We start from the raw sequence: 115,343 nt of genomic DNA on the forward strand, positions 1-115,343 counted from the left end.
AAAGCACCATAATCCATGCTCAAACTTCGTCTCTGTCGTGCAGTCGTTCGCTCTTCCGAACCCCGGCGCCCCCCGCCCCCGGCGGGCGGGGGGCCGGCCCCCGGCCCCCCGCGGGGCCCCGGGCCCCGGTCGTGTGCCCTGGGGAACGCGCCGCCGGAAGATCCCTGAGCGAAGGGACCGCCCCATCCACGACGGCCGGTGTCAGCCCCTTGCGGGGGTACGGGCCAGCAGGGCCACCGGCCGGTCCCGGAAGAGGTCGCGGAGGGGGACCGGGGTGCCGCCCGGCCAGGTGTGGGGGGTGGGGGAGAGGCGGTCGGACCAGGGGCCCGGGGGGAGGGGGAGGGTGGTGTCCGACCAGCCGCCCGCGCGGTGCAGGCCGAGGGAGAGACGGGTGACCGCCGTGACCACCTCGCCCGTACGGCAGAAGGCCACACAGTGCCCGGCCGCGGGGCCCGCCGGGCGCAGCGGGACATAGGTGCCCGACGCGCCGAAGGCCTCCGGGCGCTCCCGGCGCAGCAGCAGTGCCGCCCGGGTGAGCGCGGTCTTCCCGTCCGGCTCCGGCGGGCTCAGCGGTGCCCGGTTGTCCGGGTCCACCAGGGCCCGCCAGTCGCTCTCGGTGCCCTGGTAGATGTCCGGCACACCCGCCATCGTGAGCTGGAGCAGGGTGGCGCCCAGGGCGTTGGTCCGGCCCGCCGCCTCCAGGTCGCGGGCGAACCGCCGCAGGGTGTGCTGGGGCGGGCCGGCGGGCCCGGCGTCGACGAAGCGGGCGAGGGCGCCCTCGTACCCGGGGTCGGGCTCCGCCCAGCCGGTGTGCAGGGCGGCCTCCCGCGCCCCCTTGAGCAGCGCCCCCCGCAGCCGGTCCGCCCAGGGCATGCCGAGTCCCAGCGCCGTCTGCCAGGCGGTCCAGGCGAGATGGGGGTCGGGCGCCCTGCCGCCCTCCGCCAGGGCGGACTCCTCGGTGATCCGCGCGAGGAAGTCGCCCCAGCGTTCGGGGCACTCGGAGAGCACCGCGATCCGCGCCCGGACATCGGCGCTGCGCTTGGTGTCATGGGTGGTCAGCACGGTGCCGGTGGTGGGCCAGTCACGGGCGATCCGCTCCCCGTACGCATGGAACTCCTCCGGGGTCACGGCGGGCGCCCCCGGATCCCCGCCCACCTCGTTGGCCGAGAGCAGCGGGGTGTACCGGTAGTAGGCGGTGTCCTCCACCGACTTGGCCCGCAGCGCCGCCGCGGTCTGGGCGAACCGCGCCCGGAAGGCGTCCCGGGAGGGGCTGCTCCCCAGCCGCCCCAGCGCGAGATCGCGCACCACGTCCACGGCGCCCGCCTCCTCCGGTACGGAGAAGGCCCCCTTGGCGCCCGCCGCGGCCGGCACGGTGAGCACCCCCTCGCCGCCGATCCGGTAGGGGCGGTACACCGGCACCCGGACCAGCAGCTCGCGGATGGCGGTGGTGAGCGCCCAGGGCGCGTGGTCGCGCAGGGCCAGATCCCCGGCGCAGACCCGTTCGGCGAGCCGGGTCAGCGTGTTCACCTCGGCGGCGAGGTCATGGGTGAGGAAGCGGTACGCGGCCCGGCGCACGGTCGCCTCCCAGTAGCCGCCCCGGTCCCCGGCGGCCCCGGTGAACTCCCGGTAGCGGCGGACCAGCTCCGGGAGCCCGGCCGGGTCGGTGAAGAGGCCGTCGATCCGGTGCAGGGCGTCGTACCCGGTGGTCCCGGCCACCGGCCAGCCCGGCGGCAGCCGTTCGTCCCCGGTGAGGATCTTCTCGACCACGGTCCAGCAGGCGCCGCCCACCGCCTCGTCCAGCCGCCGCAGATAGCCCTCCGGGTCGGCGAGGCCGTCGGGGTGGTCGACCCGCAGCCCCTCCACCACCCCGTCCCGGACCAGCTCGATCACCTTGGCGTGGGTGGCGTCGAAGACCTCCGGGTCCTCCACCCGTACCCCGATCAGCTGGGAGACGGTGAAGAACCTCCGATAGGTCAGCTCGGTGCGGCCCAGCCGCCACCAGGCGAGCCGGTACCACTGGGCGTCCAGCAGCTCCGGCAGGGGCAGCGCGGCGGTCGACGGCCGCAGCGGCAGCCGCAGCCCGCCGTGGTGGAGCACCTCCCCCTCGACCCGTGCGGCGGAGAGGTCCTCCGCGCCGATGGGCCGTGCCAGCAGGGGCAGCAGCACCCGGCCGCCGCCGGCCTCCCAGTCGATGTCGAACCAGCGGGCGTACGGCGAGGCGGGCCCGTCCCGCAGCACCTCCCAGAGGGCGGGGGTGTCCTGGGGGAGGGCGTACAGATGGTTGGGCACGATGTCGAGGACCAGACCGAGGCCATGGCCGCGCGCGGTCCGGGCGAGCGCCCGGAGCCCCCGTTCGCCGCCCAGCTCCTCCCGGACCCGGGTGGGGTCGGTGACGTCATAGCCGTGGGCCGATCCGGGCCGCGCCTCCAGGACCGGGGAGAGATGCAGATGGGAGACGCCGAGGGAGGCGAGCCGGGGTACGGCCGCCTCGGCGGCGGCGAACGGGAACGCGGGCTGGAGCTGGAGCCGGTAGGTGGCGGTGGGCGTGGGGGTCATGCAGGCGTACGTACCCCCTGGGGCGCGTTCCGTGTCATCCGGGGCGGGCCCGGTGTGCTCCGATCGGCCCGCTGCCGACTCTCCCGCACGACTCTCACGGTTCCCATGGCTCCCACGGCTCTCACCGGCCCCCTGGGGCGCGGGGCTCAGGGGCGGCTGAGCACCACCATGCTCCGCCCCGCCAGCGGCACCTTCTCCCCGGCCCGTACCTCCGGCCCCCCACCCGGGGGCACCCCCACCCGGCGGGCCGTGTCCACCACCGTCCGCCACCGGCTCCCCACCCCCTCCGGCACCACGAAGTCGAGATCGTCCGCGCCCGCGTTGAACATCAGCAGGAAGGAGTCGTCCCGGATCCGCTCGCCGCGCGGCCCTGGCTCCGAGATGGCGTTCCCGTTGAGGAAGACCGAGAGCGCCCCGGGGCGCGCCGCCTGCCAGTCCCGCTGGGTCATCGCGCCGCCCCGGGGGGTGAACCAGGCGATGTCCGTCAGCTCGGCCGGGCCGCCCTCCGCCGGTGCCCCCCGGAAGAAGCGCCGCCGCCGGAAGACGGGGTGGTCGCGGCGGAGCCACACCATCGCCCGGACGAACTCCAGGAGCGACTCCTCGCCGCGCTCCCCGGGTTCGGGCCAGCGCACCCAGGAGATCCGGTTGTCCTGGCAGTAGGCGTTGTTGTTGCCGTGCTGGGTCCGCCCGAACTCATCGCCGTGGCCGAGCATCGGCACCCCCTGCGAGAGCAGCAGGGTGGCGAGGAGATTGCGGGACTGCCGGTCCCGCAGCTCCCGTACCTCCGGGTCGTCGGTCTCCCCCTCGACTCCGCAGTTCCAGGAGCGGTTGTGGTTCTCGCCGTCCCGTCCGCCCTCGCCGTTGGCCTCGTTGTGCTTGCGGTCGTACGAGACCACATCGCGCAGGGTGAAGCCGTCGTGGCAGGTCACGAAGTTGATGGAGGCCAGCGGGCGGCGCCCGTCGTCCTGGTAGAGGTCGGAGGAGCCGGTGAGCCGGGAGCCGAACTCGGCGAGCGTACGGGGTGTACCGCGCCACATGTCCCGTACGGTGTCCCGGTACTTGCCGTTCCATTCGGTCCACAGCGGGGGGAAGTTGCCGACCTGATAGCCGCCCTCGCCCAGGTCCCAGGGCTCCGCGATCAGCTTCACCTGGCTGACCACCGGATCCTGCTGGACCAGGTCGAAGAAGGAGGAGAGCCGGTCCACCTCATGGAACTGCCGGGCCAGGGTCGCGGCCAGATCGAAGCGGAAGCCGTCCACCCGCATCTCGGTCACCCAGTACCGCAGCGAGTCCATCACCAGCTGGAGCACCTGGGGGCTGCTCATCCGCAGGGAGTTGCCGGTCCCGGTGGTGTCGGTGTAGTGGCGCCGGTTCTCGGCGAGCCGGTAGTACGAGGCATTGTCCAGACCCCGGAAGGAGAGGGTGGGACCGAGATGGCTCCCCTCGGCGGTGTGGTTGTAGACCACGTCCAGGATCACCTCGATCCCGGCCTGGTGCAGCGCCCGTACCGCGTGCTTGAACTCCAGGACCTGTTCGCCGCGCTCGCCCCAGGAGGCATAGGCGTTGTGCGGGGCGAAGAAGCCGATGGTGTTGTACCCCCAGTAGTTGGCGAGCCCCGCGTCCACCAGCCGGTGGTCGTCGACGAACTGATGGACCGGCATCAGCTCCAGGGTGGTGACGCCCAGCTCGGTCAGATGGGAGATCACGGCGGGGTGGGCCAGACCGGCGTAGGTGCCGCGCAGCTCCGGGGGCAGCTCCGGATGGAGCATCGTCAGCCCCTTCACATGGGCCTCGTAGATCACCGTACGGTGGTACTCCGTCCGGGGGGAGCGGTCGTCGCCCCAGTCGAAGTACGGGTTGACCACGACCGACGCCATCGTGTGCGGGGCGGAGTCGAGGTCGTTGCGGGAGTCGGGGCGGCCGAAGTGATAGCCGTAGAGGGACTCACCCCAGTGGATCCGCCCGCTCATCGCACGTGCGTACGGATCGAGGAGCAGTTTGGCGGAGTTGCAGCGCTGCCCCCGTTCGGGGGTGTACGGGCCGTGCACCCGGAAGCCGTACCGCTGACCCGGCATCACCCCGGGCAGATAGGCGTGCCGGACAAAGGCGTCCGTCTCCCGCAGCTCCACCCGGGACTCGGAGCCGTCGTCGTGCAGCAGACACAGATCGATCCGCCGCGCCGCCTCGGAGTACACGGCGAAGTTGGTCCCCACGCCGTCATAGGTGGCCCCGAGGGGGTACGCCTGTCCCGGCCAGAGCTGCATCGAGGGGTTCATCCCTTCTCGTACGGAACATATGGATCGTACGGTTCGTACGGGCATACCAGGCATACCGTTACTCAAGTAAACGATCGTGGCAAAGCTATCGCGATCCGGCATGTCGAGCCGTGGACGACGCGGTCAACCCGGGGTGCGTCCCGTCCCACCCAGGAGGGCGGTGCCCCCCGTCGCTATGAATCAGCTCACTCCCCACGACCCCGCCTGGCGGAACGTGCAACGGGCGCCCGCGAGTTGGGAACGGACCCGGCCGATCCTGCTGCGTCGGCCGCCGCTCGCGGAGTAGTCTTCCTTGATCGTTGGGTGGGGGACGGGAAGGCGGTGCGCGGGTGAGCGGAGGGCTGGAGCTGCCCCCCGGTGACACGGGTCACGACGGGGACTCCGGTGACGTTCCGCCCGGTGCGGTCTCCCTCGCCAGGCCGATGGAGATCGGGGCGGAGCTGGACTGGGACGAGGACGCCTGGAGCGAGGTGCGCACCCGCGCCCAGCGCGCCGGACGCGCCTACATCTGGCTCAACCTCGTCGAACAGCGGCTGCGCGCGGTGGTCGCCGCGGTCCTGCGGCCGATCTACGAGCCGGTCCACGGCGACGACTGGGTGGTGGCCGCGGCGGGCCCGGCGGGCCAGGAGTGGGTCCAGCGCGCGGTCGCGGTACGGGAGGTCTCCCGGCGCAAGGGCTATCTGCTGGACCCCGCCGACGACAATGTCCTCTCCTTCCTCACCCTGCCCCAGCTGCGCGAGCTGATGGTGCAGCACTGGCCCTGCTTCGAGCCGTACTTCGACGACCGGCGCGATGTGGAGCTGGCCCTGGACGAGCTGGAGGTCGCGCGCAATGTGGTCTCCCGCAACCGGGCGCTGAACGAGGCGGTCCTCGCCCAGGCGGAACGGGCCTCGGCCCGGCTGCTCGCCATCCTCGGCAGCGGCGGGGCCTCGGTGCCCTCCGCCGACCGGCTGCCGGTGGACGCGGTCGAGGACCTGGTGGGGGACCGGTACGCGGATGTCGTCTCGGTCCACCCCGACCGGGTGCGGCTCCAGCGCCAGCTCCCCGCCGAGGACCTCTTCGGCGGCGCCCGCCGGCTCGACGCCATCGGCATAGGCCTGAATCTGCTGGTCCAGAACTTCTCCGGACGGCGTCTTGTCCATCTCGCCGAGTCGGGCTGCCGGGTCCGGCTGCTCTTCCTCAACCCGGCGAGCAGCGCGGTCAAGCGGCGCGAGCGGGAGCTGGGCATCCGCAAGGGCGAGCTGAGCCGCACGGTGGAGATGAACATCCTCCATATGCGGCGGGTCCGCGCCCGGCTGCGCGACCCCGGCGCCTTCGAGATCCATGTCTTCGACGAGACCCCTCGCTTCACCGCCTATCTGGTGGACGGCGACGGGCCGGACGGGCTCGCCGTGGTGCAGACCTATCTCCGCAAGGCGCGCGGGATGGAGGCGCCGGTGCTGGTGCTGCGGGGCGGGGGGCGCTCCGTGGTCCGCGCGGGCGGGGACGCCGACCACGGGCTCTTCCAGACCTACCGGGAGGAGTTCGAGTCGGAGTGGGCCGACTCGCGGCCGGTCTCCTGAACACCCCGGGCCGACTCGCGCCCGGTCTCCGGAGCACCCGTCCCGGCGGCGGCCCGGTTGAGGTGCGGGCCGTCGGGGCAGCCGGGTGACAGGGGGTACTCCGGTGGGCTGTCAGTGGCCCATGGCAGGGTGAGTACCCGATGGGGGAACGCACCATGGAGGAGGGCCACGATGGCTTGGCACGGGGAACCGCTGATCGGCTTCGATCTGGAGACGACGGGTACCGATCCGCGCGAGGCACGGATCGTCACGGCGGCCGTGATCGAGGTCCGGGCGGGGGAGCCGGACCGCGCGCGGACCTGGCTGGCCGATCCCGGGGTCCCGATCCCGGAGGAGGCGTCGGCGATCCACGGCATCACCACCCGGCGGGCCGGGGCGGAGGGCCGCCCCGCGCCGGAGGTGGCCGATGAGATAGCCGCCGAGCTGTGCGGGCACTGGGCCCGGGGCGTCCCCGTGGTCGCGTACAACGCCGCCTTCGACCTCTCGCTGCTCTCCGCCGAGCTGCGCCGGTACGGACTGCCGTCGCTGAGCGACCGGCTGGGGGGCCGGCCCACCGGGCCGGTGATCGACCCGTACACCATCGACCGCGCGGTCGACCGCTATCGCCGGGGGAAGCGCACCCTGGAGGCGGTCTGCGCCGAGTACGGTGTGCGGCTGGACGCCGCGCACGAGGCCACCGCGGACGCCCTCGCGGCGGTCCGGGTGGCGCGGGCGGTCGCCGAGCGGCACCCCGCCGTCGCCGCGCTGGACCCGGACCGGCTGCACGACCGTCAGATCCAGTGGTACGCGGAGTGGGCGGCGGACTTCCAGGCGTTCCTCCGCCGCAAGGGCGAGACGGAGGCGGTGGTGGACCCCCACTGGCCGCTGCGCGAGCCCGCTCCCGTCGGAGCCTGACCGGGAGCGTCAAGCCCGGCGCGGGCCGGGAGCGGTCGGCCCCGCACCGGCCGGGCCTGTCCGAAGAGGCGGGGTCAGAAGGGATACCAGCGGACCTCGGGCCGGTCCTCCCGCAGGGAGGCCACCCGGCGGGCGAACTCCTCCCGGGCGCGCGGATTCGCCGGGGCGTGCTGCGCGACCCACGCACAGCTCGCCGTCTCCCGGGCCCCGCGCAGCACCCCGCACCCCTCCCACTCCCGTACATCCCAGCCGTACACCCGGGTGAAGCCGTCATAGGCCTCGGGCGCCAGCCCGTAGCGGTCCCGGGCCAGGGCCATCACCACCAGATCGTGCTCCCGCAGATCCGCCGAGAAGGTCTCCAGATCCACCAGGACCGGCCCGTCCGGCCCGATATGGACATTACGGGTGAGCGCGTCCCCATGGATGGGCCCCGGCGTCAGCCGGGGGGTGAGGGCCCCGGCCGCCTCGGCGAAGCCGTCCCGCCGGTCCCGCAGATAGGCCGCGTCCGCCGGGTCCACCGCGTCGCCCGCCAGCCGCAGCCAGCGCTCCACCCCGCCCAGCAGCTCCCGCCGGGGCAGCTCCACCGGCGCCGCCGGCAGGGCGTGCACCAGCCGCAGCAGCTCCGCCAGATCCTCCGGCGCGGCCGGGCGCACGGCCTCGGGCAGCCGCTCCCAGCGGGTCACGGGATGCCCCTCGACCAAATGGGCCACCGGCTCGGCGGGCCGCACCGCCGGGACCCCCGCCCCGGCCAGCCACGCCCCCACCGCGACCTCGCGCTCGGCCCGTGCCAGCAGCTCCGCCGAGCGGCCGACCTTGACCACCGTGTCACCCGAGGCGAAGACCGCGTTCTCGCCCAGCGCCAGCAGCGGCGCGTCCGCCGGTTCCCCCGCCGCCACCAGCACCTTCCGTGCCCGTGCCTCGTCCATGCTCCCTCTTTCCCGCGACATCCCGCGACTTCCCCGCCGACCGTTGCGAACAGGCCAAAGTCTGCCATCCGGACGAATCCTCCTTGACGCCCCGACCCCCCGTCCGCACGATGACCGTGGCCATGGCTGCCGGACCGGAGGGACACCGCCCCAAGGAGTCGACACCATGACAGCGACCGCCCCGGCACCTCCCCCCGACGCCGTACGGGACACCGCGCCGCCCCCCTCCCGTACCCGCCGGCGCGCCCGCCCGCTCGACCACGGCGCCTGGTTCCTGGTCCTTCCCGCCCTGCTGCCGATCCTGCTCCTCAGCGTCGGCCCGCTGCTCTACGGCATCTCCCTCGCCTTCACCGACGCCCAGGCCGGACGGACCGATCCCACCCAGTGGATCGGCCTCCTCAACTTCCGCGACCTCACCCAGGACACCCTCTTCCTGGAGTCCTTCGGCATCGGCCTGGTCTGGGCCGTCGGGGTCACCGTCCCCCAGTTCCTGCTCGCCCTCGGCCTCGCCCTCCTGCTCAACGAGGAGTTACGGCTGCGCTGGCTGGCCCGCGCCCTCGCGATCATCCCCTGGGCCATGCCCGAGGTGGCCGTCGCGGTCATGTGGCGGCTGGTCTACCACCCCGACGCGGGCATCCTCAACGAGACCCTGCGCGACCTCGGCCTCGGCGACGGCCACACCTGGCTGACCGGCCTCGGCACCGCACTGCCCGCCGTGATCGTCGTCGGGATCTGGGCCGGGCTGCCCACGACCACCGTCGCCCTGCTGGCCGGGCTCCAGAACACCTCCCGCGAACTCCATGAGGCCGCCGCCCTCGACGGTGCCGGCGCCTGGCGCCGCTTCACCACCGTCACCTGGCCCGCCCTGCGTCCCATCGCCCTCGCGATCACCGCACTCAACCTCATCTGGAACCTCAACGCCTTCGCCCTGGTGTACGTCCTCACCGGCGGCGGCCCCGGCGGCCGCACCCGCCTCCCCGCCCTCTTCGCCTACGAGGAGGCCTTCCGCTACGGACAGTTCGGCTATGCCGCCGCGATGGGCTGTGTGCTGGTCGCGGTGGTCTCCGTGGCCCTCGCGGTCCTTCTCGTGGGACGGCTCAGGGGAGGCGACGAGCGATGATCCGCACCCGACGGGCCGTACGGGCCGGACAGTACCTCGCCCTCACCGGCTATCTCCTCTTCCTCGCCCTGCCCTTCCTCTGGCTGGTCTCCCTCGCCTTCAAACCCGCCCGGGAGCTGGCCACCCTCCGCCCCACCTGGTTCCCCGCCGACCCCACCCTCGACAACTTCCGTACCGCCTTCGAGGAACAGCCCCTGCTGCGGGCGGCGGGCAACAGCCTGCTGGCCGCCGGGGGCGCCGCACTGATCTGTGTCCTCATCGCCACCCCGATGGCCTATGTGCTCGCCCGCCGCCGCTCCCGGCTCACCACGGCGGCCACCGGCTGGGTGGTGGTGAGCCAGGCGTTCCCCTTCGCCCTGGTGATCATCCCGCTCTTCCTGGTGCTGCGGAATCTGCGGCTGGTCGACTCCCTCGGCGGACTGGTCCTGGTCTATGTGGTGTGGGCGCTCCCCTTCGCGCTCTGGATGCTGATGGGGCATGTCCGCACCGTCCCCCGCGAACTGGAGGAGGCCGCCGCCGTCGACGGCGCGGGCCGGATCCGGACCCTGTTCAGCGTGGTCGCCCCGCTGCTCGCCCCCGGGATCGCCGCCACCGCCCTCTTCGCCTTCGTCATCGCCTGGAACGAGTTCTTCTTCGCCCTTGTCCTGCTCAAGTCCCCGGAACGGCAGACCCTGCCCGTGGTGCTCACCCACTTCATCGGCGCGGAGGGCGTGGCCGACCTCGGGCCGCTCGCCGCCGCCGCCTTCCTGGCCACCCTTCCCTCCCTGGTGGTCTTCGCCCTCATCCAGCGCCGGATCACCGGCGGGGTCGCCGCCGGGGCGGTGCGCGGCTGATGCGCCCGGCCCCCCGCCCCCACCTCCGCCCTCGTACCCGTACCCGTATCCGGATCGGCGACCGCACCCGTACCCGGAGCCGTCGTACCGCCACGGTCCTCGCCGCCGTCCTCGCCCTGCTGCTCACCGGCTGCGCCCGGGACGACGACCGCCGCCGCGCCGACGGCACCATCGAACTCCGCTTCCACTCCCTCGCCTGGCAGAAGGAGTCCGTCGACGCCACCAGGGCCCTGGTACGGGAGTGGAACGCCCGCAACCCCCGGGTCCAGGTCCGCTATGTCCAGGGCAGCTGGGACAGCGTTCACGACCAGCTGCTCACCTCCTTCGAGGGCGGCGAGGCGCCCGACATCGTGCACGACGCCGCCGACGACCTCGCCGACTTCGCCCACGGCGGCCACCTCGCCGATCTGCGGGGACTGCTCCCCGCCCGGCTCACCGCCGACATCCCCGCCGCGAGCTGGGAGACCACCACCTTCGGCGAGGGCGTCTACGGCGTCCCCTTCCTCCAGGAACCCCGGGTGATCATCGCCAACCGGACGGTACTGAAGGCGTCGGGGGTCCGGATCCCCACCCCGGACCGCCCCTGGAGCTGGCCCGAGTTCCGCCGGGTCGCCCGCGCGCTGACCGCCTTCCTGGGCGAGGGGCGGTACGCGGTCGCCTGGCCGCTGCGGGAACCCGTCTCCGTCACCCTCAATCTGGGCCTCTCGGCGGGCGGCCGGCTCTTCCACCGGGAGCCCGGCGGGAAGACCCGGATCCGCTTCACCGACGCGGACGCGATCGTCCCCGACACCATCAACGCCCAGGTGGTCCATGACCGCACCGCCGCCCGCGCCACCCTCGGCGGCGGTGGCTTCGACGCCCTGCCCGGCTTCTTCGGCGGCCGGTACGCGATGGTCCCGCTCGGCTTCTCCTACCGCCAGCAGATCGCGCAACAGGCCCCCGAGGGCTTCGACTGGATGGTCCTCCCCCCGCCCGCCGGGCCCGCCGGATCCCTCCAGGGGGTGAGCCCGCAGACCCTCTCGATCGCCGCCGCCACCCCGTTCAAGAAGGAGGCGGCCCGCTTCATCGACTTCCTGCTCCGCCCCCCGAACATGGTCCGCCTGGCCCGGGGCGACTGGATGCTGCCGACCGGCACCCGCGCCCTGGCCCACCCCTCGCTGCGCACCGCCGAGCACGGCTGGGCCACCGGCGCGGCGCTCGCCCGGCATCTGCGGACGGCCCCGGCCCCCTCGGTCCGGGGCTACCCGGAGTGGAAGGACAAGGTCGCCACCCCCTCGTACCAGGAGTTCTACAGCGGCGCGATCGACCGGGAGGAGCTGGAGAGACGGCTGGTGAAGGACGGGAATCTGGTGCTCGCCCGCTATCAGCGCTGAGCACCGGGGGAAATAAGTTGCACGAGACGTCTCGTCTCGTTAACCTCGGGTACATGACCGAACGACAGCGCGCCCATATCGCCATGTTCTCCATCGCCGCCCCCGGCCATGTGAACCCCAGCCTGGAGGTCATGCGGGAGCTGGTCGCGCGTGGCCACCGGGTCAGCTACGCCATCCCCGCCTCCTTCGCCGACCGGGTCGCCGCCACCGGGGCCGAGCCGGTGATCTATGAATCCACGCTCCCCACCGAGGACGACCCGGACGCCTGGGGCACCGAGCTGATCGACAACATCGAGCCCTTCCTGCGGGACGCGATCCAGGTCCTGCCACAGCTGGTCGAGGCGTTCGAGGGCGATGAGCCCGATCTGGTGCTCCATGACATCACCGCGTACCCGGCGCCGGTCCTGGCGCACCGCTGGGGCGTCCCCGCCGTCTCGCTCTGGCCCAACCTCGTGCCCTGGGAGGGGTATGAGGAGGAGGTGGCCGAGCCGATGTTCGCCGAGCTGAAGGCGAGCGAGCGCGGCCGGGCGTACTACGCCCGCTTCCGTGAGTGGCTCGCCGCGAACGACCTGGCGGGGATCGAGCCGGACCGGCTGGCCAGCCGCCCCCGGCGGGGCGTGGTCCTGATCCCCCGGGCGCTCCAGCCCCACGCCGACCGGGTCGACGGGTCGGTCTTCACCTTTGTCGGCGGATGCCAGGGTGCCCGTGCGGAGCAGCCGGAGTGGCAGCGGCCGCCCGGCGCCGACAAGGTGGCGCTGGTCTCGCTCGGTTCGTCCTTCACCAAGGTGCCCCGCTTCTACCGGGAGTGTCTGAAGGCCTTCGCCGGTCTGCCCGACTGGCATCTGGTGCTCCAGGTGGGCAAGCATGTCTCGCCGGAGGAGCTGGGGGAGATCCCGCCCAATGCCGAGGTGCACCGCTGGGTCTCCCAGCTGTCGATCCTGCGGCAGGCGGATGTCTTTGTGACCCATGCGGGAGCGGGCGGCAGCCAGGAGGGGCTGGCCACCGCGACCCCGATGATCGCCGTCCCGCAGGCCGTCGACCAGTTCGGCAATGCGGACATGCTGGTCGCGCTGGGGGTGGCCCGGCGGCTGGACTCCGACACCGCGACGGCGGGGGAGCTGCGCGACGCGGTCCTGGAGCTGACCGGGGATCCGGCCGTCGCGGCGGAGCTGGCCCGGATCCAGGAGGGGATGGCCCGGGAGGGCGGCACCCTGCACGCCGCCGATCTGATCGAGGCGGAACTGCCGTCGCCCACCGCCGGCTGAGCCGGCGGGGTGTGCCCTCGGGCCCGGTTTCCCCTCGGGGAGCCGGGCCCGAGGGCTGTCGGAAACCCGGCCTTCACCGGCCGGACATCCGCCCGACATGCCCTGGCCGCACGGTAGTTAGGGGTTCCGGGAGGGGAGCGGAGTCCGTTCTGCTCGACCAGGGATGATTTTTCATTACATAACCTTGTTGCAAAAATCACACCTGATCGGATTGCTTGATCTGACCACGTCAGATGGGTGAGGGTCGGGGCAGCCCCTCGGGACCCCCCGCCCGCGGGGACCGGTGGCTCCACGCCCTTCCCCCACGGGGCGTGGAGCCGCCCCATCGTGCCTGCTTACCCTGATCCCCATGACGACCAAGCGGTACGCGGCCCTGTTGCGCGGGGTCAATGTCGGTGGCCGACGCAAACTTCCCATGGCCGAGCTGCGGGACCTGCTCACCGGGCTGGGGTACACCGGGGTCGCCACCCATCTCCAGAGCGGCAACGCCTTCTTCACCACCGGGGCCACCGATGAGGCCGTCCTCGCCCAGGCTTTGGAGGACGCGGTCGAGCGGCGGTTCGGCTTCCGTGCCGGGTGTGTGGTGCGGGATGCCGCCTATCTGCGGGCCGTCGTGGACGGCTGCCCCTTCCCGGCGGCGGAGCTGGAGCCCCGGCAGCTCCATGTCACCTATTTCTCCGCCCCGGTGACCGAGGGGCGCTTCGCCGCCGTCGACCCCGCGCGCTTCGCACCCGAGGAGTTCCGCCTCGGCGACCGGGCGCTCTATCTCCTCGCCCCGGACGGACTCGGCCGCAGCGCCCTGGCGGACACCCTGGCCCGGCCCGCCCTGCTCAAGGGCCTGGTCGCCACCACCCGTAACTGGAACACCGTCCGCGCGCTGGCCGACCGTACCGAGGACTGACGGAGCCGACCGCACCGAGGGCCGACCGGGCCCGGGCCGGGTCTCAGCGGCGGCGCGAGCGACGGCGCCAGACGAAGCCGCCGGGCAGCCGTACCGCCACCCCGTTCCGGCCATGGCTGTCCCGGGTCAGATGGGCCCGCCGCCCGCCCAGCCGCAGCGACCAGCCGTGCGGGCCGACATGCAGATGAAGGATCTTCGGGATCAGGGTGATCCGCTTGTGGTAATGGAACGGCATGGGGGCCTCCTTTCCTCCAGGGTGCCCCGTACACCCCCGGTATGTGTCACCGTACGGCCACACCTCCGTCACCGCGGCCGGCACCCCGGGCGCGCCGGAGGAGCCGAGGGGTGTACGGGGGAGGGGGAAAGAGAGGAAGGGGAGGGGAAGGGTCAGGCGGGGACCGCGAGCGTCCCCGGGAGCCGGGTGGCCTGGCCGGGCGCCACCGTGCGGCGGTCCCGTACCGCCGTGTCGTAGCGCAGCAGCAGCAGCCGGGCCAGCTCCGGGGCCGGGCCGAGCACACCGGCCAGCACATCGGCCTCCCGCGCCCCCTCGGCGATCCGGTCCGGGAGCCGGCCGGGGGCGATGACCAGCGGGGCCACCGCCACCCGGGCACAGCCGTCCCCGCGCAGCGAACGCACCACGTCCTCGGTGCGCGGGGGGCAGGCGGAGGCGAACGCGGGTCGCACGGTGCACCAACCGGTGCGCCTCAGCTCCCGCGCCATGTCTGCGATCACCACGATCGCCTCCGGGTCGGAAGAGCCCGCCGAGGCCAGGACCAGCCCCGTCGAGCGTCGGTCGGCGGGGCTCAGTCCCGCCTCCCACAGCCGCCGCTCCACCGCCGAGAGCAGCAGGGGCGACGGCCCGAGCACTCCCGCCTGCCGGATCCGCAGCCGGGGCAGCCGTGCCCCGGCCTCCCGCAGCACCTGCGGGATGTCCGACTTGGCGTGGAAGGCCCGGGTCAGCAGCAGCGGTACGGCGATGACCTCCTCGGCGCCGTCGGCGGCGAGCCGCTCCAGCACCCGGGGCACCGACGGCGCGTTGAAGTCCAGGAACGCCGTCTCCATCCGCTGCCCCGGGCGCAGCGCGCGGGCCCGGCGCAGCAGGGCGTGGACGGTGGCCGCGTGCCGGGGGTCGCGGCTGCCGTGGGCGACGGCCAGAAGGACGGGACGGGACATGACGCCGCTCAGCTCTGCTCGTGGGTGAGTGGGTAGGTGGTGCGGGTAGTGCAGGTGGTGCGGGTGCTTCGGGCGGGTGGCCCGGGGATCAGGACTTGACCAGCAGTCCGCGTCCCCGCAGCACCGCGCGCTCCAGCGGGCTGAAGAGCAGCAGATCGATGGCGATACCGACGATCAGGATCAGCAGGATCGCCAGGAACACCCCGGGCATGTCGGAGTTGTTGCGGCCGTTCTCCAGCAACTGTCCGAGGCCCAGCCCCAGATCGGGCGAGGAGGCGATGATCTCGGCCGCCATCAGGGACCGCCAGGAGAAGGCCCAGCCCTGCTTGAGACCGGCCACATAGCCGGGCAGCGCGGCGGGCATCACGATGTACCAGGTGCCCTTGAGCCCGGTGGCGCCCAGCGTGCGGCCCGCCCGCAGGAAGAGCGGCGGTACCTGGTCCACACCCGAGACCAGACCGTTGGCGATGGAGGGCACCGCGCCCAGGAGGATCACCGCGTACATCATCTGGTTGTTCAGCCCCAGCCAGATCACCGCGGGCGGGACCCAGGCCACCGACGGCAGCGACTGGAGCCCGGAGAGGATCGGGCCGAGCGCCGCCCGGATGAACTTCACCCGGGCGACCAGCAGCCCCAGCGGGGTGCCGATGGCGAGCGCCAGAAGGAAGCCGAGCAGACCGCGGGAGACACTGGTCCAGACGACCTCCAGCAGGGTGCCCTGGACCCAGAGCCGGGAGACGCTGTCCCAGACCGCCGAGGGCGCGGGCAGACTGGCCTGGTCGGTGACCTCCGCCCAGACCAGCAGCTGCCAGACGGCGAGGACCAGGGCCACCGCGGAGAGCGGCGGCAGCACCTTCTGGACCAGCACCTGGCTCACCGGGGTGCGCTGGTGCTGCACCGTCTCCAGCGCGTCGAGCCCGGCCTCCAGACCGGCGAGATCGTCCGACTCGCCTTTTCGTACCTTGGCGGTGTCAGTGCTGGCCATGTCGGCGGATCTCCCCACGCAGTTCTTCAGTGATCTCGATGGACAGTTCGGCCACCGCGGCGTCCTCGATCCGGCGCGGCTGCTCGATGCCGACCTCCCACTCGCGGGCGATCCGGCCCGGCCGGGAGGACAGCAGCACCACCCGCTCGGCCAGCCGGACCGCCTCCCGGACGTTGTGGGTGACGAAGAGCACCGACAGCCGGGTCTCCCGCCAGATCCGGGTCAGCTCGTCATGGAGCACATCCCGGGTGATGGCGTCGAGCGCCGCGAAGGGCTCGTCCATCAGCAGCAGCTGGCTGTCCTGGGCGAGCGCCCGGGCGAGCGCCACCCGCTGGCGCATACCGCCGGACAGCTCGTGCACCCGCTTGCGGTAGGCGTCGCCGAGCCGGACCAGCTCCAGCAGCCGCTCCGCCTCCGGACGGCGTTCGTTCTTGGGCACCCCGCGCAGCCGCAGCGCCAGTTCGATGTTCTTGCCCGCCGTCAGCCACGGGAAGAGCGCGTGCTCCTGGAACATCAGCGCCGGGCGGCCGGCGGTGGTGATGGTGCCCGCGGTGGGGGCGTCGAGCCCGGCCACCAGATTGAGCAGGGTGGACTTTCCGCAGCCCGACGCCCCCAGGAGGGTGACGAACTCCCCCGGGGCGACATCGAGACTGATGTCGTCCAGGACGAGCTGCCCCCCCGCGGGACCCGTGAAGGACTTCGAGACATGCTCGATACGGGCCGCGGGCTCGGCCGTCGTACGGTCCTCGGCCTGGTCCTTGGTGAGGGTGGCCATGGTCGTCACCTCCTGGGAACGGGAATGTGCTGCGGGATTTACTGGACGCCGAGATCGGCGTCGGAGACCTCGGACTTACCCTCGGACTTCAGGATCTTGTTGAGGGTCCGCAGGTCGTAGATGCCCTTGAGGTCGGGCTTCTCCAGCAGACCGGCCTTGACGGCGTAGTCGGCCTGCGTCCGGAGGGTGGTGGCCAGCGGGTCGTCGGTGAACTGGATGGACGGCCACGCGGGGTCGATGATCTCGGCGGGCAGCGCCTTGCCGGTGAGCTTCTCCAGCCGGGTGTTGGCCGAGGCCTTGGCCTTCTCCGGGTTGGCGTTGATCCAGGCGTTGGTCTTCACCGAGCCGCGCACCACGGCCTCGACCACATCGGGGTGCTTCGCCAGGAACTTCTGCGACACGATGATGTGGGTGATCACGAACTTCTTGTCCGGCCAGAGCGTCGACTCGTCGAGCAGCACCTTGGCCCCCTGGCTGACCAGGCGGGACGCGGTCGGCTCCGGCACCCAGGCGCCGTCGATGGAGCCGGCGGCATAGGCATCGGGGGTGATCTTGTTGTCGCTGCGGACGACGAGGACATCGCCCTTGCCGCTCTGGGCGTCGGTCTTCCAGCCCCGCTCGGCGATCCAGTTGAGGAAGGAGACGTCCTGGGTGTTGCCGAGCTGCGGCGTGGCTATGCGCTTGCCCCGCAGATCGTCCAGCTTCTTGATCTTCTTCGGGTTGACGACCAGCTTCACCCCGCCGGAGGCGGAACCGGCCACGACCCGCAGATTCTTCCCCTGCGACTTGGTGAAGCCGTTGATGGCGGGGGAGGGGCCGATGAAGCCGATGTCGATGGAGCCCGCGTTCAGCGCCTCGATCTCGGACGGCCCGGCGTTGAAGGTGGTGGAGGTGAGTCTGGTGCCGCCCAGCTCTCTCTGGAGGATGCCCTCCTGCTCACCGACCAGGGCGGTGGCATGGGTCAGATTGGGGAAGTACCCCAGCCGCACGGTGTCCGCCGAGAGCTTCTTGCCGGTGGCCTTCGCGGCGGGCTCGTCGTCCTTCTTCTCGGAGCCGTAGCCGCAGGAGGCGAGCGCCCCGATCAGCAGGGGCAGGGCCGCGGCGGCGACGGCGCCACGGCGCAGGGTGGTACGGATGGCAGGCACGGAGGGCGTTCCTCTCGTAAACCACGGCGCGGACGTCCCAGGGACGCGGCCGGGTATGCGGTACGGGTGGGTTTTCGGTGCTGACGGGTGTGGTCAGAGGCGGTTATCGCGCACATCGCGCCACACCTCCCGAACCCGCGCCGAGGGTGCCGCTGCCCACCCGGCCGCCCTCTTTGGCGAAGGTGGCGAAGGCATCGGTCGTCATCAGAAGTTCCACCCGGATTCCTCATCGGTCGTGGTGGTGGTGGTGCGGGCGGTGCTCGCGAACGAGTCGCCCGCCATCCCGGCGGCCAGCGTGGTGCCGTCCGCGGGGTCGATCAGCAGAAACGAGCCGGTGCGCCGGGAGTCGGCGTACGCGTCCAGCGCCAGCGGCTCGGCGGTGCGCACCTGGACCCGGCCGATGTCATTGGCCACGAGCCGGTCCGGGGCGGGGGACTGGGAGAGATCGTCCAGGGCGAGCCGGGAGGGGATCTCCTTCACGATCGCCTTCACCGTACGGGTGGTGTGCTTCAGCAGCACCCGCTGGCCCACCGTCAGCGGCCGGTCGGCCAGATGGCAGACGGTCGCCTCGATGTCCTGGCTGGTCGCCGGGGCGTCGTCGGCGGGGACCAGGAGATCCCCGCGCGAGATGTCCAGATCGTCTTCGAGCAGCAGCGACACCGACTGCGGTGTCCAGGCGATGTCCACGGACCGGCCCAGCAGATCGATCCCGGCGATGGTCGACGTACGCCCCGAGGGCAGCACCCGTACCCGCTCGCCGACCCGGAAGGTCCCGGCGGCGATCTGGCCCGCGTACCCCCGGTAGTCGGGGTGCTCGGCGGTCTGCGGGCGGATCACGTACTGCACCGGGAAGCGGGCGTGGCAGCCGGTCAGATCATGGCTGACCGGCACCGTCTCCAGGTGCTCCAGGACGGTGGGGCCGCCGTACCAGTCCATATGGGCCGACGGGTCCACCACATTGTCCCCGGCGAGCGCGGAGATGGGGATCGCGGTGATCTCCGGGACGCCCAGCTCCGAGGCGTACGCGGTGAACTCCTCGGCGATGGAGGCGAAGGCGGACTCCGCGTACCCCACCAGGTCCATCTTGTTGACGGCGAGCACCACATGCGGGACCCGCAGCAGCGCCGCGACGGCGGCGTGCCGGCGGGTCTGCTCGACCACCCCGTTGCGCGCGTCCACCAGGACCACGGCCAGCTCCGCCGTGGAGGCGCCGGTCACCATGTTCCGGGTGTACTGCACATGACCGGGGGTGTCGGCCAGGATGAACCGCCGCCGTGCGGTGGCGAAGTAGCGGTAGGCCACATCGATGGTGATGCCCTGCTCCCGCTCGGCCCGCAGGCCGTCGGTGAGCAGCGCCAGGTCGGGCCCCTGCCGGCCACGGGCGCGGGAGGCGTGCTCCACCGCCTCCAGCTGGTCGCTCAGGACCGACTTGGAGTCATGCAGCAGCCGTCCCACCAGGGTGGACTTTCCGTCGTCCACGGAACCGGCGGTGGCGAACCGCAGCAGGGTGGTCGCGGAGAGCTGTTCGGTCGCAGAGGTCATGGCTAGAAGTACCCTTCGCGTTTGCGGTCTTCCATCGCCGCCTCGGAGAGCTTGTCGTCGGCGCGGGTCGCCCCGCGCTCGGTGAGCCGGGAGGCGGCGATCTCCGCGATCACCGCGTCCAGGGTGGTGGCGTCGGAGTCCACCGCACCGGTGCAGGACATGTCACCGACGGTGCGGTAGCGGATCAGCCGCCGCTCCACCGGCTCGGACTCCTTGGGGCCGCCCCACTCGCCGCCGGTCAGCCACATCCCGTTGCGGGAGAAGACCTCCCGCTCATGGGCGAAGTAGATCGACGGCAGCTCGATCCCCTCACGGTCGATGTACTGCCACACATCCAGCTCGGTCCAGTTGGAGAGCGGGAAGACCCGGACATGCTCCCCGGGCGCGTGCCGCCCGTTGTAGAGCTGCCACAGCTCGGGGCGCTGGCGGCGGGGGTCCCACTGGGAGAACTCGTCCCGCAGCGAGAACACCCGCTCCTTGGCCCGGGCCTTCTCCTCGTCCCGGCGGCCACCGCCGAACACCGCGTCGAAGCGGTGCTCCTGGATCGCCTCGGTGAGCGGCACCGTCTGGAGCGGATTGCGGGTGCCGTCCGGGCGCTCCCGCAGGGTGCCCGCGTCGATGTACTCCTGGACGGAGGCGACCAGCAGCCGCAGCCCATGACGGGCGACGGTGCTGTCCCGGTACTCCAGGACCTCGGGGAAGTTGTGCCCGGTGTCCACATGCAGCAGCGAGAACGGCACCGTGGCCGGCGCGAACGCCTTCAGCGCCAGATGCAGCATGACGATGGAGTCCTTGCCGCCGGAGAAGAGGATCACCGGCCGCTCGAACTCGCCCGCCACCTCGCGGAAGATATGTACCGCCTCGGATTCCAGGGCGTCCAGATGGGACAGCGCGTACGGGCTGTCCTCGCCCGGCTCCGCCGCCCCGGTGACCGCGGTGGTGTGCCGGCTCTCGCTCACAGAACGCCCCTCTCGGCGAGCAGCGCGTAGAGCGCGCCCGCGGACTCCTCGACGGTCTGGTGCTGGGACTCGATCCGCAGATCCGGTGCGACGGGCGCCTCATAGGGGTCGTCGACGCCGGTCAGCCCGCTGATCTCACCGGCCGCCTGCTTGGCGTACAGACCCTTCACATCCCGCTCGGAGCAGACCTCCACCGGGGTGGCCACATGGATCTCCGCGTAGACGGTGCCCTCGGCGGCGTGACGTTTCCGTACCGCCTCCCGGCTGTCGGCGTAGGGCGCGATCACCGGGACGAGGACGACGACACCGTTCGAGGCCAGCAGCTCGGCGACAAAGCCGATCCGCCGCACATTGAGGTCCCGGTCCGCGCGGCTGAAGCCCAGCCCGGCGGAGAGGAACTCCCGGATCTCGTCGCCGTCCAGCACCTCGGTGCGCCGGCCCTCGGCCCGCAGCCGCTCGGCGAGCGTCCGGGCGATGGTGGTCTTGCCCGCGCTCGGCAGCCCGGTGAGCCAGATGGTGGCCCCAGTCACGTCCCGCTCCTGTTCTGGCCGGCGGATCTCCCGCTCGGCGGTCATCCGTGCAGCCCGCATTCGGTCTTGCCCCGGCCGGCCCAGCGGCCGGCCCGGGCGTCCTCGCCCTCCCGCACCCGGCGGGTGCAGGGGGCGCAGCCCACGGAGGCATAGCCGTCCATGAGCAGCGGGTTGGTCAGCACTCCGTGCTCGATCACATAGCTGTCCACGTCGTCCTGGGTCCAGCGGGCGATGGGGGAGACCTTCACCTTGCCCCGGCGCTGGTCCCAGCCGACGACGGGGGTGTTCGCCCGGGTGGGGGACTCGTCCCGGCGCAGCCCGGTCGCCCAGGCGTCGTACCCGGTCAGCCCCTCCTCCAGCGGCCGTACCTTGCGCAGGGCGCAGCAGAGGTCCGGGTCCCGGTCATGGAGCCGGGGCCCGTGCTCGGCGTCCTGCTCGGCGACCGACTGCCGGGGGTGGAGCGTGATCAGCCGTACGTCCATCACCGCCTCGACCGCGTCCCGGGTGCCGATGGTCTCCGGGAAGTGGTAGCCGGTGTCCAGGAAGACGACATCGACGCCGGGCAGCGCCCGGGAGGCGAGATGGGCGACGACGGCGTCCTCCATGGAGGAGGTGACGCAGAAGCGGGGGCCGAAGGTCTCGGCGGCCCAGCCGAGGATCTCCAGGGCGGAGGCGTCCTCCAGCTCGCGTCCGGCCCGCTCGGCGAGGATCCGGTGGCCGGTCTCCTCGGTGACCGTCATATCGCGTTCCCGTCGAGCGGCGCGGACGAGGTACGGGTGACGCCCCGGGCCAGCAGCCCGAGGTACTTCAGCTGGAAGGCCCGGTTGCAGGCGGCGCACTCCCAGGCGCCGTGGCCCTGCTCGCTGGGGCGCAGATCCTCGTCGCCGCAGTAGGGGCAGTAGAACGGCGCGGCCCGCTCACTCATGGCTGTGCCTCTCTGTTCCTGGGGCGGTGCGGTCGGTTTCCGGCGGGTCGGGGGTACGGCCTTCGCGCTCATGACAGGGACTCGTCGGAGGCGCGGGCGGCCCAGGTGGCGAACCGCTCGCCGTCCTCGCGCTGTTCCTGGAAGCGCAGGAGCACCCGCTCGACATAGTCGGGGAGTTCGGCGGAGGTCACCTTCAGTCCGCGGACCTTGCGGCCGAAGCCGGCCTCCAGCCCGAGGGCGCCGCCGAGGTGCACCTGGAAGCCCTCGACCTGGTTGCCGTCGTCGTCCAGGACGAGCTGTCCCTTGAGACCGATGTCCGCCACCTGGATACGGGCGCACGCGTTGGGGCAGCCGTTGATGTTGATGGTGATCGGCTCGGCGAAGTCGGGGATCCGGCGCTCCAGTTCATCGATGAGCGAGGCGCCCCGGGCCTTGGTCTCCACGATCGCCAGCTTGCAGAACTCGATCCCGGTGCAGGCCATGGTGCCGCGCCGGAACGGGGAGGGGTTCACCCGCAGGCCCAGCGCCTCCAACCCGGCGGTCAGGGACTCGACCCGGGACTCCTCGATGTCCAGGACGATCATCTTCTGCTCGGCGGTGGTGCGCACCCGGCCCGAGCCGTGGTTCTCCGCCAGTTCCGCGATCTTGGTGAGGATGGTGCCGTCCACCCGGCCCACGCGCGGGGCGAAGCCGACGTAGTAGCGGCCGTCCTTCTGCCGGTGGACGCCGACATGGTCGCGCCAGCGGGCGACGGGCTGCTCGGGGGCGGGGCCGTCGGCGAGCTTGCGCAGCAGATACTGGTCCTCCAGGATCTGCCGGAACTTCTCCGCGCCCCAGTCGGCGATCAGGAACTTGATCCGGGCGCGGTTGCGCAGCCGGCGGTAGCCGTAGTCGCGGAAGATGGAGATGACGCCCTCGTAGACATCGGGCACCTCCTCCAGCGAGACCCAGGTGCCGAGGCGTACGCCGATCTTGGGGTTGGTGGAGAGTCCGCCGCCGACCCAGACATCGAAGCCGGGGCCCAGCTCGGGGTGGTTCACCCCGACGAAGGCCATGTCGTTGATCTCATGGGCCACATCGAGCTGGGGCGAGCCGGAGATCGCGGACTTGAACTTACGGGGGAGGTTGGAGAAGTCCTTGTTGCCGACGATCCGGCGGTAGATCTCGTCGATGGCGGGGGTGCCGTCGATGATCTCGTCCTCGGCGATGCCCGCGACGGGCGAACCGAGGATCACCCGGGGGGTGTCACCGCACGCCTCGGTGGTGGAGAGACCCACGGCTTCGAGGCGGCGCCAGATCTCCGGCATGTCCTCGATCCGGATCCAGTGGTACTGGATGTTCTGCCGGTCGGTGATGTCGGCGGTGCCCCGGGCGAACTCCTGGGAGATCTCGCCGATGACCCGGAGTTGAGCGGTCGTCAGCCGGCCGCCGTCGATACGGACCCGGAGCATGAAGTACTTGTCGTCCAGCTCCTCCGGCTCCAGGATCGCGGTCTTGCCGCCGTCGATGCCGGGCTTGCGCTGGGTGTACAGACCCCACCAGCGCATCCGTCCGCGAAGGTCGGCGCCGTCGATGGAGTCGAAGCCGCGCTTGGAGTAGATCGTCTCAATACGTGTCCGCACATTGAGACCGTCGTCGTCTCTCTTGGCCTGCTCGTTGGCGTTGAGGGGCGTCATATGCCCCACGGCCCACTGACCCTCGCCGCGGTGTCGTCCAGTTCTGCGGCGGGAAGCGGCCGGGGCGGGCTTCTCAGGGGTGGCGGCCATGGTGATGTGTCCTTCGGGGCGGGCAGGAGGGCGGCTCTGAGCTGCACACCCGCGGCTGGGCGCGGCGGTGCGCAGGGCAGGTGATCAGACGGAACGCGAGAACGGCTCGGACAGGGAACGCAGTCGGGCGACGCTGCGGGATCTGCGGGGGAGCGGAGGCCTGAAGGGCTGAGTGCGCGGCGGTGCTGGGCTGTCAGCAGGCGGGACAGATGGCGCTGGACACGCGGACGAGATCGACGTGGCGCCGACTCACCAGGGCAATTCCAGCTTCAGACATGGCGGAAGCCTGTCATGGCAATCGGACGCCAGTCCACCTTCGTCCGTATCTCGGACAGCATTATCCCGAATGGTGAGATTCGCTGGCGGGCCCGGAACCCCGGCCGCGCGGTCGCCGCCCCCTCTGACCGGTGCCGCGACCCCTGAGGGGCGGGGGATACGGAGCCCGGGGTACGACAACGGCGGGGCAGGGCGCCGTGCGCCCCGGCCCCGCCGTGATGGCGGCGATTTTCAGCCGGTCGTACCGCTGTTCACACCCTCAGGAGCCCCGGAGGCCCCGTCCGCCCCGGGCGCGCCGGATCCTTCGGACACGCCGGATCCCTCGGCCGGCAGGGCGCCGGGCCAGGGGCCGGGCGTCGCCACGAGCGGCTCGTCGGCGACCGAGGTGTCGAAGAGGGTGAAGCCCCGGCGCTCGTAGTTGGCCATGGCGTGCGGGCCGTCCAGGGAGCAGGTGTGCACCCACACCCGCTTGGTCGGCGTCAGTCCGGGCCACCGCTCGGCCAGGTCCCAGGCGCGGGCCGTCGCGTACGAGAGCAGATGCCCGCCGATCCGGCGCCCCCGGAACGCGGGTATCAGCCCGAAGTAGACGATCTCCACCGTGCCGTCGTCCTGCGCCTGGAGCTCCGTGTACCCGGCCGGGGTGCCCCGGTCGTACGCCACCCAGGTCTCGGTGCCGGGCCGGTCCAGGTGCTCCGTCCACTGCGCGTGGCTCAGCCCCAGCCGGTCGGTCCAGCGGACATCGCCGCCCACCGCCGTATAGAGGAACCGGCTGAACTCGGGCGACGGCACGGCCGCGCGCACGATCGTGATGTCCCCCTCGGGCACGGCGGCCGGACGCAGGTCGGCGGCGGACGTCTGCTCCAGGGACCAGGTGGTGACGGCGATGTTCATACAGGTCAGGGAAGCACGCCGGAGCGTTCCGGCCAAAGCCGGGGGGCCGGTACGGGCAGCGGTTCCGACGGCGGGCAGATCCCGGAGGGGTGGCAGGGGAGGGGCGCGACGGCGGGGGCGCCGGTCCCCCGGCTCCAGCCGGGCTCCCGGGGCTCACCGGGCCGGGGCGGCGCGGTGCCGCCCGGCGGCGGGACCGTCTCCACCTCGACCCCGTCGGCGAACCGGTAGGGACGGCTCGCCAGTACGGGCGCCAGATAGCGGCGCAGCCGGGAGAACTCCGCCCGGACCGTCACCGTGCGCGTCGGGTCGGCGAAGAGGTCGGCCGCCAGCTCGGCCGCGCTCCGCCCGCCCGGGTGGAGCGCCAGCGCGGCCAGCAGCTCGGCATGGCGCGGGCTCAGCTCATGGGTCCAGCTCCCGGCCTCGCCCCGGACCGTGACCGAGGGCCGGGGGGAGCCGAGGTCCAGGACCACCCGGGCGGCGTACCCCGACCGGGTGGCGGGCTCCGCCACCCGCAGCAGCCACCCGCCGGGCAGCGGCTCCATCGAGCACATCCCCAGCGACGGCAGCCACACCCGGCCGTCCGGCGGCGCGTGCGGCAGCGTCAGCCGGCCCGGCGGCGGCATCCCGATCACCGCCGCCGTCCAGCCGTGGGCGTCCACCGCGAGCGCCCGGCCGTCGAGCCGCCCCAGCAGCGGCGCCGCGCTGGAGCGCAGCCGTTCCAGACCGGCGAAGTGGTGCCGGCGCAGCTCCGCCTCGGCGAGCCGGGCCACCGAGGTCACCAGCGCCAGCAGGGTCGGATGCCCGGTGGAGACGGGGCCGCTGACATTGACCACGCCGAGCGGCCGGCCGTCCCGGGGATCGGTGACCGGGGCGCCCGCACAGGTCCAGCTGCGGTGGACGGCGAGGAAGTGCTCGGCCGCGTGCACCTGGATCGGCTGACCGGTGACCAGGGCGGTGCCCACGCCATTGGTCCCGATGCTCTCCTCGGTGAGATCGGCGCCGGGCACAAAGCCATGGGCGTCGGCCTTGCGCCGGACGCCCGCGTCCCCCTCGCGCCAGAGCATCCGGCCGTCGGCGTCGGCGACGATCATGACCAGGCGGGCGGCCTCGGCGACGGAGACCAGACCGGACCGCAGCACATCGAGGACCTCGCCCAGCGGGGACTCCTGGCGGCGCCGCTCCACCTCGTCGTGGGGCAGCATCCCCGCCCGCCGGGCCCGGCCCGGGTCCAGGCCATGGCGGTGCAGCCGCCGCCAGGACTCCTCGATCTCGGCGCGGTGCCCGGCACCGGCCGTGCACGGTCCCCGGGGCGGGCGGCGGGCCGCCGGGTCCCCGGGCACGAGATCGGGCGGGTCGAGCGGTGTGGTCGGCACGCGGGGGTCCCTCCAGCGCGGTCATGCGGCGCGGGGCCGCTCGGGGGAGCGGTCGCCGGGACCGTTCCCGGTGGCTGCAACCCTCTGCAACCCTCGCGCGGGGGTCTGCTTCGGTACAAAAGTGGACGTCGCGAGGGGTGGTGCCGTGTCGGCGCAGCACCACCCCCCGCTTGTTGACATGATCGTCCACTACGGGGTCGTCCGGGTCGCCTCCGGGGCGGGTCCGCCGGTGGCCCGGCGGCCCGGGTCACCCGCCCGCCCGCGCCCGTTCCACCACGGCGCCGAGCGTCTGCGCGGGGTGCAGGGTGCCGAAGGCCAGACCCCCGTCACCGCCCAGCCGGGAGCCGCAGAAGGCGTCCGCCACCTCCGGCGGGGCCCACCGCACCAGCAGCGAGCCCTGGAGCACCAGGGCGATGCGCTCCACCAGCCGCCGGGCCCGTCCCTCGACACCCTCCAGGTCGGCCAGGTCGGTCAGCAGCCCCTTGATCGCGCCGTCCAGCCGATGGTCGGCCCCCCGGGCCGCGCCGACCTCCCGGAGGAAGGCATGGAGCGCCCGGGGCTCCCGCTGGAGCGCCCGCAGCACATCCAGCGCCTGGACATTGCCCGAGCCCTCCCAGATCGAGTTGAGCGGGGACTCGCGCAGCAGCCGGGGCATCCCCGACTCCTCCACATAGCCGTTGCCGCCCAGGCACTCCAGGGCCTCCGCCACCATCGGGACGCACCGCTTGGTGACCCAGTACTTGGCGGCGGGCACCGCGATCCGCAGCAGGGCCCGCTCGTCCTCGGTGTCCGCGTCGTACGCGGCGGCCAGCCGCAGCCCCAGCACGGTCGCCGCCTCCGACTCCAGCGCCAGATCGGCCAGGACATTGCGCATCAGCGGCTTGTCGGCGAGCGGCCCGCCGAAGGCGTTCCGGTGGGAGGTGTGGTGGATCGCCTGGACGACCGCCTGCCGCATCAGGGCGGCCGAGCCGATCACACAGTCCAGCCGGGTCGCCGCCACCATCCCGATGATGACGCTCACCCCCCGGCCCTCCTCGCCGACCCGGCGGGCCCAGGTGCCGTCGAACTCCACCTCCGCGGAGGCGTTGGAGCGATTGCCCAGCTTGTCCTTGAGCCGCTGGAGGAGGAAGGGGTTCCGGGTGCCGTCCGGGAGCACCCGGGGGACCAGGAAGCAGGTCAGACCCCCGGGGGTCTGGGCGAGCACCAGAAAGCCGTCGGACATCGGGGCGGAGCAGAACCACTTGTGCCCGGTGAGGAGGTACTCCCCGGCGGCGTCCAGCGGGACGGCCGCCGTGGTGTTGGCCCGGACATCGCTGCCGCCCTGCTTCTCCGTCATACCCATGCCGAGGAGATTGCCGGGCTTGGACGAGGGAACGGCGAGCCGTCCGTCGTACCCCCGCGCGGTCAGCCGGGGCTCCCACTCCGCCGCCAGCCCCGGATCGGTCCGCAGCGCGGGGACGGCGGCATGGGTCATCGACAGCGGGCAGCCGTGGCCCGCCTCCGTCTGGGTCCACACCAGGAACCCCGCGGCCCGCCGGACATGCCCCGAGGGCCGCCCCCAGGCGTCCGTCAGCCCCGCCGCGACCGCGTGGCCGAGCAGCCGGTGCCAGTCGGGATGGAACTCCACCTCGTCGATCCGGTGGCCGTAGCGGTCATGGGTGCGGAGCCGGGGAGGGTACTCATTGGCCCGCGCCCCCCACTCCTGGGCCTCGGCGGAACCGGCCGCCCGGCCCAGCGCGGACAGCTCCCCGGCCACCTCCCCGGCCAGCTCCGCCGGGACATGCCGGGCCACCGCCTCGCCCAGCGCCCGGTCGGAGGCGAAGACGTCGTATCCCACCAGGGGTGGAGGCTGGTTGATCACTGTGTGGGTGCTCGCTGCCATGCCGATACGGTAAGGAGGTGCAGGCTGCAAATGAAACACCTGAGCGGCCATCGGGCCGACTCCACCGGGCCCGGGTCCTCTACCGGAACGTCTCCAAACGGAGGATGACGTGGCTGCTGCTGAAGGACACGGTGAACTCGTGCATCGAGTACCGGATCCTGGGGCTCGCCGCTGAGGCGGCGTTCTTCACTCTGCTGTCCCTGCCGCCGCTGATGCTCGGTCTGCTCGGTCTGCTCGGCTACATAGACGACTGGACCAACACCACCACGGTCGCCTCGATCGAGCAGAACATCCTCAACGCGGCGGGGACGGTCCTCTCGGAGCGGGGCGTCAACGACGTCGCCAAACCGCTCCTGGAGGACGTCACCCATGGGGGGCGGCCGGACCTGATCTCCATCGGCTTCGCCATCGCCCTCTGGTCCGGCTCCCGCGCGGTGAATGTCTTCATCGACACGATCACCGTCATGTACGGGCTCGACGGACAGCGCGGGATCGTGGCCACCCGGCTGCTGGCCTTTCTGCTGTATCTGATCGCCCTGGTGATCGGCGCGGTGGTGCTGCCGCTGGCGGTGGTCGGCCCCGACCGGCTGGTGGAGCTGGTGCCCTGGGGCACCACCCTGGTGACCGTTCTGTACTGGCCGGTGGTGAGCCTGCTCTCGATCGCCTTCCTCACCACCCTCTACCACGTGTCCGTGCCGGTGCGCTCCCCGTGGATCGAGGACGTTCCCGGGGCGCTGGTGGCGCTCGGGATGTGGGTGCTCGGCAGCTTCCTGCTGCGGATCTATCTCACCAGTACGGTGGAGGGGCCGACGATCTACGGTTCGCTCTCCGCGCCGATCGCGGTCCTGCTCTGGATCGGCATCTCGGCCTTCGCGGTCCTGGTCGGCGCCGCCGTGAACGCGGCGATCGACCGGGTCTGGCCCTCGGTGGCCACCTCCGCCGCCCGTGCGGAGGCCGAGCGCCGCCGGGCCGCCGAGGCCGCGGAGGTGGTCGCCCGCGCCCGCGCGGCGCGCCTCTTCGAGGAGGCGGAGGAGTCCGAGGACGAGGACGACTGGGACGGGGACGACTTCTTCGTCGGCGGGGACGGCGAGATGCCCGCGGAGTACCCCGAGCGCTGGTCCCGCTTCCTGCCGCCGGAGGACGTCCGGGCCCGGCTCCACTCCCACCGGGGCGCGGGTCACCGCACCCCCCCGGCGGGTCACCGGGGCCCGCCGGGACCCCCGGGCGACTGAGCCCCGTACCGCCGCCGTACCCCCGCCCCCGAGCGCACCCCGCGCCGGGGGCGGCCCGCTGTCCGGACACCCCACGGGGCGGGTACGGGAGCGTGGGCCGCGCCGCGGCCGGAACGGGTGCCATGGGCCCTCGTCCGCCGGGGCCGCGGGGACTTCCGGGCGGAGGTCCGGAAGCCCGTGCCCGGCGTACGCCGCTGACCGGCAGCGCGGTGCGGCCCCGGTGGGGAGGAGGACCGCGCCGGGCGCTGTGGACGGCCGGTGAGTGTGTCCGGGCACCGGATTATGCTGCTGGGCATGTACAGGGAACGGATCTCGGCGCTCGCGGGGGCCGTGGTCTGGGAGGCCCGTACCGGCGCCGGGCACCGGGTCGTCCCCGACGGCTGCATGGACCTGGTGTGGACCCCCGGACGGCTGCTGGTGGCCGGGCCCGACACCCGCGCGCAGGAGCCCGGCGGACACCCGCCCGGCACCCGGTTCGCCGGGGTCCGCCTCGCCCCCGGGACCGCCCCCGCGCTGCTGGGGGTCGCCGCACACGAACTGCGCGACCGCCGGGTCGGCTGGGCCGACCTCCGGGGCGACGCGGCGGCCCGTACCCTCACCGGCCGGCTGGACACCGCCGCCGACCCCGCCGCCGAACTCGAACGGCTCGCCCTGGAGCTGGGGGCCGCCGCGCCCCGGACCCCCGACCCCCTGCTGGGCGCGGTGGTACGGGCCCTCGCCGCCGGGTCCACGGTCCGCGCCGCCGCCGACGCCACCGGGCTCGGCCCCCGGCTGCTGCACCGCCGCTCGCTGCACGCCTTCGGCTACGGCCCCAAGACCCTCGCCCGGGTGCTGCGGTTCCAGCGCGCGCTGGGCCTGATCCGCGCGGGCACCCCGCTCGCCACCGCCGCCCTCGCCGCGGGCTGCGCCGACCAGGCGCATCTCGCCCGCGAGATCAGGGCCCTGGGCGGGACGACGCCGAGCGCCTACGCCGCGTCGGCGAAGAGGGAGACCCCGAGGCCGTCCGGGTCGAGCACCACCGCGTAGCGCTGCCCCCAGGCGGCGTCCCACGGCGGCAGATGCCCCCGGTAGCCGGCGCCGGTCAGCTCCGCGTAGACCGCGTCGACCTCCTTCGGGCCGTCGCAGCGGAAGGCCAGCCCGATCCGCTCCCCGCCCACCGGCGGGGCCCAGGCGGCGTCGAAGGAGCGGATGACCTCCTCGGTGTCCCACAGGACCCGCAGCCCGCCCGGGGTCACCGTCTCCACATGCGGGGCCTGCTCGGCCCCCTCGGGGATGTCGAGCCCCAGCCGGCGGTAGAAGGCGAGGGAGGCGGCCATGTCGGCGGTGACCAGGGAGACGCAGTCGAGTCGTGGTGTCATGCCGCCACCGTAGGCCGGGCCGGGTCCCGGGGTCTTGAAGAAAACGGACGCCCGGCCCCGGGCGCGGTGCGCGCCCGGGGCCGGGCGTCCGGGTGGACCGGCGGAAGAGCGGGGCGGATCAGCGGGAGGCCGGGGCGGCCGCCCTCCCGGTCCGGGCGGCATCCGCCGCGCCGGGGGTGAGCAGCCGTTCGGCCAACTGGCCGAAGACCACCCCGTACACCGCCCACAGCGTGCTCTGGATGGCCAGCGTCGCCAGCCGGAACTCCCAGACCACCGCCGCCGGGAAGCCCTTCGGCACCTCCGAGAACGACGGCAGGAAGGCATAGGCCAGCCCCACCGCCACCACAAAGGCGGTGCCCGCGGCCACCGCCGCGTTCCCGGTGCCCAGGCGTGGCGCGAGCCGCTGCCCGAGCAGGATCGCCGCCACCCCCAGCAGCACACTGAGCACGATCATCAGGAAGTAGAGCGCGGTGCGTTCGCCGATGGTGTCCGGGTCGCCGACGGCGGGCGGGTTGGGCGGGTACTTCAGATAGGGCACCAGATAGACCGTCACCAGCGCGCCGAGCGCCACCAGCGCGGCGGTGGCCCGCGGCCCGAAGCGGCCGATCCGGCCGAGCGCCACACAGTAGGCGAGGGCGGCGATGCCGCCGATCGCCACACCGAAGACCAGCACCCCGGTGGCGAGTCCGGCGGTGGACTGCATGGCCCGGCTGACGAGTTCCTCGCCGCCGTGCTCATGGGAGTGGGCCTCCTCGAACGCGATGGCCGCGTCCACCGGGCCCTCGCCGAGGAAGTACGCCACCAGCATGGCGACGGCGCCGGCGATCAGCCCGGCGAGCATGCCGCGCACCAGCAGGGCGCTGACAGAAGGGGAGTTCATGAGGGATGGCTCTCCCGGCTCAGTGGCAGGGGAAGCCGAGCAGATGCCGGCCGTCGTGGACCCACTCATGGACCCCCTCGCCGGAGAGCAGCGCGGTCGCGCCCTGCTCCGCGCCGACGAAGTAGAGCAGGACCAGCATCAGCAGGCCGAAGAAGGCGGCCCAGGGCGCGATGGCCCGGAGCGAGAGGGGGACGACGGCCGGTGCGGCGGTCGCCGGCGCGGTCGACTGGGCCATGGTGGAACCTCCTGGGGAACACGCGTCCCGATCGTGGTACCTGGTGTGGAGCGGTGACAAGGGCGGGTCTGACTCCCCGCGCGAACGCGGGTCCACAGTGGCGCGACCGTGCCGGATTTCCACCGGACTTCCGTCAACTCGTCATGTACACACGGGACCGTACCGTGGGCGGGGCGGAATTCGCCATGGTGGGCGATGGCCGAAAAAAGCTGGGGAGGGTTGATCACCGCGATGACCGGGACGACGGGGACAACGGGGATGACAGGGACCACGGGGGCGACAGGGACGACAGGGACCACGGGGGCGACGGGGACCGCGCAGGCAACGGCGGCGACCGCGAGGACGGCCACGGCGGCGGCCCGGACGCTGCGCCTGGGGCTGATCACCCCCGCGACGACCGCGGGGCTCCGGGAGGCCCGGTCCGACCCGGAGGAGCCCCTGGACGCGGCGGGGCTGCGGGCCGCCCGCGCCGCCGCGGGCACCCTGCCCCCGGCCGGGCGCACGGTCTGCGGACCCTCCCGGCGCTGCCGGGAGAGCGCCGACGCGCTCGGGCTGCGCGGCCCCGCCACCGAGGAGCCCGGCGCCCCGCTCGCCGACTGGGACCTGGGCCGCTGGCGGGGCCGGAGCCTCGCCGAGGTGGGCGCCGCCGAACCGGAGGCGGTGGCCCGCTGGCTCGCCGACCCGGACGCCGCCCCGCACGGCGGCGAGTCCCTGACCGCCCTGGTCGCCCGCGCGGGCGCCTGGCTGGACGCCCTGCCGCCCGGCGGCGGCCGGCTGCTCGCGGTCCTGGACCCCGCCGTCGTCCGCGCCCTGCTGACCCATGCCCTCGCCCTGCCCCCGGCGCTCTTCTGGCGGCTGGACGCCGCCCCGCTGACGCTGACCGGGCTGACCTCCCGGGCGGGCCGCTGGAACCTCCGCTGCGGCACCCCGCTGCACCCCTCCCCGCCGCCCGGAGCGATCTCCACGAACCAGGCACCGGACGGCTGTTGAGGGCAAACCACCCGGTGCGGGAGATATCCCAGGTCCCTGTTTGCGACGGGCCGCCGTGGTGAAGGATGGGGCCCCATGAGGACCTTTCCGTACCGCGCCGCCCCCCTCGCGCTCGCCGCCCTGCTGGCGTCGGGCGCGGTCGTCACGGGTGCCGCCCCCGCCGCCGCCCATGCCGGGGTGAGCGCCTCCGACGCCCGCGCCCTGGCGGAGAACGTCACCCTGACGTTCACCTCCGAGGCGGAGTCGAAGGACGCGGGCATCGCCCGGCTCCAGGTCGTGCTGCCGCCGGGGCTCTCCCTGGGCGCGGTGAAGTTCGGCAAGGCGCCCAAGGGCTGGCGCTTCTCGTACGCCCAGGGCAGCTATGTCCTCACCGGCAAACCCCTCCCGGTGGGCACCGACGCGGTCCACACCATCCGGCTCCGGCAGCTGCCCGACGCCCGGCGGGTGGTCTTCAAGACGGTGGAGACCTACTCCGACGGCGAGGTCGCCCGCTGGATCGAGGAGCCCGGCACCGACGGTGACCACCCCGCACCGGTGCTCCGGCTGGGACCCGCCGCCAAGGGCGCCTCGCTCCAGCCGCTCCAGCCGCTGCCGACACCCAGCGCCGGAGCCTCCGCCGGGGCCTCCGCCTCGCCGGGCCCCTCCGCCACCGCGTCCTCCTCCGTACCCCCCGGCGCCCTGGTGCCGGAGGGCACCCCCGGCGGCACCAGCCCCAGCGGAGCGCCTCCGGGGGCGGCGCGGGCCGACGGCCCCGAGGGCACCGACGACGGCTCCGGCTCCTCCGACTCCGACAACACCGGCACGGTGGTCGCCGCGGTCGTGGCCGCCGTCGCCGTCGTCGGCGGGGTCATCGGCTGGCTGCTGTGGCGCCGCCGCTCGGCCGGCTGACCCGGCGCGCCCTCCGGTGGTCCGGGGCCAGCACCGGCTCCGGGCCATAGGCGCGCACCGCCAGCGCCACCGAGGCCGCGCACCCCTCGGCGCCGCACTCACAGGCGAACTCCACCACCGTCGCGGTGGCGTCCCCGGGCGCCCAGGGCCGGGCGGCGAAGTCCCGGTACTGCCCGGCGAGCGCGGTGTTGGCGTACCGCAGCAGCTCGGCGCGGTCCCCGTCGGTGGCCGCGCCGCCCGCCAGGGCGTCCCCGAAGTACGCCTCGACCTCGGCGGCGGTCTCCACGACCCCGCGCCGCCCGTCGACCCGCAGCACCGCGCCCCCGTACCGCTCCACCTCCGTCTCGATCACCTCGGCGAGGGAGGTGTACAGCGCCAGCGGCCCCGGTTCCAGGCGCCGCTCGGCCAGCCGCTCCCGCTGGAGGGCCGCGGTCGGCAGCAGCCAGAGCGCGCGCGGGCCGGTGCCCACGGCCGAGGGGGTGACGGGGGTGCCCTCCACCAGGGTGGGCGGGAAGGCCGGCAGCGCCCGTACCTCCTCGGCGACCATCGGGCCGCGCTCCCGGTGCAGTGAGCGGGCCAGCAGCTCATCGGCGGGCGCCGACCAGCGCTCCGCCCGGGGCAGCGCCTCCCAGCGCAGCGCCGCCGGATGGCCCGCCGCCAGCGCCCGGTCGCGATGGGCCCAGGTGCGGGTGTCCGTGCTGTAGCGGCGCAGCCCGTGCCGGCGGGCCAGCAGCGCCGCCACCGTCGTCTTGCCCGCGCCCGGCGGCCCGCCGAGCCAGAGCGCCGCCATTGATCCGCCGCCCGTACCGCCCGTACCGCCCGTAGCGTCTGTACCGCTCATGTCTCCCCCGTACCGCCCGTACCGTCCGTACCCTCCGTACCGTCCTGAGTGTCGTCCGGCAGCGGCTGTTCCGTCCAGATCACCTTGCCGTCCGGGGTGTAGCGGGTCCCCCAGCGGTCCGCGAACTGCGCCACCAGGAAGAGCCCCCGGCCCCCCTCGTCGGTGCTCGCCGCCTGCCGCAGATGGGGCGAGGTGCTGCTGTGGTCCGCCACCTCGCAGATCAGCGCCCGGTCGCGGACCAGCCGTACCCGGATCGGCCCGTCGGCGTACCGGATGGCATTGGTGACCAGCTCACTCAGGATCAGTTCGGTGGTGAACGCCTCGTCCCCCAGCCCCCAGGCGGTGAGGGTACGGGAGACCGCGCCGCGCACCTCGGCCACCGCCGACGGGTCGGACGGCACATCCCACTCGGCCACCCGTGCCGTCTCCAGCCTGCGGGTACGGCCCACCAGCAGGGCGATGTCGTCCCGGGGCCGCTCGGGCAGCAGCGCGGCGAGGACCGCCTCGCAGATCTCCTCCGGGGTCCGCTCGGGACGGCCCTCGACGGTCCGCCGCAGCAGATCGAGCCCCTCGTCCATGTCCCGGTCGCGGTCCTCCACCAGACCGTCGGTGTAGAGCAGCAGCGAACTGCCCTCCTCCAGTTCCAGCTCCAGCGTCTCGAACGGCATCCCGCCCAGACCCAGCGGTGGCCCGCCCGGCACCTCGGCGAGGAAGGCGGTGCCGTCCGGGCGCAGCACCAGCGGCTGGAGATGTCCGGCGCGGGCCATCGTGCACCGGCCCGACGCCGGGTCGTAGATGGCGTAGAGGCAGGTCGCGCCGGTGATCCCGGAGTCGGTGCCGTCGCCGGGGCCGTCCGTGTCCAGCCGGGTCACCAGCTCGTCCAGATGCCACAGCAGTTCATCGGGCGGCAGATCCAGGGTGGAGAAGTTGTGCACCGCCGTCCGCAGCCGTCCCATGGTGGCGGCGGCGTGCAGACCGTGGCCCACCACATCGCCCACGACCAGCGCCACCCGGGCCCCCGGCAGCGGGATGATGTCGAACCAGTCGCCGCCGACGCCGCCGAGCCCGCCCGCGCCCGCCTGGGCGGGGCGGTAGCGGTGGGCGAGGTCCAGGGCGCTCTGTTCCGGCAGCCCCTGCGGCAGCAGACTGCGCTGGAGGGTCACCGCCATGGTGTGCTCACGGCTGTAGCGGCGGGCGTTGTCCACGCTGACCGCCGCCCGGGCCACCAGCTCCTCGGCGAGGGAGCGGTCCTCCTCCTCGAAGGGCTCCGGGGTGGTGTCCGAGCGCCAGAACATCGCCACGCCCAGGATCGCCCCGCGGGCCCGCAGCGGCACCGCGATCATGGAGTGGAATCCGGCCTCCACCAGCTTCACGGCCCGCTCGGGGGACTGCTGCTGCCAGCCGTCGTACGCGGTCAGGTCCCGCTCCAGGATCCCCTCGCCCTTGCCGAGTCCGGCACCCATCCGGGTGGACGGGAGGAAGTGGATGCTGGTGCCGATGGCGAAGTGGGCGGTCTCGTCGCCGATGCCGCCCGCCGCGATCCGCCGCATGTCCTCGCCCGCCCCGGTGGACCTCGGCTCCTCGCCCCGCAGCACCGCCTCCACCAGGTCGACGGTGGCGAAGTCGGCGAACCGGCCCACCGCGAAGGAGGCCAGCTCCTCGCAGGTGCGCAGCACATCCAGGGTGGTGCCGATCTCGACCCCGGCGTCATAGAGGAGCTTCAGCCGGGCCCGGGCGACATCCGCCCGGCCGGTGAGCGCCCGCAGCTCGGTGGTGTCGCGGATGGTGGCCACACTGCCGGGGGGTCCGCCGTCGCGGTCGGTGGGGCGCTGGTTGACGGCGAGCAGCCGGTCGCCGACCTGGTGCACCTCGTCGGTGACATCCCGGCCGGAGGTGAGCAGGCGCGCGGTCGCCGGGTCGAGGCCCACCTCGCTGAGGTGCCGGCCCTCCACCGTCGCGGGCAGTCCGAGCAGCCGCCGGGCCTCGTCGTTGGCGAGGAGCACCCGTCCGCCGTCGCCCACGATGAGCACCCCCTCCCGGACGGCGTGCAGCACCGCGTCATGGTGCTCGTACATCCGGGTCATCTCCTCGGGACCCAGGCCATGGGTCTGCCGCCGCAGCCGCCGGGTGACCAGCGCGGTCCCCCCGGTGGTGAGCAGCAGGACCGCCGCGCCGACCCCGAAGAGCAGCGGGAACTGGTCCTCCACCACGCCGCTGACCTTGGCCAGGGTCACCCCGGCGGAGACCAGTCCGACGACCTTCCGGTCGGCGTCGTAGATGGGGACCACCGCCTGGACCAGCGGGCCGATGGTGCCGTTCAGCCGCTCGGTGACGACCTCGCCGCGGAGGGCGGGGGCGTACTCGCCGACGAACTTCTTCCCGATCCGGTCGGGTTTGGGGTGGGTGTAGCGGATCCCGTCGGTGTTCAGGACGACGATGAAGTCGACATGGGAGCGGCGCCGGGCCTCCTCGGCGCTGGGCTGGAGGACGGCGGAGGGGTCGCGGGTGCGGAGCGCCGCGGCGACCCCCGGAGAGCTGGCGAAGGTCTCGGCCACGGAGACGGACCGGTTGACGGCCTCACGCTCGCTGTCGGCGTGCGACTGGAGCACCAGGGCGACGATGCCCGCCGCCACCAGCAACAGCACGATCACCACTTGGAGGAGAAAGACCTGCCCGGCCACGGTCCGCATGCGCAGAACCGAGCCTGGGCGACCGTAACGTGCGGCCATGTCCTCTTTCTACACCTCCCGCAAACGGTGGGCCATCCGCGCACGGTAGAGCGCGGAGGTCACCCGCGTGACCCCTTTGGGCAAATCTCGTCACGCGTGTGACCTCCGAAACCTCTGACATCTCCCGGGACGCCCACCGGGACACCCACCGGGTCAGCGCAGCCGCAGCACCTCGGCGAGGGCCTCCTCGACCGCCTTCTCCGGGTCGAGCGCGCCGCCGGGGGAGCGCCAGGCGACAAAGCCGTCCGGGCGGACGAGGAGCGCGCCCTCGCCGGTGGTGCCATGGGTGCCGGTCCAGTCGCAGCCCTCCTCCGGGACCAGGTCGGCGAGGGGTCCGTCGCCGATGGCGTACACATCCAGCGGTACGGAGAGCCGAGCGGCGGCCTTGGTCGCCGCGTCCCGCCAGACCGCCTCGCCGCAGAGCAGCACCATGGACCGTTCGTACAGATCGAGCGTGGACAGCCGTTCGGTACCGGCGCCGGGGACGGTCCGCCGTACCCACAGATGGGGGGCGCGGGTGCCCGGCTCACCGCCGAGCGAGAGCCGGTCGGGGACGACCGGTCGGGCGGTGTCCACGCCGACCACCGCGCCCGCCCGGTAGGAGTACCCCATCGCCACCGTGAGCACCCCGCTGCGGGGGCCGCCGGGGAGCGTGGGGGCGGCATAGCCGGGGTGGCTGTGCTCGGCGGAGCGGGCCGACGCCCGCTCCCCGGTCGCCTTCGCCACCGGCTGCCGCTCCTCGCCATAGGTGTCCAGCAGCCCCTGGCCGGCCCACCCCTGGAGGACCGCCGCCAGCTTCCAGGCCAGGTTGTGGGCGTCCTGGATGCCGGTGTTGGAGCCGAAGGCGCCGGTCGGGGACATCTCATGGGCGGAGTCCCCGGCGAGCAGGACCCGGCCCATGCCATAGCGCCGGGCCACCCGTTCGGCGGCGTGCCAGGGCGCCTTGCCGGTGATCTCCACATCGAGCCCGGGAGCCCCGACCGCCCGCCGGATGTGCTCCCGGCAGCGCTCGTCGGTGAAGTCCTCCAGCGTCTCGCCGCGCTCGGGGTGCCAGGGGGCGTGGAAGACCCAGCGCTCGGCGTTGTCCACGGGGAGCAGCGCCCCGTCGCCGTCCGGGGTCGTCAGATAGCAGACGATGAAGCGCCGGTCCCCGACGATGTCGATCAGACCGCGCGAGGTGAAGGTCAGGCTCACATTGTGGAACAGCTCGCCGGGGCCGCTCAGCCCGATGCGCAGCCGCTCCCGTACCGGGCTGCGCGGTCCGTCGGCGGCGACCAGATAGTCCGCCCGTACGGTGGTGCGCTCGCCGGTCGTCCGGTCCTCCAGCAGGGCGCTGACCCCGGAGGAGTCCTGGGTGAAGGAGAGCAGCTCGGTGCCGAAGAGCAGCTCGGCCCCGGCCTCGGCGGAACGTTTCGCCAGTACCGGCTCGATGTCGTTCTGACTGCACAGACACCAGGTCGTCGGGCTGATCCGGGACAGTCCGCCCCCCGGGTCGATCTCCTTGAACAGCCATGTCTGGTCGTCGCCGGTGAGCGACCCGGCCTGGAGGATCCCGTGGTTCTCCGCCAGCACCGCCGCCGCCTCGCGGATGTCCTCCTCCACCCCCGCCCGGCGGAACAGCTCCATCGAGCGGACGTTGATGCCCCGCCCGCGCGGATGCGTCGAGGTACCGGCGTGCTTCTCCACCAGCAGATGCCCGACGCCATGGCGGCTCAGGAACATCGAGGTGGAGAGGCCCACCAGGGACCCGCCCACGATCAGGACCGGCACGCGCAGGTCGGTGGTCTCGGTTCTCTTGGCGTTCTCAGCTGTCCCTTGCATGCAATCTGTGTGCCCGTCACGGGGCCGCTTGCCCCGCCCATTCACCCGCATGGTGCCCATCTCTCGCGCCACACGTGGCAGCGCATCACGATCGGTTCACGGGAGCGCCCCGGGCACCCGGCGCGGCGCCCGCGCGCGGGCCGAGGCCGGCCGGCGGCGGCGACTCCCCCCGATGACGACGACGGGCCCCGTCCCCAGCGGCGGCGCGGTCACCAAGGAGTGAAGAGGAATGACGACGTTGTCCGAGCGCATATCGCAGTCCGCCTTCGACGGATCCCGGCTCCGGGTCGTACTGCTGCTGGACCTCTACGACGGCTGCCAGAAGCAGTTCCTCGAAGCGTACGAACACATGCGCAACCATGTGGCGTCGGTTCCGGGACACATCAGCGACCAGCTCTGCCAGTCCATCGAGAACCCCTCCCAGTGGCTGATCACCAGCGAGTGGGAGAGCGCGCCCCCCTTCCTCGCCTGGGTCAACAGCGAGGAGCATGTCGCCACCGTGATGCCGCTGCACAGCTGTGTCCGGGACACCCGCTCCCTCCGCTTCAGCGTGCTGCGGGAGACCGGGCAGGCCTTCGCCGGCACCCCCGACCAGGAGCGGGGCGGACTCCAGCCCTTCCCCCGGGTCGGCGACGGCGTGGTCCGCCACGCGCTCACCTTCACCGTCAAACCCGGCAGCGAGAAGACCGTGGCCAAGATCCTCGCCGGCTACAGCTCCCCCTCCGCCCGGGTCGACCACCAGACCAGACTCCGCCGCACCTCCCTGTTCATGCACGGCAACCGGGTGGTCCGGGCCATCGAGGTCCAGGGCGATCTGATGGCCGCCCTGCGCCATGTCGCCCGCCAGCCCGAGGTACGGGCGGTCGAGGAGGCCATCAACCCCTATCTGGAGCAGGACCGGGACCTGGACGACGGCAACTCCGCGCGGCTCTTCTTCACCCGCGCCGCCCTCCCCGCCGTCCACCATGTCTCCGCCGACGGCCGGGAACCCGAGGAGGTCAACCGGCACGCCCTGCTCTACCGGGCCAAGAAGGAGTGCGGCCTCGCGGTCGCCCGGCTGCTCGCCCGGCAGGACGAGCACGCCGCCGAGGACCCGGCGGGCCCCGTCGTCGGCAGCACCGTCTTCCAGCGCGACGACATCGTCGTCCGGCTGATCGACATCCAGGGACCGGTGGACGACCACCCGGCGCTCGCCCTCGGCGTCCACGGCCCGCGCAAGGCGGCCGTCCTGGCCCGGCTCCTGGAGGACGGCGACGCCCTGCTCGACGCCGACCACCGGGACCTCGCCCACCGTGTCCGCGACGCGGACATGCAACTGATCACCGACCGGCTCGCCGCGCCCGACGCCTGACCGCGCACGGCCACCACCGGCCGACCGTACCCGCGACCCCGGATGCCGCACCCCGGGACACCGGAAACCCGTCCCGGACCCGGACGGCCGCCCACTGGAGGAAGAACACCATGACCACCACCGGCCCACGCATCGTCGACCTGAGCGAGACCCAGCCCAACACCCGGCGCGGCGGCGATCTGCGCGCCCTGCTCACCCCCACCGCCGTGGGCTCGACCAGCGGATTCATGGGACTGGCGATCATCAAGCCCGGGGAGCGCATCGCCGAGCACTACCACCCGTACTCCGAGGAGTTCGTCTTCGTGGTCAGCGGACGCCTGGAGGTCGACCTCGACGGCGTCACCCATCCCATGCGCCCCGACCAGGGCCTGATGATCCCGCTGAACGTACGCCACCGCTTCCGCAACATCGGCGACGAGGAGGTCCGGATGGTCTTCCACCTCGGCCCCCTCGCCCCCCGGCCCGAGCTGGGACATGTCGACACCGAGGAGACCCCCGCCGAAGCCCCCACCCCAACGGCCACCGCCCCCGGCCACGCCGGACCCCCGGAACGCTCCGGAGCGGTGTCGTGAGGCGCCGGGTCGCGGTCACCGGGATCGGCGTCGTCGCCCCCGGCGGCGTCGGTGTCCCCGCCTTCTGGGACCTGCTCGCCGCCGGACGTACGGCGACCCGGGGCATCACCCTCTTCGACCCGACGGGATTCCGCTCCCGGATCGCCGCCGAGGTCGACTTCGACCCCGCCGCGCACGGACTCGACCCCGAGACCGTCGCCCGCACCGACCGCTACATCCAGTTCGCCCTGGTCGCCGCCCGGGAGGCGATACGCGACGCCGGGCTCGAACCCGGGACCGTCGCCCGCACCGACCCCTGGCGGACCGCCGTCTCCCTCGGCACCGCCGTGGGCGGCACCACCCGCCTGGAACACGACTACGTCCATGTCTCCCGGCGCGGCGAACGCTGGGACGTGGACCACCGCGCGGCCGACCCCCACCTCCACCGCGCCTTCTCCCCCTCCACCCTCGCCTCCGCCGTCGCCGAGGAGATCGGCGCCCGCGGACCGGTGCAGACCGTCTCCACCGGCTGCACCTCCGGCCTGGACGCCGTCGGCTACGCCTTCCAGGCCATCCAGGAGGGCCGCGCCGACATCTGTGTCACCGGCGCCACCGACTCCCCGATCTCCCCCATCACCGTGGCCTGCTTCGACGCCATCAAGGCCACCTCACCCAACAACGACGACCCCGAACACGCCTCCCGGCCCTTCGACGCCCACCGCGACGGCTTCGTCATGGGCGAGGGCGGCGCCGTCCTCGTCCTGGAGGAGCTGGAACACGCCCGCGCCCGCGACGCCACCGTCCACTGCGAGATCGGCGGCTACGCCACCTTCGGCAACGCCTACCACATGACGGGACTCACCAAGGAGGGCCTGGAGATGGCCCGTGCCATCGACCTCGCCCTGGACCACGCCCGGGTCGACCGCACCGACGTCGACTATGTCAACGCCCATGGCTCCGGCACCAAACAGAACGACCGCCATGAGACCGCCGCCGTCAAACGCTCCCTCGGCGAGCACGCCCGTACCACCCCGATGAGCTCCATCAAATCCATGGTGGGCCACTCCCTCGGCGCGATCGGCGCGATCGAACTCGTCGCCTGTGTCCTCGCCATGGACCACCAGGTCGTACCGCCGACCGCCAACTACGAGACCCCCGACCCCGAGTGCGACCTGGACTATGTGCCGCGCACCGCCCGACCCCGCAGGCTGCGCCATGTGCTCTCGGTGGGGAGCGGGTTCGGCGGCTTCCAGTCCGCGGTCGTGCTGACCCCGTCCAGTGGGAGGGCACCATGACCGACCCCCGGCCCGATCGCCCCACCGTCATCACCGGTATCGGCGTCGTCGCCCCCAACGGCATCGGCGCGGATGTCTTCTGGAAGTCGACGCTGGAGGGCATCTGCGTCCTCGACCGGATCTCCCGCGAGGGCTGCGACCGGCTGCCCCTGAGGGTCGGCGGCGAGGTACGCGATCTGGAGCCCCGCTCCCTGGTCGAGGACCGCTTCCTGGTGCAGACCGACCGCTTCACCCACTTCGCCATGGCCGCCGCCGACCTCGCCCTCGCCGACGCCCGGCTGGGCCGCGCCGACTACCAGGACACCCCCTACGACATCGGCGTCGTCACCGCCTCCGGCTCCGGCGGCGGCGAGTTCGGCCAGCGCGAACTCCAGAACCTCTGGGGCCAGGGCTCCCGCTTCGTCGGCCCGTACCAGTCCATCGCCTGGTTCTACGCCGCCAGCACCGGCCAGATCTCCATCCGGGGCGGCTTCAAGGGCCCCTGCGGAGTGGTCTGCAGCGACGAGGCGGGCGGCCTGGACGCCATCGCCCACGCCGCCGGGGCCATCGCCCGGGGCACCGGCGCCGTCATCGTCGGCTCCGCCGAGGCCCCCCTCGCCCCGTACTCGATGGTCTGCCAGCTCGGTTACGAGGATCTGAGCCTCGCCGAGGACCCCGCCCGCGCCTACCGCCCCTTCACCGCCGACGCCTGCGGCTTCGCCCCCGCCGAGGGCGGCGCCATGCTCGTCGTCGAGGAGGAGTCCACCGCCCTCGGGCGTGGCGTCCTGCCCCGCGCCCTGGTCGCCGGGCACGCCGCCACCTTCACCGGCGCCGCCCGCTGGACCGACTCCCGCGAGGGCCTCGCCCACGCCATCCAGGGCGCGCTGCGGCAGGCCCGCTGCGCCCCCGAGGAGATCGACGTGGTCTTCGCCGACGCGCTCGGCGTACCGGAGGCCGACCGCGCCGAGGCCCTGGCCCTCACCGACGCGCTCGGCTCCCATGGCCGCCGGGTCCCCGTCACCGCCCCCAAGACCGGCATCGGACGGGCCTACTGCGGCGGCCCGGTCCTCGACACCGCCACCGCGGTCCTCGCCATGGAGCACGGCGTCGTCCCCCCGACCCCGAATGTCTTCGACGTCTGCCATGACATCGACCTCGTCACCGGCAAGGGCCGCCGGGTGCCGCTGCGCACCGCGCTGGTGCTCAGCCGGGGGCTGATGGGGTCGAACGCCGCCCTGGTGCTGCGCGCCGCGGACCCGGGACGGACCCCTTCCACCACTCACAAGGAGCAGAAGCGATGACAGAGGCAGTCACCCCGGAGGAACTGGCCGGTCTGATGCGGCAGAACGCCGGCATACAGGTCGAGCCCGGCGATCTGGCGGACCGGCCCGACACCTCGTTCGAGGAGTACGGGCTGGACTCGCTGGGCCTGCTCGGCATCGTCGCCGCGCTGGAGAACCGGCATGGCATCACCATGCCCGCGGACGCCGAGAAGTGCCTGACCCCGCGGGCCTTCCTGGAGCTCGTGAACTCATCACTGACCAAGAGCGGAGCCTGAGCGTGTCCGGACACACCGAGAACGAGATCACCGTCAACGCCCCCCTGGACGTGGTCTGGGAGATCACCAACGATCTGGAGAACTGGCCGCAGCTCTTCAGCGAGTACGCCTCGGTCGAGGTGCTGGAGCGGCAGGGGGAGACCACCACCTTCCGGCTGACCATGCACCCCGACGAGAACGGCAAGATCTGGAGCTGGGTCTCCGAGCGCACCCCGGACCGGGCGGCCCGTACCGTACGGGCCCGCCGGGTGGAGACCGGCCCGTTCCAGCACATGGACATCCACTGGGAGTACAGCGAGGTCCCCGGCGGTACCCGGATGCACTGGCGGCAGGATTTCGCGATGAAGCCGGACGCCCCGGTGGACGACGCCTGGATGACCGACAACATCAATCGCAACTCGAAGATCCAGATGGCCCTGATCCGGGACCGTATCGAGGAGCGGGACCGGCAGCGCCGGGCCGCGTCCGCCAACTGACCCGGGAGCCGTGATGACCACCACCCCTGCACACCAGGCACTGCTGGTGGCCCGGATGGCACCGGGCTCGGCCGACGGAATCGCCAAGCTCTTCGCCGAATCCGACGACGGAGAGCTTCCCGGGCTCGTCGGGGTCCACCGGCGCAGCCTCTTCCAGTTCGGCGATGTCTACCTGCACCTCATCGAGGCGGACCGGCCCCCGGGCCCGGCCATCGCCGGGGTGCACGACCACCCGGATTTCCGTGCCCTCTGCGAACGGCTGACCACCTTCATCAGCCCGTACGACCCGGAGAGCTGGCGGGGTCCCAAGGACGCCATGGCCCAGCGCTTCTACACCTGGGAGCGCGGCCCGTCCTGACGGCGGGGAGCGGGAGAGCCGCCCCACGGCCGCGCGCTGCGGCCGGGGGCGGCTCTCCCACGTCCGGGACGCCTCACCCCGGGACGCCTCACTCCGGGCTCACTCCACGAGGGTCTCCGGCGCGTCGGCGGGCGCGGGCGGCACCACCGCCTCGAAGGCATGCAGATAGGCGTTGACCGGGCGGATCGTCCCCGGTACGAGCCCCGCGCCGGTCATCCGCTCCACCATGCTCCGCCGGGTGTGCTTGGCGCCGCCCACATTGAGCAGGAGCAGCAGATCCATCGCGGTGGTGAAGCGCATCGAGGGGGTGTCGTCCACCAGATTCTCGATCACCACCACCCGGGCGCCGGGCCGGGCCGCCGCGACCACGTTGTGCAGGGTGGCGCGGGTGCTGGCGTCGTCCCACTCCAGGATGTTCTTGATGATGTAGAGGTCGGCCGCGACCGGGATCTCCCGGCGGCAGTCGCCGGGGACCACGGTGACCCGGTCCGCGAGATCGCCGTCCGCCCGCAGCCGGGCGTCGGCCCGGTCCACGACACCGGGCAGATCGAGCAGGGTGCCGCGCAGCCCCGGATGCCGCTCCAGCAGGCTGACCAGGACATGGCCCTGGCCGCCGCCGATGTCGGCGACCGAGGTCACCCCGGTGAGGTCCAGCAGATCGGCCACGTCCTCGGCGGACTGTCTGCTGGAGGTGGTCATGGCCTGGTTGAAGACCTGCGCCGACTCGGGCGCGTCCTGGTGGAGATGGTCGAAGAAGCCCTTGCCGAAGACCTCCTGGAAGACGGCCCCGCCGGAGCGGACGGCGTCGTCCAGACGCGGCCAGAGGGCCCAGGTCCAGGGCTCGGTGCACCACAGCGCGATGGCCCGCAGACTGTGCGGGTCGTCCTCGCGGAGCATCCGGGACATCTCGGTGTGGCAGAAGGTGCCGTCGGGCCGCTCGTCGAAGACGCCCTGGCAGGCCAGGGCGCGCAGCAGCCGGCGCAGCGGCTCCGGCGCCACGTCCACCGCCTGGGCCAGCTTCTCGGCGGTGGCCGGGACATCGCCCAGCGCGTCGGCCAGCCGCAGCCGGGCGGCGGCACGGACGGCGGCGGCGCAGGCGGCCCCGAAGACCAGTTCGCGCAGCCGCATCCCCGGGGGCGGGGCGGAGTCAAGGGGGACGGTCTCGACGGGTCGGGTGCTCAGCGTGGTCATGCGCGTTCACTCTCTCCTGGCGGTCCGGCCGGGTACGCGGCGGAACGGCGGATACGGCGTACGGGGTGGCGGGCGGCGGATACGGCGTTACGGGTACGGGTACGGGGCGGTGGGCCCGGAGTGCGGGCCCGTCAGCACATCCCGGCGGGCTCGGAGGTGGCGCAGGTGTTGTCCGTGAACCGGTTGCCCGATCCGCCGCCGCCGTCGATGAGATCGGCCTTCGCATTGCCGCGTACGTCGTTGTGCTCGATGACGTTGTCGGTGTTGGCGGCGCCGACGAAGCTCTTGAAGAGGACGATCCCGCCGGACATCGGCCAGGCGCCGACGTTGTCCCGGATCCGGTTGTCGCGGATGACGGTGGCCTCGGAGCCGGTCAGGACGATGCCCGAGCCCTGGAGGGCGGGCAGCCGGTCGGTCGCCCGGCAGAAGGTGTTGTTCCGCTCGATGGTGTTGGAACGGACCGTCATGGCGCCTGCGGCGGGCCGGGACTCGTCCCCGACGATGAACATCCCGGCGCAGTTCCCGGTGATGACATTGGACCGGACGGAGAGGTTCCGGACCCTGCGTACGGTGATGCCGATACGGTTCCCGGTGGCCCGGTTGTCCGCGATCACCGTGCCCCCGGTGTCGGTGGCGCCGCCCTCGGCGTCCACGGCGTTGGCGACGAAGATGCCCGCGTCGCCGTTCTCCCGGACGGTGTTGTTCCGGAGCGCGGCCCGGGTGGAGCGCTGCTGGGCGATGCCCCAGACGCCGTTCTCCTCGGCGGTCACCTCCCGGACCAGCAGCCGGTCGGTCCGGGAGGCCCACAGGCCGTGGCCGCGGAAACCCCGCACGGTGAGGGAGCGGACCGAGACCCCGGCCGGCTCCGCCCCCTCGGTCCCGATGACACAGATGCCATGACCCGCCGTGGCGCAGCTGTGGCCGGTACGGGAGCGGGTCTGCGCGGGGGTGAGGACGGTACGGGGGCCCGCGCCGCGCAGGGTCAGCTCCTTGGTGATCAGCACGCTCTCCCGGAAGGTGCCGGGGGCGATCACCACCGTGTCCCCGGGGCGGGCCGCGTCCACCGCCGCCTGGATCGAGGCACCCGGCCGGACGGTGTGCTGCCGTGGCGCGGCGACGGCGCCCGGGGCGGTGGCGAGCCCGGCGACCAGAGCGGCGGCCACCGCTGTACACCATCCGATATGCGTGAGATGAGGTTTTTGTCCATGTGTCATGAGGCGACGTTAGGAGGGATGGAGGGGGGCCGCCACACGGGTCGGTCGGATGGAGGCGTCCCGTCCGCCGTCCGGGCCGTCCGGGCCGTCCGGGCCGTCGGGACCGTCCGGGCCGTCCGCGCTGGCTGGGTCTGCCGGGTCGGCCGGGTCGTCCTGGGTGAACAGGGCGACCATCGAGCGGAAGGCCGCCCGGTAGACGCCCGGGGTCGTGCCGTTGAGGCGCTGGAAGTGGTGGCGCAGATTGGCGGGTGTCCCGAGCCCGGTCCGGGCGGCGATGTGCTCCACCGGGAGGTCCCCGCGCTCCAGCAGATGCTGGGCCCGCTCGATCCGCAGGCGCAGCAGGTACTGGAGCGGGCTGAGCCCGGTCCCGGAGCGGAAGCGCCGGCTGAGGGTACGGACGCTGGTACCGGTGTACGCGGCGATCTCCGCGAGGGTCAGCGGGCGGTGCAGCTCCGCCGCCATCCAGCGCAGCGTCGGCCCGAGCCCGCCGTCCGTGTCCGTGCCCGTGTCCGTGTCCTCGTGCGGGTCCGTGTCCGTGTCCGCTTGAGTGTCCGCCGGCAGGTCGGTGGTGGTGCCGGTGCCGGTGGCGGTGGTCCCGGGGAGTCCGCCCCGCTCCGGCAGCCGGAGGAAGAGCCGCCGGTCCGCCTCCCGCCCCACCGGCCCGCCGTGCTCCTCCTCGATGAGCCGCAGCCACAGGTCCTTGCCGCCGAGCACCCCCGACGAGGTGAGGAACGGGCCGTCGGCGACGACCTCCCGCCCGGGGACGACCTCGATCCGGGGATGACGCAGCTCCAGCTCCCCGGTGTACCGCCAGTCGGTGGTGGCCCGCCGTCCGTCGAGCAGCCCGGCGGCCGCGAGCGCGAAGGTCCCCGTCCCCACCGCACCGATCCGGCAGCCCCGCCCGGCGGCGGCCCGCAGCGCACCGGTGACGGCGGCCGGGGGCTCGTCCCGGAAGCCCCGGTAGCCGGCCACGATCACGGCCGCCGCCCCGTCGAGACCGTCGAGCCCCCGGTGCCCGGTGAGCCCGAACGGGCCCGGCCCGGCCGTGGCCCGGAAGCCGGGGCCGGCACAGATCCTCAGCTCGTACGGGGCACTCCCGCGGCCGGTGCCCGTGACGGCGCCGAGCAGCAGCCCGGGGGTGGTGAGCTGGGATCCGGGGACCCCGTCGAGGACGAGAAGGGCGACCAGTGGCATGGCCAGAATTTAACCGAGGGTGGCATCGCGGGCGCTGTTTCCGACCGGTTCACGGCCCGGAGGATGGGGGCACACGCACCGGAGACCAAGGAACACCCGGACCGTGTACACCCCTCCCACCAGCCCTGAAAGGGAAATTCGCCATGGCCTACCCGACCCGCCGGCAGCAGACCCGACCCCTTGGCACCCTGGTGCGCCGGCCCTCCCGGAGCCTGGCCAGGACCGCCGCGATCGGTGCCGCCACCGCTGTCGCCGCCGCCGGTCTGGCCGTCGCCGGTCCCGCCGGGAGCGCCGGGGCCGTCGTGGGCGGCGAGGACTCCACCCAGCGGTACTCGTTCATGGTCTCGATACCCCAGGACATGAAGCTGCCCGAGGGCACCCTCCAGGGAGTCTGCGGCGGCACGCTGATCGACCCCCAGTGGGTGCTCACCGCGGCCCACTGCGCCGGTCATCCGGATCTGCCGACCGCGCCGTCCGGGACGGTCCGGATCGGCAGCGAGCACCAGAGCCGGGGCGGGACGGTCCGCACCATCACCGCGAAGGTGCTCCACCCGGACTATGTGATCCGGCCCGACGCCTACCGGGGCCACGACGACCTCGCGCTGCTCAAGCTGGACCGGCCGGTCACCCGTCAGCAGCCGGTACGGATCGCCGACCGCGCCCCGAAGGTGGGCGACCGGACCCGGATCCTCGGCTTCGGCAACACGGCCGAGGGCCCCGACTGGTCGTTCTCCGAGCGGCTCCAGCAGCTCGACACCCGCAGGATCGCCGACGCGGCGTGTTCCCCGTTCAAGGCGGGCAGCGAACTCTGCACGGGGTCGCGGGTGCCCGACGCCATGGGATGCCGGGGCGACTCGGGCGGCCCCCAGATCCAGCGGATCGCCGGACGCTGGCAGCTGGTCGGGGCGACCTCCGGCGACGGCAACCCCGCGGTCGGACCGGAGTGCTCCAACGGCCCCGGTGTCTGGACCTCGGTCCCCGCGTACAAGGACTGGATCGCCCAGACGATCCGGACCCACCGCTGACCCCTGCCGCCCCGGGCCCGGCCACCGCCCTGACGGCGCGGCCGGGCCCGGCCGCGCGCCGCGAAGACCCCCAGGGATACCGTCGCCCCATGCCCGTGGTCGCCCTTCTCGTCCTCGACGGAGTCCCCGGACACCAGCTCACCACCCCGGGGCTGGTCTTCGAGGCCGCCGCCGAAGCGCACCGGCCCGCCCGTACCGAACTGCGGGTCTGCTCCGTCCGGCCCGCCGTCACCACGGCCGGGCCACTGCCCCTGACCATCACCGCCCCCTGGGGGACGGACGGGCTGGAGGGCGCCGACACGGTGGTGCTCACCGGCCATGACGGCTTCCTCGCCGGGCCACCGGCCGGGGTGGCCGACGCGGTGCGCGCGGCGGCGGCCCGGGGCAGCCGGATCGCCGCCGTCGGCACCGGTACGTTCACCCTCGCGGCCACCGGGCTGCTCGACGGCCGGCGGGCGACCACCGAGTGGTCCCATACGGCCGAACTCGCCGCCCGCCATCCGCGGGTCGTGGTCGACCCCGCCGGGACGGTGGTGGCGGACGGTCCCTTCGTCACCTCGGCGGGCGTCCTGGGGGGAGTCGACCTCTGCCTCCATCTCATCGGCCGGGACCACGGCCCGCCGGTCGCCGGGCGGACCGCCCGGCGGCTGATCGCGCTCATGCGGGAGGACGCCGGGGCCACCCGCGAGGAGATCGACCGCGAGCTGGCCGAGAGCGCGGGTCTGGAGCCGACCCTGCGCTGGCTGGAGAACCGCCCGTACGACGCGCCGACCCTCGCCGAGATCGCCGCCCACGCCCGGACCAGTGTGCGCAGCCTCAACCGCCGCTTCCGGGAGCGGACCGGGCTCACCCCGCGCCAGTATCTGCTGCGGATCCGGCTGGAGCGGGCCCGGCGGCTCCTGGAGACGGGGGACGGGACGGTCGACGAGATCGCCGCCAGGACCGGGTTCGGCTCACCCGAGAGCTTCCGCCGCCACTTCCGTCGGCTGACGGGCACCACCCCGAGGGCCTACCGCACGGCCTACCGTTCCAGCGGCGGGTAAGGCTTCCGCCGCCGGGTGAACCAGGTGACCACCCACAGGACCACCCCGATCAGCAGCAGCACCCCGGCGATCCGGTACTGCTCCCCGGGACGCCCGGAGGACCACGGCAGGACCAGATAGAGACAGGCGACCATGCCCACCACGGGCAGCACCCGGCCCGCCCGGAAGTGCGGTGCCGCGACCGTGTCCCGGCGCAGCACCAGGACCGCCAGATGAACGCCCGCGAAGACGGTGAGCAGGAGCAGTGAGGTCGTACCCCCCAGCAGTGCGACGACCGAGCTGTCCGGGTTCAGCGAGACAAAGGTGATGAGGCCGACGGCGATGCCGGTGGTCAGCAGGATCGCCGCGCGCGGAGTGCGCCGTACGGGATGCACCGTGGCGAGGAAGGGCGGCAGCACCCCCTGCCGGCCCATGCCGTACAGCAGTCGGCTGGCCATCAGCATATTGATGAGCGCCGAGTTGGCCACGGCGAACAGGGAGATGAACGGCAGCAGGTCGGCGACCGGGAAGTCGGGAGCGGCCGTCTGCACGACCGTGGCCAGCGGGGTCTCACTGGCGGCGAGCCGCCCCACCGGCACGACGGCGACGGCGCAGATCGACACCAGGACATAGATCGCGCCGGTGATCCCCAGACCGGCGAACATCATCCGGGGGAAGGTCCGCGCCGGGTCCTTGGTCTCCTCCGCCATATTGACCGAGTCCTCGAAGCCGACCATGGCGAAGAAGGCCAGCGAGGTCGCGGTGCTCACCGCGAGGAACGCGTTCTTGTCGGACGCGGTCTCGAAGGCGACGACCCGGGAGAAGTCCGCGTCCCCGCCCGCGATGAAGAAGAGGCTGACCAGGATCACCAGGAGCAGACCCGTCAACTCCACGACCGTCAGCACGACATTGACCTTGACGCTCTCCGCGACACCCCGGAGATTCACCAGCAGCACCAGCCCCATGAAGCCCAGCGCCATCAGCAGGATCAGACCGTCCCCCGCGTCGAACCCGAAGCCCACGGCCAGATTGGCCGCGAAGGCCCGGGAGGCCGCCGACGCCGAGGTGATGCCGGAGCACATCACCGCGAAGCACACGAGAAAGGTCAGGAAGTGCAGGCCGAACGCCTTGTGCACATACAGGGCGGCACCCGCGGCCTGCGGGTACTTGGTGACCAGCTCCAGATAGGAGCAGGCGGTGATCAGCGCGACGGTGAAGGCGACCGCGAACGGCAGCCAGGCCGCGCCCCCGACCTCCCCCGCGACCTGCCCCGTCAACGCGTAGATCCCGGTCCCGAGGATGTCGCCGACGATGAACAGCAACAGCAGCCCCGGGCCCATCACACGCTTCAGCGCGGGCTGTTCGGGCGGGTTCGGCACAGGCGTGGCCGGCGTGGTCGGTACATCCGATCCGGGCATGGCGTGCTCCTCGGGGCGGTGGATGACCGGTACGCGATGGCGGGCCCCGTGGCGGATTCCGGTGCCGCGTCCGGTTCGTCGACGAGGGTCCTGCCCCCGGGGCACCCGGGGGAACCACGGCGCACCCGGGAGGACCGGAGTGCGGGAAGCGCGCGGCGCGCCCGGGAGGGGCGTGAGGGGTCCGGGAAGGGGCGTGAGGTGTCCGGGCGGGGCGCGGGCCGATTGAGCGGTGGGCCGCCGTCCGCCGTGCCCTCTCCACAGGACCCGGCACGCCCCGGGGCGCCCCGAAGGAAGGACAGCCATGACCGTGACGGTGCGGCACCCGGCGAACGACACCCCCGATGCCCCACCGCCCGCCGCCGCGCCCCGGCCCAGGGACCCCGGCGCGCCACTGCTGGGCGTCCCCCTCGCCCATCTGGTCGCCTGGGAGGTGACGGGCACTCTGGCCGCCGTCGCCGTGCTGGGCCCCGACCCGGCGCGGGCGCCCGCGCTCCTGGGGGCGGCGCTGCTGGGCGCCCTGACCACGGTACGGCTGCGGCGGCGCTGGCTCTACGCCTGGCTGGCGGCGCGGCTGCGGCTGTGGGCCCGCTCCCGCGCGGGCGGGACGGCCCCCGGCGGACCGCTCGCCCCGCTGCGGACCCTGCTGCCGGGGCTGACCGTCCGGCGGGCGGAGGGCCGCAGCCGTACCCCGCTCGGACTGGTGCACGACGGCCGGGCCTGGGTCTGCCTGGTCGCGGTCGACCCCGGCGACGCACGGCCGGACAGCGGTGAACCCGGCGGGCAGGCGCCGCCCCCGGCCCCCGAACCGCCCCTGCGGGAGCTGTCCGGGCTGCTCCGTCTCGACGACCTCGCCCTGGACTCCGTACAACTGCTCGTGCACACCGTCACCGCGCCCGCCGGTGCGGACGCCGCGTCCCCCCTCTGCGCCACCGCCCACCGGCAGCTCAACCCGGCGGCCGTACCGCTGCTGCGGCAGCTGTGGGTGGCGCTGCGGCTGGACGGGACGGCCTGTCCCGAAGCGGTACGGGTCCGGGGCGGCGGCGAGCCCGGGGTGCGGCGGGTGCTGCGCCGGGGCGCGCTGGCGGCCGTGGCGGTGCTGGAACGGGCGGGATTCCCCGCGCGTGTGCTGGACGAGGCGGAGGCCGCCCACGCCCTGGCGGAGGCGGCGGGGCTGCCCACCGGGGCCGACGGCGGCGCGGGGGAGGGCACGGCGGTCACCGAGACCTGGACGGGGCTGCGCACCGGCTCCGGCGGCCAGATCACCTTCCGGCTGCGGCACGGCGGCTCCGGGCCGCCGCGCCTGCGAGAGCTGCTCGACCCACTGGCGGAGATCCCCGTCCGGGCGAGCGTTCTGGCGGTGACCTTCACCCGCCCCGAGGACTGCACCGTCGCCCTCCGCGTCACCGACACCACCGGGGGGACGCCGGAGGCCGTCGCCCGGGCCCTCGGCGGCCGGCTGGAACGGCTCGACGGGAGCCATGCGGAAGGGCTGCTCGCCACCGTGCCGCTGGGCCTGCCGCCGGGCCCGCGCGCCCCGCGCTGTCCGGTGCCCGCGGGGCCGCTCGCCCGTACCGCCGGAGTGGTCATCGGCACCGGCCACGACGGCCGCCCCGAAGCGCTGCCACTCCTGCGCCGGGAGCCCCTGCGGCTGGGGGTCCTGCTGTCGCACGACCGCGCCGTGCTGCTGGTCTTCCGGCTGCTGGCGGCCGGCGCCGAGGTACGGGTGCGCTCCCCGCACCCGCAGGCGTGGGCCCCGCTGCTGAGGGCGTCCGGCGCGGACCCGGCCCGGCTGGCGGTGGGGCTGCCCGGGGGGCCGACACCGCCGCCGGGCGGGCCGCTGCGGCCGGTGGTGATCGTGGACGAGTTCATCGGCGGCACCGGCACGCCCCGTCCGGACCTCGGACCCTGGCAGACCGGGATCAGCCTGCACCGCCGCGCCCCCGCCGGCGGGGTACGGGCCCTGCGCCGCTACGACGCCGTCCTCGCGCCCCGGCTCCCCTCCCCGCTCGCCCGCGAGCTGGCCGAGGCGTACGGCCTGCCCGCCCCGGCCCTCCGTACCCTCCCCCTGCTGCCCCCCGACGCGACCGCCCTCGTCCGCGACGGCGAACTCCGCACCCTCTGGCTCCGCCCGGTCCCGGCCGAGTCCTCCCTGACCCTCCCGCCCCGGCCCGGGCACGTCGATGGCTGAGCCGCCCGAGCCCCTTGGGCACCGCCGCCGGAGCACCAGCCGGGAGGTACCCGTGCCCGCCCCCGGAGACGGAGTGCCCTCGCCCGGCGCCGACCGCCCGGGGACGGTGTCCCCCCTCGGGCCCGGCGGCCCGGGGGAGCTGCCCGGGTCCGGGCCCGGCGGCCCGGGGGAGACGCCCGGCCTCGGCTCCGCCCGGGGCGAACCCGGCCGGGGCGGGCCCGAAGGCCACGCGGCCTCCCGGGTGGACGGCGCGGCGCGGTCCCGGGGCGGATCCGCCGGTGGGCGGGGTGCGGCGGTGGCCGGGCTGGCGCTCGCGCTCCTCGCGGTGGCGTCCGGTGGGCCCGTGGGGGCCGTGCCACCCGTGCGGTGTGCGGCGCCCGCCGTGCGGACCAGCGCGGAACTGCCCTGGTCCCAGGCCCGGCTGGAACCCCAGCGGGTCTGGGACATCACCCGGGGCGCGGGCCAGACCGTCGCCGTCGTGGACTCCGGTGTCGACGGCGGGGTGCCCCAGCTCGCGGGCCGGGTGCTGCGCGGGCTGGATGTGGTCGTTGGCGGCGGGCGCGGCGACACCGACTGTGTGGGCCATGGGACCTTTGTCGCCGGCCTCATCGCCGCCCGGCCGGTACGGGGGCTGCGGTTCGCGGGGGTCGCCCCCGACGCGCGGATCCTGCCCGTACGGCAGACGACCGACGGCGAGGACGGCACCGCCAACGGGATGGCGCGGGCCATCCGCGCGGCCGTCGACGCGGGCGCGGGCGTGGTCAATGTCTCCGTCAACTCCCCGAGCCGCAGCCGGCTCCTCGACGACGCGGTGCGGTACGCGTTCCGGAAGGATGTCGTCATCGTGGCCTCGGCGGGCAACCAGTCCACCGGGCCCGGCGCGGTGGCCGACCCGGTGAGCTTCCCGGCGGCGTACCCCGGGGTGCTGGCGGTCGCGGCGGTGGACCGGGACGACCGGCCCGCACCGTTCTCCCGGCGGGGCGACTTCGTCGGGATCGCGGCACCCGGGGTGGACATCCTGAGCCTGGGTACGGGGGGTCCCGGCCACCGGGTGGACCAGGGAACCAGTTTCGCGACGCCCTATGTGGCGGGCACGGCGGCGCTGGTACGGGCCCGGCACCCGGAGCTGACGGCGGCCCAGGTCGTCCACCGGCTCCAGACCACGGCGGACCATCCGCCGACCCGGCTGCCGGAGCCGGGGGTGGGCTGGGGGGTGGTGAACCCCTTCGAGGCGGTGACGGCGGTGGTCCCCGGGGAGAACGGCGGAACCACGGGCCCCGGCACCCCGGAGGCGGCGGACCTCGGGGGAGCGGCAGCGGGCGGCGCGCCCCCGGAAGCCGCCGCACCCGTGGCCGGGGAGCCGGATCCGGCCCGGGGCGCCCTGCCGCTGCTGCTGGGGCTCGCCGCCCTTGTCGTGCTGGGGGGACTGGGCGTGCTCCTGGCCCGCCTTGCCCACCGCCTCCGCTGAACCCCCGACCGCGCGGGCGCGTTCACCGCGCGGTAGCTGCCGGGGTACCGGCCCGGGCGCCGAAATTCAGCCCGTCCGGCGTTTGAGGACGGACCTCGGCCCCGAGTCGGCTCGGGCACCCGTCGGGGCCGGCCCCGGACCCCGCTTCTCGATCGCCGGAGGGGCTGGTTCGGGAGGACCCCCATGGGGCTGAACGCAGTGCGCCCCGGCCGCGGGCGTACGGCCGCGACCGCCGGGTGCCGCCGCCCGTGGCGACTCGGCCCGTCCGGGGCCGCCCCGGGGACGCCGCCCCCGAGCCGGTACGGGTCCGCGGATACCGGCTCGGCGGCGATGGGCGGTGGGCGGCGCGCGGCTCGCGGCGGGCCGTCACCCCACCAGGGCCGTCTGCACCAGGACGGGCGCGGCCCGGCGGGTCACCAGCTGGGCCCGGCCCGGGGGGAGCTTCTTCGGCGGGGCGCCCACCAGGAAGGTGCCCTCCTCGCGGGGGCAGGAGAAGAGCAGCGAGGGGGTGCCCAGCTCCAGCAGACGGCGCAGCACCGGATCGCTCATGCCCCGCATCGCGTTCGCCGAGCTGCGGGCGATCACCACATGGAGCCCGATGTCGGTGCCCTGGGCCAGTAGGTCGAGGACGGGGGAGAGCGGCTGCTGCCCCGGCGTGGCGAGCAGATCGTAGTCGTCGATCAGCAGATAGAGCCGGGGCCCCGCCCACCAGTCCCGCAGCGGCAGCCGCTCGGGGGTGATCTCCGCCCCCGGGACGCGTTTGGTGAGCGAGCCGCTCGCCCGTTTGACGAGGTCCGCGAGGCCCGAGCCCTGGACCGCGTAGCCGAGCCGGTACTCCTCGGGCACCGCGTCGTACAGATTGCGCCGGGTGTCGGCGAGGACGACCCGGGCCTCGGCGGGGGTGTAGCGGGCGGCGATGGCGCGGCCGGCGAGCCGCAGGACATTGGTCTTGCCGCACTCGGTGTCGCCGACGACGAAGAGATGCGGATGCTGTTCGAAGTCGTGCCACCGGGGTCGCAGCCCCGTCTCCTCAAGACCGAGGGCGAACCGCAGATCGCCCTCGACGGGCGGCACCTCGGCCACCGGGAGCACGGGCGGCAGCAGCCGGATCGGCGGGGCGGGCGGCCCGTCCCAGCCGGCGGCCACGGACTCCACCAGCGCGCGGTGGGCGTCGGCGATCCCCTCCGCGCTCTCCACCCCGTCGGTGCGCGGCACGGCGGTGAGGAAGTGCAGCCGTTCGGGGGTGAGCCCGCGCCCCGGGCTCTTGGGCACCAGCGCCTGTGCCTTGGAGTTGATGTCGGACTCCATGGCGTCGCCCAGCTTGAGTTCGAAGCGGGTGCCCAGGACATCGCGCAGCCAGGAGCGGAGGTCCATCCAGCGGGCGGTGGCGATCACCAGATGGACCCCGTAGCCGAGTCCGCGCTGCGAGATCTCCTGGACCGAGCCCTCCAGCCGTTCGAAGTCGGAGCGCAGGGTGACCCAGCCGTCGATCACCAGGAAGACATCGCCGTACGGGTCCTCGTCGTGGAAGCGTCCGGCGGCGCGGGCCCGGCGGTATTCGGCCATGGACTCGACCCCGTGTTCGCGGAAGAGTTCCTCACGGTGGTCGATGACGGCGGTGACCTCGGAGACCGCCCGGGTGACCCGGTCCACGTCGAGCCGGCCGGCGACACAGCCGACGTGCGGCAGTCCGCGCAGCGACGCCAGGGAGCCGCCGCCGAAGTCCAGGCAGTAGAACTGGACATCCCGGGGGGTGTGGGTGAGGGCGAGCGCCGTCACCAGGGTGCGGATCAGGGTGCTCTTGCCGCTCTGGGTGGCGCCGACGACGCCGACATGGCCGTCCGCCCCGGCGAGTCCGGCGACCAGGACGTCCCGGCGCTGTTCGAGGGGTTTGTCGACCACTCCGACGGGTACGGAGAGCTGCCCCGCGGGGACGCCGGAATCCGCCGCCCCGGTGAGCTGGGGCAGCAGTCCGTCCAGGGTGGGCGGTTCGTCCAGCGGCGGCAGCCAGACCCGGTGCGCGGGCGGCCCCTGCCCCACCAGCCGGTCCACGATGATGTCCATCATCGTGGCGGCCTCCGCCGGGGGTTCCGGCTCGGGCGCGGCTCCGCCGCTGTCGGCCGGGGCGGCCGGCTGCGGCTCCACGAAGCGGGCCGTGTACGGGACGACCTGCTGCGCGATGACGGCCGGCCGCCGGGTGCGGACGGCGGCGGCCCGGTAGGCGCCGGAGACATAGGCCGCGCGGAAGCGGACCAGGGTGTCGGTGTCGGTACGGATGAAGCCGTGCCCGGGGGCCGAGGGCAGATGGTGGGCGTCGGGGACGCCGAGCACCGCCCGGGACTCGGAGGCGGAGAAGGTGCGCAGCCCGATGCGGTAGGAGAGATGGGACTGAAGGGCGTGGATCTTCCCCTCCTCCAGGCGCTGCGAGGCGAGCAGCAGATGGACCGCGAGCGACCGGCCCAGCCGTCCGATCATCACAAAGGTGTCGATGAACTCACGCTTCTGGGAGAGGAGTTCGCTGAACTCGTCCACGACGACGAAGAGCGACGGCAGCGGGTCGAGGGGTGCCCCGCCCGCGCGGGCCTTCTCGTAGTCGAAGACGGAGCTGAAGTTCCCGGCGGCGCGGAGGAGTTCCTGGCGGCGGTTCATCTCGGACTGGAGCGCCTCCTGCATGCGGTCGACCAGCGGGAGTTCATCGGAGAGATTGGTGATCACGGCGGAGGTGTGGGGGAGCCGGTCGAGGCCGAGGAAGGTGGCGCCGCCCTTGAAGTCGACCAGAACAAAATTGAGTGCCTCGGAGGAGTGGGTGGCGGCGAGTCCGAGGACCAGGGTGCGCAGCAGTTCGGACTTGCCGGAGCCGGTGGCGCCGATGAGGATCCCGTGCGGGCCCATGCCGCCCCGGGAGGCCTCCTTGATGTCGAGTTCGACGGGTACCCCGTGCTCGGAGATGCCGATGGGGACCCGCAGCTGGTCCCAGAGCGAGCGGGGCCGCCAGCTGATGGCCGGATCGAGACGTTTGGCGTCGCCGAGCCCGAGCAGGGAGGGCAGTTCAAAGTCGGTGGCCTCCGGTTCGGTGTTCTCCCGGCCACCCCCGCCGGTGCGGTACGGGGAGAGCAGCCGCGCGAGCCGGGCGGCCCGTCCCGTGCCGAGGGTGTCCGGGCGGCAGAGGGGGGTGCGGATCTCGGTTCCGGCGGTGTCCCGGGTGATCCGTTCCAGACTCTCCTCACCGACGGCGAGCCGCAGGACATAGCGGTTGTCCCGGCGGGGCAGGGTGCCGGCCAGGTCGATGACGACGCCGTTGCGGTAGCCGCTGGTGACGGCCCGCACCCCGGCGGGCAGCTCGGTACCGTCGACCACGAGCACCAGATAGGGCTCGTCGGTGGAGACCTCCGCGCCGGGCTCGTACCCGGGCCGTTCGCGGAGGCGCTCGCCGCCGAGCAGCTCCTCCAGCCGGCCGAAGTCGTCCGTGATCTGCCGCAGCGGGCCGGCGCCGTCCTCGGCGGTGGGGTGCAGGGCGTGCGGCAGCCATTTCGCCCACTCCCACTCCTCGGCGGCCCGGCCCCGGGTGAGGACGCCGATCCGCAGCGCGTCGGGGGCGTGCAGCACGGCGAGCGAGGCGAGGACGGAGCGGACCAGTCCGCGGGCGGTGTCCTGGTCCCCGTCGAGCAGGACATGGGCGAAGCCGCGCAGATAGAGGGGGACGGGGACGCCGGGGACGGTGGTGTACGCCTCCACCAGCCGGCGCAGGGCGTGGCTGCTGACGGGTTCGAGGTCCTCGACGGGGGCGGACTGCGGCGCCACCAGCCGGACACCGAGGGCCTGGGGGCCGGTGCCGAGGCGGATCTCGCCGAAGTCGGGGTGGGCGGGGCGGCGTTCCCACAGCCGGTTGCTGAGCGCGGTCGACCAGAGGCCGTCGGGCTCGGGGAACTGCCAGTGCAGATGGCGGCGCTGCTGGTCGGCGGCGCGGCGTAGCCGGCGCCGGGTCCGGGCGAGATAGCGGAGGTAGCCGCGGCGCTCGCCGCGCAGCTTGCGCTTGCGCTCCAGGGGCGCCCGCAGCAGATTCATGACCAGCATCAGCACGGCCGAGACGGCCATGAAGCCCATCATCACGTAGCGGATGGCGGCGTTGACGCCGGGAACGACGAACATCAGGCTCATCGAACCGGCCATCATCAGGGTGGGCACAAAGCCCATGAGGGCCTGGAAGCCCCCGGGTTCCAGCTCGGGGAGCGGGGGCGGCGGCTGGAGGGACAGCTCACCGCCCGGCATGTCCGGGGCCTGGCGCCGTGGCGGGCGGCGGAAGAGCACGGTGGCCAACGGGCCTCCCATCATCGGGGCCCGGGGTCTCGCGGTCCGGGCCGTGCGGGTGTGCTCGGACGGCACGGGCGGGCAGGGGCCACGGATCAGTCGGACCACCCGGGTGGCCTGTTCCGCGTGGCGACGGCTCCGGTACGGGCCGGGTACGGACCGGGTACGGGGAGGCGATGGCGCGGGTGCGGGCTTGGCCGACGTACCCGCCGGAGAAGTTCTGAACCCGTCCCCGGAAGGCGGCGTGCAGTTGCGATGTGAACAGCAACGCGACCGGCGGGCTCTGCCGGATGATGCTGGTGACGCCCGACTCCGCGCTGGAGATGGCGGTCCCCTCGGACGTACCGCTGTACGACCTGCTGCCGGCCCTGCTGGCACAGGCCGGTCCGGAGCTGGCCGACCGGGGTCTCGACCACGACGGCTGGGTGGTCCAGCGGCTGGGCGAACCACCGCTGGACGAGGAGCGCACCCTCGCCGCGCTGACCGTGCGCGACGGCGAGACCCTGCATCTGCGTCCGCGCCGGGCCGAACTGCCCGCCCTCGACTACGACGATCTGATCACCGGTGTCGCCGACGGGGTGCGGGCACGCCCGGACCGCTGGTCGGACCGGCTCTCCCGGTGGACCCTGCTGGCCCTGGCCGCGCTGGCGCCGCTGATGTGCGCGCTGGTACTGCTGCTGGACGGCCCGCTCGTGGCGCGGGCGGCCACGGCGGGCGGCGCCGCCCTGGTGGTGCTGGCCACCGGGGCGGTCGCGGCCCGGCTGCTGGCGGACCCGGCGGCGGGCGGGCTCCTCGGCCTCGCCTCGCTGGTGCCGGCCGGTGTCGCCGGATATCTGGCCCCCGCGACACCGGGCGGCGGCCCGGACGCGGCCCAGGTGCTGGGCGCGGGCGCGGCGGCGCTGACCGTCACCGTGGTCGCGATGGCGGCGGTGGCGTGCTGGCTGCCCGCCTTCGCCGCGGCACTGGCGGTGGCGTGCGCGCTGACCCTCGGCGGTCTTCTCGCGCTGACGGCGGGGCTCGCCCGGGGCGAGGCGGCGGCGGTGGTCCTGGTGGTGGCGCTGGTCCTCAACGCCACCGTACCGATGACCGCGTTCCGCCTCGCCGATCTGCGGCTGCCGCTGCTGCCCACGACAGGTGAGGAGTTGCAGGACCAGATCGAACCGGTGGACGCGGACCGGGTGCTCACCCGCGCCGCCGTCGCGGACGACTACATGACCGCGCTCTTCGTGGCGGTGGGAGTGGTCTGCGGGGCCTCGCTGGCGGCGCTGGAACCGGCGGACGGCTGGGCCCCGGCCACCCTCTACGGGCTCGGCTGCGCGACGCTGCTGCTCCGGGCCCGGGCGCTGAGCGGTACGGGACAGCGGCTCGCCCTGCTGATCCCGGCGGTGCTGGCGCTGATGGTCTCCGGAACGGCGCTGGCCGACTCGCTCCCGCCGGTCCTGAGGCCGGCGGTGGCCGTGCCGGTGCTGCTGGTGGTGACGGTGCTGCTGCTGGCGGCGGCCCGGGTGCTGCCGGGGCGTCGGCTCGTCCCCTACTGGGGGCGGGCGGCGGAGATCTGCGAGCTGCTGATCGGGCTCGCGGTGCTGCCGGTGCTGCTCGCCGTCCTCGGCGCGTACGGCTGGGCGCTGGACCTCTTCGGCTGACCGGCGCGCGGCGCCGTCCCTCTCTCCGCTCCGTCGCGGGCCGGTCAGGCCCCGCTTCACCGACCCCGGATGGTTCCCATGCAGACGCGCCGCGACCAGGTGCAGGCCCATCTCTTCACCCTCAGCCGGGTCCAGGCGGGCCTGGTGCGCGGGGAGCCGGACGCGCCGGAGGTGCCGATGCGGCGGTTCTCCTTCGGCACGGTGGCGGGCGGGGTCGCCGCAGTGGTGGCCCTGGCCGGCTTCGCGGCCTTCGGTTTTGTCTCCCCCGGCAGCGGCAAGGGGTTCCAGAAGGAGGGCACCCTGGTCGTCGTCAAGGACAACGGCGCCCGCTATCTCTACCTCAGCGGCGCCCTGCACCCCGTGGTCAACCGCTCCTCCGCCCTGCTCATCACCGGCGGCAGCGCCCTCAAACCGAGGACCGTGACGGTGAAGGCGATCCGGGAGGTGCCCCGGGGCCCGGCCGTCGGGATCGTCGGCGCGCCGGAGGGGCTGCCCCCGGCGCGCGGTCTGGACCGGGGCGGCTGGACGGTCTGCTCCGGGACCGCCGACGACGGCAGGGGCCGGAGGGTCCCGCAGGTCAGTGTGTATGTCGGCGAACGTCCCGAGGGGCTGCGGATCCTCGGGCCGGGAGAGGCCCTGCGGGTCTCCACCGGGCCCGGGCGCGGCGGTACCCAGCATCTGGCCTGGACCGGGCGGCGGTACGAGGTCTCCGGCCCCAACGCCCTGACCGCGCTCGGGCTCTCCCATGTCCCGCCGCTGACCGTCGGCGACGCCTGGCTGAACACCCTGACCGAGGGGCCGGGGCTGGAACAGGACGACGTCCCGGGGCGCGGCGGGGCGGGGGTGGCCATCGGCGGCCTCGCCACCCGGATCGGGCAGGTCGTCCGCGACGAGGTGAACGACCGTCACTTCCTGGTCTGGGCGGAGGGGATCACCCCGCTCACCGCGACGGAGGCCGCGCTGGTCCTCGGCGACCCGAGGACCGCGCCCGCCTACCCGGCGGGGGACCCGGTCGCCGTCCCGGTGAGCCCGGGCGCGGTGGCCCAGACCGCGATCACCAACCGGCCGCTGAACCGGGCCGGGCTGCCGCCCGTGCCCCCGGTACCGGTCGCCGACCCCGGCACCGGACTGGTCCCGTGTGTCGCCGTCGAACCGGGCCGGGGGCCACAGGCCCCCGCCTCCGTCCGGCTGGCGGTACGCACCGGTCCGGCGGGCCGGGATCCGGAGCCCGCGGGGCTGGCCCGGCCCGGCTCCCCGGCCGCGGACGGCGGAGCCCTCGCCGACCGGGTGGTGGTACCCGCCGGACGGGGCGTGCTCGCCCAGGAGGAGTCCACCGCCGGGGACACCAGCCCCACGCTCTTCCTGGTCACGGACGCCGGGGTCAAGTACCCCCTGGCGACGCCGGAGGTCGCCGGGACCCTCGGCTACGGCGGGGTCGCGCCGGTTCCGGTACCCGGGCGGATTCTCTCCCTGGTCCCGACGGGGCCGGTGCTCGACCCCACGAGCGCCCGGCGCCCGCTGGCCGCCGACCCGGGCGTCGCGCCCCCGCCTGCCCCGCCCGACCAGCCCGACCCGGCACCCGGGACGAACACCTGACCACACCCATGTGAACCCCTGACACCCGACACACGCGGGGACACCCGACACCGAAGGAGCCCGAGATGTCCGGAGTGAACTCCACCAGCTTCGCCCAGATGAACAAGGCCCACGACATGCTCGTCACCGCCGGCAACGAGCTGCGGCGGGAACACGAGGCCGCCAGCGCGACCGTGACGGAGCTGAGCAAGTACTGGCAGGCCGGCTCGTCCAGCTCGTTCCAGCGCATGATGAACACCTTCAACAACGAGATGCAGAACGCCCTCAAGGCGCTGGAGGAGATCGAGACCAAGATCGAGCAGATCACCGGGGCGCAGATCGCCACGGACGAGGACGCGCTGCTCGCGGTCGACGAGATGAACCGGGTCCTGGAAGGCGCGCTCCAGGGCAAGTGAGCCACCGCCGGGCCGCCGACCCCGCCCGGCGCCTCCTCCGCCGCCGCCCCATCGGCTGTGCGGCCTCGCCACCACCGGGCCCGGCGGGCCCGGTGGCCCCCCGCCGCGCCGGGCGCGGCCCCCGAGAGGAAGAGAGACCATGGCGATCAACGCGGACTACGACGGCGACGGATTCATCTCCAACACCGAGGCCATGCAGGGCTCCATGGAGGCCATCATCGCCGCGGCGAACCGGACCAACGAGGTCATCACCACGCTGAACAGCGATATCCACCCCACGCTCACCGCCTGGCAGAGCGAGGACCCCACCGACGGCGCCAAGCCGGTCTTCGAGGACTGCCAGCGCCGCTGGAACGCGGCGATGGAGGAGCTCCAGCGCTGCCTCGGCGGCGCCGGTGAGGTGGTCGGGAACGTCGCGCAGATCTACAAGTCCGGTGACCGGAAGGCCGCGCAGATCATGGCCGGCTGAGCCGGGCGGGGTGCGCACGGCTCACCCGTGCGCACCCCGCCACCCCGGACCGCATACGGGCACCCCGGACCGCACACGGGCACGGGCATGGGAACGGGCACCACCGGCGCAGGGCGTACCACCGGACCAGTCAGGAAGCAGGTGCATGACCGATGGCGGGCAGCAGCGGCCCCGAGATCGCCGCGGAACCCAGGGATCTGCGGATCTTCGGCGAGTTCATGAGGGAGACGGCGGCCGACGGTACGGCCGACGGCCCCGGGCTGCGGGAGACCCTGCGCCGGGTCCGGGCCGTCGTGGTCCCGGAGGTGGACGCGGGCTTCTTCCCCGGGACCGTGGACCTCACGGCGTCCACGGTCGGGGTACGCGATCTGATCCTGGAGGAACTGGAGCTGCTCGCCGACTTCTTCGGGACCCTCGGCGGCGACCTCGTCACGGCGAGTGAGCTGTACCGCACCAGCGAGGACCTCGCCCAGGCACAGGCCGACGAGCTGGGGCGGCTGGTCCAGGAGACCTCGGAGTTCATCGACGTCCAGGAGGCGAGGACCGCCAAGGCCCAGGAGGCGGAGTCCGGGCAGCGGTCCGGCATCGCCGACGACCGCTCCGCCCCGGCCCCGGGCGCCGGGGAGAACCCCAACATCGGCGACGACGGCAGGGTCGAGGACGCCGACAAGGACGGCGACGGGAACGGGGTCAAGGACGGTATCCAGTATGTCGACGGCGACGCGGACATCGACAACGACGGAAGGCTGGACACCTTCGAGAAGGAGTACGACGACCGCGACAACGACGGAAAGCTGGACACCAAGGACGACGCCGAGGCCAACGACCTCCCGGTGGACGAGACCCCGGGCCGCAGGCCCTGAAGCATCCGCAGTCCCGTTCCGCAGACATCAGGGGTGCGAGCCCCACGACCCGGAGGGCGACCGATGCCCGTCTTCGAATTCACCGGCCCCGGGGCCACCGCCGCCATCCAGGCGCTCCGTACCGAACTCGACACCTTCACCGGCAGGCACCGGACCCGCCGGGGCCAGATGGACGGGGACACCATCCCCACCTTCAAGGGCCGCCCCGGCAGCGGGAACGGCGGGGCGGCGGGCGCCGCGTCGCGGGGGTCCGTACCGAAACCGGCCGGTGGGAGGCCGGTCACCCCCCGGGAGAACGGCACCCGGCCCCTCGCGGGCCGGCCTCCGGCACCGGGTGCGCCGACCCCGGCCTCCCCGAAGACCCCGACCCCCCTGACGACCCCGACCTCCCTGAGCACCGCCGACCCCAAAGGCCCCGGTGCGCCGGGCGGTCCCGGTGGTACGGGCATCCTCGGCCAGCCGGGCAGCCCCGGTGGCTCGCCGACCTCCGGGCCGGTCCCCGGACCCGACAAGGGAATCACCGGGCCGGGTACGGCGAGCCTGACCACGGGCGGGCTCCCCTCCGGCACCGCCGGTGGCCCCGGTTCCCCGGCTCCGCCGACCGGTCGCCTCAGCACCCCGGGCGGCGCCGACCGCGAGCCGGGGACCGCCCGGCCCGGCACCTCCGGCACACCCGACTTCGGCCCGGGCACGGGGCGGCTGACCTCCCTCGGCGACTCCGGCACCAACGCCCTGCGGACCGGGACGGCCGGGGACCACGGCGGCGCCACCCCCACCGGCTCCCTCCGCTCCGGGGGCTCCCTCGGTGACGTGGGCACCGGTCCCACCGGCGCGCTGCGCACCGACGGCCTCCTCGGCGACAGCGACGGCGACGGGTACGGGTACGGTCGCCCCGGCTCCCGGCCGATCGGCGGTGACCTCTCCGACGCGAGCTTCGACGGGCTGGGGCGGCTCTCGTCGGACGGTGACACCAAGCTCTCCTCCCTCACCGGCGACACCGGCCCGGGTGGCTCGGCCGGTTCGGTCGGTTCCGTCGGCTCGATCGGTTCCGTGGGCTCGGTCGGCACGGCGGGCGGCTTCGGCGGTGCCCCCACCGGCGCGCTCTCGATGGGCACCGCGAGCCTGAGCACGGGCCCCGGCGGTACGGGAACCCCCGGCAGTCTGCTCTCCGGCAGCCCGACCGGGCCGGCGGCCGGTGTGCCGACCGATCTGAACGCGGCCACCGCCCAGCGGGGCCCCGGCGGCCCCGGCGGGCTCCCGCCGGGTGGTCCCGGCACCCCCGGAACCACCGGCGGAACTCCCATGATGCCGATGGGCGGGATGGGTGCCTCCCCCCTCCAACAGCAGCAACAGCAACAGGACCAGGGCGCGGCACAGACCTGGCTGAGCGAGGAGGACGACGTCTGGGGCGGCGGTTCCTGCGGCGGGCGGCTCGGCCGCGACTGAGCCTCCCCGCCCCACCTGACCGCCCCGCCCGGCCGTCACGCCGACGGCCGGAACGGCAAGCGGAACAGCGAACGGAACGCGACCCGGACGAGGACCGGAACGAGAAGGGGACCGACACATCGTGGCCACACCACTTCCCTCCCAGGGCGACCTGGACTATCTCAACAAGGCGATCACCGCCGTCAACAGCCTCGACCCCCAGCCCTGGTTCGACGCCGCCACCGGATTCACGGATGCGGCCGGGCAACTGCTCGACATCGCGGACGCGGTCGACACCCGGGCCGCCCGGCTGCTCCAGGGCGAGGGCGGGGTTCCGGGGTGGACCGGTGAGGGCGCCGAGGCGTTCACCAGGATCGTCAAGGATCTGACCGGATTCCTCCGTGAACTCGCCATGATCACCAGGAGCCGCGACGCGCCGGCCCGGGCGGCGGGCGAGGACATCCTCGAACTGAAGCGCGCCTTCGACGCGCTGCTCCGGGCGAACGCCGTCAACTTCGACGCCAAGCCCCCGCCGCCGCCCGAGCCGGTGGTGCCGATGGAGGCGTACATCGCCTGACCGGCCGCCGTGGCCCGGTAGAGACCCAAGGAGTAGAGACCCAAGGAGGAGACCATGAAGCCGTCCAGCGAGGCACTGCTCAAAGAGATCATGGACGATCTGGGGAAGGCCCGGGACACCTTCCTCGATGTCCAGCGGCAGCTCGGCACCCTGTCCACGACGGCCGAGTCGCCCGACCGCCTGCTCACGGTGGCGGTGGACTCCCGGGGTGAGCTGACCTCGCTGACCTTCCGGGGCACCGGGTACCGCTCACTGCCGCCCGCGCGGCTGGCGGAGACGATCGTGGCCACGGTCGACGCGGCCCGGCGGGAGCTGATGACCCGCGCCCGGCTGACGGCCGAGCCGGTGCTGGGGGACGACTCCGCCCCCACCGTGGACGGGGTCTCCCTCTGGGATCTGCTGCCGGGCCGGGACGACCCGGCGAACGCGGAGTTCTTCCGGGCGCTCCGCGGCGGCCTGGACGCCCCCGAGGAACCCCGGGCGGCGAGCGGCCGCCCGGCCCGGGGCGGAACGGGACGGTCCGCCCTGGCCGATCCCGAGGACGAGGGGTAGGAACCGACCGCCATGGCAGTGATCAGGAACAAGGAGGACGAGGAGATCGTCTTCGTCCCCTCGCAGATGCGGCGGATCGTCCCCCGGCTGGAGGAGGTCGCGGCGGGGCTGCGGACCATCGAGACGGACATCGCCTTCGTCGCCGCGGAACCGCTGGAGGGGAACCCCGCCAATGAGACCTACCAGGCCGTCATGAAGGTGCTGTCCGAGGCCCACAAGGTGGTCGCCGGCTACACCTCGGTGGCCGAGGGTGTCACCGGCACCGGCAAGGTCGTGGAGGGCATGGCCAAGGCGGGCGAGATGGCCGAGCGGACCGGCCAGGAGGTCGTCATCGGGCTGAGCAACAGGATTCCCGAGTCCGCCGGCTCCACCCCGGCCCCCGCCCCGGGGAACGCCGACGCCCCCGCCCCGGCGGCCGGGACCAAACGCGGCGGCTGAGTTCCACCCCGTACCGCAGGGGCATTCCCCACCGCCGCTCCGCCCCCTCCCGTCGGGCGGATCCGGCGACGCCCGACACGGCCCCTGGAGGCATCCGGATGGAAGGCGACATCGATCCGCCCCCGGAGCTGGCGGAGATGCTCGCCATGGTGGCGGGCGAGAGCTGGCCCGATGTCAGCGAGATGGACATCCTCCGCCGGGCCCGTGCCCTCAAGGACGCCTGCGAGGACACCAAACCGCTGGATCCGCTGTTCATGACGGCGGTGCGGGATGTCCTCACCATCACCCGGGGCGAGGGCGCGCGGGCCTTTCTCGCCATGACGGAGAAGTTCGCCCAGGGGGACGGGAGCGAGCAGAACCCGGGCGCCTTCCCGGGGTTGATCATGGGCTCCGGCATGATGGGCGAGGCGCTCCAGACCTCGTCCAACAATGTGGAGACCTCGAAGATCACCATCATCGGCATGGCCGCGCTGGTCTTCGTGGAGCTGCTGGCCGCCGCGATCTCGCTGGTGATCACGTTCGGGGCCGCTTCCGTGGTGGGGGCTGCCCTCATCAAGACCACCATCCTGCTGATCCGGAAGCTGATCACCCAGCTCATCAAGTCCATCCTCAAGGGCGCGCTGATGATGGGCGGGATGAATCTGCTCGCGCAGGTCGTCCAGATCTTCCGGGGGCACCGGGACGGGCTGGACTTCGCGGAGCTGGGCAAGACCGCGGCGCTGGGCGCGGGGGCGGGGGTCATCGGCTTCGGGATCGGCAAGGGGCTGGGCAAGATCTTCGGGTCGACGGGCTTCGGGGGCATCATCAACAACACCCTCACCGAAGGGCTGACGGAACATGTCCTCGCCGGGCTGATGCCGCTCTTCGACCCGCAGGCCCAGTACGACAACCCCGGGGACCGGCCGTTCGCGGGCGGCTTCTTCGAGGGGTCCGCCGAGGCTCTGAACCACAAGGCGAAGAACACCAATGTGTTCAACAAGGTGAATGTGCCGGTCCCGGCCATGAACTTCGACATCCCCAACCTCGATGTCAACCTCTATCTGGAGAAGGGCACGTCGACCGGGGCCCCGCTGCCCGGCCCGGGTATCGGGCTGTTCAGCGGCAAGACCGGGATGGTCGACCCGGCGACGGGGACGTTCATCGACCCTCCGGCGGGCGCGCCCGGGGGGCTCCCGACGGGCGGTCCCGCGCGGACCGGCGATCCGGGCGATCCGCCACCGCCGTACGGGGACGCGCCGCCCGCGTACTCCGGCCCCGGGCCGGATCAGCCGGCCTCGGCCCCCGCGCCAGAGCCTCCGGCCGCGCCCGCGCTCGGTCCTGGTCCCGCACCCGGTCCTGCCGGGGACCCGGCTCCCGCTCCGACGCCGTCCCCTGCTCCGGCGCCCGCTCCGGCGCCGACGGCCGGTCTTCCCGGGTCGCCTGCTGGTCCCGGGCCGAGCAATTTGGTGACGGACGGGCCCGTACCGGATCGGCCGGGTCCGTCAGGGTCCGCCGTTTCCCCCGGCCCGGCCCCGGACTCCGCCCCCGGGCCGGCTCCGTCCCCGTCGCCGTCCCCGACCCCGGCGCCCGCTCCCGGGCCGACGTCGACGGCCGACCTTTCCGGGTCGCCCGCCGGTCCCGGACAGAGCAGCCTGGTGACGGAGGGCCCGGGGCCCGGCCCCTCCGTGGTGGACGGACCCGTACCCGACCGGCCGGATCCGTCAGGGCCTGCCGCCTCCCCGGCACCCGTACCGGAACCGACCCCGGGGCCCGGGCCTGGCCCATCGGTGGCGGATGGCCCCGTACCGGATACGTCCGCTGCCGACCGGCCCGAGCCCGGTGGGTCCATGGACACCGGTCCCGTAACCGACACCGGTACGCGGCCCGCACCGGGTGACGGCGCTCCCGCAGGGCTCCCGGACGCTCCCGCAGGGCTTCTGGACGCTCCCGCAGGGCTTCTGGACGCGCCCGCGCCCGGCGGAGGGACATCCGCCGCTCCGCCCACGGCCCCGGCCCCGGAGAGCGCCCCCGCCCCCGCGCAGGACGCCCCGGCGCCGTCCGGTGGCTCCGTACCCACGGGGCCCGCGACCCCGGGCGGCGGCCCGGACTCCGTACCCCGGCTCTCCGGGAACGGCGGTGAGAGTACGACGCTCTCGCAGAGCCCCCAGGAGCGGCCGGGCGGCGGCACCGCGGATGTCTCCACGGTGCCCTCGGCGGCGCCCAGAGCCCCGGAGCAGCAGCCGGGTGCGCCGGGCGGCACCCCGTCCGCGCCGCAGACCGGGCCCGCCGCCGCCCCGGGTGCCGTACCCGCGTCGCCGGGAGGGCCTCCGGTGGCCCCGCCCCCGCCCCCGCCACCCGTGTCGACACCGCAGACCGCGCCCCCGGCCGGGAGCGGGCGACCACAGGGCACCCCCGGAGCCGGGCAGAAGGCCGGGCAGAAGAGCGGGCGGAAGGGCCCGACGCCGGTCCCGCCCTCCCCGCATCCGGTCTCCACGCAGGAGATCGCGGCGCTGAAGGCGCATGTCACCCCCGTCCCGCTGCGGACCGAGCGGTTCGACCCCGCTGCGGATCCGCTGGCGACGGCGGGGAACGGACAACTCGGCGGTACGCAGACCCTGATCCGGCCGGATGTGAGCCGCTTCCAGGCATCGGACGGGAGTTGGATACGAGGGCTGACGATCACCCTGCCGGTCAAGGTCGGCCCGGCGGGCAAGGGCCTCACCCCCGAGGGGGTGGCCGCGCTGGAGCAGCGGATCCAGGACCTTCTCGACGCCCAGGTGAACACCGGTTACACCCTGCCCAGATCGGGCGATCAGCTGCATATCGATATCGCGCTGAAACCCACCGCACGACCCGGGGGAGAGGGGATCACGGTCACCTACTCCGCCGACCCCGGCCGCTCCGACCAGTTGCACTTCAACCTTCACGGGCCGGGGGCCACACCCGCCCAGGAGGCGAAGGACGCGGGCAAACTGCTCCATGAGGTGCTCCACTACACCGGTCTGGGCGACTACGGCCAGGACAACGCGACGCTCTTCCGGAACGCCCCGGACAAGGCGCAGACCACCGGCATCATGGCGAACCAGAAGAAGCTGCCGGACGGGCTCCTTCCACAGGAGTATCTGGCGGAGATCGAGAACACGCTGGACTCGGGGCCGGTGGTGAACGATGTGCCGTTCACGGGTGACGGGACACCCCCGGAGCCGCGGCCACAGTCACCATCGGAGTCCGAGACGGCTCCCGACACCGAGACCGACATCGAGGTGGTGCCCCCGACCAGTCAGGAGCCCCCTCCCGTCTACCAGTCCGCGGACCAGCTCCTCCGGGATCTGCTGGACACCGCCCGCTCCCCGGACGCGCCCGGCTTCGCCCCCCGGCCCCAGGAGTCGCTGCTGGGCCCCGATGTCTTCGGGCTGCGGGACCCGGCACCGGTCCCGCCCTTTCTCGCCGGGCTGGACTTCTCCCAGCTCACCGGGGACAAGGTCACCAACTTCCTCTACGCCATGGATATGGTCGCGGGCGGTCTGCCGGGGCGTGACGAGGTCGACCCCGCGGGGATCCAGGGCGACCCCGCCTGGGTCATCCAGCACAGCGTCGACAACCCCACCGCCTGGGCACCGGGCGGGAACCTCGACCCGCTGCCCGCCCAGTTGCAGACGCCCTGGGTGATCCACTCCATCTGGCTCGGCGGGCCGCTCGGGGACACCGGTGCGATGAAGAACTTCCGGCTCAACATGGGCAAGATGGCACAGCAGTACCAGGGGTCCGCGATGGCGGCCCTGTGGACCGATGTCCCCCGGTCGATCGTCGACCAGGCGCTGGAACCGGAGTCACCGGACGACAGCCCCGAGGTGATCGCGGCCCGGTCCATGGTCACCTGGGCCCAGGAGAGCAATGTCATGCTGCTGAACGTCGACGAGATCTTCAACAGCGAGACCCCGATGAAGCTGCACCCCTTCTTCAAGGCCGAGATGAACAAACAGATCGGACTGGGGTACGCGGCCGCCAGCGACATTCTGCGGCTGGAGATCGTGCGCCGGTTCGGCGGCATCTACACCGACGGTGACAATCTCATCACCGATCTGGCCCAGGTCGTACCGGCGCTCCAGACGCCCGAGTCGTACGCCTTCCACACCACCGCGCACACGGCGGGCAATTCGTTCATGGCCATGCCCCAGGGCCATCCTGTCGCCGACAAGTATCTCGACCTCATCGCGGGGCAGTACCAGTTGAACCAGAAGGAGCTGTTCGGGCCGCTCAATCTGCCGCACACGTACTTCACCACCCCGCACGGCAAGGTCCACCGCAACTCCATCATGAACCGCACCGGCCCGAGCCTGATGATCAATCTGTCCAGGGAGCTGGGTATGCGGTTCTACACCGACTTCCCCGGTATGGGCGGTCTCACGGTGAACAGCGACGCGAGCTGGATCGTTCCGCCCGCACAGCCGGTGTCCCAGGCACCGCCCAGTGGTGAGAAGACCCTGACCTTCGCGCAGAACATCGTGCAGTCGCTGATCCGGGACGCGTACAACCGTGAGGGCGACTTCCACGCCACCCAGGCGAACCGGGCCATCGCCCGGCATCAACAGGCGGAGCTGGTCTGGGAGGGCGTGGCCCGTTTCCTCGCCTCACGGCCGGAGCTGGCGAACCTGTTCACCCAGATCACCGATGCCCGGATGGAGGAAGGAGGGATCGTGGACACGGTGACGCTGCCCCCGGCGGTCCTGGATCTGTTCGACTTCGCGGGGCCCCGGGCCCAGGGGTATCAGGAGGGCACCTATATCGCGGAGCACTTCAAGCCGGTCCGGTTCAGGTCGTCGCCGTCGTTTCCGCCGCCGTAGTCGGCCGTAGCCGGCCGTACCGCGCGGGGAGGTCCGGGGAGGTCGGGGTCCGTCGTGCCGCCGGTCAGACTCCGGCCGCCGCGCTCTCCCGGACCGTGAGCCGCCAGGCCGTGCGCTCCGTGTCGCCGAGGAGGACCACCACCACCGGGTCGGGCACGGCGGAGGCGGTGGTCTGGACGGCGGCGAGGTCCGCCGGGCCCGAGGGTGCGGCGAAGAGGACGACGAGGGCGGCCGTGCCCGGTTCGCCGAGCCGGGTGGCCGCCTCGTTCGGGGAGGTCAGCACCTCCAGCCCGGCAAAGGTGTCCGACGAGCCCGCCGGGCCCAGGGCGAAGGCGCGCACCGGGACCGGGGCGGTGCCGTCGGCGAGCTGGAGGGCGAGTGACTCCAGCAGACGCAGGACGGCGGGCCGGTCGCCGGTGACGGAGACCACCCCGGGGGTACGGGCGAGGTCGAGGAAGAGACAGCCGCGCTCACCGGATCCGACGCAGACGAACGCGGTGCCGCCGGCGGGTGGTTCATAGGGGGCGGCGGTCCAGGCGAGGGAGCCGTTCCCGGACGGATCGGTGTGGCCGAAGGCGATGTCCACGAGGTCGTCGCCGAAGACGACGGAGACCGGGGACGCGGGGGCGACCGGCTGCGGGGCGCGCCGTGCCGGTGGCGGTGTGCGGGGGCGGCGGCCGGTGGGCGCGCCGGGCATTCCGGCGTGCTGGGTCCCGGCTTCCCGCGCCCCGGCTTCCCGCACCTCGGCTTCCCGCGCTCCGGGCTCCGGTGCCCCGGGCGCCACGGTCGCGGGGCGGGCGGCGCGGGCGGTGCCGGTGTGCGCGTACGCCGGCACGGCCGCCACCACGGGCCGCGAGGGCCCGCCCGCCCCGGGGCTCTCCCCCGTACCGTGACCGTCGTCGTCCTCGCCGCCGCCGTCGCCGGGCGCGGTCACGGACTCCGGTGTGGACACCTCACCATGGCGCCCGGTCCCGGAACGGCGCGCCGGATCCCGGGGTACGGCCCCGGCGGCGGGCGTCCCCCCGAGGCGATGGCGGCGGCGCAGGACGAGGGTGGCCGTTCCCGCGCCGAGGGCGAGTGCCCCGCCGACGGCGGCGGTCAGGGTGAGCGCGCTGTACGACCCTCCGGGCGGCGCGGTGGCCACGGCCCCCGGGTCCGAGGGTGCGGGGACACCGGGCGGTACCGCGTCGGCCACCCGCGCGGGGAGGACGCCGAACCGTACCTCCGGACCGGCCGCGTCCGGCGGCAGCCGCAGGATCCAGCCCGCCGGGACATCGGTGGTGCCGTCCATCGCCCGGCCGTCGGGCTGGCGGCGGCCCTGGTTCAGCTCGAAGATCTCCTGGAAGCGATTGCCGTCGCCCAGGGTCCTCCGGGCGATGCCGAAGAGGAACTCCGGCTCCCCGGAGGGCTGTTCCAGCACGACGTAGTACTTCACCCGCTCCGCCCCGGGGGTGTCGGCCACGGGCACCGGACCGTCCCGGCCGGGCGCGGCGACGGCCCGGTCGGCCATGCTCCCGCCGGTCAGCAGCAGACCGGCGAGGACCGCGGCGGCACCGGCCGCACGGCCGGGACGGGTCTGGGGTGCGTGCTGGGGCATACGGGATCCTCACGCGTCGCGGGGGAGCGCTCTTCCTGTCCTGCACCGCAGCACGGCATCACCCGGGCCCGGGTTCACGCCGCACCCCCCCCGGGGCCACCGTCGGACCGTGGGGTGGGACCCGTCGCGTCTACCGTGCGCCGAGCTTGCCCCGCTTGAGCTGGAGCACCTCGTCCGAGGCGTCGGCCACCTGGCGGGAGTGGGTGACCACCACCACGCACTTGCCCTCATCGTGCGCCAGCTTCTGGAACACGGCGATGATCCCGCCCGCCGTCTCGTGGTCGAGGCTGCCGGTGGGTTCGTCCGCGCAGAGGATGTCGACCTCGCAGGCGAGCGCGCGGGCGATGGCGACGCGCTGCTGCTGCCCGCCGGAGAGTCGCAGGGTCCGGCGGTGGTGGTCGGCGGCGTCCACCCCGAGCAGGTCCAGCAGTTCGACCGCGCGCTGCCGTTTGTCGCCCCGCCGCACCCCGGTGATCTCCATGGCGGAGGTGATGTTCTGGACCGCCGTCATATACGTCAGCAGGTTCAACGACTGGAAGACGGTGGCCACATGACGGTTGCGATAGCGGCCGAGACCCAGGTCCGCGACATCCCGGCCACGGAAGCGGACGCTGCCGGCGCTCGGTGAGTCCAGGCCGCCGACCAGCGAGAGCAGGGTGGTCTTGCCGCTGCCGGAGGGGCCGATCACGGCATACATACGGCCCGGTTCGAAGGCATGGCTGATGCCCCTGAGCACGGTGCGCCTGCGGTTGCCGCTCTGGTAGGAGCGGGTCACCCCGGTGAGTTCGAGGACCGGGTCCTGGAGGGGGGAGGTCATCGCTTCAGTCGCCCTTCGTCAGGATGTCACGCGGATTGAGGCGCAGCACACGCGCGCCGGGGATGAGGGTGGCCAGGACGGCGATGCCGAGGCCGGTGGCGCCGACCCTGGCGATGTCGGCGGCGCCGAGGCGTACGTCGAGCGAGTCGATGGGCTCGGCCCCGGGCTCCTCCTCCGGCACGAGGGGGATGGCGCCTCCGGCGCCGGTGACGGCGCTGGGGTCGGGTCCGTTGGCCGCGTTCGCCGCGGAGTCCTTGGCCGAGGACACCTCGCCGGCCAGCAGTCGGCCGCCCATGGCCTCGGACAGATACTGGCTGCCCGCCGAGGCGAGGCCCACCGCGATCACCGCGCAGGCGACGACCTCCACCAGATGCTGGCCGAGCAGCTTGGGCTTCTTCTCGCCGAGCGAGAGCAGGATGCCCAGCTCCTTGCGGCGCTCGCGCAGCGAGGAGGCGATGATCAGGGCGAGGATCACGGTGCCGGCGAGGGCGACGATCCATACGGTGACGGTCGCGAAGTCCGCGGTCCTGCCGATGGGCCCGACAAGCTGTTTGTACTGCTTGTCGTTGACCGTCATCGGGAAGATGTCGAGGTCGGCGCCGTGTGCTTCCGCGTCCTTCTTCAGCCGGTCCAGATGCGCCGGGTCGGCGAGGGTGAAGGTGGCCTGGTCGACCACGCCCCCGCCGGTGCCCGGCTTCTTGCCGAGGAGCCGGGTGGCGCCGTCGGGGGTGACGTACAGCTGGTTCACCGGATCCATCATGGCCGGTACGTACTGGTCGCTGTCCGGGGTGCCGCCGGCGTAGACACCGACGACCGTGAACCCGAACCGGTCCGTGTTCCTCTTCTTGCCGATCTCCGGCAGCCGGCCGACCTGGAGCCTGATCCGGTCGCCGACCTTCCAGCGGTTCTGCTGGGCCAGCCGCTGCTCGACCACGACCTCGTCGCTCCGGCTCTTCGGGCCGATTCCCCGCCCGGCGACCATCTTCGCGTCGCCGTTGCGGAATTCGGCGACCGACCGCTGATCGCGCACCCCGTCGGCCGCGAAGAGGTCGAGGCCGTCGTCGATGGTGCCGGCCGGGCGGGGCACCGCCCGGTACAGCTTCGAGCCGCCGGTGGGGGCGGCGCCCGAGTCCGTTGTGTAGTTGCACCGCTTGACCACGGGCGACTCGCAGATCCGGTCGACCAGGCCGCGCCGCAGGTCACCGCCCGGACCGATCGTTCCGGGTATCGAGCCGTTGGACTCGGTGCCCTGCCCCGATCCGATCAGGGCGTTCACATCCAGCTGCATGGTGGCGACGGCGCCGACGCTCGCCTTGGCCTCCTCGGCCGCGCGGGCCGCCGCCGACCGGATGAGAAATCCGGAGAGCACCAGGGTGCAGATGACAAAGAAGAGACCGACCAGCATCACGGTCTTTCCGAGATGACTGCTCAGCCGCCACCACGCCCGTTTGAAGAGATTCATTGCTTACGACAACTCCCTGCCCGACATATTGGTGAATCCGCATGTCACCGTAGCCAGACACGGTTTTGAGCCGTGTTTGCCACATGCGCGGGCCGGACGATGGCTCATACACGGCTCATATCCCGTATCTGATAAATCTGTTGGGCCGGGACGGCGAATGCCTCCGGAAATTCACAGGAAAGGGTGTCGGGGGCCGTGCGCGTACTGGTGGTGGAGGACGAGCGGTACATGGCCCGGGTCCTGGAGATCGGGCTGCGCCGCGAGGCCATCGCCGTCGATGTGGTGCACGACGGGACGGCCGCGCTGGAGAGGCTGGCGGTCTACGACTACGACGCCGTCGTCCTCGACCGTGATCTGCCCGGTGTCCACGGCGACGAGGTCTGCCGGCGCGTCGTCGCCCTGCGGCTGGAGTGCCGGGTCCTCATGCTGACCGCCGCCGGGCGCCTGGGCGACAAGGTCGAAGGGCTCGGCCTCGGTGCCGACGACTATCTGGCGAAACCCTTCGACTTCCCCGAACTCGTCGCCCGGCTAAGGGCCCTGTACCGGCGCAGCCCCATGGCCCACGCCCCCGTCCTCACCTTCGCGGATCTGGCCTTCGACACCCATCGCCGCCGGGTGCTGCGCGCGGGGCGGGAGGTACGGCTCACACCGAAGGAACTGGCCGTGCTGGAGCTGCTGATGCGCGCCGACGGCGGTGTGCTGAGCACCGAGTACCTGCTGGACAAGGCGTGGGACGCGCACACGGATCCCTTCACCAACGCGGTACGGCTCGTGGTGCACACCCTGCGCCGCAAGCTCGGCGAGCCCCGGCTGGTACGGACGGCGATCAGCGCCGGCTACTACCTGGGCACCGAGTGAGGCGGCCCTCCTGGCCCGTCCTGGGCCGCCTGGTCCTGGGCCGCCCGGTGCTGCGTCGCCCGGTCCGGGGCCGACCGGTCCGGGGCCGACCGGTCCTGGGTCGATCGATCCTGCGTCGGTTCGGGCGGAGCCGGAGCATCCACGCCCGGCTCTTCCTCGGCTTCGCGGGCGCGCTCGTCGCCTCGGCCGTACTGATGGTCGCCGTCATCTACGCCGGTATGCGGTTCGTGCCGACGTACGACTTCCAGGACACCCTCGTCATCATGGACTCCGGGGTGCCGCCCCGGATGTCCGATGCCGGGGGGTCCTTCCCCGAGGTCGACATTCCGCCGGGGGTCAGCCGGGGCCCCCTGATGGACGGGTCGATCCGCAGCAAGGAGGATGTCTGGAACACCCTGCTGCGGCTGTCCGTCGGCGGGCTCCTCCTGGTGATGGCGATCGGCCTGGCGGTCGGCTGGCGGCTCTCGAAGCGCCTGCTCGCGCCCCTCGGTGTCATCGGCGAGGCCGCCGCGAGGGCCGCCGAGGGGCAGTTGCAGTACCGCATCCGTGCCGAGGGCCCCTCCGATGAGCTGAAGCGGCTCGCCGACACCTTCGACACCATGCTGGCCCGGCTGGCGGAGTCCTTCGCCGCCCATCAGCGCTTCGCGGCCAACGCCTCGCACGAACTGCTCACCCCGCTGGCCACCACCCGCGCCGTGTTGCAGATCGCCGCCGCCGACCCCAGCGGCGAGGAGTTGGCCGAGCTGGTCCCGATGCTCGTCGAGACGAACGAACGCAACATCACCATCGTCAAGGCCCTCCTCGACCTGGCCGCCGCCGACCATGCCCCCTTCGACCCCGAACCCGTCGACCTCACGGCCCTCGCCACCGGCGCCGCCGCCGAACGCACCGAGCGGGCGGCCACGGCGGGCCTGCGCCTCACCCTCGACACCGAGCCCGGCTGCACCGTCCCCGGCAACACCACCCTGCTCCGCCAGCTCCTGCTCAACCTCCTCGACAACGCCCTGGCCTACAACCGGCCCGGCGGCTCGGTCCATCTCGCGGTCCTGCGCGAGCAGGGGATCGTCGTCGAGGTGGAGAACACCGGGCGGCCCATCGACGAGATCGTCGCCCGGCGTCTGTTCGAGCCCTTCTACCGGCCGCAGTCCCGGGTCACCAGCGACCGCTCCGGCCATGGCCTGGGACTCGCCATCGTCCGCTCGATCGTCCATGCCCACCAGGGCACCGTCACCGCGCACGCCAACCCCGACGGCGGTCTGACCGTACGCGCCGAACTGCCGGCCCGGCGGCCGGAGGCGGGCACCCGCCGCTGAGCGCCACCCACCGGTGGAGGGCCGGCGTGGGCCGGCTCCCGCGTTCCGCCGGGAGCCGGTCAGGCCGACGGGCCGGTGCGCCGCACCGGCCCGTCGGGTGTTTCCGGGCGTTTCGGGGGCTGGTGTCAGTGACGGTGTCCCGTCCGCCGCCGACGGGTGACGACGACCGCTGCCGCACCCGCGCCCAGCAGCACGGCGGCGAGGGCGAGAACGGCTCCGACGCCGGGCAGACCGGTATTGCCGAGGGAACCCTTGGGTGGCCGCCCGGACGGTGACGGACTGCTGGGCGCCGGGCTCGTCGGCTGTGACGACGACGGCGACGGCGACGCGGGCGGTGTCGGCGACTGGGACGGGGGTGCGGACGAGGACGGCGGCGGTGTCGGCGACTCCGGCTTCGGGATGTGCACACCGGCGTCGATCGTGTGATCGACCCCGCCGGGCGTGGCCGGCGCGGTGACCGGGGCGTACCCGTTGCAGAGCCGGCCGCTGGTCGGTGGGGTCACATTGGAGTCGTGCACCCGGTCGTCACCGGCGCGCGGCAGAGTGAAGCGCAGGTCGGTGGCGGCCGGCCGGCCCGGCACCTTGCTGGTGTCCGCCGTGCACACATCGAACTGCACGGTGTACTTGGCGCCCGGTGCCAGCTCGTACTCCGCGCCGACCCCGCCGAAGTAGTACTCACCGGCGGCATCGGTCGTGGTCGTGGCGACCTGCTTGCCGTCGGCGTCCAGGAGGTTGATCGTCGCACCCGGCAGAAGCACATGCCCCGGGTCCTGGAGGCCGTTGCGGTCGCCGTCGTACCACACCACATTGCCGATCTGGATCGGCGCGTTCGCCGCGGCGTACGCGATGTCGCCGAGGCCACCGGCCTTGCCGAACCCGTTCTGGTTCGGACCGATGAACTCGTACGCGTTGTTCACCGGGTCATTGCCGGGGCCGAGGCCGGTGGCGACGTTGTAGTAACCGGTTCCATTGGTGATGACCCGGCCGGTCGGGTCCATCTGGGTGCTGACGATCCACTGCTGCTGCGGGATGTAGGCGACCGACCCCAGCGCGGACTCCTGGTGCGGCCCCGGCCGGGTCGCGGAGCCGCCGTTCGGGAAGTAGTCGCCCGGGAAGTACTCGATGACGCTGCCGGGCTGGACCCCGTCGAGGGCCGGGTCCGTGGCGTGGTCCGGGCAGCTTCCGGTGCCTTCCCAGTCGTACCCGCCGGTGGGCCTGGCGCAGGCCATGTTGATGTCACCGCCGGACATGCCGTTCTGCGGTGTGTCCCGGCCCGGCCTCGGGTCCAGCCCGCCCCAGCTCACGACATCCATGAACCGGTCACGGAAGCCGAGGATCAGCGAGCCGTCACGGGCGAAGGCCATACTGGCCAGCGCCGGTTGCGGATTGATCATCGCGCCGCCGGCGCTGAAGCTGTCCCAGTCCTCCAGGTCGGTGTTCCATGGGTTCCAGTACCTGGTCTGCTCGTGGGAAAGGCCGGTGAGCACGCTCCCGCGCTCGAAGTCCAGCTTCTGGGACAGCACGGTGGTGAACTTCTCGCCGTCATAGGTGGCGACGACGGCCTTCAGATCCGCACGCTTCTGTGTGCTCTCCGCGCTGCACACACCCCCGACGTACAGGTTGCCGTCGTGGGCGGCCACGCTGAACGGGCGCCAGTCCCCGGCCGAGGCGCAGCCCGGGTCGGGGATCGGCACGGTCGTCCCGGGCGCCGAGGCCGTGGGCCCGGTCGCGTCAAAGGTGACCAGGCTACGGGTGAGCAGGTTCACCGCGTACAGGGTCGAGCCGTCCTCCGACAGGGCCAGGCCGCCGATGCTCTCCTTGCCCGGGGCCTCGGTGAACCCGGCGTCCTTGATCAGGTTGTTGGTGTCGTGCGGAGTCTCCGCGGCGCCCGGCACCGTCGCGAACAGCGTCGGGGCACCGCCGCCGCGGGCCGGGGTGACATAGATCGCGCCACCGCCCTTCGGCCCGTACTCGGTGTACCGCCGGGCGAACGCCGACTGGAACAGCCGGTCGCGGTACCGGTCGTGGGCCAGCCCGTAGGTCGTACCCACCTGGTCCTGGGTGTTGAGGACCTCCGGGCAGCTCTCCTGCTCGGGACAGGTGCCCCGGGCGTCCGTCCCGAACGCCACCAGTGCCCGGGTGTCCGTCCCGCCCGCGCCGCTCTGGATCGGTACGAAGTAGCGGGAGTCGGGCAGTGCGTAGTCGGCCGGGTTCCAGACCCCGGTGGTCACCGAGTCGTCCTTGCCGTCCGAGACGTCCACGAACGAGGTGAAGCTGTCGAAGTGGTTCGGCGCGGTCGAGGCGGGCGCCGCCCGCAGATGGTCCCGGTAGGGCTCCGGGACGGTGACATCGACCCGGTACCGGCCGCCGGTCAGCTCGCTCGACGGCGGCACGACGACCCTTCCGGTGACATCCGTGACGCCGGTGACACGCTTGCCCGCGAGGTCGGTGACCTGGACGCGCATTCCCCGCTGGGGCACATCCATGGTCGCGTTGATCACGCCGGTGCCGAAGAAGTCCCGTAGTACCTCGACGGTCAGGGTGCCGTCGGGGGCCGCGGCTCCGGCCTGCTCGGCACCGGTGAGGGCGGTACCCGCACCGGCTCCTACCAGGAGCAGTCCGGACAGCCCCCACCTCAGTGGAACCCGTAATCGCATAGCGCTCCTTTACCTCGCCACAAGCTCACGCCAATCGGACAACTTCCGCGCAGAGGATACAGCTGACGAGCCGTCACGTCCGGTGAGTCCGGGAGTTCGTGGGGTTGCTCGGCTGGAGCTGTTACGCTCCCGCCGCGTGCGGAGCATGTGGAGCAGCAGAGCGCGGGACAGTGGAGCGCGGGGCACCGGGGCGCGGAGCACCGGCGCGCGAGGCACCGGCGGCAAGCGGCGTCCCCGGGCGCGCGAGGCGACGGGCCCGCGTCGTCGATGGCCGCGATTACGCTGGGCGGCGGGCGCCGCCGTCTGTGTGGCGGCCGCCCTGACCGGCTTCGTCGTCCTGCTCGGCGACGGCGACGGCGACGGTGATGGCGCCGTCACCCCGCGGGCGTTGACCGCGGACGAGGTGAACCGGCTGTCGGTCACGCGATTCCTCAACTACCGCGCGGGCGGCCGGGCGGTGACGATCACCGTGCCGAATGTCGGCGGCGGGCTGGTCATCACCGGATCCGTCGACTACCGCACACACACCGGTTACGGGGTGGTGCGCGGCACCGGGCGGGACGCCTCCAGTGCCGGGCTGATCCGGTGGACGGCCACCACCGTCCTGGTACGCCCCATGGTGAAACCCCCGGCGGTCGCACCGGCGTCGCCGCCCGCGTCCGGGTGGTTCAGCCGTCCGCTGCGGACGTCCGGCATGACCCTGGACAGTGCGCTGGCCATCGTCCTCGACCTCGGCGGCGACCGGCCGGACAACGCCGCGCTGCTGCCGCAGAACGGCGCCGCCTGGGTCGGGCGGGAGCGGGTGCGCGGCCATCGGACGGACATCATGAACGGGCCGCGTGCCAAGGCCAGGGCCGGCGCCGGCGCGGGTGCCGATCCCCGTCGCGGTACCGGTGCCGGTACGGCACAGAAGGTGCGTTACTGGATCGGCCCGGACGGAACCATGTACCGGGTGGAGGCCGGTATCGCCTCCGCGCCGCGGCCGGTGGTCTTCGACTTCGACACCCAGAAGTACCTCCCCGTCCGGCCGCTGCCGGGTGTCACCCCGACGCGGTAGCCGCCGCTCATGGGGTCCGCACCCGCGCGCGGTCGGCGAGCAGCGACGGCGACGGCAGGGCGATGTCCGCGACGGCCGGCAACTCCGGAGTGTCCGGTACGACGGTGGCGCCGACCGTGCCGGCCCCCGGGAACTCCGGCTGGGGGGCGGGCGCGGCCACGTCGGTGAAGGGGAGGCCCGCGGGTGCCGCCGGGCTCCGCCAGCTGCCGGAGGGCGTGCGCGACGTGGCGGGGACCGGGCACGAGGCGGTGGACGCGATCCCCTTCGGCACGGTCGTCCGCAGCTGGTTCCCGTCGAGGCAGTTGCCCCGCCCCCGGGTGGTGGTGGGGAACGTCCAGCCGATGTCGACGCCGTTGGCGGTGAAGGTGTTGTCCGTGATCCGGTTGCGGTCCGCCGTCAGGTCGGCGGTCGCGGTGATCACGAGCCCGGTGCCGGTGTGGCCGGTGACCCGGTTGCGGATGACCCGGTTGTCGCTGCCGCCGTCGATGCCGATGCCGACGCCCCAGCCGCCGTCGGCCTGTTCGGGGGTCCGCCGCTGCTGGTTGTGCGCGATCAGGTTGCCCGCGATGACGGCGTCCCGCTGCGGGAGCAGTTTCTCCTGGTGGTCGGAGTTGATGGTCAGCCCGACGCGGTTGCCGACCAGGCGGTTGCCGACCACATACAGATCGCCGCCGGCGTTGGTGCCCTCGTAACCGACCGCGTTGAGTTCCGAGATGTTGTCCCGTACCACGATCCGGCACGGCCTGCACTGGCCGACATAGATCCCCGAGTCCGCCCCGCCCGAGGTGTAGGAGCGCTCGATGACCCCGTTCCGCGCGGAGAACGCGTAAATGCCGTAGAGGCCGTTACGGGTGGCCGTCACATGCGAGACCAGGAACGACTTCAGGAGGCGTACGGGTTCGTCGCCGATGTCGTAGCCGCCGCTCCCCGGCAGGCCGGCGGCTGCCGCCGCCGAACCGGTGACCAGCACCCCGTTGTGCGTGTTGTTCCGTACGGTCAGGTTCTCCACGGCCACCCCGGGCGCCCTGACGACCACACCGTTCGGCCGCCGCACCTGTCCGTCGATGACCACCCCGGCCCGGGACTCGCCCCGCAGCGTGACGCGCTCCGTGTCGATCCGCACCGACTCGCGGTACACGCCCGGGGCCACCAGTACCAGGTCACCGGGGCGGGCCAGGGAGACCGCGGCCGAGATCGTCGGGGCGTCACCGGGCACCCGGATCGTCACCCGCGCGCCGTCCGGCCGCCGGCCCTCGCCCGATCCGTCGCCGTCACCGCTGTCACCACCGTCACCACCGGTGCAGCCGGTCACCAGCGTCAGTGCGCCCAGGGCAGCGGCCATCACACGCAGAGCTAATCGAGACATGATCCCAGTCTGGCACGGCGCCGAGCCCCCCGCCGGGATGTCCAACTCGCTTCCCCAGTACGGAGGTTGGGCGGCACAAACGGATCGGGTGTGGCACTGTACCCCTCATGCATCGCGCCGATCAGCCGCCGTCGCGCCGCGCGTTCCTCGATGTCACCGGTGCCACGGTGGCCGCCGGTCTCCTCTCCGGGTGTTCAGGGGACTCCGCCCGGCCCGCCCGGCCGGCCCCTTCCGCGCCTGCCTCTTCCGCGCCGGCCGCGCCCGCGCCGGTCCCGGTGACGGGCCGGCATCAGGCGGGCGTGACGCTGCCCCGGTCGCCCCAGCCCCATCTGCTGGCCCTGGTGGCCGACCTCGGTGCCGGGGTGGCCCCCGGCCCGTTGCTCGCGGAACTCGGGGAGACCGTCCGCACCCTCACCGCCGGGTCCGACCCACGGCTGCTGGGCCTGCCCCCGGGCGATCTGACCGTGACCGTCGGTGTGGGTCCCCGGCTGGTACGGGCGGTCGGCGCCGCACTGCCCGGCGCGGCCGACCTGCCACCGTTCTCCCGCGAGCGGATCGCCCCGCGGGCGCGCGGCGGTGATCTGCTGATCCAGATCTGCGCCGGTGAAGCCCCGCTCGTCCCGGTCGTCGCCGCCGCCCTCCTGGACCGGGCCGGCGACCGTATCCGGGAGCGCTGGCGGCAGTTCGGACGCCGCGGTACGGAGGTGCCGGTGGCCGAGGGCCGCTCCGCGCCGCGCAATGTGCTCGGTTTCATCGACGGGATCGTGGGCCCGCACACCCCCGCCGAGCAGGAACGCGACCTGTGGCTGGCCGGACCCCCCGGGGTCGCCGGCGGCACCCTGGCCGTACTGCGGCGCATGGAACTCGATCTGACGCGGTTCGCCGCCCTGTCCGTGGCCGAGCAGGAGGCGGTCTTCGGGCGGCGCCGGGCGAGTGGCGCACCCCTCTCCGGCGGCGGCGTCGCCGATGCCCCCGGGCTCGGCGCCAAGACGGCCGACGGGCGCTATCTCATCCCCGCGGACGCCCATGTGCGCAGGGCGAACCCCACCGTGGTCGGCGTCGGCCATATGCTCCGCCGCTCCTACAGCATCGACGATCCCGTCCCCGGCCTGCTCTTCATCAGCTTCCAGAACGACCTGCGGACGTTCACGGCCACGCTGACCCGCATGGACACCTCCGACGCGCTGCTGCCCTTCACCACCACCACCGCCGGCGCGACCTTCCTGATCCTCCCCGGCTACGGCCCACGGCGCCCGCTCGGCTCTCCCTTGTTCGGCTGATCGGCACCCGCGGGCACTGCGATCTCACCACGCCCGAGGGCCCGGCCCAGGCGGACACCGCGTTCGTCACCCCGCACGACCCCCTGCGGGTGGGAGGAGGCCCGAGGAGCTTGTCGACCTCTACCTTCGCCGGAGCAAGAAGCGGAAGACCGTCGAGACCCTCCGGCAGCACGCCCGTGATCTGCGCCGGGAGATGGCACGGCAGGGACTCACGGTCCCACAGTCGTTCCGACCCGGGCTGGGGTAAACAGGGACTGGCTCACAGGAGGCGGCGCACGGCCTTGATGATCGACCGGCGGCGGTCGCCGGTGCTCTCGGCCTCGGTCGTGGAGGTGGGTATGCCGGTGGGGTTGCTCGGGTTCCATGCGAGGGCGAGGCTCAGAACGAGGGTGAGCAACGCGGTGGGGGTGAAGCCGTCGCCGATGCCATCCTTCTTCTGCACCGCGGCGAGCGCCTCCAGCTTGGCGTCGCGCGTCGGCGCCGCGACTGCCGGGTCCCGGTCGTGGCTGTCGCCGCGCTCCATGCGGTGCCAGGTGGCGAGCCGGATGACTTCGGGGTGTTGCTGGCAGTAGTCGAAGAGCCGTCCCGCGTACCCGGGGAGGTCATCGGGAGTGAAGGGAACCGTGTCCAGGCCGTGGGTGACATGGGCGTCGAAGACCGTGTCGAAGAGCTGGTCCTTGCTGGAGAAGTAGACGTAGATGAGATTCTTGTTGGCCGCCGCCGCCCTGGCGATCCGGTCCACCCGGGCTCCGGCGATGCCATGCGCGGCGAACTCGTCGGTGGCGGCCTGGAGGATGCGGTCCTTGGTTGCGTCGGCTCGGGACATGCGGGCCATCGTATCGGGGACTAACCAGTTAGACACACTCCCGTGAAGGCCCTGTGCACCGACCGGTCATCCGATCCCGAAGGCGTCGAAGGCGGCGTCCGACGCGACCAGCAGGACCGTGCACCACAGGGTGACCCCGGCCATCAACCAGCGGATCAGCCGCCAGCGGGGGATGCCCAACGCGGCGCCGAGCAGGGACGAGCCCCAGGTGCCGAAGAGTGCGGGCGCGACGATGCCGAAGCCCACCACGCCGTACCGTTCGAAGACGCGACGCGCCCGCCGCCCCGCGGTGCTGGCGAGCCGGTCGCCCGAGGGTGACCCGACGGGAGCCGCACCGCCCGAGGGTGCACCGCCGACGGATGAGCCCGGCGAACCGGCCCGTATCCCGGACGACTTCCGGCGGGCCCGCCAGGACTGCCAGCGCAACCGCGCGCGTTCCATGGCGAACACCGCGAACACCACGCAGCAGGCGGCACCAAGCAGCACCGCGAACAGCGCGACCGGACCGGGCAGGGAGAGCGAGAGGCCCACGGTGACCGCCGGGGTCCCGACCGCGAAGCCGGCGAGCAGGGTCCATACGAATCCCACCATGCGGATTCCCTTCAACTGCATCGTTCGCATCGCTGGGCCGTGCCGTCGGCAGGCCAATTGACTAACCAGTTACTCTATTGTCATGGCTCATACTGACACGACACTGGGCGAGTTGGCGGCCGGCAAGTACCTGCTCCTCACCACCTTCCGCCGGGACGGCAGGGCGGTCCCCACCCCGGTCTGGGTGATGCTCGACGGCCGGACACTGGCCGTGTGGAGCGCGGCGGACGCCGGGAAGGTGAAACGGATCCGTAACGGTGGCCGAGTGACGGTCGGCCCCTGCGACTGGCGGGGCAAGCCGCTCGGTGCCTCGATGCCCGGCTTCGCCGAAGTGCTGACGCCGGAGGCGAGCGCCCACTTCACCGGCCTGATGAAGCGCAAGTACGGACTGGCCGCCCGAGTCGGACTGCTCGGCAGCAGGCTGAGCCGCGGCTCCGGACGCGCGGTGGGCATCCGCATCCGGCTGGACGAGTGACCGGGCGGCCGGGCAGCCAGGTGGCCGGCAGTCGTGGTCCGGCCTTCGGCCCAGTTGCAACAGCACCGCAGCACGGTCGGGCGGTTCCATGCGATCTTTACGGCGGTGCGCGTGTCCTCTCGTCGGCCGGGATGTGCCTCGCCGTGTGATGGACGGCCGACGGTTGGCCGGGTGCCGGGGCATCCGCCGGTAAATGGGTGGCGGGGGTCGGCGGGGCGGGTCTAGTCTTCATCCCGTTCCGCCGGGAAGGCCGTGTGCCACCCTGGCCAGGTTGTCGGTTCGTCGAGGAAGCAGGAGGTGAGGACAGTGATGACGGTCACGGTCTCGGGCGCTGCCCGCACTCAGGAGTTCATCGTTCCCACCTCTGTGGTCTCCGGCTGACACCCACACACTTCCGCGCGCCGCCGTGCGCGCTCGCCGGGACCACCCTTCACCCTCGTAAGGGGTTCCCGTCTTGTCCAGCATTCCGCTGAACCTGTCTTCTTCCGCTGCCTCCGCCGACGTGGAGGCCGCTCTCACCCCGTACGGCTGGGACGACGGCTGGGCCACGGCCTTCGCCCCGTACGCCGCCCAGGGACTGATTCCCGGCCGGGTGGTACGGGTCGATCGCGGGCACTGCGATCTCATCACGCCCGAGGGCCCGGCCCAGGCGGACACCGCGTTCGTCACCCCGCACGACCCCCTGCGGGTGGTCTGCACCGGGGACTGGGCGGTTCTCGACCCCGCGGGCGACCCCCGCTATGTCCGGACGTATCTGCCGCGCCGGACCGCCTTCGTCCGCTCCACCTCGTCCCGGCGGTCCGAGGGGCAGATCCTCGCCGCCAATGTCGACCACGCGGTCATCGCGGTCTCCCTCGCCGTCGAACTGGACCTCGGCCGGATCGAACGCTTCCTCGCCCTGGCCTGGGAGAGTGCCGCGTAAAACAGCATGCCCCTCACCTGCACGGATGCCGTTTGGGCCGGCCGGATCTGTGGTGTAGGAGGGCTATATGGCCAAAAATGCGGTGGTGGAGGAGTTCCGGGACGCCAGTCCCGAGGAACTGGTGGGGAAGACGCCCGAGGAGCTTGTCGACCTCTACCTTCGCCGGAGCAAGAAGCGGGAGACCGTCGAGACCCTCCGGCAGCACGCCCGTGATCTGCGCCGGGAGATGGCGCGGCAAGGGCTCACGGTCCGCAAGGTGTGGCTGGAGCAGCGGAGCGCCTCCAAGCAGCACGTCCGGCGCGAGAAGCTCGACAAGGCGATGGCCGCCGTCATGGCCGGCGAGGTCAAGACGCTCGCGGTGTGGAAGACGGACCGCTTCGACCGCCGGGGCATGGCCGCCGTCGGCGCGGCACTGGACGAGTTCGACCGCCGCCGGGCCCGCCTCTACGTCCTCCAGGAGAACCTGGACTCCAGTCAGCCGGGCAACCGGATCGTCTTCGCGATCCTGGCCGAGCGCGCCCGCGACGAGATCAAGGACCTCACCCTGCGGGTGACCACCGGCAAGACCGCCGCGCGCACGGCGGGCCGCTGGCCGGGTGGCCGCACCCCGTACGGCGTCCGCTCGCCCCTGGGCTCGGGACGCATCGAACCCGAGCCGGCGGAGTACCCGCACGCACGCCGCATAGCCGACGAACTCCTCGCCGGAAAGTCGGCGATGCGCGTGGCCCACGGGCTGAACCACGACGGCATCAGGACCCGCGACGGTGCCCGGTGGGACGCCCGGACGATCACCCGGATGGTCCGCTCACCCGCCTGGGCGGGTCTCCTGCCGGCGAAGGAGCGGCTGCACGACGAGTTCGGCCAGCCGCTGGACGTCTGGCTTCCCTCCCCCGAACCCGTACGGGACGTCGAGGGCAACCCGGTGGTGATCGGCGTCGGCGTCGTGAGTCCGGGGGAGCGGCTCCGGATCCTCGCGCTGTTCGAGGCACGGATCACCCGGATGGGCGGGGGCTCTCGTGGGAAGCGGCCCCACACGACCTTCCTCGGTGGCTTCCTGTCCTGCCCTCACTGCCGGAAGGCCATGAACGGCAGCGGCAGCGAGGCCAACCGGATGTACCGGTGCCGTACCCGCTCGGTGTACGGGGTGGAGGCGTGCCCGGGAGTGGTGGTCCGCGCGCCCCGCATCGACGCAGCGGTCGAGGCGATGTGGCTGAGCCATGTCACCGCCCTCGACCACGGATCAGCGGGCCTCGACGCCATCGTCCGCCGCTGGGCGGTCCTCCACGATGTGGAGAAGCAGGCCCGCCGCGAGGACGTCATGGCGGCCCTGGACGCGGCCAAGCAGCGCAGGGACAAGCTGGAACACGACTTCTACGTCGAGGGCATGCTCGCGGAGGACCGGTTCAAAACCCTGTGGGCCGACCAGTCGGCGGCGATCGAGTCGCTGGAGATCGAAGCCGCTGAACTCGTCCGGGAAGCCGACCTCTCCATCTTCTTCGCCGACGGTGAGGCACTGGCGGAAGCCTGGGCGGAGTCCACGATCGAGGACCGCCGCATGCTCCTGGGCTGCGTCATGACCTCTCTGACGATCATTCCTGCTCGAACTTGGGGGGACCGTACCCCGATGCTGGACCGATTGGTACCGGAATGGGTTGCCTGACGCACTCGTCATGCGTAGGTCTCGGGTTCGAATCCCGAAGGCGGCTCTGAAGGACCCCAGGACTCACTCGCCGTGACCTGGGGTTTTTCGCTTTTCCGGGGCAAGGGGACGGAGCTGCCGGACCCCTGAACGGAGGGCGCGTGAGCCAGGGGTGGCCAAGGGGTGGCCATGTGCGCGGCGAGCGTGCCAGGGGGTGGTCACACGCCGCACTTCTCAGTCACGGCCTGCTGTCGCCGAGGTTGTGGGAACCCGACAGTCTCCAGCAGAGAGACCGAGCCGGGCAGCGCTTTGGAGAGTGCGGAACTGCCCCCGGACGGGTGTCCGGGGGCAGTTCCGGGGGCGATCGGGACTATGGGGATCCGGACCGGCCGCACATCATGTTGTACCGCCCGGCGAGACCTTCCGCTCAGGGTCGAGGGGTTGCCCGGGCGGTACCGCGTCGCGTTCTCGCTGTCAGTCGCTGATGCCGTAGTAGTCGGCGAGGAACTGGACGATCTGGTCGGCGTGGGGGAGGAGTTGGGGGAGGTGGGTGGTGAGGGCTGCGCGGGTGGCGGTGGAGAGTTCGCCGAGGGAGCCGGTGGCGGTGGAGGTGTAGGGGTCGAGGCGTTGGATGAGCTGGTAGTTGCTGGGGATGTCGATGTCGTGGAGGGCTTTCTCCAGCGGAGGTGCGGTGCTGCTGGGGATGGCGGGGAGGATGCGGGAGATGTAGGTGACGCGGTGGAGGATGCGCCAGCAGGGGGGTTTGGCATCGCTCTGGCGGGCCTGTCGGAGGGCGGCGGCTGCGGCGTCGTTGCTGCCTGCGAGCCAGGTGGGGTCGGCGACTTTGTTGTAGAAGTCGTCGAAGTGGGTGTTGTCCTGGCCGAGGTAGAAGGTCATGAAGCGGTACGCGTCGACCTTGCCCGGGGCCAGCAGAGGTTTGCCGGTGGTGTCGTATTGGGGTTTGCCCGCGCTGTCGTACTGCTGGAGGTCGCGGGTGGGGTTGCAGACGATGTCGAGGCTGTGGGTGCGGGTGGATTCCTTGGAGCGGTGGCGGGTGACGGTCATGCCGCCGCCGACGGAGGCGTCGAACTGGACTCCGGCGCCGACGCCGGCGATTTCGAAGCCGATGTCGACGGAGGCGGTGACGGAGCCGGAGAGGCTGTAGGAGCCGCCGGTGGTCTGGGTGACGACGTCGACGGTGCTGGTGGATTCGGCGAAGAAGCCGCCGTCGGCGGTCCAGACGTAGGTGTTGGCGATGTTGCGGTTGGCGAAGGCGTCCTGCGACTGTGACGGCGCGCTCTTGTCGGGTGCCGGTGGCAGGGGGCCGGAGAAGGACTCCAGGAGGCGCTGGGCCCGGCCGGCGGTGGGGTCGCTGTCCCCGGTGTCGGTGGAGACGTTGTTGTAGTAGCTCTCCAGCTCCTGGCTTTCGCGCAGGATGCGCCGCTTCAGCGCGTACGCTTCGCGGGGTTTGAAGTAGCTGTACTCCCCGTACACGGTCGCGTTCGGGTAGGCGGGGTCGAGGACTTTGCCGTGGTCGTCGGAGCCGACCGCGCCGTCGAGGGTGCCCTGTTTGGTGTATTGGGGGTTGAGGGGGAAGTCGATGATGTTCCAGTCCTTGGGGATGTCCGGGTTCGGGAGCATCCGGTACGCCACCAGCGCGCCGGTGTGGGCGAGTCGCAGGGCGTAGACGTCGGCGGTCTCGGACTGGACGAGCGCGTAGCCGGTGTTGGCGGGGACGTAGCGTTTGCCGATGGCCTTGTTGAGGATGTGGTTGGGGTCTTCCCAGTGGCCGGTGAGGGTGGCGGAGGTGTCGCGTTCGGTGGTGGTGCCCTGGGAGACGCTGGTCTCGTCCGTCCAGGCGTTGGAGAATTCCAGGCTGCCGCCGACCTTGGCCCGGACGGTGACCTGGGCCAGCGGTTCGGCGGTGCCGAACCCGAGCGGCGCGGTCAGCAGCAGGATGTGCTCGTCCACCTCCACCCCGGCCGCGAGGTGGAAGGCGGTGTTGACACTCTTCTCCGTGTCGGAGGACAGGGTGGAGGTGACGGTCTCGGCCTGGCGGAAAGTGACGCTGGAGCAGCCCTCCGGATCATGGGTGGTGGAGGTGAGGTTCTCGGAGGGGACGGGGGGTGCGCCTTCGATGTAGCCGATGAGCTGGGGGTCGAACTGGACCTGGCCGGCCCATTCGCTGATGAGGTCGCCGACCTTGTAGCCGGTGGTCAGATGCCAGGTGCCGTCGGTGGTGTGGCTGTAGGCGCGCTTGAGGACGCCGCGGGTCTCACCGGCGGGGGTGTACTGGACGTCGGCGTACTCGCCGGCGGCGGGCGGGGTGGAGATCAGTTCCTGGAAGGGGGTGCGAACACCGGAGAGGGCGGAGCGGACGGCGGCGGTGTCGGTGGACACGGGTGCGGTGGACAGCAGGGTCTTGGGGCGGGTGGTGTCGGTGCCCAGGTCGAGGTTGTTGCCGCGCAGGGACTGGTCGGCGACGGATTCGGCGGTGACCGCGGTGGAGGCGTCGTCGAAGGGCCAGTACCCGAGCAGATCTTCCTTGTCGCCCTTGAGGCGGGTGAAGAGGCTGTCGAGGATCTGCTCGGGGCTGCGGGCGGTGCGCCACAGCCGCACCTCTTCGAGGGTGCCGCCGTAGAAGTTCCTGTAGGTGCCGGACTTCTTGAAGGCGGCGAAGGTGAGCTGGTCGTCACCCCAGTCGTTCAGCGGGTTGGGGTCGGGGGTGTCGGTGGGGATGGGCTGGCCGTTGCGGTAGAGGGTGAAGGCGGAGGCGCTGGGGTCGGGGTCGGGGGCCCAGCGGGCGCCGCGGAGTTTGAGGTCGAATCCGCCGACGGGGTCGGTGGTGGTGTTGCCGGTGTTCTCCTCGAACGTCCAGCGGGCGAGGAGGGCCTCGTCACGGGGCTGGAGGGGGGTGCCGAGCCGGTCGGTGTCCCGCGCTTTGCCCCAGATGCGGACTTCGCCGACCGTGCCAGTCAGCGGGTAGCGGGTGGTGCCGTCCTGGGCGCGGCCGATCTCCAGTACGCCGTCGTTGCCCTGCGGGCCGGGGCCGGTGTAGCGGGTGGTGCCGTGATCGTGGCCGTCGACATAGAACTGGATGTCCTGCCATTCCTCGACGTCCACCCGCTCGATCACATCGAGCTTCTGCACGGTGGTGTTCCCGTCACTGTCGGTGATGGGGAAGTCGCGGGTGCTCTTGACCTCCTTGGTGGTGCGTCCGGCGCGGCGCACGACGGCGATGCGGTGGAAACCGGCGGTCAGCGCGGTGGAGGAGGTGAACCGCTTGACGGCGGGTCCGGGTTCCTCGAACGCGAACTCCAGCTTCCCGTTCGCGAGGACGGAGAGCTGGTAGGGGACGCTGCCGCCGGCTCCGTCGGCGAGCCGCCCCTTGGACAGGAGGCCCTGCCGGGTGCCGATGGTGTCGATGGTCGCGAACACCTCGATCGTCAGATCACCGGTGATGTCGAGCTGGTCGGCGTCCGGGGTCTCCGCCCACGAGGAGCCGTCGAACCGTAGCGCCCACGACTGCTCGTACACCGCCGCCAGGTGGGCCCACTGTCCGAAGGAGTAGATGTCGCGGCTCTGGCGCACTTTGTCCCCGACCGCTGCCACGACGTGGTAGTCGGAGATGGCGGAGTCACCGGCTGCGGGACCGGGGGCGGAGCTGCCGTGCAGGTTCTGCCCGCTGAGGTCGACCAGCTTGTTGTTGCCGCTCTGGTGGGGGTCCCATATCCAGGATCCCACCAGGCCGGGTTCGCTTCCGGTGATCCTGCGCTCTTTGTCGTCGTTGATCTCCGAGGCGGACCGGACGATGTTCCAGCCCCGGAGTTCCGCGATGCTCCCCGAGTAGCGCCGGAACGGGGACTTGGCGTCGCGTCCGACGACCACGTTGGCCCGTTGCCCCGGCAGGTTGGCCGCCGTTCGGCGGGCCACTTCGACGCCGTCCCGCACGATGGTCTGGATGCGTGTGGTGTGGTCGAAGGTGACGGCCCAGTGGTGCCACTCGCCCGCCGGGCAGACGGCATCCGTGGTGAGGGCATCGACCGTGCCGGAGCCGTTCTGGAGGCTGAACTCGAACTTTCCGTCATCGGTGAAGCCCATCACCAGGACGTTGTCCTCGATGCCGACGACGGGGTTCGGGCCTTCGGAGTTGACTCGGTTGAGCCAGCATTCGATGGTGAAGTCCCCTGCCAGGGGGTTCCAGGGGTCGATGATGACGGTCTGCTTGTCGGCGGGGTCGAAGGTGGCGCCGCCGGACAGGGCAACAGGGGCCAGGCTGAGCGTGGCCCTGGTTCCTGCCTGGTTGAGGTGGATCACCCGTCCGGCGGAGGACTCCGGGATGTCGGGTTTGATCCACGCCTCGGCGGTCAGGTCCCCGGCCGGAGTGGCGACCTGCGGCAGCAGGCTGTCCGGCAGGGCGAGGAACTGGGCTTTGCCGTCGAAGATGAAGGCCCGGCCTGGGGAATCCCCGCTCCAGCGGACGCCGTAGCCGGTGACTCGGACGGTGGCGGTGCCGTTCGGTACGGCGTTATCGGCTTTGGAAGCGCTGACCGTGACCCAACGCGACCCCTTGGCGAGCGAGGCACCCGGGCGGGAGGCGGTGGCCAGGGCGGAGTCGTAGGGGACCAGGGACACCACCGACCCCGCCGGGGCGGCGGGTGGTGCGGTGGTCACGGTCACCCTGGTGGCGCCCGGGGCAACGGCACCGGTCACCCGGTAGCAGATGTCCCCGATCTTCAGATACCCGGCGTCGGGCAGCGCGACGGGGGTGCCGACGGCGAAGGTGACCACCGTGCCCTGGACCGAGTCCACCGTGCCCACCGGGACACTTTCACCGGGCGTCCCGTTAACCACCGCGGCCAGCTCCCGTGCCGCGCGCGGCACCCCGGGGAACGTCTCACTATCCTTGCCGCGGGTGATCGTCAGATCGCACAGCCGGCCGACGGCGGCCTCGTTCCTGATGTGGTCGGCGACCTCGATGGTCATGCCGTTCAGGTCCACCCCGGGGTCCCGGGCGGTGAACTGGAGCGTCTGCCCGCCGCCGGTCAGCTGCTGCACACCCCGCAGGGTGCCGGTGTCGAGGTAGGCGGCGAAGAACTGGCCGTTCGCGCCCCGGAAGTAGAGCGCCACCCGCCCGTCCGCACCGTCCATCAGGAACGGCGCGGTGTCGGTGCGCGCGAACTTCAGCAGCCCCCCGGCGCAGCTCAGACCGGCCACGTCGACACTGATCGGGGCCAGGGCGACATCGCCGATGCCCAGGAGCCGGTTCAACTCGTCCTTGGCGGACTTGATCTCCGCCCGCTTGGCGAGAAGGTCCCCGTTCAGTTTGTCGAGCTCGGAGGTGACCTCGGCCCGGCGGGCCATCAGGGAAGCCAGCTGCGGAGTGGGCGCCGGTCCTACCGGCGTTCCTGAAATCAGCGTGCCATTATTGGCCTCGCCGGGCTCGGTTGCACCCCCCCTGCTGGCCATGATCAGCCATGTGTCGTCGATGGCGTGCTGCAGACGGAAGGATCCCGGGAAGGAGCCGTCGATGTACCAACGGGCACTTTCAGGCACCGGATCGGTGTACTCGCACCCTACGGCTTCAATCTGTATGCCCTCCTCCCTCGGCATGAGGATGGTCGTCGGGAAGTCGCCGGGCAGGTTGACGCCGTACAGAGCCACGGCAGGGTTGCCGTAGCGTCCGGCCACCCCGGTGAGCGGCAGCGCCCACCACTGGCCATCCCAGCGATGTACCCTGCCTTGCATCTTGTAGGTCCATCCGAGTGCGTCCCGGTTCCCGCTCTGGATGCCCGAGATCTGCGAGTCCAGCCGCAGCCCCTCGGTCACCAGAGGGTCGATGAGCTTCTGGATCCCGGCCGCCTGCTCCTCCAACCCGGGGATGATGATCCCCTCCAGGTTTTTGGCCCTGTCCATGCTCTGCTCCTGGGCCAGGCCCAGCTCGGCCAGGGGGACCACGTCGGGGATGTCCGCGAGCCGTCCGTCGATCCCGACGCCGAAGTCGATACTCGCGATGTACGCCTCGGCCGCCGTGTTCCCGGTGAGGCGGGTGGCGAAGGCGAGCAGGACCCTCGCCTGGCGTTTGACGGGCTGCGCATCGGCCCGGTAGCCGGATGCGGCGTCCTCCTGCTGGTAGTAGAGCGTGGCGGCGAGGCCGGAGACGGTGTCGCGGCCGTCGACGGTGAAGCTGTCACGGCGGACCCCGGGGTGGTCACCGACCGGGGCGGAGGAGGCCACCCATTGCGGAGGGGAGTCCAGATGGGCGTGGGCGGCGGTGTCGGTCTGGTCGTGGGCGGTGGTGCCGTCGGCCTCGTCGAAGCGGTAGTAGGCCACCAGACCGGGCTCGTTGCCGATCAGCCGGTACGCCAGCTCCCCGGCGATCTCCTGCTGGTGCCTGGCCCGGTTCCAGATCCGCAGCTCGTCGATGGTCCCGCTGTAGAACGGACCGTGTTCCCTGGCCCCGATGTGTACGAGCGCTGACTCGTCACCGGAGGCCGGCAGGACCTTGCTGCCGCTGAAGGCGCCGTCGATGTAGAGGGTGGCGACGGTGCCGTCGAACGAGGCGGCGATATGCGCCCAACTGTCCGGCGCGATGGTCTGCTCGGAGGTGAGGGTGCCGCCGCCGTGATCGAGCGCCACCTGACCGGTTTCGGTGATCCGTAACTGGAAACCGCCCTGCTCCGGACCGTTCCACCGGGCGAGGACCGGACCGCCCGCCGCCCCGGGTTTGACCCACGCCTCCACCGCATAGGCCCTGCCCTGGAACTTCAGCGCGGGCGCGTCCCCGACATTCAGATAGTCGCCTGTGCCGTCGAAGTGGAGCGCGGTCTCGGCGTGCCGGGTGTCGGGGACCAGCGGGACCAGGGGCTTGCCGGTGAACGGGCAGGTGCCCGGCGCCCGCTCGTACACCGACCCCCGGTACTTGGGGTCGGGGCTGGTCCAGTAGCGGCTGCCCTGGGTATTGAACAGGCCGTCCGGGTCCTGCTCGATGTTGAACGAGTCGATGCGCCCGGTGATGCTGTTGTGGGCGAAGAACTGCCACCGTTGCTGCCCCTGCACCGCCGTCGGGGTCAGGACGGCGGTGAACCGGCCCCCCGTCAGGTTCCGGACTAGGTCCAGCTCCTGGGTCGGCTCGAAGAACGCCTTCCCGTCCATGTCGGCGGGGCCCAGACTGTCCTTCTCCGACGCGGGCACGGTCTTGTGCCGGCTCCGCTTGAACCGCACCTCTGCCACCGGCTTCAGACGCCCGCCGACCAGCAGGAACCGGTCGCACAGCAGCGTCCCGTCCACCACCGGCGCCGGCACCAGAGGAGTACCCGTCGTCACCACATCCGGCCGGGCACGGTCCCCGGTGGAGCCGATACCGTCGGCGAGGGCGAACACCGCGTCCGTGTGGCTCGCGTCGATGGCCTGCCGCAGCACCACCACATGCGAGCCGTCCGAGATCACCTGGAACGGCGCATCGGGCGCGGTCAGCCGCGCCGTCGACGACAGGAACGGATCAATCTCTTCCGGGGTGAGGACATCCGCCGGTCCGGCCTCGGTCTTACTGCCCTTCTTCACCACCGGCATCGCGGTCGCGCCGGCCACCGCGTAGCCGACCTTCACCACCTCGCCGGGGAACGGTAACTCGGCCGGGTTCTCCGACCAGTACGCGACATCCAGCTCGCCCTTCGCCTCGTCATAGGAGGAAAGGTCGAGGACCGTGTAAACGATTCTGCGTTTGTCGTCGACCGCGAAGGCGATCACCGTGCCCTGATGCCGCACCATCGTCGTATGGGTATAGGTGCGGTCGCTGTAGATCTTCACCAGACTCTGATCAGCCGTGCTCATGAACCATCCCTCGGACAGGCCACCCCTGCGAAGCAAGGCGTGGGACAGACGGGTGGAGCAAACACCGGGACAACAGAAAGAAGCCGCCCCCAAGGAGCGGCAAAGACGCGGTCAACACGAGGCCGGGCACAGCAGACCACACCCCACCCCCACCGAATATCGAACACAAGGCCAAAGATCTTCGAACGCTTACGGAGTGGCGCATACTTCATTCCTGCCGCGGGACGGATGCCCGCCTGTCACCGCAAAGCCCGCGCCCGTGCCGGCCACCACCGAGCCGTACATCTGCTGTTTCCTTGGCGGGCGCGGAATCACCACGGCAGCCGTACTTGTCCGGCAGCCCGCGCATGGCGCAACGCCTTCACTCAAGTCCTGCAGTGCGACCGAGGGAAATGGCCCAAAACATCCCCTCCAGGACCGGCCGTTGGCCCGCCGGAACCGGAGCTGCCAGCCGCGTGGTGGTGAGAAGCATGCTGTGGCCCCGGCCGGACGTTCGCTGACCGGGGCCACACAAGCGAGGGAACGTTACGCCGAGCGTGCGGCAGCCTCGTTGCCCAGGCCCTGGTTTCCTGTAGCAGTGGACGCCGCAACCAAAGGGTTGCTGAGCGGTGGCGGAATGGCGCGCAGTTGCCGATGGGCCCTGGGTATCAACTGGACGACGGCCTCGGCGGCGGCGTGAGCGAGGTCGTCCAAGACGGACTGGTAGATGTCCCGGGTGACGCGGGCGTCGCTGTGGCCGAGGGTTTACTCCCTGGCGAAGCAGGATGCCTACCCCTTGAAGGTGCTCCGCCTCGGCAACGCCTACCGGGTCGTCGCCACCGACCTCCACCGGCTCCCGAGAGTCACGCTGGAGCCGTGAGGCCGGTGCCAGGTCAACCGTCTTCGCTCCCTGCCAAGAGGGCCAGCACGCGTTCCACGGAAGGGTTCTGATCCCTTTCTGTGTCCCAGTGGTGAAAGATCTCACCGGTCAGTTCAGCCAGGCCGTCCGGCAACCCCACAGATCGCAGCGCTTCCGCGATCTGATCCATCTCGGGTGCCCAGCGCCACGCGCGGGCCGCGACGCTCGGCAGGTACTCCGGGGCCGAGAGGACGTTGGAGGACATGCCTTGTGCCTCCTCGGCCAGAAGATCGGATACGCCATGCCGTGCCGCGAGGGCATGTGAGATCGCGGCCAGAACCCGGGCCGATCGCTGGTAGCTGGTGAACGCCAACTTGAGGGCCGACGCGGTACCGAGATCGGAGCCGACGGTGCGGACCTCAACCGCGGTTCCCCCGAACAGGCCGTCCACCAACGCCACCGCGCCCGAGTCGCCGGCCAAGTAGATTCGGGCGCTTCTGCTGGAGTCCGCCGCCGGTCCGAAGATCGATCCGTCGAGCACTGAGCACCTGGCAGGCATCCTGTCGCTGATCCGGCGTACCAGATCCGGGGTGATGGGGTTCGACTCCACGAAGATGCCCTCGTACCTCTGTTCGGCTACCGACATCGCCGTGTCCTCGGCAACGTGAGCTGGGCAGATGGACAGGGCGATGTCGGTGCCGGAGAGCGCTTCGGCGAGCGTGTCACACGGTTCGAGGCCGGCGGCCTCGGCCCGCGCCCGGGTTCGCGGGCTGCGGCCGGTCGTCACCCACCGCACTCGGTGCCCATTGCGCACGGCCGCCGCCCCGATGGTGGCCCCCATCGAGCCAGGATGAAGCAGGGTGACGATGGTCATACAGGGCCTCCCGGCGGGAGTTCGCGGGCGAGTCGTTCTTGGTGGGAGATCAGAGCCTCCCGCAGCCCGATGCCCATGGGTGAGTGTCCCCCGGGGTGGGCCGAGAGCTGTCGCCCGAACTGTCCCAGGCGCTTCCGAACGCTCTCGATACGGCGCTGCCCGTTCACCTGGATCACCTCGTGGACCTCGATCGCGGCCCCTTCGAGGTCGCCCCGCCCCATGCGGGCGACCGCCAGATCCATTCTGGCGAGGCTCAGTTCTCCCAGTCTCACCTGGCCGTCGGGAGCGGAACGGAAGTCGGCCACGGCCTGCTCCGCCATGGCCTCGGCATCGTCGAGGCCCGCGCTGCCTCCCAGCCAGAGCCGGGTGGTGCTCGCACAGTAGAGCTGCTTCCCGAGCGGGAATGCCATCATTCCCGGGAGGACGTCCTCGCTGGCCTGGTCCCGCAACCGGTCGGCTTCGAGAAGGGCGGCGAGGGCCTCGGAGGACTGCTGGAGCTGGCCGTGGGAACGGGCCTTGATGCTCGCCAGCCGGATGGCGGCGGTACCGTGCTCCGGTACGTACTGGCTACCCGCCTCAGCGAGGCGTACGGCGGTCTCCGGCCGCCCGTCCCAGTAGGCCATGAGTGCCTGAAGGCCACGCACCCATGCCCGAAGGCCGTTGTGGCCGGCGGCCTCGCCGCAGAGGAAGGCGGTTCTCGCCTGGGTCTCGGCCGCTTCGTACCGGCCCAGATCGAAGCTCGCGTTGGCCAGTACCCCGCAGAGCGTTCCTGCGGCGAGATAGAGATCAACTGTTTGGTCGGGGCGCTGGTGCCCTTCCAGTAGCTCGAACGTCCGGTTACGGAGTCGGCGTACCTCGGCGAAGAGGGACTGGACCGGACGATTCGGGTACGTGCTGACGATGCGCCGGATGTCGGCTTCCAGTTGCTCCAGTGTGGCCGGACCGACGTTGGTTCCCTCGACGCGCGCCGCGAAGTCCGCTGATTCCTCGGCTGCCGCCATGACCATATCTTCACCCGTGAAGGCGTGATCCATACCTGCCGTGTCATCGTCGCCTGTGCTACTGGCGGAACCCGCCGTGACGGAAGGTGGGAGGGCGGGCGGCCTGAAGAGGGCGTCCACCGGTGTGGGCCGGAACAGATGCTCCAGGATCCTGCGGGACTCGCGGCGGGGCTGGCCCTTGAGGTCGCCCCGCAGCCACCGGTTGAACTGCCGGACTTCCACACGGGCGGTGGCGAGGCTCGGCGGCCCCTCTGCCACGGACAGCTCGCGGGCCGCCGATGCGTACCGCCGCGCGAAGACATGGGGGTCCGTCCACCCTCTCTGCTGGATCAGCAGACTGAACAAGGTCGGGCTCGACCCCTCCATAGCGGTCCCTCCTGCTCGGCTCGGTCCCACGCTAGGCGCTCGCTTTCCACAGAAGGAAGCCGCCGACTTCCCGTAGCCCCAATGCGACCTGGAACGACTCGATCAAGGTCGGATACGGCAGCACAAGTCCCGGCAGGACAGTCGCCAAGTCCGGCTCCTGGCGAAAGGCTCCTCCCCTACCGACGGTACGAGCGCCGTCGCGGTGAGTGCCCGTGATGGTTCGACCACGGCGAAGGGGGCGAGAAGTGTGATTCTGTTTCGCCGGACATTGCCCCCCACTCCTTCTGCGCAGAGCCGTATGCCACCAGCCGGCTTCAGGCCCCAGGAGCCTCCGGACTTACTGGCCCGGCTGTTAACCGCCTTACAGCTGGACCTCTACTCGGTCACCGAGGTCTATGACGACCTCAACGACCTCGTCGGGGAGCACGCCACGACCGAACCCGAGACGGAAGCCGTCCAGAGGTTGGCCGCCGCGCTCGACCACATCCTGCTCCGAATTCAGGCACCGGAACTCGCAGTGCGCTGTCCGCCGGACACCGTTCGCCGGGCACAACGAGCAAGGGCGTGTGCGTATTCGGAGGGTGCCCAACCGTCTTTGGCTGACGCTCGGGGCCTGGCGCTGGCCGTCCTCAACCTCCTCGATTTGGTGGGTGAACAGCTTTGAACACCGATCCGTGTCCCGGTACTGGAACTGCTGAAACTCAGGTGAACCCTTCGCACCGGAGCACTCCTCTCGCTCCGGTGCCGCCGCTCGGTCCGGACCACCTTCCGGACGAGGTCCTCATTCCCCGCCCCATGGCGTCGGCACTGGTCCTGATGGACAGGGGGCGGCTGTGAGTAAGCCGTCACACGCAAGGACCGGAAACCGCCGGGCCCTAGCCGTCCACTCCGCCCTTCATCCAGTGCGCGCGCTTCGCGCCGGGCACCGCAAATCCCTCAAGGCCACTGGCTTTGGCCTGGCGAAGATCGTCGGCATGTTCCTGTTCTTCGCCGGCTTCTGCGGATGGCTGGTCAGCCAGTTCGCGGCGCATCTTCTGTAGACCGGTCGCCCCGCCAGCCCGGCCCCCACGCTTGCGGGGCAGCGGGGCGACCTCCGGGAGGCGCTGTTCCATCGTGGCCGGCATCGGCGAATCCGCACCGCCAGATGCCGTCTGCCTCGAAGGTCGCGCTTCCCTCGTGCCGCTTACGCGGCACGAACGGGCCCCGGCTGCAGGGAGGTCAGCCCGCGGCAGCCGGGGCCCTCTTCCCTCGTTAGTGATCAAGGAGTACCTGTGAGTTTGCCGCGTTTCGGCGAGCGGACCTTAACCCTCATGACCGCGAATCTGGAGCACGACGGCGGTCCGGACGAGAACGGTGCCCCTCCGGCGAGGTGGATCGAGGCCCACGAAGCGGTCTTCGCGCCGTTCAAGCCCGACGTGCTGTTCCGGCAGGAGGCGACCTACAGCCACTTCCACGGCCGGCGCCGACTGCACACCGCAGAGCGCATGCTCGGGATGCGGGGCTTCCTCAGCGCACCGAGGGCCAGCCGGAACGCCACGGCGCTGTTCATCCGCCCGGACGTGCTCGACGTCCTGGAGCACCACGAGCACCGGGATCCGTGGCGGGCACCGCCGACGAACATCGTCACCCAACTCCAGGGCGCGGAAAATCCGATCACGCTGATGTCCTGGCACTGCGGCTTCCCGACCCCGAGCGGCCGGGTCCGGGAAGCCGAGGAGATCCTCGCCGTGGCGGACAAGACCAAGAAGGGCTGGGGCTTCGTCGGAGCGGGAGACTGCAACGAGTACCCGATCCCCATCGGCGAGTCCGTCCCGCCGATCGACTGGACCAGCCCCGACATCACCGACCGTGTCCACATGATGCACCGCACCACCGAGGGTCCCGATGGGTCCCGGGTGAGCTGCACCTCGGTGGACAAGCTCCTCCTCGGCGCGGGGCTCCACGACCCGGCCCGGTACGCCGCCCACCACCTCGACCAGCCGCGCGCGCTCGACGCGACGGCCGGGCACGCCCCGTCAGCGAAGGGACAGGGCGGGCCCCGGCGGATCGACCGGCTCTACCTTGATCCCTGGCTGGTGCGGGCGGTCCTGGAAGTGTTCACCGTGGACATGTCCGGGGTCAGCGACCACCATGCCGTCGTCGCGGTCCTCTCTTACAGCAAGGCGGTGGAAGCACTCGCCCGGTCCTTCGAACCGCTCGCCCCGGTGGAGCTGGCTCCGGCGGGGGGTGCCCGGTGAAGCTCGCGCTGTCCAGCGAGGGCACAGTCCTGCGGCCCGCAGACGACGCCCGGTGGACCGGGAACGTGCTGATGGTCCCCTCGGCCGGCGCCCAGATGGCGGGCACCTACCTGCGGGCCCAACGCCGTCGGCGCGGCCTGCTCCTGCGGGACGTGGCCCGCCTTCTGGGATGGACGACTGCGGCGACGGCCCGGCTGGAGGCCGGCCAGACCGTTGCCTCGGCCGATACTCTCCAGCGGCTGCTGACCGCGTACGGGGTCCCGGGCACCGACGAGGCCGTACGAGCGCTGTGGGGCCTGGCCCACGTCGGCGGGGACTATGCGGCCGATGTCGCGCCCGGTTGGTTCGAGCGGGTGGCCGCGTGCGAGTTCGAGGCGGACCGGATCACCGCCTTCTCCGCCTGGAACATCCCCCACCTGGTGCAGACCGAGGGGTACGCGACGCACTGGTGGACGAGCACTCCTGTCGGGCACGTACCGCCACCGGACACCATCGCCGCCCGCGCCGTGCCCGCCGACCACGACAAGGAGGTGCTCCTTCTGCTGGAAGAGCCCGTCCTGTTGCGGAGGTCCGACCCCGCGGTGATGACGGAGCAACTCGACCACCTGCTCCACCTGGCGGAGAACACCCGCACCAGTGTGCGGATCGTTCCGCTCCACGCCGGGGTCGTCCCGCCTCACGGCACCCTCACCGTGCTGGAGCTGCCGAACCGGCGCTGTCTGCACGTCGAGGAGGCCACCGCGACGATCTACTCCACCGGCCGTCCGGCCGCCCGGCTCCAGTACGTCATCGACTCCGCGCTCGCTGCGGCCCTCCCCAGGGACACCAGCCTTGACCTGATCCGCCGGACCCGGGCGGCTTGCGCGAGGGAGGCGAACCAGTGACCGCGAGTACCGTGCCAGGTCGGGCTGCGCTCTGGCCGCACCAGCAGGACGCCGTGGCCGCCATCACCCGCGCGCTCCGGATGGAGGAGCGCGTCACCGCGGTGATGGCGTGCGGTACGGGCAAGACGAGGGTCGGTGCCGCCGTCGCGCTGGAGACGGTGCCGGACGGCGGGATCGTGCTGATCGCCGCGCCACTGCTCGAACTGCTCACCCAGACCGTCCGGGAATGGCGCCAGGTTCTTGGCGACCAGGGACTCGGCAAGGTGATCGCGGTGTGTTCGGACACGGCGGTCGCCCGCTGTTACCAGGGTGACCTGGATGCCCAGCGGGCCATCGTGACGGCCGACGGCAACCACCTCGCCCGCCTCGTTCACGACGCCGGTGGCCGGGTGACGATCGTGTGCACCTATCAGAGCCTGGCCGTGATCACGGCGGCGCAGGACGCCGGGATGCCGTCGATCGGCCTGCTCATCGCGGACGAGGCCCACCGCACCGCCGGCGCGGCCGACAAGATGTGGGCGGCCGTCCACGACGGTGGACGGATCGCCGCCCGCCGCCGGCTGAACCTCACCGCGACGCCGAGGATCGAGACCTCCGACACCGACCTCATCAGCATGGACGACGAGAAGGTCTTCGGCCCGACGGTCTTCCGGCTCCCGTTCGGCGAGGCGATCAGGAAGGGTCTGCTCGCCGACTACCAGGCCGTCGTGCCCGTCATCACCGACGACCAGGTCCGCAAGATCACCCTCGCGGCCCAGCAGCATCCGGACTTCTACCATCTGGGCGCCTCCGCGCTCGCCCCTCAGATGCTTGCCACCCAGGTCGCCCTGCTGCGGGCCGCCAGGGAACACGGCCTGCGCAGGATGATCACCTTCCACAACCGGGTGAGCGCGGCCCGCTGGTTCGCCACCACCCTCCCGCAGACCGCCGGGCTCCTCCCTCCCGAAGTCCGGCCGGCCACCGTGTGGGCGGACTACGTCCACGGTGGCCAGCCACTCGACCAGCGCCGCCGGGTGCTGGACCGACTCCGCGGTACGGACGGCTCCTTCGGCGCCGTCGCCAACAGCAGGGTCCTCGGCGAAGGCGTGGACGCCCCAGCTGCGGACGGTATCGCCTTCATCGACCCCCGCAACTCGCCCATCGACACCGTCCAGGCGGTGGGCAGGGCCCTCCGCCTCGGCGGACACGCGGGCGGGCAGAAGACCGCGTCCATCTTCGTCCCCGTCCACCTCAGCCCCGGACAGGACCCCGAGGCCGCGCTCAACACCTCCGCGTTCGGGCCGCTGTGGCAGATTATCCGGGCGCTGGCCGCCCACGACGACGGCTTCGCCGCCAGGCTGAACATGTACGGCCCCGGCTCCGGCGGCGAGCCCGGCGGAGGGTACGAACTGCCCGACTGGATCCGCCTGACCGGCGTCCCGCTGACCGACCGGTTCACCAAGGCCATCACCGTCCGCGCCCTGGGCATCACCGATCCCTGGGAGGAGTTCATCCGGGCCTGCACCGCCTTCCGCGAGCAGCACGGGCACCTGGTCATCCGCTACAACCACGTCACCGACGACGGATACCTCCTCGGGATCCGTGCCGACCGGATCCGCCGGAGCCGCGCCATCGGCGAGCTGAAGCAAGAACGGCAGGACCAGCTCGCCGCGCTCGGCATGGTGTGGAACCTGCGCGACCACGACCAGGCCGTCTTCTTCGAGGGCCTGCACCACTACAAGAAGGTGCACGGCGACCTCGACGTGCCCATCGACTACAAGACCCCCGACGCAGCGCCCGGACCCCGGAACCTGGGGTGGTACGTCCAGCGCTACCGCCAGGGCGAGGGCATTTGCGGCAGCCCCGAAACGGTGGCCTACCTCAACAGCATCGGCTTCATCTGGGACGCCATCAAGTACCGCTACCAGAAGAACGTCCAGCTCGTCCGGGACTTCCGGAACCGTCACGGCCACGCCAACATCCCCCAGAGCTACATCGCCCCCGGCGGGGAGAAACTGGGCAACTGGGCCAGCAACCGGAGAGTCGAGGCCCGCAAGGGCACGCTCACGCCCGACCGCGTCCGGGAACTCCTCGACCTCGGCGTACCCCTCCCCGGCCGCTCCCCGGAGTACGGCCTGTGAACGCGACCTCCACCCGCGCCCGCGCAGTCACCTGGAACGTCTTCTGCGGCGGCCTCGCCCCGGACGGCTCGGAGAAGCGCCTCGCCCGGCAGACCGAGATCCTTGCCCGTCTCCGTCCGGACATCCTCGTCCTCCAGGAGTGCACCAGCTGGGACGAACAAGATCAGCGTCGGCTGCTCGACCTCGCGAGCGCCCTCGGCATGGTCCCGGTCGCCATGGAACGGTCGAACGTCGGCGACGGCCGCAACTTCACCGCCCTCCTCTACCGGCCCGACACCTTCCACCTGGTCGGACGCCGCCGCCTCGGCGACCAGGTCTTCCACCACACCCTCATCCGCGCCCGGCTCCGCCCCGTCGGCGCCGACGACGACACCAGCGACCTCTTCGTCTTCGCCACCCACCTCGCCCACACCGACGGAGACACCCGCCTGCGCGAAGCCCGCTGGCTCACCGACTACGGCGACGACTTCCCCGGCACCCCCAGCCGGGCCCTCCTCCTCGGCGACCTCAACTGCTCCGGCACCTTCGACCTCGACCCTGGCGACTGGGCCCGGATACCCCGCAACCTCCACGCCCGCTATCGGCTCGTCCACGAGAACGGCTCGTTCGGCGGCATGGACCGCCGTGCCATCCAGATCCTCCAGAACGCCGGATGGACCGACCCCCAGACCACCACCAAAGAACCCCGGGACGCCACCGTCGGCTACTGGTGGGAGAACGAACAGGTCCCGCTCCGCCTCGACCACATCCTCGTCCGCGGACTCACCCCCAACTCGTACCGCACGCACGACACACCGGAAGCACGCTCGGTATCGGACCATCTCCCCGTCGTGCTCGACTTCGAGGTGAGCACATGACAAAGCCAGCGCCCGGCGACGAGGCGATGCCCACGGTCGCGGCTGGCGTGATCCTCCGGGACGGATGCCTGCTCCTCGTCAGACGGCGGGTGCCTGAAGGCGCACTCATCTGGCAGTTCCCGGCAGGGAAGGTCGAGCGGGGCGAGTCGCCCAAGGACGCCGTCGTACGGGAGGTGAAGGAGGAGACCGGTCTCGTCGTCGCCGGCACAGAACGGTTGCGAGAACGAATCCACCCGGAAACCGGCGTCCACATCGTCTACTTCGCCTGTTCCATCTTGTCCGGCACCGCCCACCGTGCCGCGCCGGACGAGGTCGCGGACATCACCTGGGTGCCGCTCCGCGACGTTCTCCACTACATCCCCGGTGGGCTCTACCTGCCTGTTCAGCGGTACCTCGACACCACCGCCACCCGGCCCGCACCGGGAGGTTACGGAGGAAGGGTTGACCGTGCTGTTTGAGCCGAATTCCACCCGCTGTCCCGCTCTGCCGCAAAGGGGGCGGCGACCTGGCTAGCGTCGCAGAGGGCCAGACCAGGCCCGCACCCCTGGACGATCCGCTACTACCCAAGGAGTCACGCATGACCGCGAACGACACCGAGAAGCCTGTGGCCGAAGACCAGCAGATCGTCGGCGCTGTCGATGAAGCCGACCCGTTCGGTCTCGACATCAGCTTCATCGAGGGCACACCCGCGACCGAGACCGTCCTGACGTGCACCACGGGCGACACCTGCGGCTCGTCCTGCCCGAGTGCCTGCGTCACCTCGTAGCCAAACCGGCTCAACAGCGGGGGCCGGACGGAGCGGTCCGTCCGGCCCCCGCCCCACCCAGAACGGAGTGTGGTGATGACGCGCGTACGACTCAACCGGTACCAGGACGCCGGGGGAGCCATGCTGCGGGCAGCGGTGAACCTCACCGAGCCGGAGACGCCGCCGTGGCCGGGACCGACGGCACCCCTTGAGTACTGGCGTTCATGGCTCGCCGCCGTGTGGGCCGATGACACCTTCCGGCTGGCGGTGTCGAGCGCCAGCCCCGGCCTCGCCCGCCGGACGGAGTCCATCCTCGCGGGCCGGAATCCGAAGGCGCGGCGAGTGCGGAGGGCAGCTCTGGCACTGGCCCGGTACGCGATCCGCTACGCACACCGCCCCACCCCGTACGGCCTGTTCGCCGGCGTCGCGCTGATCGGGTTCGGCGATACGGCTGAGGTACGCATCGGCGACCAGCACCAGGCGGCTGACCGGCCGGACCCGGCCGTGCTCGACACGGCGATCAGTGGCTGGGAGGCGGACGGCGAGCGGATGGCCGACATCGAGGTGTGCGTCAACACTCTCGCCCAGCGGCGTGGTGGACGGGTCTTCGTACCGTCCGAGGGGGCCTCCGAGTTCTCCCTCGCTCTGACCCCTGCCCTGGTCCTCGTCCTCGACGCGGCGCGCGCCCCGATCCGGAGCGCGGCCCTGGCGGACAAGCTCTCGGCCGAATTCCCGGATACGTCCGAACGTGACCGGACCAAGCTGATCGGGGAACTCCTCCGGGTACGGCTTTTACGGTCGGCGCTGCGTGCGCCCGCGACGGTAACGGACCCCTCCGACGTCCTGCCGCCCGCCCTGCGGGAGCGGGCCTGTGGCACCTCGGCGGCTCCGGATCTGCGGCTGGACGCTGCGGTGAGGCTGCCCCACTCGGTGTTGACGGAGGCGGAGACCGCTGCGACCGTTCTGGCGCGTCTCGCCACGCATCCGAACGGCATCTCTGTTTGGCACCGCTGGACCGAGCGGTTCATCGAGCGTTATGGCGAAGCCGCCGAGGTACCGGTGGAGCTGGCGACGAACCCCGAGGAGGGGTTGGGCTTCCCCGACGGATTCGGCAGCGTCTCCGAGCCACCCCGTCCCATGACCCTCCGCGACCGGCTGCTGCTGGGGCTGGCCGGCACAGCGGCAGTCGAGGGCACCCGTTCGGTCGCCCTGTCCGGTGCGATGATCGAGGAACTGGAAGCCGCTGCGGGCATTCCTGCCATCACCGCGCCCCACCTCGAACTCGGTGCTGCTCTCCAAGCCCGCTCGGAACAGGCTCTGACGCGCGGGGACTTCCGCCTTCGGGTGTCCACGGTCTCCCGCTCGGCTGGTTCGATGACGGGCCGGTTCTGGCACCTGTTTCCGGAGACAGGCGCGACGTACGCCAAGCTGCCCACGGTCGAACCCGGTGCGGAGTTGGTTCAGCTCTCCTTCCACGCCGGTCGAGTGTCGGCCGACCTGCTCACCCGCGCCCCTCGCGTGCTGCCCAGAATGATCAGCGTCGGCGAGTTCCGACACCCCGGCGACGGCGTACTGTTCCCGGCTGACCTCATGGTCGGCGTGCGGAACGGCCGCCTCTACCTGGCGGAGACGGCCACCGGCCGACACCTGGAGACCCTCGCACCGACCGCCCTGAATTTCCTGTGGAACAACTACACCCCGCCCCTGGCCCGATTCCTCGCCGAGATCAGCCGGGCCGGAGCCCCGCAGGTCACCTGGTTCGACTGGGGCGCGGCCTGGACTCTGCCCTTCACTCCGGCCCTCACGCACCGCCGGTCGATCCTGGTGGCCGCACGGTGGAAGGCGCGCGCCCGCGACCTCCCCGGCCGAACCACGACGACGGCTGAGTGGGCGGAGCGACTCCGTGCCTGGATGGTTCGGTTCCGGGTGCCGGACCGTGTGCTGCTGGCCGAGGACGACCAGCACCTTCAGCTCGACCTGCGCCGGCCCATGGATCTGGACCTGCTCCGCGCCCATTTGGACGCTAGCCCGATCGGCGTCGCGTCCCTGCACGAGGCCCCGCCGCCCGACGCGGACGGCTGGATCGGCGGCCGGGCCCATAATCTCGTCATCCCCCTCAAGGTCCGCTCATGACGGCCACTCCGGTCCCACCTGGGACTCAGGACCTCTCCGAGGGCGCCCTTGGGGTGGCGCTGCTGCACATCGAGCGCGGCGACCTGCCCGCCGCTCGGCGTGAACTCGCACGGGCGATCGAGGGTGGTGTGAGCGCCGGGGGCAACGCGTCGCTGTTCCACGGCGCCCCGGCGCTGGAGTTCGTTCTCGGCCGCGCCGGTCGCGCGGGCGGCGATGTCCGCGACGCCGTCGATCGGGTGGTGGACGCCCGGCTCGCCGCCGCCCGCCGGCGGCGGGAATCCGGCGCGCTGCCCCACCTCGCGGAGTTCGACCTCATTCGCGGCCTGGTCGGACTGGGCGCGTTGCTGCTGGTCAGGGACTCGGTGTCCGCCCGGCTCAAGGACGTGCTGATCTATCTCGTCTCCTTGTCCCGACCCGCCCACATCGGTGGTCGGGAACTGCCAGGATGGTGGTCCGCAGAGGGACCTGACGGCAAGGAGATGAGCGGCGGACACGGCAACAACGGCGTCGCGCACGGCATCGCCGGGCCCTTGGCCGTGCTCTCTCTCGCCCACCGGGCCGATGCCCATGTGCCGGGCCAGCTCGACGCCATCAAGGTCTTCGCCGACTGGCTCGACGCGTACGGCGGTAGCTACTGGACCACCCGCGCCCAGATGGACGCGGACGAGCCGCCCGCGCCGGAGCCAGCTCGCCCGTCCTGGTGCTACGGACTGCCCGGGCTCGCCCGCGCCCAGCAGCTCGCCGCCCTCGCCCTGGGCGACCCGGTCCGGCGGCAGGCGGCGGAGGACACCGTCGTGCGCACGCTGAGCAGCCCGGTGCACCTGGCCCGGATCATCGACGCCACGCTGTGCCACGGCTGGGCCGGCCTGGTGACCCTCGTCCGAGCGGTCGCCGCCGACAGCCCTGCCCCGGGCCGCTTCACGCCGCTGATCACCGACCTCAACATGCGGCTGGCCGGTGATCTGCACAGGCTCACCAAACCGGGGTTCATGGAGGGCCGAACCGGCGCACAACTCGCCCTGGATGGCACGGACTCCACCGGCTGGACCGGCGCCCTGCTGATCACATGACCCGTACGGCCTACCAACAAGGAACCCCTCATGGGCCTCAACGACGAGAACCTCCCGATCATCCGCGAAACAGACTGGTGGCACGCCACCGTGGCATTACCCGGCGGCGCGGTGAGCCCCGAAGCCGCCCGAGCCCTGTCGATCGCGTTATCCGGCGGGCGCTTCCACTTCCTCCGCAAGGACGGCGGGCTGCGGTTGCGCACCGAGCACCCGGCGGCCGAACTGCTGGACCGACTCGTCGCCGACCAGGTTGTCAGCGGCTGGGTGCCCGGGGTCTACGAGCCGGAGACCGAAGCCTTCGGCGGGCCCGAGGCCATGGATGTCGCGCACGACGTGTTCTGTGCCGACAGCCGGGCCGCCCTGGCGGAGACCGGGGAGCCCGGCGGACGAGAGCGCAGTGTGCTGCTGTTGGCCACCATGATCCGCTCGGCCGGTCTTGACCCCTTCGAAGCCGGAGACGTCTGGGCCAGACTCGCCGCCCTCCGCCCGCCCGTCACCTCGCCCACCGGCCCGGCACTCGATATGGCGGTCAAGGCCATGCGGCGCCTCTTGAACGCCGACGCCGCCCGGCGCCCGAACCCCGAACCGGACTGGGCCAGCCGCGTCGAAGCCTTCGCCGACGGCGGCCTCCGTCTGCGCCGCCTCGCCGCCGACGGCCACCTGATACGCGGGCTGCGCGCCGTCCTCGCTCATCACGCGATCTTCGCGTTCAACCGTGCCGGAGTGCCTGCCGCCGAACAGGCAGCCACCGCGTGGCTGGGCCGCCACGTCGCCTTCTCCGAAGGAGAGACACCCGACGTGTCCGCCCACCGAGCCCCGCACCCCGGACCTACCCTCGCTCGAATGGAGACCACCGTGACACTCGATTCCTCTTCCGCCGCCCCCCGCGAGGCTCTCGCGGACCGCCTCGTCGCCAGCGGTCACTTGCACACCCCCGCCGTCATCGATGCCTTCCGCACCACCGACCGACACGAGTTCCTCCCCGGCGTCGACCTGGAGTCGGCGTACAAGGAGGACGCGGTCCCGATCAAGCACGACGAGGACGGAGAGATGATCTCCTGCATCTCGGCGCCCTCGATCGTCGCCACCCAGCTCGAACAGCTCGGCGCACAGCCCGGCCACACGGTCCTGGAGGCCGGGGCCGCCACCGGGTACAACGCCGGTCTGCTGGGCAAGCTCGTCGCCCCGGGCGGACACGTGTGGACCGTGGACGTGGACCCGGACCTGGTCGAGGGCGCGCAGAAGAACCTGGCCCAGGTGGGGGCCGACAACGTGACCGCCGTGCTGGGTGACGGCGCCGCCGGTCTTCCCGAGCACGCCCCCTTCGATCGAATCCAGTTCACCGTGGGCGCGGGCGACGTCCCGGTGAAGCTCCTCGATCAGCTCGCCCCCGGCGGCCGGCTGGTCCTGCCGATGCGCATCCGAGGCAGCATCTCCCGCAGCTTCGCCTTCGAGCGCGACGGCGACACCTGGAAGACCGTCTCCTGCGAGATGGCGACCTTCATCCCGCTGCGCAAGGGCGTCTGCGACGACATCTACACCCGCGTACGCATGCAAGGGGAGGGCACCGTCCATCTGGAGACCTTCAGCGAGCAGGAGGTGGACCGCGACGCGATCCGCACCGTGCTCGACCAGAAGCAGTCCAAGGTCTACACCGGGGTGAAGCTCCGCCAGGGCGACCCCTTCGAGTGGATGTACCTCTACCTCGCCTTCGTGCTGCCCAACGGCCTCTCCCGACTGCCCGGCCAGCGCCCCGGCTTCACCCCGCACTTCGCCTGGGGCTCCATGGCCGCCCTCGACGGCGACTCCCTCGCCTACCTGACCATCCGCGAAGGCGAGGACGAGAAGGGCCGGTTCTGGGAGATCGGCGTCATCGGCCACGGCTCCCACGCCGCCGAACTCGCCGACCACCTCGCGGGCGAGATCCGCAACTGGGACGAGGGCTGGGGCAACACCGCCCCCGAGCCCACCTTCCGCATGGCCGTCGGCGATGCCCGCAGTCAGCTCACGGCCGCCGACACGCGCTTCGTCATCGACAAGACCTTCAGCCGTCTCGTCGTCGACTGGCCCCGCAAGGGCTGACCCAGTGATTCCCGCGATAGCCGGCCGCATCCCCCTGGTCCGCCGCCTCAAGGCGCCGGCGCTCCCGCTGGAAGAGCGCATCGCCCACCTCACCGGGCTGACCGTCGCGCCCGCCGGCGCGGGCCACCACGACCTGGTGGCCCGCGCCAGCGGGGTCCTCAACTACGCCGCGCTCATCGCCTCCGACGTCGGGATGCCCGACCTCGCCGCCGAACTGTGCTGGCGGCAGCACCGGACCTTTGCCAAGGCCGGCAACCTGACGGGTGGCATCGCCGTGATGTCGCTGATGCCCCTCGTCAACATCTCCCGTCTCCTGACCCGCGAAGGGGACGGCGAAGCCGCCTACCACGTCCTCACTTGCCTCTACCGCGCTGCCCAGAAGCGCGGAACAACCGAGATCCACGGCCACACGGTCGATCTCTCGGCGCTCATCAGCACCGACGCCGACCACCGCAAGGTGTGTGAAGAGCTGTGGACGACCGTACTGATCGACGGTGCCCGCGCTCTCGCGCGGATCGGCCGCTGGACCGAAGCCGCCGACGCCATGAACGCGTACCGCGGCGTTGGCAAGCGCCTCCTCGACGGACGCCAGATCACGATCATGGCGCTCATGGAACGCGGCCTCGATCAACACGCCCTCGACATGATCGACGCGACCGCGCCCACCGAGCCGTGGGAGACCACCGTTGCCGCACTCCTGCGCGCACACTGCCTCTCGGCCTCCTCGCAGCCCGTCCCGGACCTGGACCGTCTACTCCGCGAAACGGCGGCACTGCTCGCCGTCCCTGATCCCTCGTACGCCGTGTTCCAGACCCGGGCCGGGCTGACCGCGCTCGACCTGCCCCACGACGGGACGGACGAGCACGTCAGCCTGGTGACTGAAGCCCTCGCCATCACGGCCGCCCTCGACGCGTACGCCGCCCGCGAGACCCTGCACCACCCAGCGGCCCGCCGACGCCTGACCGAAGCACAACAGCAGCGGCTCGGCGCGGTCATCACCGAAGCGGGACTCGCGGGCGGGGCCCTGTCCACCCATCACCTGCACGCCGTAAACGAGGCTGTGGAGATGGCCGAAACGGCGCTCGCGAGGCTCCTCTAAGCTCCGCGCGACGTCATCCCGTAGGGCACACGGCCAGGGCAGAACGTCCGCCGACACTCAACACGGTCCCACGGCGCCGTGCCAGCCGATTACACCAGCGGCACCAGTGTTCTCCAGGACCGAGCCAGCTCGTCTTGGACCTCGGCCAGTGCCTCCGCGCGGATCCGTGCTTCTCGGAGTCGGGTCTCGCAAGCACGAGACGCTTCGAGAGGGTCACTGGGGAGAGCGGCCCTCAGGAGGAGCTTGTACTCGGCCAGCGTGTCCCCGGCCGGAGCCTCGGCGGGAAGCTCGTCCAGGAGATCGGCGACGGAGGTCTCGGAGAGGTCCCACTCCCCGTCCGCGTGGCGGGTCGAGCGGATCACGCCTCCGGCGTCCGGGTCCAGGACGAGGTGGCAGCCGTCCCCGCCGAGCAGGGCGCCGAGCCGGGGCAGGGGGACGGCGTGAGGGCCGGCCAGCTCGACGGCCTCGGCCGGGGTGGCGGTGAGGCGGGGGCTCGCGGTGCGCTCGGTGGCGAAGGGCAGGCCGGGCCAGGGCATGGAGGGGCGTTCGGGGGTGCGGTCGGTCGGCTGCCCGGTCGCCGTGGTGGTCGGGGTGGCGTCCTCGTCGGTTCCGGCCCAGGTGATGATCACGGTGCGGGCGCCGGGCAGGGAGGCCGGGAAGAGGACATGGCTGATGACCTCGATGGGCTGGTGGCCCATGGAGGGCAGGACCATCTTGAACAGGTGGCCGTCGCGGGACTCGGAGACGGCGGCGATGTCGGTGTCCCAGAACCGGCCGCATATCGGGTCGGCCTTGACGTCGGTGATCAGCTTCGACAGCTCGGCGTCGTGCGGGTACTGGGCGCTGGCGAAGCGCAGCAGTTTGACGTACTCGGTGGCGTGGTGCTGCCAGTCGACGTACTGGAAGCGGGCCTCGTCGCTCAGCATGGCCCAGCGGATCAGGTTCGCACCGGGCCTGGTCACCCAGGGCCACAGGGCGGCCATGGCGGCGTTGTAGCCGATGATGTTCCACACCCGGTCGGTCAGGTATGCCGGGTTGGGGAGCTGCTGGTCGAGCATCATCTGGAGGTCGCGCCGTACGGTCTCGTCGCCGAACGAGTCCGGGATGGTGGTGAGGGCACCGTCCATGAGCGCCAGCACGAGGGCCTGGTGCTCGTCCCGGCCCAGCAGCAGGGTCTTCGCCAGCGCGTCCAGGACCGTCTTGTCGATTTTGGGCCGGGCGCCGTTCTCCAGGTTCTGGTACCAGCCCCGGCTCCGCCCGATGGCCGTGGCGACATCCACCTGTGGCAGAGGCCCGCCCAGCCCGAGCTTCTCCCCGGCGACGGCCCGCCAGGCACGCAGCAGACCGGGGTGCCCGAGGAGCTGTCCGGGGGACAGCGGCTCGGAGCCGGTGTCCGTGCGGGGCGCGAAGGCGCCGTCGACCATGGGGTTCCTCCAGGGGGTGTGGGGGCATTTCCGGTGCCCGGGGATGTCCGGGCGCACGAAAAAGGGCGGGAGCACTTGTGGTGCCCCCGCCCTACGTGTCAGTAACCAGAGTAAAGGATGCGCAAAGCGATCATGAATTGATCACCCCGGGGATTGACTGACGCCCCCACTTCCTGCTTTGTTCGACATTGAACCACTACTCCCGGTGGCCGGGTGGCGATCTTGTTGATTGCGGGTCGTACCGGACACTCGTATGACTTATTCGAGGGCGTGCCCAGATTTTTGGCACGCCCATTTTTCTGTGCACACCCACCCGGCGGCGGCTCCGCCGAATTGCTCGACCCTGAAGTGCCTCGGAACGCTACGCGGGTAAACCTGCCAACGGGCAAGGGAATTGATGTTACCGGCGGGTTCCGGAATGACTCTTATAACTTGCAGGCACGGGTGATTCCGCCGGTTTCATAGGGCGTTGACGGGAGGATGGCGCCCGGTTTAAAACCAAAGGGCCCGGTGATCGGCGGGGCAGTCAGCGGACCGGGAGGGTGAAGTAAATGAGGCGTGGCGTCGTTCCCTGGGCGCGACCGCCGGCCCCCTGTCCGGACGTTCCGGTGCTGGCCACAGCCCGGCCCGCCGCCTGCCCG

The 115,343-nt window shown here is 72.3% G+C and carries 90 protein-coding genes and 3 pseudogenes; 52 read left to right on the forward strand and 41 right to left on the reverse strand.

Annotated features, from left to right (window positions below; genetic code table 11):
* Positions 1-201 precede the first annotated feature (201 nt).
* Both treY and glgX read right to left on the reverse strand, forming a co-directional pair.
* Positions 202-2,556: a malto-oligosyltrehalose synthase gene (gene treY / locus ABT354_RS16440; RefSeq protein WP_351494130.1), complete on the reverse strand. Its 2,355-nt coding sequence runs from the start codon at positions 2,554-2,556 to the stop codon at positions 202-204.
* Positions 2,557-2,702: 146 nt separating this feature from the next.
* A complete protein-coding gene (gene glgX / locus ABT354_RS16445) occupies positions 2,703-4,820 on the reverse strand; it encodes a glycogen debranching protein GlgX (RefSeq protein WP_351494132.1) in 2,118 nt (705 codons plus the stop codon).
* A gap of 341 nt (positions 4,821-5,161) precedes the next feature.
* Between glgX and ABT354_RS16450 the strand changes: the two genes are divergently transcribed.
* Positions 5,162-6,394: a DUF5919 domain-containing protein gene (locus ABT354_RS16450; protein WP_351494134.1), complete on the forward strand. Its 1,233-nt coding sequence runs from the start codon at positions 5,162-5,164 to the stop codon at positions 6,392-6,394.
* Between the two features lie 171 nt (positions 6,395-6,565).
* Entirely contained in the window at positions 6,566-7,288 is a 723-nt protein-coding gene (locus ABT354_RS16455) for a 3'-5' exonuclease (protein WP_351494136.1), read from the forward strand.
* A 74-nt stretch (positions 7,289-7,362) separates the two neighbouring features.
* Here the strand turns inward: ABT354_RS16455 and ABT354_RS16460 are convergent, their stop codons facing one another.
* On the reverse strand, positions 7,363-8,214 hold the full coding sequence (locus ABT354_RS16460; RefSeq protein ID WP_351494138.1) for a phosphotransferase enzyme family protein: 852 nt from the start codon (positions 8,212-8,214) through the stop codon (positions 7,363-7,365).
* A gap of 166 nt (positions 8,215-8,380) precedes the next feature.
* Here ABT354_RS16460 and ABT354_RS16465 point away from each other — a divergent pair, with 166 nt between their 5' ends.
* From ABT354_RS16465 to ABT354_RS16485, 5 genes are all read left to right on the forward strand, one after another.
* A complete protein-coding gene (locus ABT354_RS16465) occupies positions 8,381-9,334 on the forward strand; it encodes a carbohydrate ABC transporter permease (RefSeq protein ID WP_351494140.1) in 954 nt (317 codons plus the stop codon).
* Positions 9,331-10,167, forward strand: a complete 837-nt coding sequence (locus ABT354_RS16470; RefSeq protein ID WP_351494142.1) for a carbohydrate ABC transporter permease — start codon at positions 9,331-9,333, stop codon at positions 10,165-10,167. The genes ABT354_RS16465 and ABT354_RS16470 overlap by 4 nt, the downstream gene beginning before the upstream one ends.
* Positions 10,167-11,540 (forward strand): ABC transporter substrate-binding protein, encoded by a 1,374-nt coding sequence (locus ABT354_RS16475; RefSeq protein ID WP_351494144.1) that lies wholly within the window; start codon positions 10,167-10,169, stop codon positions 11,538-11,540. Before ABT354_RS16470 ends, ABT354_RS16475 begins: the two co-directional genes overlap by 1 nt.
* 53 nt (positions 11,541-11,593) lie before the next feature.
* The gene (gene mgt / locus ABT354_RS16480) at positions 11,594-12,805 is read left to right on the forward strand and encodes a macrolide-inactivating glycosyltransferase (RefSeq protein ID WP_351494145.1); all 1,212 of its coding nucleotides are present in this window, start codon (positions 11,594-11,596) and stop codon (positions 12,803-12,805) included.
* A 349-nt stretch (positions 12,806-13,154) separates the two neighbouring features.
* Positions 13,155-13,706: a DUF1697 domain-containing protein gene (locus ABT354_RS16485; RefSeq protein WP_351494147.1), complete on the forward strand. Its 552-nt coding sequence runs from the start codon at positions 13,155-13,157 to the stop codon at positions 13,704-13,706.
* Positions 13,707-13,749: 43 nt separating this feature from the next.
* Here ABT354_RS16485 and ABT354_RS16490 read toward each other — a convergent pair whose 3' ends face one another.
* The 15 genes and pseudogenes from ABT354_RS16490 to ABT354_RS16560 all read right to left on the reverse strand — a co-directional run bounded on the left by ABT354_RS16490 (position 13,750) and on the right by ABT354_RS16560 (position 27,928).
* Positions 13,750-13,941: a DUF4236 domain-containing protein gene (locus ABT354_RS16490; protein ID WP_351494149.1), complete on the reverse strand. Its 192-nt coding sequence runs from the start codon at positions 13,939-13,941 to the stop codon at positions 13,750-13,752.
* A 152-nt stretch (positions 13,942-14,093) separates the two neighbouring features.
* On the reverse strand, positions 14,094-14,879 hold the full coding sequence (locus ABT354_RS16495; protein WP_351494151.1) for a sirohydrochlorin chelatase: 786 nt from the start codon (positions 14,877-14,879) through the stop codon (positions 14,094-14,096).
* Positions 14,880-14,967: 88 nt separating this feature from the next.
* Complete coding sequence (locus ABT354_RS16500; RefSeq protein WP_351494153.1) at positions 14,968-15,864, reverse strand: ABC transporter permease; 897 nt, start codon at positions 15,862-15,864, stop codon at positions 14,968-14,970.
* On the reverse strand, positions 15,851-16,639 hold the full coding sequence (locus ABT354_RS16505; protein WP_351494155.1) for an ABC transporter ATP-binding protein: 789 nt from the start codon (positions 16,637-16,639) through the stop codon (positions 15,851-15,853). The genes ABT354_RS16500 and ABT354_RS16505 overlap by 14 nt, the downstream gene beginning before the upstream one ends.
* Before the next feature lie 38 nt (positions 16,640-16,677).
* Complete coding sequence (locus ABT354_RS16510; protein ID WP_351494157.1) at positions 16,678-17,784, reverse strand: aliphatic sulfonate ABC transporter substrate-binding protein; 1,107 nt, start codon at positions 17,782-17,784, stop codon at positions 16,678-16,680.
* 204 nt (positions 17,785-17,988) lie between these two features.
* Positions 17,989-19,326: a sulfate adenylyltransferase subunit 1 gene (locus tag ABT354_RS16515; RefSeq protein ID WP_351494159.1), complete on the reverse strand. Its 1,338-nt coding sequence runs from the start codon at positions 19,324-19,326 to the stop codon at positions 17,989-17,991.
* Positions 19,327-19,328: 2 nt separating this feature from the next.
* Positions 19,329-20,285, reverse strand: coding sequence for a sulfate adenylyltransferase subunit CysD (cysD, locus tag ABT354_RS16520; RefSeq protein WP_351494161.1), 957 nt, complete (start codon positions 20,283-20,285; stop codon positions 19,329-19,331).
* A complete protein-coding gene (cysC, locus tag ABT354_RS16525; protein WP_351494163.1) occupies positions 20,282-20,875 on the reverse strand; it encodes an adenylyl-sulfate kinase in 594 nt (197 codons plus the stop codon). The genes cysD and cysC overlap by 4 nt, the downstream gene beginning before the upstream one ends.
* Positions 20,857-21,555, reverse strand: coding sequence for a phosphoadenylyl-sulfate reductase (locus tag ABT354_RS16530; RefSeq protein WP_351494165.1), 699 nt, complete (start codon positions 21,553-21,555; stop codon positions 20,857-20,859). Before ABT354_RS16530 ends, cysC begins: the two co-directional genes overlap by 19 nt.
* Positions 21,552-21,740 (reverse strand): hypothetical protein, encoded by a 189-nt coding sequence (locus tag ABT354_RS16535; RefSeq protein WP_351494167.1) that lies wholly within the window; start codon positions 21,738-21,740, stop codon positions 21,552-21,554. The genes ABT354_RS16530 and ABT354_RS16535 overlap by 4 nt, the downstream gene beginning before the upstream one ends.
* A gap of 68 nt (positions 21,741-21,808) precedes the next feature.
* Entirely contained in the window at positions 21,809-23,506 is a 1,698-nt protein-coding gene (locus ABT354_RS16540) for a nitrite/sulfite reductase (protein WP_351494169.1), read from the reverse strand.
* Positions 23,507-23,699: 193 nt separating this feature from the next.
* Positions 23,700-23,783, reverse strand: coding sequence for a putative leader peptide (locus tag ABT354_RS16545; RefSeq protein ID WP_321167512.1), 84 nt, complete (start codon positions 23,781-23,783; stop codon positions 23,700-23,702).
* Positions 23,784-24,106: 323 nt separating this feature from the next.
* Positions 24,107-24,673, reverse strand: a pseudogene (locus tag ABT354_RS16550) (GNAT family N-acetyltransferase); the annotation flags it as partial.
* 5 nt (positions 24,674-24,678) lie between these two features.
* Positions 24,679-26,046 carry a GAF domain-containing protein gene (locus tag ABT354_RS16555; RefSeq protein WP_351494171.1) on the reverse strand — a complete coding sequence of 456 codons (1,368 nt, stop codon included), beginning with the start codon at positions 26,044-26,046 and terminating at the stop codon, positions 24,679-24,681.
* A gap of 247 nt (positions 26,047-26,293) precedes the next feature.
* Entirely contained in the window at positions 26,294-27,928 is a 1,635-nt protein-coding gene (locus tag ABT354_RS16560; protein WP_351494173.1) for an acyl-CoA dehydrogenase family protein, read from the reverse strand.
* A gap of 17 nt (positions 27,929-27,945) precedes the next feature.
* Between ABT354_RS16560 and ABT354_RS16565 the strand changes: the two genes are divergently transcribed.
* Both ABT354_RS16565 and ABT354_RS16570 read left to right on the forward strand, forming a co-directional pair.
* On the forward strand, positions 27,946-29,160 hold the full coding sequence (locus tag ABT354_RS16565; protein WP_351494175.1) for a YihY/virulence factor BrkB family protein: 1,215 nt from the start codon (positions 27,946-27,948) through the stop codon (positions 29,158-29,160).
* A 294-nt stretch (positions 29,161-29,454) separates the two neighbouring features.
* Positions 29,455-30,186 carry a helix-turn-helix domain-containing protein gene (locus ABT354_RS16570; protein ID WP_351494177.1) on the forward strand — a complete coding sequence of 244 codons (732 nt, stop codon included), beginning with the start codon at positions 29,455-29,457 and terminating at the stop codon, positions 30,184-30,186.
* Here the strand turns inward: ABT354_RS16570 and ABT354_RS16575 are convergent.
* The 3 genes from ABT354_RS16575 to ABT354_RS16585 all read right to left on the reverse strand — a co-directional run bounded on the left by ABT354_RS16575 (position 30,126) and on the right by ABT354_RS16585 (position 31,633).
* On the reverse strand, positions 30,126-30,518 hold the full coding sequence (locus ABT354_RS16575) for a VOC family protein (RefSeq protein WP_351494179.1): 393 nt from the start codon (positions 30,516-30,518) through the stop codon (positions 30,126-30,128). The two genes, ABT354_RS16570 and ABT354_RS16575, sit on opposite strands and share 61 nt — an antisense overlap.
* A 118-nt stretch (positions 30,519-30,636) precedes the next feature.
* Positions 30,637-31,398: a CbtA family protein gene (locus ABT354_RS16580; protein ID WP_351494181.1), complete on the reverse strand. Its 762-nt coding sequence runs from the start codon at positions 31,396-31,398 to the stop codon at positions 30,637-30,639.
* A 19-nt stretch (positions 31,399-31,417) separates the two neighbouring features.
* Entirely contained in the window at positions 31,418-31,633 is a 216-nt protein-coding gene (locus ABT354_RS16585) for a CbtB domain-containing protein (RefSeq protein ID WP_351494183.1), read from the reverse strand.
* A gap of 258 nt (positions 31,634-31,891) precedes the next feature.
* On the opposite strand from ABT354_RS16585, the gene ABT354_RS16590 reads away from it, so the two are divergent.
* Positions 31,892-32,623: a histidine phosphatase family protein gene (locus tag ABT354_RS16590; protein ID WP_351494185.1), complete on the forward strand. Its 732-nt coding sequence runs from the start codon at positions 31,892-31,894 to the stop codon at positions 32,621-32,623.
* A gap of 75 nt (positions 32,624-32,698) precedes the next feature.
* Entirely contained in the window at positions 32,699-33,511 is an 813-nt protein-coding gene (locus ABT354_RS16595) for a DUF1775 domain-containing protein (protein WP_351494187.1), read from the forward strand.
* Here the strand turns inward: ABT354_RS16595 and ABT354_RS16600 are convergent.
* The 3 genes from ABT354_RS16600 to ABT354_RS16610 all read right to left on the reverse strand — a co-directional run bounded on the left by ABT354_RS16600 (position 33,471) and on the right by ABT354_RS16610 (position 38,902).
* On the reverse strand, positions 33,471-34,352 hold the full coding sequence (locus ABT354_RS16600; protein ID WP_351494189.1) for a hypothetical protein: 882 nt from the start codon (positions 34,350-34,352) through the stop codon (positions 33,471-33,473). The two genes, ABT354_RS16595 and ABT354_RS16600, sit on opposite strands and share 41 nt — an antisense overlap.
* Complete coding sequence (locus tag ABT354_RS16605; RefSeq protein WP_351494191.1) at positions 34,349-37,081, reverse strand: SpoIIE family protein phosphatase; 2,733 nt, start codon at positions 37,079-37,081, stop codon at positions 34,349-34,351. The genes ABT354_RS16600 and ABT354_RS16605 overlap by 4 nt, the downstream gene beginning before the upstream one ends.
* A 153-nt stretch (positions 37,082-37,234) precedes the next feature.
* On the reverse strand, positions 37,235-38,902 hold the full coding sequence (locus tag ABT354_RS16610; protein WP_351494193.1) for an FAD-dependent oxidoreductase: 1,668 nt from the start codon (positions 38,900-38,902) through the stop codon (positions 37,235-37,237).
* Positions 38,903-39,131: 229 nt separating this feature from the next.
* Here ABT354_RS16610 and ABT354_RS16615 point away from each other — a divergent pair, with 229 nt between their 5' ends.
* The 7 genes from ABT354_RS16615 to ABT354_RS16645 all read left to right on the forward strand — a co-directional run bounded on the left by ABT354_RS16615 (position 39,132) and on the right by ABT354_RS16645 (position 44,470).
* Positions 39,132-40,253: a SchA/CurD-like domain-containing protein gene (locus ABT354_RS16615; protein ID WP_351494195.1), complete on the forward strand. Its 1,122-nt coding sequence runs from the start codon at positions 39,132-39,134 to the stop codon at positions 40,251-40,253.
* Positions 40,254-40,363: 110 nt separating this feature from the next.
* Positions 40,364-40,825 (forward strand): cupin domain-containing protein, encoded by a 462-nt coding sequence (locus ABT354_RS16620; RefSeq protein WP_351494197.1) that lies wholly within the window; start codon positions 40,364-40,366, stop codon positions 40,823-40,825.
* Complete coding sequence (locus tag ABT354_RS16625) at positions 40,822-42,099, forward strand: beta-ketoacyl-[acyl-carrier-protein] synthase family protein (protein ID WP_351494199.1); 1,278 nt, start codon at positions 40,822-40,824, stop codon at positions 42,097-42,099. The genes ABT354_RS16620 and ABT354_RS16625 overlap by 4 nt, the downstream gene beginning before the upstream one ends.
* On the forward strand, positions 42,096-43,379 hold the full coding sequence (locus tag ABT354_RS16630; protein WP_351494201.1) for a ketosynthase chain-length factor: 1,284 nt from the start codon (positions 42,096-42,098) through the stop codon (positions 43,377-43,379). The genes ABT354_RS16625 and ABT354_RS16630 overlap by 4 nt, the downstream gene beginning before the upstream one ends.
* Positions 43,376-43,636 (forward strand): acyl carrier protein, encoded by a 261-nt coding sequence (locus ABT354_RS16635; protein ID WP_351494203.1) that lies wholly within the window; start codon positions 43,376-43,378, stop codon positions 43,634-43,636. Before ABT354_RS16630 ends, ABT354_RS16635 begins: the two co-directional genes overlap by 4 nt.
* 2 nt (positions 43,637-43,638) lie before the next feature.
* Positions 43,639-44,112, forward strand: coding sequence for an SRPBCC family protein (locus ABT354_RS16640; protein WP_351494205.1), 474 nt, complete (start codon positions 43,639-43,641; stop codon positions 44,110-44,112).
* 13 nt (positions 44,113-44,125) lie between these two features.
* Positions 44,126-44,470 carry a TcmI family type II polyketide cyclase gene (locus ABT354_RS16645; protein WP_351494207.1) on the forward strand — a complete coding sequence of 115 codons (345 nt, stop codon included), beginning with the start codon at positions 44,126-44,128 and terminating at the stop codon, positions 44,468-44,470.
* A 99-nt stretch (positions 44,471-44,569) separates the two neighbouring features.
* Here the strand turns inward: ABT354_RS16645 and ABT354_RS16650 are convergent, their stop codons facing one another.
* From ABT354_RS16650 to ABT354_RS16660, 3 genes are all read right to left on the reverse strand, one after another.
* On the reverse strand, positions 44,570-45,661 hold the full coding sequence (locus ABT354_RS16650) for a methyltransferase (protein WP_351494209.1): 1,092 nt from the start codon (positions 45,659-45,661) through the stop codon (positions 44,570-44,572).
* A gap of 131 nt (positions 45,662-45,792) precedes the next feature.
* Positions 45,793-46,875, reverse strand: coding sequence for a right-handed parallel beta-helix repeat-containing protein (locus ABT354_RS16655; RefSeq protein ID WP_351494211.1), 1,083 nt, complete (start codon positions 46,873-46,875; stop codon positions 45,793-45,795).
* A 9-nt stretch (positions 46,876-46,884) separates the two neighbouring features.
* Positions 46,885-48,069, reverse strand: a complete 1,185-nt coding sequence (locus ABT354_RS16660; protein ID WP_351494213.1) for a GlxA family transcriptional regulator — start codon at positions 48,067-48,069, stop codon at positions 46,885-46,887.
* A gap of 143 nt (positions 48,070-48,212) precedes the next feature.
* Here ABT354_RS16660 and ABT354_RS16665 point away from each other — a divergent pair, with 143 nt between their 5' ends.
* Together ABT354_RS16665 and ABT354_RS16670 are read left to right on the forward strand one after the other, a co-directional pair.
* Positions 48,213-49,094, forward strand: coding sequence for a S1 family peptidase (locus tag ABT354_RS16665; RefSeq protein ID WP_351494215.1), 882 nt, complete (start codon positions 48,213-48,215; stop codon positions 49,092-49,094).
* Positions 49,095-49,183: 89 nt separating this feature from the next.
* Positions 49,184-50,137 (forward strand): GlxA family transcriptional regulator, encoded by a 954-nt coding sequence (locus ABT354_RS16670; protein ID WP_351494217.1) that lies wholly within the window; start codon positions 49,184-49,186, stop codon positions 50,135-50,137.
* On the opposite strand, the gene ABT354_RS16675 is transcribed toward ABT354_RS16670, so the two are convergent.
* The gene (locus tag ABT354_RS16675) at positions 50,116-51,534 is read right to left on the reverse strand and encodes an APC family permease (protein WP_351494220.1); all 1,419 of its coding nucleotides are present in this window, start codon (positions 51,532-51,534) and stop codon (positions 50,116-50,118) included. The two genes, ABT354_RS16670 and ABT354_RS16675, sit on opposite strands and share 22 nt — an antisense overlap.
* A gap of 301 nt (positions 51,535-51,835) precedes the next feature.
* Between ABT354_RS16675 and eccE the strand changes: the two genes are divergently transcribed.
* Together eccE and mycP are read left to right on the forward strand one after the other, a co-directional pair.
* Positions 51,836-53,722 carry a type VII secretion protein EccE gene (gene eccE, locus ABT354_RS16680; protein WP_351494222.1) on the forward strand — a complete coding sequence of 629 codons (1,887 nt, stop codon included), beginning with the start codon at positions 51,836-51,838 and terminating at the stop codon, positions 53,720-53,722.
* A gap of 52 nt (positions 53,723-53,774) precedes the next feature.
* A complete protein-coding gene (gene mycP / locus ABT354_RS16685; protein ID WP_351494224.1) occupies positions 53,775-55,190 on the forward strand; it encodes a type VII secretion-associated serine protease mycosin in 1,416 nt (471 codons plus the stop codon).
* 366 nt (positions 55,191-55,556) lie between these two features.
* On the opposite strand, the gene eccCa is transcribed toward mycP, so the two are convergent.
* Positions 55,557-59,498: a type VII secretion protein EccCa gene (eccCa, locus tag ABT354_RS16690; RefSeq protein ID WP_351494492.1), complete on the reverse strand. Its 3,942-nt coding sequence runs from the start codon at positions 59,496-59,498 to the stop codon at positions 55,557-55,559.
* Between the two features lie 257 nt (positions 59,499-59,755).
* Here eccCa and eccD point away from each other — a divergent pair, with 257 nt between their 5' ends.
* From eccD to ABT354_RS16740, 10 genes are all read left to right on the forward strand, one after another.
* Positions 59,756-61,141 carry a type VII secretion integral membrane protein EccD gene (gene eccD, locus ABT354_RS16695; protein WP_351494226.1) on the forward strand — a complete coding sequence of 462 codons (1,386 nt, stop codon included), beginning with the start codon at positions 59,756-59,758 and terminating at the stop codon, positions 61,139-61,141.
* 78 nt (positions 61,142-61,219) lie between these two features.
* Complete coding sequence (eccB, locus tag ABT354_RS16700; RefSeq protein ID WP_351494228.1) at positions 61,220-62,737, forward strand: type VII secretion protein EccB; 1,518 nt, start codon at positions 61,220-61,222, stop codon at positions 62,735-62,737.
* Between the two features lie 65 nt (positions 62,738-62,802).
* A complete protein-coding gene (locus tag ABT354_RS16705; RefSeq protein WP_351494230.1) occupies positions 62,803-63,132 on the forward strand; it encodes a WXG100 family type VII secretion target in 330 nt (109 codons plus the stop codon).
* A 139-nt stretch (positions 63,133-63,271) separates the two neighbouring features.
* On the forward strand, positions 63,272-63,601 hold the full coding sequence (locus ABT354_RS16710; RefSeq protein ID WP_351494232.1) for a WXG100 family type VII secretion target: 330 nt from the start codon (positions 63,272-63,274) through the stop codon (positions 63,599-63,601).
* Between the two features lie 152 nt (positions 63,602-63,753).
* Complete coding sequence (locus tag ABT354_RS16715; RefSeq protein WP_351494234.1) at positions 63,754-64,464, forward strand: hypothetical protein; 711 nt, start codon at positions 63,754-63,756, stop codon at positions 64,462-64,464.
* A 63-nt stretch (positions 64,465-64,527) separates the two neighbouring features.
* On the forward strand, positions 64,528-65,910 hold the full coding sequence (locus tag ABT354_RS16720; protein ID WP_351494236.1) for a hypothetical protein: 1,383 nt from the start codon (positions 64,528-64,530) through the stop codon (positions 65,908-65,910).
* A 121-nt stretch (positions 65,911-66,031) separates the two neighbouring features.
* Positions 66,032-66,466 (forward strand): hypothetical protein, encoded by a 435-nt coding sequence (locus tag ABT354_RS16725; protein ID WP_351494238.1) that lies wholly within the window; start codon positions 66,032-66,034, stop codon positions 66,464-66,466.
* 54 nt (positions 66,467-66,520) lie between these two features.
* Entirely contained in the window at positions 66,521-67,018 is a 498-nt protein-coding gene (locus ABT354_RS16730; RefSeq protein ID WP_351494240.1) for a YbaB/EbfC family nucleoid-associated protein, read from the forward strand.
* A gap of 12 nt (positions 67,019-67,030) precedes the next feature.
* Complete coding sequence (locus tag ABT354_RS16735) at positions 67,031-67,456, forward strand: hypothetical protein (RefSeq protein ID WP_351494242.1); 426 nt, start codon at positions 67,031-67,033, stop codon at positions 67,454-67,456.
* A 98-nt stretch (positions 67,457-67,554) separates the two neighbouring features.
* The gene (locus ABT354_RS16740) at positions 67,555-72,279 is read left to right on the forward strand and encodes a WXG100-like domain-containing protein (RefSeq protein ID WP_351494244.1); all 4,725 of its coding nucleotides are present in this window, start codon (positions 67,555-67,557) and stop codon (positions 72,277-72,279) included.
* Between the two features lie 64 nt (positions 72,280-72,343).
* Here the strand turns inward: ABT354_RS16740 and ABT354_RS16745 are convergent, their stop codons facing one another.
* The 3 genes from ABT354_RS16745 to ABT354_RS16755 all read right to left on the reverse strand — a co-directional run bounded on the left by ABT354_RS16745 (position 72,344) and on the right by ABT354_RS16755 (position 76,155).
* Entirely contained in the window at positions 72,344-73,876 is a 1,533-nt protein-coding gene (locus tag ABT354_RS16745; RefSeq protein ID WP_351494246.1) for a hypothetical protein, read from the reverse strand.
* A gap of 130 nt (positions 73,877-74,006) precedes the next feature.
* Positions 74,007-74,693 carry an ABC transporter ATP-binding protein gene (locus tag ABT354_RS16750; protein WP_351494248.1) on the reverse strand — a complete coding sequence of 229 codons (687 nt, stop codon included), beginning with the start codon at positions 74,691-74,693 and terminating at the stop codon, positions 74,007-74,009.
* A gap of 4 nt (positions 74,694-74,697) precedes the next feature.
* The gene (locus ABT354_RS16755) at positions 74,698-76,155 is read right to left on the reverse strand and encodes an ABC transporter permease (protein WP_351494250.1); all 1,458 of its coding nucleotides are present in this window, start codon (positions 76,153-76,155) and stop codon (positions 74,698-74,700) included.
* 195 nt (positions 76,156-76,350) lie between these two features.
* Between ABT354_RS16755 and ABT354_RS16760 the strand changes: the two genes are divergently transcribed.
* Both ABT354_RS16760 and ABT354_RS16765 read left to right on the forward strand, forming a co-directional pair.
* The gene (locus ABT354_RS16760) at positions 76,351-77,013 is read left to right on the forward strand and encodes a response regulator transcription factor (RefSeq protein ID WP_351494252.1); all 663 of its coding nucleotides are present in this window, start codon (positions 76,351-76,353) and stop codon (positions 77,011-77,013) included.
* Entirely contained in the window at positions 77,010-78,326 is a 1,317-nt protein-coding gene (locus ABT354_RS16765) for a sensor histidine kinase (protein WP_351494253.1), read from the forward strand. The genes ABT354_RS16760 and ABT354_RS16765 overlap by 4 nt, the downstream gene beginning before the upstream one ends.
* A 125-nt stretch (positions 78,327-78,451) precedes the next feature.
* On the opposite strand, the gene ABT354_RS16770 is transcribed toward ABT354_RS16765, so the two are convergent.
* Positions 78,452-80,983 (reverse strand): SdrD B-like domain-containing protein, encoded by a 2,532-nt coding sequence (locus ABT354_RS16770; RefSeq protein WP_351494255.1) that lies wholly within the window; start codon positions 80,981-80,983, stop codon positions 78,452-78,454.
* A 337-nt stretch (positions 80,984-81,320) separates the two neighbouring features.
* Here ABT354_RS16770 and ABT354_RS16775 point away from each other — a divergent pair, with 337 nt between their 5' ends.
* Positions 81,321-82,040, forward strand: coding sequence for a hypothetical protein (locus tag ABT354_RS16775; RefSeq protein WP_502983437.1), 720 nt, complete (start codon positions 81,321-81,323; stop codon positions 82,038-82,040).
* A gap of 7 nt (positions 82,041-82,047) precedes the next feature.
* Here ABT354_RS16775 and ABT354_RS16780 read toward each other — a convergent pair whose 3' ends face one another.
* Positions 82,048-83,406 (reverse strand): right-handed parallel beta-helix repeat-containing protein, encoded by a 1,359-nt coding sequence (locus tag ABT354_RS16780; RefSeq protein WP_351494259.1) that lies wholly within the window; start codon positions 83,404-83,406, stop codon positions 82,048-82,050.
* 107 nt (positions 83,407-83,513) lie between these two features.
* On the opposite strand from ABT354_RS16780, the gene ABT354_RS16785 reads away from it, so the two are divergent.
* Positions 83,514-84,686 carry a Dyp-type peroxidase gene (locus ABT354_RS16785; protein ID WP_351494261.1) on the forward strand — a complete coding sequence of 391 codons (1,173 nt, stop codon included), beginning with the start codon at positions 83,514-83,516 and terminating at the stop codon, positions 84,684-84,686.
* 259 nt (positions 84,687-84,945) lie between these two features.
* Here ABT354_RS16785 and ABT354_RS16790 read toward each other — a convergent pair whose 3' ends face one another.
* Entirely contained in the window at positions 84,946-85,512 is a 567-nt protein-coding gene (locus ABT354_RS16790; RefSeq protein WP_351494263.1) for a TetR/AcrR family transcriptional regulator, read from the reverse strand.
* A 66-nt stretch (positions 85,513-85,578) separates the two neighbouring features.
* Positions 85,579-86,103: a hypothetical protein gene (locus tag ABT354_RS16795; RefSeq protein WP_351494265.1), complete on the reverse strand. Its 525-nt coding sequence runs from the start codon at positions 86,101-86,103 to the stop codon at positions 85,579-85,581.
* An 82-nt stretch (positions 86,104-86,185) separates the two neighbouring features.
* On the opposite strand from ABT354_RS16795, the gene ABT354_RS16800 reads away from it, so the two are divergent.
* The 3 genes and pseudogenes from ABT354_RS16800 to ABT354_RS16810 all read left to right on the forward strand — a co-directional run bounded on the left by ABT354_RS16800 (position 86,186) and on the right by ABT354_RS16810 (position 89,160).
* Positions 86,186-86,578: a PPOX class F420-dependent oxidoreductase gene (locus ABT354_RS16800; protein ID WP_351494267.1), complete on the forward strand. Its 393-nt coding sequence runs from the start codon at positions 86,186-86,188 to the stop codon at positions 86,576-86,578.
* 454 nt (positions 86,579-87,032) lie between these two features.
* Positions 87,033-87,497, forward strand: a pseudogene (gene rsgA / locus ABT354_RS16805) (GTPase RsgA); the annotation flags it as partial.
* Positions 87,498-87,567: 70 nt separating this feature from the next.
* On the forward strand, positions 87,568-89,160 hold the full coding sequence (locus tag ABT354_RS16810; RefSeq protein WP_351494269.1) for a recombinase family protein: 1,593 nt from the start codon (positions 87,568-87,570) through the stop codon (positions 89,158-89,160).
* A gap of 453 nt (positions 89,161-89,613) precedes the next feature.
* Here ABT354_RS16810 and ABT354_RS16815 read toward each other — a convergent pair whose 3' ends face one another.
* Positions 89,614-96,972 carry a LamG domain-containing protein gene (locus ABT354_RS16815; protein WP_351494271.1) on the reverse strand — a complete coding sequence of 2,453 codons (7,359 nt, stop codon included), beginning with the start codon at positions 96,970-96,972 and terminating at the stop codon, positions 89,614-89,616.
* Between the two features lie 525 nt (positions 96,973-97,497).
* Positions 97,498-97,716, reverse strand: a pseudogene (locus ABT354_RS16820) (hypothetical protein); the annotation flags it as partial.
* On the opposite strand from ABT354_RS16820, the gene ABT354_RS16825 reads away from it, so the two are divergent.
* Complete coding sequence (locus tag ABT354_RS16825) at positions 97,679-97,831, forward strand: hypothetical protein (protein ID WP_351494273.1); 153 nt, start codon at positions 97,679-97,681, stop codon at positions 97,829-97,831. The pseudogene ABT354_RS16820 and the gene ABT354_RS16825 overlap by 38 nt on opposite strands.
* Before the next feature lie 13 nt (positions 97,832-97,844).
* Here ABT354_RS16825 and ABT354_RS16830 read toward each other — a convergent pair whose 3' ends face one another.
* Together ABT354_RS16830 and ABT354_RS16835 are read right to left on the reverse strand one after the other, a co-directional pair.
* A complete protein-coding gene (locus ABT354_RS16830) occupies positions 97,845-98,684 on the reverse strand; it encodes a DUF1932 domain-containing protein (RefSeq protein WP_351494275.1) in 840 nt (279 codons plus the stop codon).
* The gene (locus ABT354_RS16835) at positions 98,681-100,051 is read right to left on the reverse strand and encodes an NsdA family TPR-like regulatory protein (RefSeq protein WP_351494277.1); all 1,371 of its coding nucleotides are present in this window, start codon (positions 100,049-100,051) and stop codon (positions 98,681-98,683) included. Before ABT354_RS16835 ends, ABT354_RS16830 begins: the two co-directional genes overlap by 4 nt.
* A 247-nt stretch (positions 100,052-100,298) precedes the next feature.
* Here ABT354_RS16835 and ABT354_RS16840 point away from each other — a divergent pair, with 247 nt between their 5' ends.
* From ABT354_RS16840 to ABT354_RS16895, 12 genes are all read left to right on the forward strand, one after another.
* Positions 100,299-100,715, forward strand: a complete 417-nt coding sequence (locus tag ABT354_RS16840) for a hypothetical protein (protein WP_351494279.1) — start codon at positions 100,299-100,301, stop codon at positions 100,713-100,715.
* 238 nt (positions 100,716-100,953) lie between these two features.
* Complete coding sequence (locus ABT354_RS16845) at positions 100,954-101,091, forward strand: hypothetical protein (RefSeq protein WP_351494281.1); 138 nt, start codon at positions 100,954-100,956, stop codon at positions 101,089-101,091.
* Positions 101,092-101,361: 270 nt separating this feature from the next.
* Entirely contained in the window at positions 101,362-102,288 is a 927-nt protein-coding gene (locus ABT354_RS16850; protein ID WP_351494283.1) for an endonuclease/exonuclease/phosphatase family protein, read from the forward strand.
* Entirely contained in the window at positions 102,285-103,172 is an 888-nt protein-coding gene (locus ABT354_RS16855) for a Scr1 family TA system antitoxin-like transcriptional regulator (protein ID WP_351494285.1), read from the forward strand. The genes ABT354_RS16850 and ABT354_RS16855 overlap by 4 nt, the downstream gene beginning before the upstream one ends.
* The gene (locus ABT354_RS16860) at positions 103,169-105,292 is read left to right on the forward strand and encodes a DEAD/DEAH box helicase (protein WP_351494287.1); all 2,124 of its coding nucleotides are present in this window, start codon (positions 103,169-103,171) and stop codon (positions 105,290-105,292) included. Before ABT354_RS16855 ends, ABT354_RS16860 begins: the two co-directional genes overlap by 4 nt.
* Positions 105,289-106,149, forward strand: a complete 861-nt coding sequence (locus ABT354_RS16865; protein ID WP_351494289.1) for an endonuclease/exonuclease/phosphatase family protein — start codon at positions 105,289-105,291, stop codon at positions 106,147-106,149. Before ABT354_RS16860 ends, ABT354_RS16865 begins: the two co-directional genes overlap by 4 nt.
* Positions 106,146-106,607, forward strand: coding sequence for an NUDIX hydrolase (locus tag ABT354_RS16870; RefSeq protein WP_351494291.1), 462 nt, complete (start codon positions 106,146-106,148; stop codon positions 106,605-106,607). The genes ABT354_RS16865 and ABT354_RS16870 overlap by 4 nt, the downstream gene beginning before the upstream one ends.
* 119 nt (positions 106,608-106,726) lie before the next feature.
* Positions 106,727-106,915, forward strand: coding sequence for an FxLD family lanthipeptide (locus ABT354_RS16875; RefSeq protein WP_351494293.1), 189 nt, complete (start codon positions 106,727-106,729; stop codon positions 106,913-106,915).
* A 75-nt stretch (positions 106,916-106,990) separates the two neighbouring features.
* Entirely contained in the window at positions 106,991-109,027 is a 2,037-nt protein-coding gene (locus tag ABT354_RS16880) for a lantibiotic dehydratase family protein (protein WP_351494295.1), read from the forward strand.
* The gene (locus ABT354_RS16885; protein WP_351494297.1) at positions 109,024-110,097 is read left to right on the forward strand and encodes a lanthionine synthetase LanC family protein; all 1,074 of its coding nucleotides are present in this window, start codon (positions 109,024-109,026) and stop codon (positions 110,095-110,097) included. Before ABT354_RS16880 ends, ABT354_RS16885 begins: the two co-directional genes overlap by 4 nt.
* Before the next feature lie 30 nt (positions 110,098-110,127).
* Positions 110,128-112,179 (forward strand): methyltransferase, FxLD system, encoded by a 2,052-nt coding sequence (gene fxlM / locus ABT354_RS16890; protein WP_351494299.1) that lies wholly within the window; start codon positions 110,128-110,130, stop codon positions 112,177-112,179.
* Between the two features lie 4 nt (positions 112,180-112,183).
* Positions 112,184-113,278, forward strand: coding sequence for a hypothetical protein (locus tag ABT354_RS16895; protein ID WP_351494301.1), 1,095 nt, complete (start codon positions 112,184-112,186; stop codon positions 113,276-113,278).
* Positions 113,279-113,367: 89 nt separating this feature from the next.
* Here the strand turns inward: ABT354_RS16895 and ABT354_RS16900 are convergent, their stop codons facing one another.
* Positions 113,368-114,702 carry a helix-turn-helix transcriptional regulator gene (locus ABT354_RS16900; RefSeq protein ID WP_351494303.1) on the reverse strand — a complete coding sequence of 445 codons (1,335 nt, stop codon included), beginning with the start codon at positions 114,700-114,702 and terminating at the stop codon, positions 113,368-113,370.
* Positions 114,703-115,343: the final 641 nt, after the last annotated feature.

This window comes from Streptomyces sp. NPDC000594, from assembly GCF_040299965.1.
Classification (GTDB): domain Bacteria; phylum Actinomycetota; class Actinomycetes; order Streptomycetales; family Streptomycetaceae; genus Streptomyces.

What these genes read in the sequence shown, in the direction of transcription:
- treY (WP_351494130.1), bottom strand. Translation starts at nt 2,556, where the DNA reads ATGACCCCCACGCCCACCGCCACCTACCGGCTCCAGCTCCAGCCCGCG.
- glgX (WP_351494132.1), bottom strand. Translation starts at nt 4,820, where the DNA reads ATGCAGCTCTGGCCGGGACAGGCGTACCCCCTCGGGGCCACCTATGAC.
- ABT354_RS16455 (WP_351494136.1), top strand. Translation starts at nt 6,566, where the DNA reads ATGGCTTGGCACGGGGAACCGCTGATCGGCTTCGATCTGGAGACGACG.
- ABT354_RS16460 (WP_351494138.1), bottom strand. Translation starts at nt 8,214, where the DNA reads ATGGACGAGGCACGGGCACGGAAGGTGCTGGTGGCGGCGGGGGAACCG.
- ABT354_RS16465 (WP_351494140.1), top strand. Translation starts at nt 8,381, where the DNA reads ATGACAGCGACCGCCCCGGCACCTCCCCCCGACGCCGTACGGGACACC.
- ABT354_RS16470 (WP_351494142.1), top strand. Translation starts at nt 9,331, where the DNA reads ATGATCCGCACCCGACGGGCCGTACGGGCCGGACAGTACCTCGCCCTC.
- ABT354_RS16475 (WP_351494144.1), top strand. Translation starts at nt 10,167, where the DNA reads ATGCGCCCGGCCCCCCGCCCCCACCTCCGCCCTCGTACCCGTACCCGT.
- mgt (WP_351494145.1), top strand. Translation starts at nt 11,594, where the DNA reads ATGACCGAACGACAGCGCGCCCATATCGCCATGTTCTCCATCGCCGCC.
- ABT354_RS16485 (WP_351494147.1), top strand. Translation starts at nt 13,155, where the DNA reads ATGACGACCAAGCGGTACGCGGCCCTGTTGCGCGGGGTCAATGTCGGT.
- ABT354_RS16490 (WP_351494149.1), bottom strand. Translation starts at nt 13,941, where the DNA reads ATGCCGTTCCATTACCACAAGCGGATCACCCTGATCCCGAAGATCCTT.
- ABT354_RS16495 (WP_351494151.1), bottom strand. Translation starts at nt 14,879, where the DNA reads ATGTCCCGTCCCGTCCTTCTGGCCGTCGCCCACGGCAGCCGCGACCCC.
- ABT354_RS16500 (WP_351494153.1), bottom strand. Translation starts at nt 15,864, where the DNA reads ATGGCCAGCACTGACACCGCCAAGGTACGAAAAGGCGAGTCGGACGAT.
- ABT354_RS16505 (WP_351494155.1), bottom strand. Translation starts at nt 16,639, where the DNA reads ATGGCCACCCTCACCAAGGACCAGGCCGAGGACCGTACGACGGCCGAG.
- ABT354_RS16515 (WP_351494159.1), bottom strand. Translation starts at nt 19,326, where the DNA reads ATGACCTCTGCGACCGAACAGCTCTCCGCGACCACCCTGCTGCGGTTC.
- cysC (WP_351494163.1), bottom strand. Translation starts at nt 20,875, where the DNA reads ATGCGGGCTGCACGGATGACCGCCGAGCGGGAGATCCGCCGGCCAGAA.
- ABT354_RS16530 (WP_351494165.1), bottom strand. Translation starts at nt 21,555, where the DNA reads ATGACGGTCACCGAGGAGACCGGCCACCGGATCCTCGCCGAGCGGGCC.
- ABT354_RS16535 (WP_351494167.1), bottom strand. Translation starts at nt 21,740, where the DNA reads ATGAGTGAGCGGGCCGCGCCGTTCTACTGCCCCTACTGCGGCGACGAG.
- ABT354_RS16540 (WP_351494169.1), bottom strand. Translation starts at nt 23,506, where the DNA reads ATGGCCGCCACCCCTGAGAAGCCCGCCCCGGCCGCTTCCCGCCGCAGA.
- ABT354_RS16545 (WP_321167512.1), bottom strand. Translation starts at nt 23,783, where the DNA reads ATGTCTGAAGCTGGAATTGCCCTGGTGAGTCGGCGCCACGTCGATCTC.
- ABT354_RS16560 (WP_351494173.1), bottom strand. Translation starts at nt 27,928, where the DNA reads ATGGCAGCGAGCACCCACACAGTGATCAACCAGCCTCCACCCCTGGTG.
- ABT354_RS16570 (WP_351494177.1), top strand. Translation starts at nt 29,455, where the DNA reads ATGTACAGGGAACGGATCTCGGCGCTCGCGGGGGCCGTGGTCTGGGAG.
- ABT354_RS16575 (WP_351494179.1), bottom strand. Translation starts at nt 30,518, where the DNA reads ATGACACCACGACTCGACTGCGTCTCCCTGGTCACCGCCGACATGGCC.
- ABT354_RS16580 (WP_351494181.1), bottom strand. Translation starts at nt 31,398, where the DNA reads ATGAACTCCCCTTCTGTCAGCGCCCTGCTGGTGCGCGGCATGCTCGCC.
- ABT354_RS16585 (WP_351494183.1), bottom strand. Translation starts at nt 31,633, where the DNA reads ATGGCCCAGTCGACCGCGCCGGCGACCGCCGCACCGGCCGTCGTCCCC.
- ABT354_RS16590 (WP_351494185.1), top strand. Translation starts at nt 31,892, where the DNA reads ATGACAGGGACCACGGGGGCGACAGGGACGACAGGGACCACGGGGGCG.
- ABT354_RS16595 (WP_351494187.1), top strand. Translation starts at nt 32,699, where the DNA reads ATGAGGACCTTTCCGTACCGCGCCGCCCCCCTCGCGCTCGCCGCCCTG.
- ABT354_RS16600 (WP_351494189.1), bottom strand. Translation starts at nt 34,352, where the DNA reads ATGAGCGGTACAGACGCTACGGGCGGTACGGGCGGTACGGGCGGCGGA.
- ABT354_RS16605 (WP_351494191.1), bottom strand. Translation starts at nt 37,081, where the DNA reads ATGGCCGCACGTTACGGTCGCCCAGGCTCGGTTCTGCGCATGCGGACC.
- ABT354_RS16610 (WP_351494193.1), bottom strand. Translation starts at nt 38,902, where the DNA reads ATGCAAGGGACAGCTGAGAACGCCAAGAGAACCGAGACCACCGACCTG.
- ABT354_RS16615 (WP_351494195.1), top strand. Translation starts at nt 39,132, where the DNA reads ATGACGACGTTGTCCGAGCGCATATCGCAGTCCGCCTTCGACGGATCC.
- ABT354_RS16620 (WP_351494197.1), top strand. Translation starts at nt 40,364, where the DNA reads ATGACCACCACCGGCCCACGCATCGTCGACCTGAGCGAGACCCAGCCC.
- ABT354_RS16630 (WP_351494201.1), top strand. Translation starts at nt 42,096, where the DNA reads ATGACCGACCCCCGGCCCGATCGCCCCACCGTCATCACCGGTATCGGC.
- ABT354_RS16635 (WP_351494203.1), top strand. Translation starts at nt 43,376, where the DNA reads ATGACAGAGGCAGTCACCCCGGAGGAACTGGCCGGTCTGATGCGGCAG.
- ABT354_RS16645 (WP_351494207.1), top strand. Translation starts at nt 44,126, where the DNA reads ATGACCACCACCCCTGCACACCAGGCACTGCTGGTGGCCCGGATGGCA.
- ABT354_RS16650 (WP_351494209.1), bottom strand. Translation starts at nt 45,661, where the DNA reads ATGACCACGCTGAGCACCCGACCCGTCGAGACCGTCCCCCTTGACTCC.
- ABT354_RS16655 (WP_351494211.1), bottom strand. Translation starts at nt 46,875, where the DNA reads ATGACACATGGACAAAAACCTCATCTCACGCATATCGGATGGTGTACA.
- ABT354_RS16660 (WP_351494213.1), bottom strand. Translation starts at nt 48,069, where the DNA reads ATGCCACTGGTCGCCCTTCTCGTCCTCGACGGGGTCCCCGGATCCCAG.
- ABT354_RS16665 (WP_351494215.1), top strand. Translation starts at nt 48,213, where the DNA reads ATGGCCTACCCGACCCGCCGGCAGCAGACCCGACCCCTTGGCACCCTG.
- ABT354_RS16670 (WP_351494217.1), top strand. Translation starts at nt 49,184, where the DNA reads ATGCCCGTGGTCGCCCTTCTCGTCCTCGACGGAGTCCCCGGACACCAG.
- ABT354_RS16675 (WP_351494220.1), bottom strand. Translation starts at nt 51,534, where the DNA reads ATGCCCGGATCGGATGTACCGACCACGCCGGCCACGCCTGTGCCGAAC.
- eccE (WP_351494222.1), top strand. Translation starts at nt 51,836, where the DNA reads ATGACCGTGACGGTGCGGCACCCGGCGAACGACACCCCCGATGCCCCA.
- eccB (WP_351494228.1), top strand. Translation starts at nt 61,220, where the DNA reads ATGCAGACGCGCCGCGACCAGGTGCAGGCCCATCTCTTCACCCTCAGC.
- ABT354_RS16705 (WP_351494230.1), top strand. Translation starts at nt 62,803, where the DNA reads ATGTCCGGAGTGAACTCCACCAGCTTCGCCCAGATGAACAAGGCCCAC.
- ABT354_RS16710 (WP_351494232.1), top strand. Translation starts at nt 63,272, where the DNA reads ATGGCGATCAACGCGGACTACGACGGCGACGGATTCATCTCCAACACC.
- ABT354_RS16715 (WP_351494234.1), top strand. Translation starts at nt 63,754, where the DNA reads ATGGCGGGCAGCAGCGGCCCCGAGATCGCCGCGGAACCCAGGGATCTG.
- ABT354_RS16720 (WP_351494236.1), top strand. Translation starts at nt 64,528, where the DNA reads ATGCCCGTCTTCGAATTCACCGGCCCCGGGGCCACCGCCGCCATCCAG.
- ABT354_RS16730 (WP_351494240.1), top strand. Translation starts at nt 66,521, where the DNA reads ATGAAGCCGTCCAGCGAGGCACTGCTCAAAGAGATCATGGACGATCTG.
- ABT354_RS16735 (WP_351494242.1), top strand. Translation starts at nt 67,031, where the DNA reads ATGGCAGTGATCAGGAACAAGGAGGACGAGGAGATCGTCTTCGTCCCC.
- ABT354_RS16740 (WP_351494244.1), top strand. Translation starts at nt 67,555, where the DNA reads ATGGAAGGCGACATCGATCCGCCCCCGGAGCTGGCGGAGATGCTCGCC.
- ABT354_RS16745 (WP_351494246.1), bottom strand. Translation starts at nt 73,876, where the DNA reads ATGCCCCAGCACGCACCCCAGACCCGTCCCGGCCGTGCGGCCGGTGCC.
- ABT354_RS16750 (WP_351494248.1), bottom strand. Translation starts at nt 74,693, where the DNA reads ATGACCTCCCCCCTCCAGGACCCGGTCCTCGAACTCACCGGGGTGACC.
- ABT354_RS16755 (WP_351494250.1), bottom strand. Translation starts at nt 76,155, where the DNA reads ATGAATCTCTTCAAACGGGCGTGGTGGCGGCTGAGCAGTCATCTCGGA.
- ABT354_RS16770 (WP_351494255.1), bottom strand. Translation starts at nt 80,983, where the DNA reads ATGCGATTACGGGTTCCACTGAGGTGGGGGCTGTCCGGACTGCTCCTG.
- ABT354_RS16780 (WP_351494259.1), bottom strand. Translation starts at nt 83,406, where the DNA reads ATGTCTCGATTAGCTCTGCGTGTGATGGCCGCTGCCCTGGGCGCACTG.
- ABT354_RS16785 (WP_351494261.1), top strand. Translation starts at nt 83,514, where the DNA reads ATGCATCGCGCCGATCAGCCGCCGTCGCGCCGCGCGTTCCTCGATGTC.
- ABT354_RS16790 (WP_351494263.1), bottom strand. Translation starts at nt 85,512, where the DNA reads ATGTCCCGAGCCGACGCAACCAAGGACCGCATCCTCCAGGCCGCCACC.
- ABT354_RS16795 (WP_351494265.1), bottom strand. Translation starts at nt 86,103, where the DNA reads ATGGTGGGATTCGTATGGACCCTGCTCGCCGGCTTCGCGGTCGGGACC.
- ABT354_RS16800 (WP_351494267.1), top strand. Translation starts at nt 86,186, where the DNA reads ATGGCTCATACTGACACGACACTGGGCGAGTTGGCGGCCGGCAAGTAC.
- ABT354_RS16810 (WP_351494269.1), top strand. Translation starts at nt 87,568, where the DNA reads ATGGCCAAAAATGCGGTGGTGGAGGAGTTCCGGGACGCCAGTCCCGAG.
- ABT354_RS16815 (WP_351494271.1), bottom strand. Translation starts at nt 96,972, where the DNA reads ATGAGCACGGCTGATCAGAGTCTGGTGAAGATCTACAGCGACCGCACC.
- ABT354_RS16825 (WP_351494273.1), top strand. Translation starts at nt 97,679, where the DNA reads ATGTCCCGGGTGACGCGGGCGTCGCTGTGGCCGAGGGTTTACTCCCTG.
- ABT354_RS16830 (WP_351494275.1), bottom strand. Translation starts at nt 98,684, where the DNA reads ATGACCATCGTCACCCTGCTTCATCCTGGCTCGATGGGGGCCACCATC.
- ABT354_RS16835 (WP_351494277.1), bottom strand. Translation starts at nt 100,051, where the DNA reads ATGGAGGGGTCGAGCCCGACCTTGTTCAGTCTGCTGATCCAGCAGAGA.
- ABT354_RS16850 (WP_351494283.1), top strand. Translation starts at nt 101,362, where the DNA reads ATGACCGCGAATCTGGAGCACGACGGCGGTCCGGACGAGAACGGTGCC.
- ABT354_RS16870 (WP_351494291.1), top strand. Translation starts at nt 106,146, where the DNA reads ATGACAAAGCCAGCGCCCGGCGACGAGGCGATGCCCACGGTCGCGGCT.
- ABT354_RS16875 (WP_351494293.1), top strand. Translation starts at nt 106,727, where the DNA reads ATGACCGCGAACGACACCGAGAAGCCTGTGGCCGAAGACCAGCAGATC.
- ABT354_RS16880 (WP_351494295.1), top strand. Translation starts at nt 106,991, where the DNA reads ATGACGCGCGTACGACTCAACCGGTACCAGGACGCCGGGGGAGCCATG.
- ABT354_RS16885 (WP_351494297.1), top strand. Translation starts at nt 109,024, where the DNA reads ATGACGGCCACTCCGGTCCCACCTGGGACTCAGGACCTCTCCGAGGGC.
- fxlM (WP_351494299.1), top strand. Translation starts at nt 110,128, where the DNA reads ATGGGCCTCAACGACGAGAACCTCCCGATCATCCGCGAAACAGACTGG.
- ABT354_RS16900 (WP_351494303.1), bottom strand. Translation starts at nt 114,702, where the DNA reads ATGGTCGACGGCGCCTTCGCGCCCCGCACGGACACCGGCTCCGAGCCG.